A 115,343-nucleotide genomic window follows, 5' to 3' on the forward strand; every position below is an offset into this window, starting at 1 on the left:
CCGCATTCCGGCCAGTGTCGGCAACACCCCCCCAGCCGGTTCGATCCGGGATGGCCAGTGCGACACCCAGTAGCAGGAACGCAGCCAGGGTGGCCCCGGCGACCGCGATGCTCGGCCAGCGAAAATAGCTGCCGACAATTGCAATCGCCACCCCGACCGTGACGGTGACCACGGCGAGAAGGATGAAGCGGGGGCTCTGGTAGATCGGCCACCAGGTGAGGCAGACCACCGCCATTGCGGCGAACAAGAAAAAAGAGTTCCCGGCGTAGGACCGGAATGTGGGCCGTGGTCGGACCCGTGCCGCCCGGGAAAGTCGCCGCGTCCTCGGCACCTTTTCGTCGACCGCCGGGGGCAGCACCTGCTCGGCAATCATGTCGATGCCGATCGGGCAAGACTCTTCTTCAGGTCGTCCAGATAGCCGATGGTCAGAACCGTCAATTCGGTGATCCGCCTGAGACGGGGGGCGGATTCGATGTCACATACCACCGCGACCACGGACACCCCCACCGGAAAGGTCACCGATGCGGCTCGCAGCTGGGTCGGGGTTACCGTGGAGCCGCAGACCAGGAAAACGACCGAGATTCCCGATACGTCGTCGGCCGACACCCGGGCCAGGTCGATCACGCTCAGCGCTGTCGGCGAAAGCTCGAGGCGGCACAGGTCGTCCAGCAGGCGGGGCCGGGAAAGCGTGTCGAGTTTTTTGACGGCAAGCAGTCGACGCTTTGCGAACTCGGGGGTGCTCTCGCTGGCGACCACGGAGACCGTGCGGGCATCGCGGATCGCGCGCACCCCGAGCGACCCGGCGACGCTGACGGCAAGTTCGAACTCGGCATCGCTGGCGTAGTCGGCCGAGGCGAGGCTGAGCGCCACCATGAGGTGGCTGCGCTTGGTCTGCTCGAATTCACGCACCATGTGCACGCCGGTCTTCGCGGTGCTCTTCCAGTGAATGTAGCGTCGTTCATCCCCGGGGACGTATTCGCGCAGTGCATGGAAGGCCACATCGCTGGATGTCAGCTCCCTGGACGGGTTGCCTTCGAGGTCACGAAAGAAGCCCGTACTGGTCGAGGGAATGGAAATGGTCTTGGGATGGACGAACAGTTCAACGGTCTTCTCCCAGATGTACTCGCGCCTGACCAGCCCGATCGGGTCCTGGCGGACCGTGCGAACGGGGCCGACTTCGATCACCCCTCGTCGCGTTGTCGGCACGAAGAACCTGTCGTCGAACCGAGCGCCAGCCGCAAGGGACGGAACGTTGAAGATGATCAGTCCGTCAGCGACCGGTACCTCGACCGACATCGACAGCAACCGCCTGCCCGTCGGGTTGAGCGCGATGATCCACCCGGAAGCCTTCTCCCCCGCTGTGACCCGGTTGACAGGCATCTCCAGATGCACAACTTGCCGTTGCCTCCCGATGATCCAGGCCGCGGCACAGGCGGCGATGAGCAGGCAGGCCCAGGAGATGGCCACCATTTCCACCCAACCGAGACGATAGCCGAAGACCAGCCCGGCGAACACGGTGCCCGCGATGCACCAGCCGAGTACGGTGACGACCGATCCGAGCTGTACGGCCACGGCCACGAGGGAGGTACGGGCCCGACGCACGTTTCTGACTATCCAGACGATCATGTCTGCCAGAAGACCCTCCCGGTCCCCGACGATCTTGCTGCGTGCGTTCGTGAAGCCGGCACCGCTCAGGTAGAGCGAATCTCCGCGGGTCGCCTGCGATGTCGCCTCCCCCCTCGTGAGCGCGCGCCGACCACGGATTCCCGACCGGGGTCGGGAATCCGTTTCCGGCCTGACGGCGCCCCCGCTGGTTCGAGTCACACGTCTCGCCGATCGCTGGGCGGCGGTGTCTCGATCAGGATCTGGGCGATGACGCTGGAGGAACTCACCCCGTCGAACTCTGCTTCTGGGTCGAGCAGGAGCCGATGGGACAGCACCGGTTCCGCCAGCGACTTCACGTCGTCTGGAATGACGTAATGCCTCCCGGTTGCCGCGGCCAGGGTCTTCGCCGCCCGGATCAGGGCGAGCCCTCCGCGCACACTCGCCCCCAGCCGCACCTCCTGGGCCGACCGGGATGCCTCGATCAACCGGGAGACGTAGTCATTGATCGTCGCGTCCACGTGCACCGTCCGCGCCAACGTTCCCATCTCGGTGATGACGTCTGCCGGTACGATCGCGGGGACAATGACGTCGTGGGCCCGCTCCCCCGAGCCCTCCAGGATCCGAATCATCGACGACCGGTCGGGGTATCCGATCGATGCCTTCAACAGGAACCTGTCCAATTGGGCCTCGGGGAGCCGATAGGTTCCGGCCTGCTCGATCGGGTTCTGGGTGGCGATCACCATGAACGGTTCACCGACGTCGTGGGTGACGCCATCGACGGTCACCCGGCCTTCCTCCATGACTTCCAGCAGTGCCGACTGGGTCTTCGGGCTGGCACGGTTGATCTCATCAGCGAGCACGATGTTGGCGAAGATCGGGCCCTGGTGAAAGTCGAAGGAGCCCGAGCGCTGGTCGTAGATGCTGACCCCGGTGATGTCTCCGGGCAGAAGATCCGGGGTGAACTGCACACGATTGCTCGTGCCCTTCACGCTCTGCGCGATGGCGCGCGCCAAGGAGGTCTTCCCCGTGCCCGGGAAGTCTTCGAGCAACAGGTGCCCCGAACTCAGCAGGGTGGTGAAGGCCAACCGGATGACGTGGTTCTTGCCGAGCAGGACCTGTTCGACGTTGGCGACCAAGCGGTCGAAGATATCGGCGAACCAGGATGCTTGCTCCGGCGTCATCGTCATTGCTGTGCTTCTTCCTTGTTCGCTCATTGGGCAAATCTTCTGGTCAACGTCTTGTCGCCTGTGGTCACGGCCATCTCGAGCCAGGCGCGCGACCCCTCGGGAATGGCCCCGATGGTGCAGGTGCCATTTCCGGCACCGCCGGGAACCGGTTCGCCAGCGACCGTCGCCTGGCAGCTGAAACTGGTGGGCAGGCCGTTGTTCGACGCCGCTCCGGTCCAGGAGAACCTGCCGTCGCCGACCACCGGTACCGGTGGGGTCGTCGGCGGCGGATCGATCGGGTCGCCGGGATCGACCGGATCCGGATCCGTCGCGGTGGTCCGTGTCCAGTCATACCTGAGCCCGGTGAGCTTCAGGGAGACGGCCGGCTCCGAGGATGTCACTGTGGCCGAGAACGGGCCGCAACCCCACGCCTTGCAGGACGCAACCTGAACGCTCCAGGCCGTGCCGTACGCGAGAAGTCCGTCAGGAAGGCTGCCCGCCTTCTGGAAGATCTGGCGCACGAAGCCCGAGCCGGAGAAGGTCACCTCGGGAGTGACCACCTTCCCCGCCTGGTCAACGGCCCGAACCTTGTACGTCGGGTTGCTCGGTGAGACGCTCACGACGTAGGGCTCGTGGGCCGAGTGCTCATCATCGACCCATCTCATCTCGATCGCAGCGCTCGCCCGCTCCGGGGCGGGCCTGACTGTGACCTGCGCGACGTTGGTGGCGGTGCATCCCGACCTGTTGTAGCCCCAGACGACGAAACTGTAGTTCTTGTCCACCGTCTTCAGGTCGGTGAACAAAGCGGACCGGCTGTTCGCGGGCACGGCGAGGAGTTGGCCGCCGGTCGGTTCGCTGACCACACCGGGCGCCGGGTTGGAGACCGAGCAGGCCTGCGCGCCCGACGGCACCTGGTCGCCGGGCAGCAACTGGGCGAAGTAGCCGAGCAACTCATCCCCGTTGGGGTTGAATGCGTTCCAGGTCAGGGTGACGGTCGCCGTATCGCTGTCGGTGCTGTTGACCTCCAGCGCGCCGGCCTTGGGCGGCCCGTACGGCGTTCCGGACGTGGTCGCGTACTGCCAGACTGCCAGCGTCGGGAATGCCTGGTTGCGAGCGCTCACCGTCACGTCCAGCGGCACGCCGTTGACGAACGATGCCACATCCACGAAGTCGATCGAGAAGTCGAAACCGCCTGCCGCGGGGACCGTTTTCCGGGAACCGCCGACGGTGACGATATAGCTGTCGATTCTGCTTGCCGCCTCCGGTTCTGGTGGTGCCCCCCACCGCACCCGCAAACCCTGGTCGAGCGGTGTCGTGTGCAGGTTCACGGGCGGTTGCGGCACGATGTCGCTCCAGACGGGCTGGCCGAATGTGACCGGGTCAGACTCACCGATCCCGTTCACGGCCCGCACCTGAACCCGCACCCTGTTCGACGATCCGTTGCCAGGGGTCTCCAGCGTGCAGGTCGTTGACGTGCACACCGTGGTCTGAAACAGCTCACCGTTGTCTCGGGTCAGCGACACGCTGTAACCGGTGATCGTCGAGTTGTTGAACGCACCGGGTGCCCAGCTGAGCACGATGGATCGATTGCCGAAACTCAACACCTCCAGGTTGTTGACCGCGGCCGGTCGGTCTTGAACGGAGACGGTCACGGTACCCCAGACGAAGCGGTCCGGGCTGCCGGTGGCATCCATGACCTGGTATTGCAGGGTGGTGTCGACCGGCGCTGTGCCGTTCGCGGCGGTGATCGACAGCGTGGAGCGATCGCCGGACGGTGTGATCGTCAACCCTTCGGGCAGCGTACCGCCGTCCAGGCCGCGCACGGCGACAACCTGCAATGGAACACCCGGGAACGGATTCGTGGTCTCATCGTTGGTCAGGACGTCGACCGAGATCGAACTGCCACGGGGGACAACGACACGATCGGATGCGGGAACGGCGAGCGGACGGGTGGAGGAGACCACCTTCAGATCGATTCTTCCGCCCTGACCGTCGCTGTCCTTGTCCCTCACCCCGACGGTGATCGCCGTGGTCGCCCCGCGCACAGCGGAATCGGAAGCGCGGATAGTGAGTCTGGGTCCCTCCAGCCGGTAGCTGAAGTCGACCGGCTGCGGTTCGACGATCGAGTAGACGATATCGGGCAGATCGTTCAGGTATGGATAGGTGGTCAGTTTGACCAGGTCGATGGTCTTCTCCTGCCCGGGCTCGAACTCCAGTGCTGCACCGGTGAAGACCGGTGGCTGGTTCGTGCGCGGGGTGACCGTGATCGGCAGGACAAGCGTCGCCCGGCGGCCGGCGGGGTCAGTCGGGGAGGTTCCGTCGGTCACCTCGAAGGCGATGGACGCCGGGCCGAAATAGCCCTCGGCACCGGTGAAGACCAGGGTGCTCTCATTGGCAACCAGTGGGTCGCCGTTTGAGTTGGTGGCCTGCACCGTGTTCTCGTTCACCAATCTGACGGGCCTGCCATAGGCGGCGACCACGTATTGGTTCAGGTCGATGGTCAGTTGGGCGTCGCTGGCAATGGTGAGCGTGCCCACACCCCGGCGTAGTTGCGGCAGCGCATCGGTGGAACCGGGCACCCGGATGAATGCGTATGACACGATCTCTGCATCCTGCGGATGGGTGACCTGGAAGGGGATGATCTGCCCTGCGTCCTCGACCTGCACGGTGACGATGTTGTTCGGCATCACCGTGGCGGTGGTCGGGAAACCGGGCACCAGTTCGAGGAGCAGATCACTCACATTGCCGTCGGCGAAAAAGACGTTGCTCAACACGTTCACGTCTACCCGGGAACGGCCCAACACATCGGACAGGCTCAATTGGGTGTCGCTGGCGATCGGCCACGAGAGTGGTGCATCCTTCTTGACGATCACAGTCAGGAAGTTGGAGCTCGTCCCACCACGGGAATTCTGGATCTCGTAGATGAAGCTGTATCGTCCCTCGACCGCCGGTGACTGCACCCGAACCACGTCTCCGACGATTTCGGCGGGGATGGGCGTCGCCTGTTCTGGTCCGGCCTGGGTGACGTCAATGATCTCGAGCGTTCCACCATCCGGGTTCGAATCGTTGTCGAGCACCTGCACCGAGACCAGCGTGTCGGGGCGCACCGTCACTTCATCCGCGACGGCGATGGGGTTCCTCGCCCCGTCGAGCCGGGGGCTGATCCCGACCCGGATCAACCCGCTGGCCCGGGCGCCGAGTGCGTCCGCGACGGCATACCCGAACGTGTCGGTACCAGACGAATACTCCCCGGCCTGATATTCGATCCAATCTGCTCCCAATTGGAGCACTGTGCCCTTCTCCGGGCTCGTCTCCTGTCCGATCAGTTGAACCGAGTCCCCGTCGGGGTCGATCCCGCTGAGCGCGATGGGAATGCGAACGGTTTCGCCGGCGAGAACGCGTGCCGTCACCATGCGCGGCACGGGCGGATTGTTCGACGCCTCGTCCACTTCTCTCACCGCGATCTTCACTTCGGCAGTCGACCACTGGCCGTCCGGAGCATCCACCCGATACACGGCGGTGTAGTTGCCGGGTGTCGACGGGGCGAGGTAGCGCAGGCGATTGCCGGAGGCGAACAGGAGGCCGGACTCGGTCGGCAGGCCGCGCTCCAACGTCGGGTTCAGGGCGAGCGTGTCGCCGTCGGGCTGGGAGTCGTTCTTGAGCACCGGTATGTTGATGGTGTCGCCCACGCGAACTGAGACCGAGTCGGGTTTCGCGACCGGTGGCTGTTTGCGGATGGGTACCGGAATCTGCACCACTGTCACGTTTCCCTCGGCCTCGGCCAGGCCATTGCTGACCTGGTAGTTGAAGACCGCCGAGCCGCCCTCCAACGGCTTGGTCAGGGTCACCCTGAGAATCCGTTGTTCCAGGATCTCCACCCGAAGGCCTGAGGCAACGGGCACGTTGTGCACCCCGGTGATCAGCAGCACGGCCCCGGCCGGGTCGAAGTCCCCGGCCAGAACGTCGACCTGCGCACTGGTCTGCTCGTGGATGAACGCGGAGTGCGGCACCGTGATCGGCTTGCTGTTGGCGTCGGGAAGTGCCAACACGTCCACCCGCACCTGAGCGGCGTGCACGAGGTCGCCATCGGTCACCTGGTAGTCGACGTAGGTCGTTCCGACGGATTCACCCACGAACCGGAATGTGCCCCCGTCATAGTCGGGAGTCAGCGTTATCCCGATCTTGGCCGGGACCGATGACAATCGGATCGTCCCGGTGCCTCCGCGAACGTGAGAAAGCGGGGAGACGGTGACCTCCTGGCCGGTATAGGCGAGCACCACGAACGTGTCGGCTGTGATCGGCACGTCTCCCGGGGCCTTCACCTTGATCTTGAGCGCACCGACCTGCTCCGAGCGCCCGTCTGAGACCACGAGACGCACTTCGACCTCGGCGCCGGCAGAACTGGCGTTCCGGTAGGTGACGGTTCCGTCCCGGGTGAATGAGACCTCATCCGGCGAGGTGACACTGGCTGAGGTGAGATAGAACGAGTCCCCATCCGGGTCCACCCAGTCCCCCAGTACCTGTAGGGAGAGCCGGCCGCCGGCCGCAACCTCGGCGAAGCTCGTGCGGGCCTGGAGCGGCGGCTCATTCACCGTCTCCGACCGAACGGTCACGGTGACGCGGGCCGTGTTCTGGCCGCCCCGGCCGTCGGTGATCGTGTATTCGAAATTCAGAACTCCGTCGGCGCCGGAAGGTAGGGAGAGAAGCAGCTGCTGGTTGTTGTTGATGATGTCGATACTGCCCCTGTCCCCGATCTCGGAGACGTCGGAGATGACCAGCGCATCGCCGTTCGGGTCGTAATCGTTGAGCAGCACGGGCAGCACGGTCGCGCGGCCCGGGCGTGCGCCGAACTCGTCGTCGACGGCAACCGGGTCCTGTTGTGTTCTCTCCGCAGTGGGTGGGGCGTCGGATTCGTTCTTCTCGATGACTTCGCGGTCGGCCTCTTCCTTGATCAACGAATCCCAGTTGTTGATCAACTGGTTGTCTCGCTGCACCGCCCAGGTCTCACCGCCGCGCGCATCGTTCAGGACCACCCGCGGCCCGTTAACCCGGAAGGTGAGGATGGCCGTGCGACGAATCTGCTCGAGTTCGCTGACCTCACCCGCCGCCTGGTCGCCGGGGCACCGCTGCCACGCCTGGCCGTCCGACCACGCGGCATAGACGCATCCGTTCAGTTGGAGTGCCTGCGCGGGAGCACCATCGATGTCGGTGAGCAACTCTCGCGCCTCGCCCGAATCCAACGGCACTTCGATCAGACCGTTGCGATGCGCAACGTACACGGCTGTTCCCGCGACACTCGGAGTCTGCAGCACGGGAGTTTCGTTGGAGGTGATCAGCGAGCTGAGGTCTACCGTGCGACCAGGTAACTGCAATTGCCTCGTTGCCGTGTCGAGGAGGGCCCACTGGCCCTGTACCGACGTGATCCGGTAGCCCGTTCGCGATGTCCCGAGCGGCAATCGCTGCGTCGACGCAATCCTGTCGGGGTCGGAGATTTCCACCCGGGAGACGTCCCCGGTACCCGGGGCGTATGCGAACAGGGTTCCGCCGGCATCCATGCTGATGACCGAATCGGCCCCCAGGCGCAGTGCCGGCTCGCTCTCCGATTTGAAGTCTGGCAGGTTCGCCAGGGGCATCACCCAGAGGTTTCCCGCTTTGGCCGAGTGGATCGCGATATGGTCCCCACCCAGCAGGACACGCGGCCGATCTGGCGGCAACGCCACATTCTTGCTCACCGTCGAGGTCGCCGGATCGACGATTCCCAACGTGCTCTTGGAGCGGTCCACCACGAGAACATCCACCCCGTTCTGGGTGATCTCCACGTTCCGTCCGACAGACCCCACGGTGGAGTTCAACTCCAGCACTTCGGTGTTGGCGCGCCCGACCACTTCTCGGGATTGGTTGGCCACCCAGACGGAGCCGTCGGTCAACTCCATCCGCTGTGCCGTGTAGCCGCCGGAGGTGACCGCGATCGTGGTGACCAGTGCGGCGACGACGACCGAACTCGCCACCGTGGCGGCGAGTGACTTGTGGGCGGCGACCAGTCGGAGGATCGTCACCCGACGGACCCCGGCACGTCTGAGCATTTCTGCCCGCTGGGGGCTCCCATTTTTCCTTCACGGATGACCGTGACCGTGATGCACACTCGTTCAGCTGCAGCAACATCCACCTGGAAGTCTGTGGCGCGTTGGGTGCTGACCAGACCGTCGTGGGTAGTGATCTGATACGAGTCGGACTCGGTCAGACCGGGATCGGCCCAGCTGAACCTGACGGTGCCCTGCTGCACCCCGGCGGCAATGGAACCGACTTGTGGGATCTCGGAGGAGCCGGCGCGCAGGAGGATGACGCCGGCGCTGATCCCCAGCACCAGGACGAGTGCCCCTAAGGCGATCAGGCCCCAGGTGACGGCGCGCATCCGCCTCGTCGGCAGGTTCGGGCGGGAAGCCGCGGAGCGCGGGCCGTTCTCGAACTCGGCGGGCTGACTGCCCGACGCGCCGTCCTCCACGGCGGCATACCCGTGCACGACGGGCTTGCGGCGTCGCCTGGGCGGCGACGCCGTCGCGGCCACCGGGCGGATGCGAGTTCGATCCTCGGGGACGGAGCCGGTGTGGCTCGCCCAGTCGTCGGAAGCCACTTCGATCGGAGTCTGCGGATAGCCGAGCTCGGTCTCCACGCGTTGCAATTCGCGGATGAACTCCAGCACGGAGCCGTAGCGGGCGGTGGACTTACGGTTCATCGCCCGCGCCAGAACCTGCTCGAGTTCGACCGGAACATCAGGTCGGCCGATGGGCTGGGACCGGGATCGGGCGATGCGCGCCATCAGTGCGGAGGACGAGTTGTCGGCATCGGGTTCTTCGAACGGGGAGCGTCCGGCGAGCAGCGAATAGATGGTCGCGGCAAGGGAGTAGATCTCGCTGGTGACGGTACCGGTGGATTCATCGGCGAGCACTTCCGGAGCCGACCAAGGGATGGACAGGCCCACCGCTTCAGAGACGTCCGATTGGTCGAGTGTCGATGCGATTCCAAAATCGCTCAATACCGGATTCCCGTAGGCGGTCATCAGGATGTTTGACGGCTTGATATCACGATGCAGCACACCATGGTTGTGGGCGGTCTCCACCGCGCTGGCGATCTTGATTCCAATGCGCAGTACGTCACTGATCGACAGGCTCTGCTTGCGGTACCCGTCCCCCACGCTGGATGAGCAGAACTCCATGACCAGATACGGCCTGCCGTCCGAGGCCACGCCGGCCTCGTAGACGGTCAGGATCGAGGGGTGCGTGCTGAGTTGGGCCATCACGTTCGCCTCGGCCTGGAACATCTGCCGCATCTGGCTGTTCACGACTTCGGCGAGCATGACCTTGATCGCGACGAGCCGTCTGGGGAGGTTCTGCTCGTACAGGAAGACGTCGGCGAAGCCTCCGGAGCCGAGCACGCGGATGAAGGAGAATCCCGGGAGGTTCGGGGGTGCAGACGGAAGTCGTCTCTTCATCGTGCCTCCCCGGTGGTGTCTGTCACGCCGTCCTGTCTGCGCGCGCGCCGACTGTTGCGGGCCCAGCTGCCCACGTCCTCCCAATCCTAAGCAATACGGTGCCGAATCAACTGCCCCAGTGGGGGGGTTCCCAGCTTTCCACTACCCCAGTTCGAGTCTTCGACCTGCACCGGCCGGCTGGCGCAGATCGCCGACGTGACGGATCAGGAGGTGACGGATAAGGAGGTGACGGATCAGGAGGTGACGGATGAGGAGGTGACGTCGAGCACGTCGATGACGATCACCGTGACGTTGTCACGTCCGCCATTTTCAAGCGCGGCCTGAACAAGCGCCTCAACGGCCGCATCGGCAGTGTCATTGTTTGAAAGGAAGTGCGCCAGACCGTGAGCGGTCAATTCCTTGCTCAAGCCATCGGAACAGATCAGCAGCCGCGTCCCGGCCAGGACGGGAAGGGCGTAGTAATCCGCTCGGGGCTCCTCGCTGAAACCGACCGCCCGAGTGATGACGTTTCCGTAGGGATGCACTTCGGCTTCTGCCGGGGTGATCTTTCCTGTTGCGACCAGTTCCTGAACCACAGAGTGATCGGTTGTCACCTGGAGGAGCGCGTCATCGCGCCAGAGGTAGACCCGAGAGTCACCGATGTTGAACACAACCCATTCCGGGGCACCGTCGCGCTCACACAGGGCGATGCCGGTCACGGTCGTTCCCGTTCCGGCGTCGATACCGGCGTCAGGACCGACCTCGGCAGCGTGCCGGATGTCTTCGACGGCTTTGAGGAGCGCCTCGCCGATCGCCTCCGGTTCGGCAAAACCATCGGCGGCCAGTTCCTCAAATCGGTTAGTGACCGCGCGCGATGCGACCTCCCCGGCTGAATGACCGCCCATCCCATCGGCGACGACGAAGACCGGAGAGCCCGCCCAATAACTGTCCTGATTGTTGGCGCGCACGAGCCCCGTCTCGGTGGCTGCCGCCCAGGCCACGGTGACCTGGGAACCGTCCGTGCCGACGACGGTTGCCCGGCCGGCTCTGCGGGCACAGGGGTCGGATGCTGGGCTCGGGGAACTCGGTTGGCTCATACTGTCTGGACTTCCCTGCTCTGTCGTCACGTGCCCGTTGCCATCGATCGGTTCACGCGGAAGGTTCGGCCGTGTGCGATGCCGGCGCGGAAACGATGGTAAGAATCTCGACAATATTACCGTCGCCGATGTCCAGCCGTGTGCCGGGGCCCACAACCAGCGATTCCCCCCCGCGCAACCGCACCGGCGCCGCACCCGGTGCCGTCACGATGGTGCCGTTTGCCGAGGCCAAATCGGTGACCACCACGGTGCTGCCCACCTGTTCGATCTTGAGGTGAGTGCTGGACACCTCTCGCGTGGCCGAGGCCACAGTGACCAGGCGCACCGTATCGGAGGTTCGGATTCGAGGCTGCTGCGGGTTTCTGCCCACAAACGCGGTTTCGGTCAGCAGGATTTCTTGGCCGCCGACTCGGAAACGGTACACCTCTCCTGTGGGCGCACGCTCCAGTGGTGCGTTCGGGATCGGCGGCGGTGTCCACGCCCCCGCCGCCTTCAGCCGCGGGATGAGCACGGTGTCGTCGGTGGCCGGGGTTCGTGGCTCCCCCGGCGCAAACCTGCTCTCCGCGTCGGATGCCTGCGGCTCGAAGGCGCTCGAGGCTTCTGGCTCGTCCCCTCGGACACTCCAGAGCAATTTGGATGCGGAGAAGACCCGCGTGGCAGCCGCAAGTTCCGTCCGGTCGAGGCGGTCGACGTCCTGTGTTGGAGCCTCCGTCGAACCGATCACGATCGCGGTGGTGCCCGGGAAGTCTGCCAGCAACCACGGCCTGATGCCCCGGTCGGTGACCCGCCGCCAACCGCCCACAGAGTAGACGTCGACGGCCGTATCACCACGAACGACCACGGTGACAGCGGCGGCTTCACCGTCGCTGGTGCCGGTGATCTCCGCGACGATCGCGAAGGAACCCTCAGAATCCGATTGCGGTACCGCGGCGACGAGTTCTTCCACTCGGGTATCGGCCCGCGAAACCAGTGAGTCGAATGAGCTCAGTGCACTGACGTCTTCGACCGCGAGGATGGCAACGATGAAACTCTTCCCCGCGACGAACGTCCACTGCGAGCGCGCAGAGGAATCTCGCACCTCGAAGAGACGCCCTGAAATCACTGCCTGACCGCCTCGTCGCTCACCCACGCGCCGCGTTGGCGCCTTCCCCCGTCAGGAACCGATGTAGCTCATGACGTGCTTGATGCGAGTGTAATCCTCGAAGCCGAACAAGGAGAGATCCTTGCCGTGGCCACGGCCACGAACTCGTCGTGTACGTCTTCCTGCACCAGAAGCCTGGTGGCTGCGGTGCGGCCCTGCCCGAAGCCGTGGTGAAACTTCATGACTAAACATATGAAATTCGAAGTGAATCAACGCAAACACAACGAATACACTTGTGTTCATGCATATTTACTGCCATAATCGAGGCATGAAGCGGTCTCAGCGCACACCCTCGGTACGCCCGATTCAGCTTGACGAAGTCTCGAAGCAGATCATCGAGCAGCTGCAAGAAGATGGCCGTCGCTCCTACTCGGAGATCGGCAAGCACGTCGGGCTGAGCGAAGCCGCCGTCAGGCAGCGGGTGCAGAAACTGACCGATGCCGGGGTCATGCAGGTGGTCGCCGTGACAGATCCCATGCAATTGGGCTTCTTTCGGCAGGCGATGATCGGTGTGCGTGTCACTGGTGACATGCGTACAGTGGCAACAGCGCTGGAGTCCATCCCGCAGGTCGCCTACGTGGTGTTGACGGCCGGCAGTTTCGACATCCTGGCAGAGGTGGTGTGCGAGTCGGACGAAGATCTCATAACTTTGCTCAACTCACAGATTCGCAGTTTGGAAGGCGTTCTCTCCACAGAGACGTTCGTCTATCTCAAACTGCACAAACAGTTGTACAACTGGGGAACGCGATAGGAATAGCAAAAATGTATAAGAAGATGAACGAATACAACAACAAAGAACTTCAGCAGAAGGCGAAGGATCATCTCTGGATGGCGATGGCACGCCAGTCCGTGATGGAGTCCGGCCAGGGAGTACCGATCATCACCAAGGGTGACGGACACCACATCTGGGACATCGAGGGCAACAAATACATCGATGGTCTCGCCGGCCTGTTCACTGTGAACGTGGGTCACGGCCGGAAGCGCCTCGCTGAGGCCGCAGCGAAGCAGGCCGAGGAGTTGGCCTTCTTCCCACTCTGGTCCTATGCCCACCCGGCAGCGATCGAACTCGCCGACCGGCTTGCCGGCTACGCCCCGGGCGACCTGAACCGAGTGTTCTTCTCCTCCGGTGGAGGCGAGGCGAATGAGACCGCGTTCAAGCTCGCCAAGCACTACTGGAAGCTCATGGGCAAGCCCATGAAGCACAAAGTGATTTCTCGTGCGATCGCCTACCACGGCACCCCGCAGGGTGCACTGGCGATCACCGGCATCCCCGGCATGAAGGAGATGTTCGAACCGATCGTTCCCGGTGGATTCCGGGTGCCCAACACGAACTTCTACCGGGCACCGGAGCACGGCGACGACCTGGAGAAGTTCGGCCTGTGGGCGGCCGACCGTATTGCCGAGATGATCGAATTCGAGGGCCCGGATACGGTTGCCGCGGTCTTCCTCGAACCGGTGCAGAACAGCGGTGGCTGCTTCCCGCCTCCCCCCGGCTACTTCCAGCGCGTGCGCGAGATCTGCGACAAATACGATGTTCTGCTGGTCTCCGACGAGGTGATCACCGGCTTCGGTCGGATCGGGAACATCTTTGCCTGCGAGACGTACGGCTTCGTTCCCGACATGATCACCTGCGCGAAGGGCATCACCAGTGGGTATGCCCCCGCCGGCGCCACGATCGTGAGCGAGAAGATCTACGAGCCGTTCAAGCACGGCGACACGGTCTTCTACCACGGCTACACCTTCGGGGGGCACCCGGTGGCTGCAGCTGTCGCGCTCGAGAACCTGGACATCATCGAGGAGGAGAAGCTCTGCGAGCACGTGCGTGAGAACTCCCCACTGTTCCGGGCCGAGTTGGAGAAGCTGCTCGACCTGCCGATCGTCGGTGACGTTCGGGGCGACGGGTACTTCTTCGGTATCGAACTGGTGAAGAACAAGGAGACCAAGGAGACCTTCAACGAGGAGGAATCCGAGCACCTGCTGCGCGGCTTCCTGTCGAAGGCGCTCTATGACGGTGGCCTGTACTGCCGCGCGGACGACCGGGGAGACCCCGTCATCCAGCTCGCGCCGCCGCTGACCATCGGGCCGGCCGAGTTCGCCGAGATCGGTGCGATCCTGCGCAAGGTGTTGACCGAGGCATCCGCGCGCCTCTAAAAGGCGCGCGCCTCAAGCAGCTGATACCGCACACCAGACCCCCGGGCCCATTGGGTTCCGGGGGTCTGGTGCGTCTGCAACGAATTCGGGTTTCGCTGCAGGGCCCGTCAACCCTCCGGGCCGGTCAAGGCTGAGCCACGATCTCTCGGGGCATCACCAGGATCGTTGAACGCCCACTCCGGCAGGTGCCCGGAGGCGAGCATCGTGTTGAGCAACACCGCCATGCCGTACTGGGGGTCGATCTTCAGCGCCCGGTCAAGATGCAGTCCTGCGACGGAGCCGAGACCGAGCGTCCAGTTCAACCACGCGAGCATGCACAGTGGCGCCGGTCGCAACGGTTTTGGCGCCATCTGCACAAGATGCGTCAGCAGCGCGATCCCTCGCCTCACCCGGTCGACGTCTGGCCGCTCGGCGACGTGGCCGATCACGATGTCATCGATTACCAGGGTGGCGCCGGTTCGCGGATCGTAGGCGGTCTTCTCGGGCATCGGAGAAAGGCCCGCCGCCTGTCGGGCGGCGATCTCCTCGGCGACGATCTCATCCATCGAGCGGCCGTCCTGCGCCTGGATGCGCAGATACTTCTTGTTCGAGGTGTGCACCGCGTGGCCGACCTCCGGCCCGAACGCGAACTGCATCATCATCTGGTCCCGGTTGGGCGGCGCCTGGACGAAGTGCAGAAGGATCGCCGTATCCCGCGTGCTCGTGCCGGCCAGAGCCAATGAGAGGGAGATCTCGGCCAGGTCGACCGGGCTGACGATTCGGTTCATCCTCACCAGCCCCAGGTTGCTGCGTGGGTCTCCCAGTATCGCGGTGAGGTGACCGAGGTCGGCAGCGACCCGGCGCCTGACTGCTGGGTCAGCGGTTGGAATTCTGGCCATTTCCGCCGCCGGGCCCAACCGATGGTCTGCGCGGTCTGACCACGGTGTGCTCCGCTCCGATTCGATGATCTGGGTCAGGGGTCGCCCGGCGGACGGCGCGTGAGGGTCGAGGTAGCCGCCCCAACCGTCGGCAGCGACGCACAGGGCATCGCGAACGGCGAAGCCCGCCATCTCGGCACGCCCGACCAGCATCGTGGCCAGTTCCAGGTGCGGTGCTCCGCCGGCGTGGGCGAACGATTCGTCGGTGTAGATCACCGGAACCACGGCATCGGCGTCGCGAACCTTACAGAGCATTCCGACCAGGGTCGTCACGAACTTCTTCTGGAACTGCTCCTTCAACCCCACGGGCAGGTCTACCCGCAATGCACCGGAGGTCTGGTTGCCGCGGAACACCACCATGACCACCGACTGTTTGGGGGTGAACCCGACCAGGTGGGGAACCAGGGCGAGGAACTCGTGCGCTTCGCGGGTCTTCACGATTGTCTTCATACCGGCCAGCGTGCCTGACCCCGACAGTCCTCCAGGGCTCCGGCCAGCTATCTGGGGAGAACTGCACCGCACACCGGCCTGTGCACAACATGCATGGGCCGGTGCGGGTCAGGGCCAGACGTCAGACCTCGTCAGCGACGGGGGCCGCGAATTGCGCGTTGTAGAGGTCGAAGTAGGCGCCTTCCGCGGCCAGCAGTTCGCGGTGGCTCCCCTGTTCCACGATCTGGCCGTGCTCCATCACCAGGATGAGGTCTGCGTCCCTGATCGTCGACAAGCGGTGCGCGATCACAAAGCTGGTGCGATCGGTGCGCAGGGCGGCCATGGCCTTCTGCACCAGCACCTCGGTGCGGGTGTCGACCGAACTGGTGGCCTCGTCAAGGATGAGCACACTCGGCCGGGCCAGGAACGCACGCGCGATCGTGAGCAACTGTTTCTCTCCCGCGCTGACGTTGCCTGCCTCATCAGTGAGTACCGTGTCATACCCCTCGGGCAGGGAGCGAACAAAGCGGTCGACGAAGGTCGCGGTGGCCGCTTCGACGATCTCCTCTTCGGTGGACTCCGGGCGACCATACGCAATGTTGTCGCGAATCGACCCGCCGAACAGCCAGGTGTCCTGCAGCACCATACCCATCCGGCTGCGCAGGTCGTCCCGGGTCATCTTCGCGATGTCAACGCCGTCCAGGGTGATACGACCGGAATTGAGTTCGTAGAATCGCATCATCAGGTTGACCAGCGTGGTCTTGCCCGCCCCGGTGGGGCCGACGATCGCGATGGTCTGGCCGGGCTCGGCCACCAGGGAAACATGCTCGATCAACGGGGTGTCTTCCGCGTACCGGAACGACACGTCTTCGAAGACGAGCCGCCCACGGGTGCCTGAGGGGCTCTCCGGCGTCGTCGAATCGGGGCTCTCCTCGTCGGCATCCATCAACTCGAAGACCCGTTCGGCCGAAGCGACACCAGACTGCAAGAGGTTGGCCATGCTGCCCAATTGGGTGAGCGGCTGGGTGAACTGCCTGGAGTACTGAATGAACGCCTGCACATCGCCGAGGCTCATTGCCCCCGCAGCGACCCGCATCCCGCCGATCACGGCGATCGCGACGTAGACGAGGTTTCCAACGAACATCATTGACGGCATGATGATCCCCGAAACGAACTGCGCGCCGAAGCTCGCCTTGTAGAGTTCCTCGTTCTTCGCGTTGAACACCTCCGCCACCTCTCGCTGGCGGCCGAACACCTTGACCAGCGCGTGTCCGGTGAAGTTCTCCTCGATGTCGGCATTCAACTCACCGGTGTGCTTCCACTGGGCGGCGAACAGTTTCTGCGACCGCTTCGCGATGACGACGGTGATGAGGATGGTCAGGGGTATCGAGACCACCGCGACCAGGGTCAGTATTGGCGACACGATCAGCATCATCACGATCACGCCGATCACCGTCAGCAGGGATGTGAGCATCTGGCTCAACGTCTGCTGCAGGGTCTGCGAGATGTTGTCGATGTCGTTGGTGACCCGGCTGAGCAATTCGCCGCGCGGCGTGCGGTCGTAGTAGCTGAGCGGCAGCCGGTGGATCTTGTCCTCGACATTCTGTCGCAGTCGATAGATCGTCGACTGCACGACATCGTTGAGCACGTAGGCGGAGAGCCAGGAGAACACGGACGAAAGGATGTAGAGCGAGAGCACGACGATGAGCACCCTGCTCAGCGCATTGAAGTCGATCCCCACACCGGGGGTGAGGTTCATTCCGCTGAGCAGGTCGGCCTGACTGTTCTGCCCCGTGGCGCGCAGGCCGTCGACGATCTGCTCCTGGGTCATGCCTGCAGGAAGGTTCTTCGAGATCGCACCGTCGAAGATGATGTTCGTTCCTGTGCCCAGCAGTTTCGGGCCGAGCACGTTGAAGAAGACACCGATGACCGACAGGAGAACCACTGTGGCAAGGCCGAGTCTGTGCGGTGCCAGGTGGCCGAGCAGACGCTTGGCACTCGGCCAGAAATTGATCGCCTTCTCGACCGGGACTCCGGGACCCGGGCCATGTCCGGGCCCGCCGGCACCACGGGGCCCTCCGCCGCGAGGTGGGGCGACCGGTCGCTCAGACATCGCACCGGCTTTGTTCTTGTCGCCAGTGGCGCTCATGCTGACTCCTCCGCGGTGAGCTGGGATGAGACGATCTCAGCATAGGTTTTCGATGTTGTCAGGAGTTCGTCGTGGGTGCCTCGACCGACGATCTCGCCGCCTTCGAGCACTATGATCTGGTCGGCCTCGACGATCGTCGCCACTCTCTGCGCGACAATGATCAGGGTTGCGTCAGCCATGGTGCGGGATAAAGCCATTCGCAGCCGCGCATCTGTTGCCGAATCGAGCGCCGAGAATGAATCGTCGAAGACGTAGATCTCGGCCTGCTTGACCAGGGCGCGGGCGATGGCCAGGCGTTGTCGCTGGCCGCCTGAGACGTTCGTGCCGCCCTGGGCGATCGGCGCCTGGAGACCATCATCCATCGCGCTCACGAAGTCGGCGGCCTGGGCGATGGTCAAGGCATCCCAGAGCTCGGCGTCGGTGGCGTCGGGGTTGCCGTAGCGCAGGTTGCTGGCGACGGTTCCGGAGAAGAGGTAGGGCTTCTGGGGCACGAGCCCGATGCGGCTCCAGAGCACGTCGGGGTCGAGGTCGCGCACGTTCACACCGTCGACCAGTACCGACCCGCCGGTGGCGTCGAACAGGCGGGGAAGCAGATTGATCAGCGTGGTCTTGCCGCTGCCGGTGCTGCCGATGACGGCAGTGGTCTGGCCCGGGCGCACATCGAACGTCAGGTTGCGCAGTACCGGTTTTTCGGCTCCCGGGTAGGAGAACGAGACATCCAGGAATTCAACGGTGCCCGACTTCGGCAGTTCGGTCACTCCGTGCTCGGGCATCTTCACCGAGGTCTCGGTGTCGACCACCTCGGCGATACGGCCGCCACTGACGGCTGCGCGCGGCAGGATGACACCGATGAAGGTGGCCATCATGACGGCCATCAGGATCTGGAGCAGGTAGCTCAGGTAGGCGACGAGGGCTCCCACTTCCATGCCCTCACTCACCCGGATGCCACCGAACCAGATCACCGCGACAGAGGAGACGTTGAGCACCAGCATCACGATCGGGAACATGAGTGCAAAGTAGCGCCCGACACTCAGCGCGGTGGCGGTGAGGTCTTTGTTCGCGTCTGCGAACCGCTTTGTCTCGACGTCTTCCCTGACGAACGCCCGGATGACGCGGATGCCCGTGAGTTGTTCCCGAAGCACCCGGTTGACCACATCGATGCGCTTCTGCATCAGCTGGAACTGTGGCACCATCTTCATGATGAGCAGGCCGATCGCAATCAGCAGCACAGGGACGGCGACCGCCATCAGCCAGGACAGGCCGACATCCTGCTGCAGGGCCATGATCACGCCGCCGACGGCGAGGATCGGCGCGGAGACGAACATGGTGCAGGCCATGAGCACGAACATCTGCACCTGCTGCACATCGTTGGTGGTGCGCGTGATCAGCGAGGGCGCACCGAATTGGGAGACTTCACGTTCGGAGAAGACACTGACCCGGTCGAAGATGCCGCCGCGCAGGTCGCGGCCCAGAGACATTGCGGTCTTCGCCCCGAAGTACACGGCGATGATCGCGCACACCACCTGCAGCAGTGTGACCGCCAGCATCACGCCGCCGACCATGATGATGTGGCCTACATCGCCTTTGGCGATGCCGTTGTCGATGATGTCGGCGTTCAGACTGGGGAGGTAGAGGGAGGCGATGGATTGTGCGGTCTGGAAGACCGCCACCGCCAGAAGCAGCTTCCAATAGGGGGCGAGGTAGCGGCGCAGGAGGCGTGACATTGGTTTCCTTGTGTGTTCTGTCAGAGCGACGGACGGGCGCCGGCAACGCCGTACAGAACGATGTCGGTGATTTCTTGGGGGGTGTAGGACACCCCGTCGTTGAGGTGCGGTATCGACGTGGAGAATGCGAGCAGCCGGATCATCCGAGCCACAACCTCCGGAGGACAGTTGAGCCGGCCGGCGTCGGGTGCGAGCATCGCCTCAAAAATTTTGGCCAAGGTGTCCCGCGGCGCCTTGGCAGGATGGCGATGTTCGCCGAACAGTGCCATCAAGCCGAAGATCTCGAGGAACTTCGCCTGCACCAGCGTGACTGCTGCAAGGATCTTCTGCTCCAGCGGCTGGCCGGGATCGATCATTGCCAGGGCCTCCTGCAACGGGGCGAAGTCCATCTGCTTATCCAGCACCGCATTGATCAGCGATTCCTTGTCGGTGAACGCACGATACACGGTCCCCTCCGCGATCCCTGCGGCGTCGGCGAGTTGCCGCGAAGTCACTTGCGGGCCGAACTCCATCAGCAACGGGGTGACCGCCTCGATGATCATCGCCTGCCGATCCTCGAGAGCCAACGGGCGCGCCCGTGCCGGCGACAACGGTTCACCGGGTAGCACAGTTGGATCTTGCACGTCAAGAATTCTAACTGAGTGAGTGCTCACTCACAAGCACTTCTTTCCGAGATTTTGCCGAGTGTGCAGTTGTCGGGGTTCTCGCCGTCGGAAAACCCCAACTGCTCACCTCTCGGCGGGCGAAGGGGTTTCGGAGGGCTAAGGGTTATCGGCAGGCCAAGGAGTCTCGGCGGGCTATGGCGTCTCGGCAGGCTATGGGGTCTCGGCAGGCTATGGGGTCTCGGCAGGCTATGGGGTCTCGGCAGGCACGGCGGCGAATATCGCGTCGATCGAGGCGATATCCTCAGGCGTCGGGAGCCAGGTACCCGCGGCTGCGTTCTGCACCACCTGCTCGGGTTTGGTCGCGCCGGCAATCACGCTGGTCACCCCCGGTTGGGCAAGCAGCCAGGCGAACGTCGCATCGAGCATGCTCACACCGCGCTCATCGCAGAAAGCCTGGTATTGCTCGATCACGGACCAGTCGACCCGATCCATCAGATGTGGCTTGTTGACTGTGACCCGGCCATCGGCGGGGCCACCCGACCGGGTGTATTTTCCGGTGAGGATGCCGTCGTGCAGCGGGTAGAAGGGCAGGAATCCGAGCCCGAAGGCGTTGACCGCTGGCAGAACCTCCGCCTCGGCGCCGCGGCTGAGCAGGTTGTATTCGTTCTGGGCCGAGATGAACTTCGGGTGCCCGTTCAATTCGGCGGTGAGTTCGGCCTCCGCGATCTGCCAACCGGCAAAGTTGGAATGGCCGATGTACCGGATCTTGCCCTCTGTGATCAGGTCATCCAGCGTCGACAGTGTCTCCTCGATCGGGGTGACACCGTCGGGCTCGTGCAACTGGTACAGGTCGATCCAATCGGTCTGCAGCCGGACGAGTGATGCCTCCACCGCACGTCGGATGTACCGCCTCGCGGCCCGCGCTCCCCAATCGGGACCGTTCGCGCCGGCCATGTCCATGCCGAACTTGGTCGCGAGCACGATCTGGTCACGGCGACCCTTCAGCGCATTGCCCATCATTCTCTCGCTCAGGCCGGACTCCGCCCCGTAGATGTCAGCACCGTCGAAGAGGGTGATCCCCGAATCGACGGCCTGGTGGATGACTGCGTCCGTGCCCGCTTGGGTTTCGGTCGCACTGCGTGCTCGGCCGAAGTTGTTGCAGCCCAGCCCGATCGCGGAGACCATGAGGCCCGAGCGCCCGAGGGGGCGGTAGTTCATTGAAGTCATGTTCCCAAGGCTAGCCCGTCGCCCCACATCGGGTTGGGCGCCACGGCATCGCCCGGTTCTCGCCACTCCTCCACAGCGCCGCTCTGCGCCGGAGTGTCGCAGAGTGTTCGGTTCGCCGGCGGCGCGGGAAGCGGGTCGCCTACGGTCGGTGCATGTCAACAGAAACCACACCCGATCCCCCGCTCCATCGTGTGCGCATCGATTCGCCCATCGGCCGAATCCAATTGACCGGCTCTGCCGCCACTCTTGATGGGGTCGCCGTCGAGCGTGACGGAGCGCTTCCCCTCGATCATCTGCCGGAGAATTCCAGCCGGGTACTCTGCGACACCGCACGTCAACTCGATCGCTACTTCGACGGGCGACGTGTTCGATTCACCGCCCCACGCAGGGAATCGGGAACCCCATTCCAGAACGACGTCTGGCAGATCCTCGGCGCCCTGAGCTGGGGTGAGGTGATCACCTACGGTGAGATCGGTCGGCGCCTCGGCAGACCAACGGCCGGACGGGCCGTCGGGTCTGCGGTGCGGGCCAATCCATTCCCCATCATTGTGGGGTGCCATCGTGTACTGGCAGCAGACGGCGCGATCACGGGCTACAGCCAGGGCGCGGGAGTTCCTACAAAGATCTGGCTTCTCGACCACGAAGGCATCGTGCACACGCAGGTCTCGAGCCAAGCGAAGTGATCGGGCTCCGAGTCTCAGACCAGAAGTTCCAGCTCGCCCGGTGCGCCACGGGAGAGCCGAAAGCCGGCGCCCGCGGCCCAGTCGATGAGCTCCGACACCGTGGCGTGGTTCGCCCCCGAAGTGATCAGGGCCCTCACGAGGGAACCCTTCGCCGTCTTGTTGAAGTGGTTCAGGGCGCGCTTTCGGCCATCCGTGCCCTCGGTCACGACTCGCAGGTAGTACGACCCCTCCCGCACCGGCGCAGGCCCGAGCGCAACATACGACTGCGAACGAAGGTCGAGGATCAGGTCGTCTCGTGCGCTGAGAGCTGAACGGAGGGCGTCACTCCAGTATTTGCCCAATGTGAACCCCGGCACCCGCGAATTGTGCGAAAGCCGATACACCGGGATCAGGTCGGCAGCCCCGACGAGCCCGAAGAGGGCCGAGTGCACCACGACGTGCCGAGTTGCGAACTCGCGTTCCTGCGTGGTGAGCTCGCTCGCCTTTATCGGATCGAAGAGCACACCGGTGTACCGCTCGAGCACGGGCAGGGTCGGCGACGAGGACACCGTACGATTGCGCTCCACCTCGAACAACTGCTTCGGCCCAAGTTTCAGGGCGGCCATACTCTGTTCCTCATTCGCCGCCAATTCTTCCACCGCCTGAAGCAACGAGGCGCGATGAGCGGCCAGGCCGGGAAACGACAAACCCGTCAGGTCGAGCGCGCCCGAGCTGCCGCCACTGGTCTTGGTCTCAGACGGCGGCAGGATGATCAACATGGTTCACCTTCGACGAGGAGGGGCTCAACGACGACACGCTGAGCGACAACACTTTCAACGACAACGGGGACGAGCAGAATGCCCGTCCCCGTCGTCTCAATTCAGTGTTCGAGCGGCTACTTCACCAGTTCGGCATGGTGTGCCACGATGGTGATGGCATTGTTCTCCACGGAGAGAAAGCCATCATCTGCATTCGCGATGAGCTTGGTGCCGTCGAGCTTCGTGATCCGCACCTCGCCGCTGCCGAGAATGGCGAGCATCGGCTCGTGCCCGGAGAGGATACCGATCTCACCGACAACGGTGCGAGCGACCACGAATGACGCCTCGCCCGACCACACTTCGTGGTCGGCCGCTACGAGCGAGACCTGCAATGGGGCCGAAGCCATGACTACCCGTTCTCCTTTTGGATCTGCGCCCACTTCTCTTCCACGTCGGAGATGGCTCCCACGTTGAAGAAGGCCTGAACGGCCACGTGGTCGAAGTCACCGTTGGCAATCGCGGCAAACGACTCGATGGTGTCCTTCAGCGGAACCGTCGAGCCCTCGACGCCCGTGAACTTCTTCGCCATGTAGGTGTTCTGCGACAGGAACTGCTGGATGCGACGTGCACGCGATACCGTGATCTTGTCTTCTTCCGAGAGCTCGTCGACACCGAGAATGGCGATGATCTCCTGCAGCTCCTTGTTCTTCTGCAGGATCGCCTTGACCCGGGTGGCGGTCTGGTAGTGCGCCTCACCCAGGTAACGGGGGTCGAGGATGCGGCTGGTTGATGTCAGCGGGTCGACCGCGGGGTACAGGCCCTGCGACGCGATCTCACGGCTCAGCTCGGTGGTCGCATCCAAGTGCGCGAACGTCGTTGCCGGAGCCGGGTCGGTGTAGTCGTCAGCGGGCACGTAAATTGCCTGCAGCGACGTGATCGAGTGACCACGGGTCGACGTGATGCGCTCCTGGAGGACACCCATCTCGTCGGCCAGGTTGGGCTGGTATCCAACAGCAGACGGCATGCGGCCGAGCAGCGTGGAGACCTCGGAGCCTGCCTGGGTGAACCGGAAGATGTTGTCGATGAACAACAGGACGTCCTGGTTCTGCACGTCACGGAAGTACTCTGCCATGGTCAGCGCGCTCAGGGCGACCCTAAGACGCGTGCCCGGCGGCTCATCCATCTGGCCGAAGACCAGCGCAGTCTTGTCGAAGACCCCGGCCTCTTCCATCTCAACGATCAGGTCGTTGCCCTCACGGGTACGCTCACCGACACCGGCGAACACGGATACACCGCCGTGGTTCTGGGCGACGCGCTGGATCATCTCCTGGATGAGGACGGTCTTGCCGACGCCGGCACCACCGAACAGGCCGATCTTTCCACCGAGAACATACGGCGTGAGAAGGTCGATGACCTTGATGCCCGTCTCGAAGAGCTCGGTCTTCGACTCCAACTGGTCGAAGGGCGGCGGCTGGCGGTGAATCGGCCAACGCTCGGTGATCTCGATCTTCTCGCCTGGCTCGGCATTCAGAATCTCGCCGATCACGTTGAAGACCCGGCCCTTGGTGACATCGCCCACCGGAACCGAGATCGGTCCGCCCGTGTCGGTCACACTCTGGCCGCGGACGACACCGTCGGTCGGGTTCAGCGCGATCGCGCGAACGAGGTCATCGCCCAGGTGCAGCGCCACCTCGAGGGTGATCTCGTGTGATTCGCCGCCGACCGTGATGGTGGTCTTCAGCGCGTGGTAGATACCAGGAATGCTGTCGTGCGGAAACTCGATGTCGACGACGGGCCCGGTGACGCGGGCGACCCGGCCGGTGGCACCGGCGGTGCCGTTCGTCGCCACCTGGTCGGTCGCGGTTGCAGTCGGTGTCATTGCTCTTCTTCCTCTTGTCCTCTAGAGACGTGAATCTGTCAAAACTTGGATGATGTGCGATCGTGCCAGGTGTTCATTTACCCGACCCGAGGGCGTCGGCGCCGCCGACGATCTCTGAGATCTGTTGGGTGATTTCAGACTGGCGCGCGTTGTTCGCGAGCCGGGTGTAGTTGGTGATGAGCTTGTCTGCGTTGTCGCTGGCGGACTTCATCGCCTTCTGGGTCGCGGCATGCTTTGACGCCGCAGACATCAACATGGCATTGTACAGCCGGCTCTCGATGTACACCGGCAACAGTGAATCCAGAACCTCTTCGACATCCGGTTCGAATTCGTACAGCGGCAGAGTCGCGGTGCTGTCTGGCTCCTCGACGCCTTCGACGACTTCCAACGGAAGCAGTCTGACGACCTCCGGAACCTGGCTCAACATGTTCACGAACCGGTTGTAGATGATGTGGATCTCGTCGACACCGCCTTCGCTCGCGTCGCGCAGGAACGCCTCGAGCACAGCCTGGCCGATCTCCTGTGCCGTCTCGAACTGTGGCGCATCCGTTCCGCCGGTCCACACTCGCTCGGCGTCGCGCTTGCGGAACGCGAAGTAGGCATTCGCCTTACGGCCCACCAGAAAGTAGACGACCTCTTTGCCCTGGCTGCGCAGGAGTTCGGCGAGCTGCTCCGACTCCTTCAACACGTTGGCGTTGAATGCGCCCGCGAGACCCCGATCGGAGGCGAAGATGACGACCGCAGCGCGTTCGATCTTTTCCGGCTCCGTGGTGAGCACGTGGTCGATGTTCGAGTACGTCGCCACAGCGGACACCGCACGGGTGATCGCCCGCGAGTACGGCGTCGACTCACGCACGCGCGCCTGCGCCTTTTGGATCCGCGAGGCGGAGATCAACTCCATTGCTCGCGTGATCTTCTTGGTCGTCTGGGCAGAACGAATCTTCTGCCGGTAGACCCGAAGTTGCGCTCCCATGGTTAGCGGCGGCCCTTCACGATCTTCTCTTGGTTGACATCTTCTTCGTCAATGGCGGTGAACTCCTCGCGTCCGACCGAGGCGAGTGGCTTGCCCTCGCCGGTCTGGAACTCGAGCTTGAACGTATCGATCGAGGCGGCGAGAGCGTCAGCCGTCTCATCAGACAGCACGTTCGTCTCGCGCAGCGTGGAGAGGATCTCGGTGTTGCGGCCCAAGTAGTCGAGCAGTTCACGCTCGAACCTCAGGATGTCCTCAACCGGAACTTCGTCGAGCTTGCCGTTGGTGCCGGCCCAGATCGCGACGACCTGGTCCTCGACCGGGTACGGCGAGTACTGCGGCTGCTTGAGCAACTCGGTCAACCGGGCACCACGGGCGAGCTGGCGGCGGCTGGCGGGGTCGAGGTCAGACGCGAACATCGCGAACGCCTCGAGCGAACGGTACTGCGCCAACTCCAGCTTCAGTGTTCCGGAGACCTTCTTGATGCTCTTCACCTGGGCGTCTCCACCGACACGCGACACCGAGATGCCCACGTCGACTGCGGGGCGCTGGTTGGCGTTGAACAGGTCGGACTGCAGGAAGATCTGGCCGTCGGTGATCGAGATCACGTTGGTCGGAATGTAGGCCGACACGTCGTTGGCCTTGGTCTCGATGATGGGCAGACCCGTCATCGAGCCGGCGCCCAACTCGTCAGACAGCTTGGCGCACCGCTCAAGCAACCGGGAGTGCAGGTAGAACACGTCACCGGGGTAGGCTTCGCGGCCCGGCGGGCGCCGCAGCAGCAGGGAGACGGCGCGGTAGGCCTCGGCCTGCTTCGACAGGTCGTCGAAGACGATCAGCACGTGCTTGCCGTCGTACATCCAGTGCTGCCCGATGGCGCTTCCGGTGTACGGGGCGAGGTACTTGAAGCCGGCGGGGTCGGATGCGGGCGACGCGACGATCGTGGTGTACTCCATCGCACCGGCTTCCTCGAGGGCGCCCTTCACCGAAGCGATGGTGGAGCCCTTCTGGCCGATCGCAACATAGATGCATCGCACCTGCTTGTTCACGTCACCGGAATCCCAGTTGGCCTTCTGGTTGATGATGGTGTCGATGGCGAGAGCGGTCTTGCCGGTCTGGCGGTCACCGATGATCAGCTGACGCTGGCCGCGACCGATCGGGATCATCGCGTCGATCGCCTTGATGCCGGTCTGCATCGGCTCGTGCACGGACTTACGGGCCATCACGCCGGGAGCCTGGAGCTCCAATGCGCGACGAACGTCAGTCTTGACCTCGCCGAGGCCATCGATGGGGGAACCCAGCGGGTCAACCACACGGCCGAGGAACGCATCGCCGACGGGCACCGAGAGTACCTCGCCCGTGCGCTGCACCTCCATGCCCTCGACGATTCCGGAGAACTCGCCCAAGATGATGACACCGATCTCATCCTCGTCCAGGTTCTGGGCAAGTCCCAGGGTGCCATTGGCGAATTTGATGAGCTCGTTGGCCATCACGCCGGGAAGTCCCTCGACGTGGGCGATGCCGTCACCGGCATCGATCACGGTGCCGACCTCGGTCGCTGCCGCGGTTCCGGGCTCATAGGACGTGACGAAGTCCTTCAGAGCATCACGAATCTCATCCGGGCTGATCGTAAGTTCTGCCATCTGAAGTTCCTCTTTGTCTCTTGTCCTGGGGGTTGGCCCCCGCGGTGTAAAAATTGGGGAAGCGCTGGCTTCAGCGCTGCTTTTTCAGTACTACGTGTTTCCGTGCTGCGTGTTTCAGTGCTGCAACTGCAGCTTCAAGTCCTTGATACGGGTGGCAATGCTGCCGTCGATCACGTCGTCGCCGATCTGCACCCGCAGTCCACCGACGACGCTCGGATCGATCACGGTGTTCAGCTGTAGCCGCCGGCCATACATCGCACTCAGCTTCTCGTTCAGCGTGTTGAGTTGCGTTTCGGCGATCGGCGCCGCACTGGTGACGGTCGCCACGTGCAGCCCTGCCGCATCGGCGACGATCGAGGCCGCGAAGCCCGTGAGCTTGCGCACCCGGCGTCCGCGCGGCTGGGCGATCAGATGATCGACGATCGCCCTTGTTGCCGGCGACGCCTTATCGAGCAGTCGATCGACCAGCGCAAGCTTTGCACCGGTGTCGCCGAGTTTGTTGCCCAGGGCGAGTTCCAATTCGGAGTTGCTGGCGACGGCCTCCCCGAAGGTGAACAGTTCGTCTTCAACCGATACCGTGCCGACGCTCGCGATGGCCGCGGCACGGATGCCAAGATCTTCAAGTCCCACGAGCAGGTCGTCCTGATCGGAGAAGCGGCTCGTGGCCAACGTCTTCAGCAGCACGGTGGCATTGCCCCCGAGCTTCGACCCGAACACCTGGTCGACCAGGGCTGCCTTCTTCTCAGGTGTGGCTGCCGAGTCGGCCAGAGCTGCCTTCAACGGCGCGGACGCGCCGACGGCACGTCCCGCGGCAAAGAGGTCTTCGGCTGTCGCCAAATCGATCTTGTCGCCGAGGTCTGTGAGCGCCGCCCTGCCCCTGGCCAATGCTTCTCTGGTCGCGCTTCCCATTACTTGGTCAAGCCTGCCTTATCCGTTTCGCTTTTTTCGAGGTCGGCCAGGAATCGGTCGACGATCGATGAGGCCTTGGCGTCGTCGGTCAACGACTCCCCGATCACGCCGGAGGCGAGATCCAGAGCCAGTGAGCCGACCTCCTGGCGCAGTGAGACCACTGCGGCCTGCCGTTCGGCCTCGATCTGCGTCTTGGCCTGCGCGGTGACCCGAGCTGCCTCGACGCCCGCCTGCTCCTTCAGGTCAGCGAGAATACGCTGTCCGTCGGCTCGGGCGGTCTCGCGGATGCTCCCGGCCTCGGCACGTGCCTCGGCCAGCTGGGCGGTGTACTCCTCAAGGGCGGCCTCAGCCTGACGCTGGGCCTCATCGGCCTTGGCGATGTTGCCCTCGATGGCGGCAGAACGCCTGTCCAGCATCTGCTGGAAATTTGGCAGAATCTTCCAGAAGAAGACCGCGAGCACGACCGCGAAGCACAGCGCCGACCAAACGAGATCGTAGACCGCTGGCAGCAACAGGTTCGGCGCAGCCTCAGCTGAGGCTGCCTGAATCAGCGCTCCTTGCATCAGCGCTCCTTGAATCAGCACAGTGTTCACCTTCCTAGGCGGTGAAGATGAAGTACGTCGCCAGGCCGATCAGAGCGAGCGCCTCGGTGAAGGCGATACCCAGCCACATGGTGACCTGGAGCTTGCCGGAGAGTTCGGGCTGGCGGGCAATCGACTCGATGGTCTTGCCGACGACGATACCGATACCGATACCGGGGCCGATCGCTGCCAGGCCGTAGCCGACCGTCGCGATGTTACCGGACAGTTCGGCGAGGTTCGTTGGTTCCACGAGGGGTGTTTCCTTCCGTTGGTTCGATTCCGGCGGTTGCCGGAGGCGATTTTTAGTGTTCTTCTGAGATGGCCAGCTGAATGTAGACAGCCGTGAGCAGAGTGAAGATGTAGGCCTGCAGTACGGCCACCAGAATCTCGAAGAGCGTGAAGATGAGGCCGAAAGCGAGGGTCGGAACTCCGAAGAGCGCCATCAGGCCGTCGGCGTTGACGAAGAAGAACCAGGTGGCCGAGAAGCAGAGCACCAACAGGATGTGGCCGGCGACCATGTTCATCAACAGACGAAGGGTCAGCGTTACCGGGCGCAGGATGAAAGTACTGAGGAATTCGATCGGCGTGATCAGGATGTAGAACGCCTTCGGCACGCCGGAGGGGAACAGCGCCAGCTTGAAGAAGTTGCCGCCGTTCTTCTTCACGCCGGCGTAGATGAATACCACGTAGGAAACGATCGCGAGCACCACCGGTACACCGATGACGCTGGTGCCGGCAATGTTGAGGAAGGGGATGACACCGGTGATGTTCATCGCGAGGATCATGAAGAAGATCGTCGCCAGGATCGGCACGAACCGCTTGCCGTCCTTCTTGCCCAGAAGCTCCTCGGCGACGTTGATGCGGATGAAGTCCAGCAGCATTTCGACGATCGACTGGCCCCGCCCCGGGATGATCGTCATCTTGCGGGTTCCGAGCCAGAAGAGCACCAGCATGGCGGCGACCGCGATCAGGCGCACCAACATGATGCGGTTGAGCTCGAACGGGGTTCCCTCGAACAGGATCGCTGGAGGGAAGAACTCCATGATCGTCGGCGGGTGGAACTCACCGTCGCCGGATGAAGTAACCCCAACAAGCATGTTCACAGCGTTAGCTAGCAGGGCCGTCTCCTGTTTCGGGCGTAGAGCGTGACGCTCTCGCGAGTTCAGATGGTGGGATGATGACCGAACCTCGTCGGCCATCCACGTCTATTTTTTGCGCATCGTCTCCGACACGAGATTTCGGCCCGACTTTCTCGTCACCGGCCGAATAACCTCCATTACTCTAGCAAAGGAAATCCCTTGGAGACGAATCGAATTCCCGATTGCCTCAGGCCTCATGGTTCTGGTCTTGACTCTCGTCGTATCCGGTCGGCAGCATGACGTCGCTGGCATACGGCATTCGAGTCTTCATAACGACCACGACGTCGATGACCAGGGAGCCGATGACCCCGATCACGAGGCAGAGGAAAAGCACCATGGTGTTGATCCAGGGCTGGTCCTTGAGCACGAGTGCGAGCACGATGAACAGGATGAACTTCAGCAGCCAGGCTCCCAGGACGATCGGGAAGAATGCGGCGACGTGAAAACGATTGGCCAACAGGATGCTGCCCACCGTGATTCCAAGGAACACCGCGGCCATGGCCGCGCCGATCAGAGCGCTCCACACTCCGACCGGCCCGACCACGATGGCGCCGATCACGGCACCGACGACCCCAAGCGTCACCGCGAACAGGGCTCCCCAAGCGAGCGCCTTCACCAGCACGGGGGTGGAACTGTTGCCGGTTCCGGCGACCGAGGTTTCGTGTGCGGGGTTGGTCATGAACTCTCCTTGGGTGTGGATGGGGCGGGTTGCAGGCGGCGTGCCCGATCTCGGCGGCCGAGCGGTGCCAGCGTGATGGCGAGGCAGGCGAGTAGGCCCACAGCCAAGAAGACGACGGCGATCCAATTCGGTTGCACGAGGTAGAACAGCAGGCAGCCGATCGAGAACACCGCCGTCCAGGCGTAAAAGATCAGCACGGCGTGAAAATGCGAGTGCCCCATATCGAGCAGCCTGTGGTGCAGGTGCTTGCGATCGGCGCTGAACGGGCTCTTTCCTGCGCGCAGCCGTCGGATCACCGCCATCGAGAAGTCGACCACGGGCACGATCAGCACCGCGAACGGCAACAGTATCGGGATGAATGCGGGCAGGAACTGGGAGCGGCTGATGTTCGCCGGGTCGATGCTGCCAGTGACGGCAATCGCACCCGTCGCCATCAGGAGGCCGATCAGGAGGGCACCGGCATCGCCGATGAACATTCGTGCTGGGTGCCAGTTCAGCGGCAGGATGCCGACACACACGCCAACGAGAACAACCGCGATCAACGACGCCAGGTTGAAGTAGTTCGACGGCGAGATGTCACGCCACAGCAGGTAGGTGTAGAGAAAGAAGACACCGTTCGCGATCAGGGCGACTCCCACGACCAGCCCATCGAGCCCGTCGATGAAGTTGATCGCGTTCATCACCAGCACGATGGCAAAAATTGTGAGGATGAGGGAGACGTTGGAAGAGAACAGGGCGATCTCACCGATCGGGATCGACAGGATCGTGACCCCCTTCCACGCGACCAGGCCGGCTGCGATGAACTGGCCGGCGAGCTTCGTCATCCAGTCCAGGTCCCAGATGTCGTCAATCACTCCCATCGCGACGATCAGGCCGGATGCCCCGAGAATGGCCAGGATCGGAACCGGGTCGTCGAAGACCAGCCGAAAGTAGCCGATCTGGGAGGCCACCGCGAAGGCCGCGAGAATTCCGATGAACATCGCGATTCCACCGAGCCTGGGTGTGGGCCGGGTGTGCACGTCGCGGTCCCGGATCATGGGATACCACTGATGTTTCAGGGCGACACGCCAGATCACGAAACCGAGCGCGAGGGTCACGATGGCCGCGATCAGTGCCATGAGGAGAAAGAGGAGCATGCCTAGCCGCTCGCCTGCGCCCCGGGTGCGATTGCATCGGGTCGCCCGGCATCGCTCGCCTCGGAATCGCTCGGCTCGGCATCGCTCGGCTCGGTATCGCTGGGCTCGGAATCCGCCACCGACGCGACGTCTGGCTCGGGCTCCTCGGTTGCACGTTCGAGCACGTCACCGATCACGGCGCGCAACTGTTCCTCGCTGATCACTCCAGAACGGAGCACGCGAATCTTTCCGCCCTCGGCCTGGAGCCCGGTGGCATCGATGATTGTGGAGCCCTGGTGCGCCCCGCCGGTGCCCTCGGCGCGACCGCCGTCGAGGTAGAGCGTCACCGAATTTCCGAGCATCCCCTCCGCCTCCTGGGCGGTGTCGGCCGCCGGCTGGCCGGTGAGGTTCGCGGATGAGACGGCCAACGGTCCGGTCTCGGCGAGCAGTTCAAGTGCCACCGGGTTGGCGGGCATGCGCAGCGCGACGGTGCCGTGCGTGTCGCCGAGATCCCAGAGCAGCGAGGGCTGGGAGGGCAGGATGATCGTCAGCGCCCCCGGCCAGAACTCTGCGACCAGGTCGCGCACGGCAACGGGAACGTGGCTGGCGAGGGCGTCCAGGGTGGCCAGATCCGGAATGAGCACCGGCGGCGGCGCATGCCGGGTACGCCCCTTGGCGTCGAGCAATCGTTGCACCGCACGCGGGGTGAAAGCGTCGGCGGCGACCCCGTAAACGGTGTCTGTGGGGATGACGACAAGCTCGCCGCGTCCTATCGCCGCGCGTGCGAGCCTCATCCCGGCCAGGAGTTCGGTATTCTCCGAACAGTCATAGATGCGAGCCATTGCGAATAAATGATACCGCCGCCGGGCCACGCGAACCTGCAACCCACCTGCACTCCCCCTGCAGACGACCCATGTCCTCTCACGCTATTGGTCGGCGTCGACAGTGATGTCATCGGATTCCTCGGGCCGGGCTGCCGCCCGAGACGATGCCGCCGTGACGGGTCCGGAGGTCGCCGGGCTCGGTGTGCTCAGCCGAAAGTATGCCCAGAACAACACCGCGAACACGCCGAACCCGATATACAGGCTCAACCACAGCGTGAACGGGGTATCAACGGTGCCCCAACTGGTCGGCAACGGCATCAACACCAGAATGAACACCAGCAGGCCAACGCCGTAACAGGCAGCCCACACCGGTTTGCGCCAGGCGAACAGCTTGCCGCCACTCAGGATTGCCATCGGCAACAGCGACAACGGCAACGACGAGAACCCGCCAACGGTGAAACCGCTGAGCGTCTCCAGGAAGAACCGACCCACGAACCCGGGCTGGGGGCCCATCACCGGCACCAACCAGCTGTATGCGAGCCAACAGGCGACACTGACACCGGCCGCATATCCCAGACCGACCAGGGTGAGCCTGGCATCGTGCGCCTTGGCCAGGGTGAGCCCAAGCGCCAACCCGAACACGGCACCGAACACGATCCCGGGTTCGAACGCGGTGAACCGGGAGAACATCACCGCGGCGACCACGATCAGCAGTGACGCGTACCGGAACCTGACCGTCGGTTTCGGTGCCAGGCCCAACCGTTTCACCACCCACAGCACCAGCAGCCAGGCGAACAGGCTGCGCACCACGAACGAGATCGCGAGCGAGACGAACAACCGCGCCGACCCGGCGTTGAACCCGAACCCGGGATCGATGAATGCCGCAATCACCGAAGCCGCAATGATTCCCAACGTCACCGCCAACCAATGCGGAACCCCCGGCCTCGCGACTGCCACATCACCATCGACAGCACCTGCATCTGCTGGAGGTGCGGGCGGACGCAGCCTGGCCCACCGCCGGGTGAACGGGGCTGTCCACCCCATGATCCGGTCGTAATTGGTTGAGATTGTCGAGTTCAGCAACTGGGCCGGGTAACCGACGATCAACATCAGAATCAACACCAACCCGATTGATCCGGCCACCGCCCACGGCGCCAGGTTCACCTGCTGCACGGTGCGCAACGAACTCAACACCGACGGGGCATCCGGCGACGACCCCAATACCGGCCGGGGGATCGCCATGGGCGCGGCTACCGGGTCGACGGCATTCTCCGCCGCCGGCTCGGCGGGAGCCGGCAACGCGATTGGTGCGGTCTGCATCGCGGGCAGAGCGGCCGATGTCAGCAGGCTGCCAACAACCTCAGAGACCACTGGCATCGCCGAGCCGACGCCGAGCGCGCAGTTGGCCAGGTAGGCGTCCGGGGCCTCTGTGGAGGTGCCCGTGTGCGTCCCCGCCAATGTCGTCACTGTCGGCAACCCCTGTCGGAGCTCCACGGTTGCGGCCACAAGAACGTAGTCGCTGGTGTTCGTGAAGGCGTTCTCCATCAATACGCGGCCATCGTCGTTCGCGGTGCAATCGCTGTCTTCAACACGAATCAATTCGAAACTGCCCGCACTGTACGTGACCGTCTCTTCATAGGATCGGTCTGCGACCTTACCCTGATCACCGAAATCCCGGGTCAGGGTGAGCTGACACGAGTCTGCGCAGTCCATCGAGCCGAACTCCCACTCCCGATGGGTCTTGGTGCCCGGGGGAAGGCCTGGCTGGTACGAGTCAACCACCGTGGAGTCGATTGTCCAGGAACCCTGAAGCCGAGCCGCGGCCTTGACGGATGGGTTTGTCACGTCGATGGTGAACCCGGCAGATTCCTTGTCGTCGAGGGCCCGGTTGATGCCGGTCCACTCGTCGGCCAACATGGCGTCAACGGGGTAGATGCCGGGATCTCCGACAACACCGCTGTCGTCCACGGTCAGCTGTTGAAACGCAGTCACCGTAACCGGGTCTCCCGCGAGCGGAGTGACCGTCACGCTCCCGGAGTAGACGATGAGTATGCAGCTATTGGGTTCCCTGCAGTCGAGCGAGAAGGTTGACGCGGTGGCACTGAAACCCCCCACGATCGTTTGCACCGTTTGTTCCGGCTCGCTGGTGTTGCCAGCCTGTCTCGGCGCTTCTGCCACGCGGTGCCAACTGCGTCCCCCCGACAGCGCCACGGTCGGCTGAGTCACGATCGGCTCGGTCACGATCGGCTCGGTCATGGTGGGCTGGGTCATGGTGGGCTGGGTCATGGTGGGCTGGGTCCCACCTCGGAACTCCACTGCGGTGGCCGCATCAAGGCGGATGGCGGAGCCGTCGGTGAGTGAAACTGCTGCTAGGCCCGTGGCATCCGTCGACACGATGGAGCCGTTGTAAATCACATCGTCTGTGTGCGCGGGCGCCAGGCTCGCCCGATCGGTGCCGGCGAGTGTGCCTTCGGCGAAGAGGACCAGGCTCCCCACTACTGCACCCGGCTCACCGGAGGTTTCAGGAAACTCCGCTCCCGAGGCCTGCGCCTCAGGAGATGCACTCGGCCCCCTCCCTTCAGACCCGTTTGTGCACCCTGCAAGGGAACTCGCGAGAACAAGTGAACCGAGAACAACAACGAGACCTCGCAGCGACATGGCTGCACCTTTCCTCGGGCGGAAAATTGCTTGCAGGCGTACTTTTGTGTCGTAGTGTTTTCAGGTGTATTTTTTTTGGACACGAACTCGAACAAACAGCCCTCTCCAGCCGGGCTGAGCAAAACTCATGCATTCGCGTGGTGCACTGAGAGTACTCCTGCGGCGCCTCAACGTCTGTACCCCCGTTCGGGGGTCATTCATTCGTCGCTCGAGGTCAGCGAATGGCGCTCGTCGCCCGATCCCGCCCCGACAAGTCGGGGGTCGTTCGGGGTGTGCGCCAACCGTCGGCGGCAAGCAATGCGCGGATGCCCGGCCCCTGCTCCTCGCCGTGTTCAAGGATCAGGGTGCCGCCCGGGTGCAGCAGCATCTGCGCCCGGGTCGACACGGCGCGCACAACGTCGAGCCCGTCCTCGCCGCCGTAGAGCGCCGCGCCCGGGTCGTGCAGGCGCACCTCGACCTCGCGCGGGATCGCAGCATCCGGAATGTAGGGCGGGTTCGAGATGACAACATCGGCGGTGCCGTCGATTTCGGGAAAAGCGTCGGCAAGGTCGCCGAGCACCAACGTCGCGTTGGGGGCGGCCACGGCATCGAAGTTACGCCTGGTCCACAAAAACGCATCCACCGACTTCTCCACAGCGAATACGCGCGCCCGGGGAACCTCGGTGGCCAATGCCAGCGCGATCGCCCCGCTGCCGGTACCGAGGTCGACAGCGATCGGCTCGGGCAATTCAGATTGGTTCAAACGGTCGATCGCGATCTGCGTCACCTGCTCGGTCTCTGGTCGCGGAACGAAGACTCCGGGGCCGACAGCGAGTACCAGCGACCGAAAAGGGGCCTGGCCGGTGATGTGCTGCAGCGGTTCCCGTGCAGCGCGTCGCGTGGTGAGTTCGTTGATCGTCGCGGCGTCGTCCGGGCTCACAGCGGTATCGGTGATCGCCATTGCCTGCACCCGGCCGCGGCTGGCGTCGAGCACGAACCCGATCAGCAGGTCGGCGTCGACCTGCGGATCTGATATTCCGGCGGCGGACAACAGCCCGCGTACGGCTTCTCTCATTGAACTCACAGTCGTCACAGTGCGACTTATTTCCTCTGGCATGTCATTCCAAGAATAGGCTGAATAGTCGGGGCCGAATTTTCCCAGAAGAAAGCGGAGTTTCCATGAGTGCACAAATCTATTCCGACATCACCGAGGCAGTGGGTAATACCCCGCTGGTCCGACTCAACCGCGTCACCGCAGATTCGGCGGCCACGGTGCTCGCGAAGCTGGAGTTCTACAACCCGGCCGGTAGCGTGAAAGACCGCATCGGCGTGGCCATCGTGGATGCCGCAGAGGCGTCTGGTGCCCTGAAGCCGGGCGGCACCATTGTCGAGGGCACCAGCGGCAACACCGGCATCGCGCTCGCACTGGTCGGGGCCGCTCGCGGGTACCGGGTGATCCTGACCATGCCAGACACCATGAGCCGCGAGCGTCGCGTGCTGCTGCGCGCCTACGGCGCCGAGATTGTGTTCACTCCCGGCAGTGAGGGGATGCGCGGAGCCGTGGACAAGGCGCAGGAGATTGTTGAGAACACGCCGAACTCGATCTGGGCCAAGCAGTTCGCAAACCCGGCGAATCCGCAGATCCATCGCACGGGAACCGGTGAAGAGATCTGGTCAGACACCGAAGGCGCGGTCGACATTCTGGTGGCGGGCATCGGCACCGGCGGCACCATCACAGGGGCGGGCGGTCTGCTCAAAGAACGCAAACCAGGGCTGAAAGTGGTGGCGGTCGAGCCGATCGACTCCCCCCTCCTCTCCGGCGGTGCACCCGGTCCGCACAAGATTCAGGGGCTCGGCGCTAACTTCGTGCCGGAGGTGCTGGATACCACCATCTATGACGAGGTCATTGATGTGAGCCTCGACGATTCGCTTCGAACCGCTCGTACCCTGGCGACCGACGAGGGGATCCTCGCGGGAATCTCCGGTGGTGCTGCGGCGTGGGCGGCGCTGCAGGTGGCAGCTCGCCCCGAGAATGCCGGCAAGACCATCGTTGTCGTCATCCCCGACTTCGGCGAACGCTACGTGTCGACCATGCTGTACGAAGATCTGCTCGATTGAGAGCCGGGCTCTGATGTCTGTGATCTCCCGGCTGCGTGAAGACGTGCACGCAGCACGCACCCACGATCCTGCCGCTCGCAGCAATCTCGAAGTGCTTCTCACATACTCCGGCCTGCACGCGATCTGGTCCTACCGGGTGGCTCACCGCTGGTGGCGCGACCCGTTGCTCCGGTTGCCCGCCCGTGCCCTCTCCCAATTCACCAGGTTTCTGACCGGGGTCGAGATCCATCCCGGTGCACGGATCGGTCGACGATTCTTCATCGACCACGGCATGGGGGTCGTGATCGGCCAGACGGCGGTGATCGGCGACGACGTCATGCTGTACCACGGTGTCACCCTGGGCGGGAAGAGCCAAGGCACTGGCAAGCGGCATCCGACACTGCATTCGGAGGTGGTGGTGGGAGCCGGCGCCCAGGTGCTCGGCGACATCGTGATCGGGCGCGGGAGCGTCATCGGGGCGAACGCCGTCGTGGTGCACGATGCCCCGGCCCACTCGGTGCTCGTGGGCATCCCGGCGACCACCCGTTCGGCCACGACCGCCCAACCGCCCGACGAGGACGGCTGGTTGGACCCGGCGATCTATATCTGAGCGGCCCGCGCCCGGCCGGTTGTGCCGTGCGCTGTGAAACGTGTCAGGCTTGACGAGTGACCACCGTATTGCAGGACCCAGAGATCCTGGAGCAGACGACCCACGACACCCCGTGGCTCACCATCGTCTGGAATGACCCGGTCAATCTGATGTCGTACGTGGCGCACGTGTTCCGCACCTATTTCGGATTCAGCCGGGCCGAGGCCGAGCGCCGGATGCTCGAAGTTCACAACAAGGGTCGCGCGATCGTCGCCCGCGGCAACCGCGAGGAGATGGAGCGCCACGTCGAGGCGATGCACGACTACGGCTTGTGGGCCACCCTGTCGAAGGCGGACAGGTGATTCGGGGGATCCAGCGCGACGGCAATCAGCTGATCGCCGACCTTGAGCCCGGCGAGCGAAATCTCATCCGGCTGATCTGCGGTCAACTGGTCGACATGCTCGAGGCGGATGCCACGGGCGACGCCGGCGGAACCGCCGACCCGGCAATGATCCGGTTGCTCCCGGATGCCTACCCGGATGATGCCGAGGCCGGAGCCGAGTTTCGCCGGTTCACCGCCGAGGGCATCACCGAACGACGGCGGCAGAATGCCCGGATCGTGTTGGAAGAGCTCGAGGAGGCTCCGGCCGATGACCCGGTCGTGATTGCCACCGAATCCGCACCGGCCTGGTTGCGCACGATCACCTCGCTCCGTCTGGTGCTGGCGACCCGGCTGGGGATTGAGAACGACGACGACGAGGGCCGCACCGATGATGACGCGCAGCCTCTGCACGATGTGTACCACTGGCTGGGCTGGCTGCAGGAGTCACTCATCGTCGCACTCGACGACTGAGGGCACGAGTTCTCACCCTCGTGGACCGGAACTATTCCTGGTCGCCGAGTTCTGCGATCCTCGACTCCTCATCGAAGGTGATGCATGACTGCAGCACGGGCTCGAGTGCCCCGTTCATGACCGCATCCAGGTTGTACGCCTTGTAGCCGGTGCGATGGTCGGCGATGCGGTTCTCCGGGAAGTTGTAGGTGCGGATGCGCTCCGAGCGGTCCATGGTGCGGATCTGGCTCTTGCGCACGGCCGATGCCTCTGCATCCAGCTCCTCCTGCTGGCGGGCCAGCACGCGGGCGCGAAGCACGCGCATCCCCGCCTCGCGGTTCTGGATCTGGCTCTTCTCGTTCTGCATCGCCACGACGATGCCGGTCGGCAAGTGCGTGATCCGCACCGCCGAGTCGGTCGTGTTCACCGATTGTCCGCCAGGGCCGCTGGAGCGGTACACGTCGATCTTCAGATCGTTCGCGTGGATCTCCACCTCTTCGGGCTCGTCCACCTCGGGAAACACCAGCACCCCGGCCGCCGAGGTGTGGATGCGCCCCTGTGACTCGGTCGCCGGCACCCGCTGCACGCGGTGCACCCCGCCCTCGTACTTCAGGTGCGCCCAGACGCCCTCAGCGGGATCGGAGGACTTGCCCTTGATGGCCAGCTGCACGTCCTTGATGCCACCGAGGTCGCTCACCGTCTGCTCGATGATCTCGGTCTTCCACTTCTTGGATTCGGCGTAGTGCAGGTACATGCGCAGCAGGTCGCCGGCGAACAGCGCCGATTCGGCACCGCCCTCCCCCATCTTGATCTCCATGATCACGTCGCGACCGTCGTTCGGGTCGCGCGGGATCAGCAGACGCCTCAGCTTCTCGGCCGCGGCATCCGTCTGCTCCTGGAGGCCTGGGATCTCCTCGGCGAACGCATGATCCTCTGCAGCAAGCTCGCGTGCCGCGGCGAGATCGGCGTCGACCGCCTCCCACACGCGGTAGGCAGCGATGATCCGGCTGAGTTCGGCGTAGCGCCTGTTGACCTTCTTCGATCTCACCGGGTCGGAATGCAACTCGGGATCGGAGAGCTGCTGCTGCAGGTCTTCGTGCTCGGCCAGCAAACCGCTTACTGACTCAAACACGAGCTTCTCACGCTTCCTTGCTGTTGGGGATCGTGGGCATGGACTTCTGCACCTGCATCAGGAACTCGACATTGCTCGAAGTCTCCTTCAACCGGCCGAGCACCATCTCCAGCGCCTGCTGAGTGTCCTGGCCCGCCAACGCCCGACGCAGTTTCCAGGTGACCTGGGTCTCGTCGGCGCTCATCAGCATCTCTTCCCTGCGGGTACCGGATGCGTTCACATCGACAGCTGGGAAGATGCGCTTGTCCGCCAGCTGGCGCGACAGTCGCAGTTCCATGTTTCCGGTTCCCTTGAACTCTTCGAAGATGACCTCGTCCATCTTGGAGCCCGTCTCGACCAGTGCCGAGGCGATGATGGTGAGGGAGCCGCCGTTCTCGATGTTGCGAGCAGCACCGAAGAACCGCTTGGGCGGGTACAGCGCCGAGGCGTCGACCCCGCCGGAGAGGATACGGCCGGATGCCGGCGCGGTGAGGTTGTAGGCGCGCCCGAGCCGGGTGATCGAGTCGAGCAGCACGACCACGTCGTGGCCCAGTTCGACCAGGCGCTTTGCGCGCTCGATCGCGAGCTCGGCGACGGTGGTGTGGTCTTCGGCCGGACGGTCGAAGGTGGAGGCGATGACCTCACCCTTCACCGTGCGTTGCATGTCGGTGACCTCTTCCGGGCGCTCGTCCACGAGCACGACCATCAGGTGCACCTCGGGGTTGTTCGCAGAGATCGCGTTGGCGATCTGCTGCATCACGATCGTCTTGCCCGCCTTGGGCGGAGCCACGATCAGGCCGCGCTGTCCCTTGCCGATCGGCGACACCAGGTCGATGATGCGCGTGGTGACCTTGGACGCGTCAGTCTCCAACCGCAGGCGCTCCTGCGGGTAGAGGGGGGTGAGGCTCTGGAACTCGACCCGCGTGGCCGCCTCATCGACACTCAACCCGTTGATGGAGTCGACTTTGACGATCGCGTTGTACTTCTGGCGACCCCCGGTGCTCTCGCCATCTCGCGGCTGGCGGATGGCGCCAACGACGGCGTCACCCTTGCGCAGGTGGTACTTCTTGACCTGACCGAGTGAGACGTAGACGTCGTGGGTACCCGGCAGGTAACCGCTGGTGCGCACGAACGCGTAATTGTCGAGGACGTCGAGGATGCCCGCGACGGGGATCAGCACGTCGTCATCGGAGATCTCGGGCTCGAAATCGTCTTGCCCACCACCGCGACGTTTACGGTCCCGGTAGCGGCTGCGGCCCGAACGTGACTGGTCTCCATCGTCGTCGCCTCGGTTGGGCGGCTGGTTCTGGTTCTGGCCCTGCTTCTGGCCCTGCTCCTGCTTGGTCTCTGTTCGGTCGGAGCCGCGGTCAGCATCCTGCCCGGAGCCGCGGCGATCACTGCGCCCACGCCGGTTTCGCTGCTGGCGGTCGCCGGAGGAGGCCTGCTTGTCGTCGTCGCCCTGTCCGTTGCCGGCATCCTGGCCCGTGTCGTGAGCCGTGCCGTTGTGGTCAGTGCGGTCCTGATCGGCAGTCTTCTCCGTGTCGGCGGTTCGACCCTGGCCGTCCTTCCGATCCTGACTCTGCGTGTCCTGCTCTTCGGACTGGGCACGTGCACCCTTGCGCCGATCGTTGCCTTCGTTGCGGCTTCCGCGGCGACCGCCGCGCTGCTGCCCGGCCTCTGTCGCCTCGTGTTCGTCAGCAGCCTGTTCGGCCTCGGTCTTCTGGCTTGTCGAATCAGCCGCACCGCGCCTGTTCGGAGACTGCCTAGCGGTCGTCTGGTCCAAGGCCTGGTCCAGCGCAGCCAGAGCGTCTGCCGAGGTGGCGCGACGGGGGGCCCGGCGGGCCGGGGCCTCGGGGATCTCCAGCGGCTCCACTGCTCCAGCGGGAGCCTTGCGGCCGGCTGGCTCAGCTGCGTCGGCGGACTTCTTGCGGCCAGCCGATGTTCGTGCGGCAACAGGCTCGACAACCGGCTCTGCCGCCGGTGCTGTTTTCTGACTTGCCGGGGCGCGGCCCGCGCTGATCGCCTCGATCAGCGCACTCTTGCGCAGTTTGGACACGCCGGGCACTCCGAGCTTGGCCGCCATGGCCTGAAGCTCGGTCACCTTGAGCGTGTTGAGGTCGCCGCCGGAAGCGGCATCGGTGTTGGGATTGTTGACATTGGTCACTGAGAGAAAGTTCCTTAGCTCCTGATGATCGCGAGAAGCGCGTTGTCAGGGAAGTCATTGCGAACCGAAAGCCTTGAGCGAGGTGACACCGGGTGTTCTGATCCACCGGCGGATTGAAGACAATCCGTAAAGTTCACCCAACCGAAACCCGCACGCCAGCAATGACGGTGATTTTGTGGGACATACCGGAGACCAGATTCGCTGTATTACGCGTTTTCCACCGGATGCGGTACTACTGTAGCACCTTTGACATCCACAGCCAGCATCAATGCCTGCCACTCGGTTTCGGAGCGCTCTGCCACCAGGTCGGCGGCGACCTGCCGCTGGCCCGGGTCACTGCAGAGCACCAGGATGGACGGCCCGGCTCCGGAGACAACGGCGGCAAAGCCATTCTCACGCAGCAATGTGATCAGTCGGTCGGTTTCGGGCATGGCACTGGCCCGATAACGCTGGTGCAACTTGTCCTCGGTGGCCGCGAGCAGCAGCTCGGGGCTCTGGATCAAGGCGGCGATCAGCAGGGCCGAGCGGGACACATTGAAGATTGCATCCGCGTGCGGCACCTGTTCCGGCTGCAGACTGCGCGCAAGCGCGGTCGACATGGTGGTCTCCGGCACGAACACCAGCGGTGAGACCCCGCGGTGCACGATCAGTCGCTTGTGTAACGGCACGCTGTCGGTCACCCACGCGATCGTCAGGCCTCCGAAGAGTGAGGGCGCGACGTTGTCAGGATGCCCCTCCATCTCGGTCGCCAGGGCGAGCAGCTGGTCGGGATCGATCGTTTCGATACCCTCGAGCAAACCCTTGGCCGCCATGATGCCGGCCACAATGGCCGCGCCGGACGAGCCCAGCCCTCGGCCGTGAGGGATGGCGTTGTGAGCCACCAGATCCACCCCGGGCATCGGCCGGGAGAAGTGCGCAAAGGTGTGAGCGATCGCCTTCACGACGAGGTTCGACGCGTCGGTCGCCACTTCGCCCTCCCCGACGCCGTGCACCTCGACATGGGCGCTGGTGTCCGCACGAGCGGTGACGGTCAACTCGTCGTAGAGCCCGAGAGCCAGTCCGAGCGTGTCGAATCCGGGCCCGAGGTTCGCTGTGGTTGCCGGAACCTTGACCTGCACACTGCGGCCGACCGGAACGGTGCTCTGGGGCGCGCCGCCTGCTGCGCTCATGAGCGGTCTCCCGTAGCCTTTGCCAGCCCGAGCACATCGGCGATCTTGGCCGTGTCAATTGGCACGACAGTGGGGGTGACGTCACTTCCATCCGGTGATCTCAACGCCCATTGCGGGTCCTTCAGCCCGTGGCCGGTGACCGTGATGACGATCTTCGCGCCTTCGGGGATCACGCCGGCAGCCGACCGCTCCAGCAGACCCGCGACGCCGATGGCCGACGCGGGTTCCACGAAGACGCCCACCGTGGCGGAGAGCAGGCGGTGCGCCTCAAGGATCTTTTCGTCGGTGATGGCGCCGAAGTAGCCGTCGCTGTCGTCGCGTGCGGTCAGGGCCTGTTCCCAGGATGCCGGGTTGCCGATGCGGATCGCGCTGGCGATCGTGTCTGGTTCGGCGACGGGGCGGCCGAGCACGATCGGAGCACTGCCCGCAGCCTGAAAACCGAACATTCGAGGCAGCTTTGTGATGCCGCCGCGGCCGAGCTCCTCGTTGTATCCGCGAAAGTACGCGGTGTAGTTTCCGGCGTTGCCGACCGGCAGGAAGTGGTAGTCAGGGGCGTCGCCCAGCACGTCGATGACTTCGAACGCGGCTGTCTTCTGCCCCTCGATGCGGTCGTTGTTGACCGAGTTGACCAGATGCACCGGATAGTTGGCTGCCAGATCCCGTGCAATGTCGAGGCAGTCGTCGAAGTTGCCCTGAACCTGCAGCAATTGTGCGTTGTGCGCGATCGCCTGGCTGAGCTTGCCCATCGAGATCTTGCCTTCGGGAACCAGCACTGCGGCGGTGATGCCCCCATGGGCGGCGTAGGCCGCTGCCGATGCCGACGTGTTGCCGGTCGACGCGCAGATCACGGCTTTGGCACCCGCTTCGAGCGCCTTCGAGATCGCCATGGTCATGCCGCGGTCCTTGAACGAGCCGGTGGGGTTCATCCCTTCGAACTTGAGGTGCACCTCAGTCCCGGTCATGTGCGACAGCGACGGCGCCGGGATCAACGGCGTGCCGCCCTCGCCCAGCGTGACGATCGGTGTCGCCTCGGTGATATCCAAGCGGTCTGCGTATTCACGCAGTACTCCGCGCCACTGTTTGGCCATCAGGCTCCCTCGACTCTCAGTATGCTCGACACCCGGTTGACGGCGTCGTTGGTTTCCAATGCGTGAACGGTGGCTGCCAGGTCGGCCTCCAGCGCCGAATGCGTGCCGATCACAAGGCTAACGGAGGTGACCGGCAGCTCGTCCGTCTGCTGCGGCACACTGTGCACGATCGACTGCTGGACGGTTTCCACCGAGACCCCGAATTCGCTGAACACGGTTGCTACCTGTGCGAGCGTGCCCGGCTCGTCAACGACGTCGAGGCTGATCTGGTAGCGCGTGGTGATGCGGCCCACGTCGAGCACGGTCACATTCGCGTGGGTGGATTCGGCCACACCCGGGCCCCCGGCGACGTGCCTGCGGGCAGCAGAGACGACGTCACCGAGCACGGCCGAAGCGGTCTCGACGCCGCCGGCACCGGCGCCGTAGAACATGAGGTCGCCGGCGGCCTCGGCCTCAACGAAGACCGCGTTATTGCCCCCGTGTACCGAAGCCAGCGGATGGTCGCGAGCGATCAGGGCCGGGTACACGCGCGCACTCACCCCCTCGTTTCCCGTATCCGGGTCGGTGAGTCGTTCGCAGATGGCCAACAATTTGATCACATAGCCGGCGTTGCGCGCGGCCTGGATGCTCTCTTTGGTGATCGACCTGATGCCCTCGCGATGCACGCGGTCGACGGGAACCTGCGTGTGGAACGCAAGACTGGCGAGGATTGCCGCCTTTTGCGCGGCGTCGTAGCCGTCAACGTCAGCAGTGGGGTCGGCTTCGGCGAAACCCAGTTCGGTGGCAACAGCCAATGCCTCGTCGAAGCCGGCGCCCTCCCTGTCCATCTTGTCGAGGATGAAGTTTGTGGTGCCGTTCACAATGCCGAGAATCTTCTGCACCCGGTCGCCGGCCAGTGAATCACGCAGCGGCCGGATGATCGGGATCGCCCCACCGACCGCCGCCTCGTAGGACAGCTGGGCGCCCACCTGCTCGGCCGCGTCCGCGAGTTCGGGGCCGTGCGTGGCGATCAGTGCCTTGTTGGCGGTGACGATGTCGGCGCCGGAGGCGATCGCGTCGAGGATGAGGGTACGCGCCGGTTCGATCCCGCCGATCAGCTCGATGACGATGTCGGCCTTGAGGATGAGCGATTGGGCGTCGGTGGTCACCAGTTCGGCCGGAAGGTCGGCAGTGCGTGGTGCGCTGGCGTCCCGAACGGCGATCCCGACGAGCTCCAAGCGGGTTCCGGCGCGCCGGGCAAGTTCGTCGCCGTGCTCAAGCAGAAGCCGCGCCACCTGCGCCCCGACCGATCCGGCTCCGAGCAGCGCTACCTTCAGGCTGCGGTATTCCATCATGTTGTTCCTTCGACGTGTCGTGGTGGGTAGATTTCAGGGGCTGAGGGTTTCAGGGGCTGAGTGTTTCAGAGGCTGAGGGTTTCAGGGGCTGATTCCCGGATCGCGGGCGAGCACGTCGTGCTCGGTCTCGCCGCGAACGATCACGCGCGCCCGGCCGTCGGCTACCGCGATCACGGCCGGCCGGCCAACGTAGTTGTAGTTGCTCGCCAGGGACCAGCAATATGCCCCCGTCGCGGCCACGGCAAGCAGGTCACCCGGCCGCACATCACCGGGTAGGTAGCCGTCGTTGACGATCAGGTCGCCGGTTTCACAGTGTTTGCCCGCCACCCGCGACAGTGCCGGCCCAGCCGTGGACCGCCGGTTCGCGACGGTCGCCGTGTAGTCGGCGCCATAGAGTGCGGGGCGGGCATTGTCGCTCATGCCGCCGTCGACGCTCACATAGGTGCGGACTCCATCATCGACGGGAACCGGTTTGACCGTTCCCACCTCATAACAGGTGATGCCTGGCGGGCCGATGATCCACCGGCCCGGTTCGAAGCTGATCGCCGGAACCTCGATGTCGAGACGGGCACAGCCCGCGGCGACCGCGTCAGCGACCTGCCCGGCAATCTGTTCGATGCTGTCAGGTCGGTCGGCCGTCGTGTAGGCGATTCCGAAGCCGCCACCGAGGTTCAGCTCGGGCACAGGGCCCGATCGGAGGAGGTCGGCGTGCACCTCGAGCAGCTTCTCGGCGGAGACGGCAAACCCGTCTGCGCCGAAGATCTGGGAACCGATGTGACAGTGCAGGCCGAGGAACTCCAACTCCGCGCGGGCACGGATCGTGGCGACCGCCGCCGGGGCCCCGGCCAAAGAGATGCCGAACTTCTGGTCGTCGTGCGCCGTGGCGAGATGTTCGTGCGTGTGCGCGTGCACTCCGCTGTTCACCCGCAGCCGCACGCGCTGCGTGACGCCGTGGGCAGCAGCGGCGTCGGCCACTCGGTCGATCTCCGCGAGACTGTCGAGCACGATGGTGCCGACGCCGGCGGCGACGGCGCGGTCGATCTCGGCAACGGACTTGTTGTTCCCGTGAAACCCGATCCGAGCCGGCGGCGCCCCTCCGGCAAGTGCAACGGCAAGCTCTCCCCCGGTGCAGACATCGATATTCAGGCCCGCGCCGATCATCCAACGCACCACTTCGGTGCACAGGAACGCCTTGCCCGCGTAGTACACGTTGACTTTTGTGCCGATGCGCGCGAACTCGGTCTCGAATGCCTCGCGAAGCCGGATGGCCCGGCCGCGGGCGGCTGCCTCGTCGATGACGTATAGCGGGCTGCCGTATTCGGCCACCAGGTCGGTGACGCGCAGCTCGGCCACTGTGAGGATCCCACAGGCGGAGCCGCGGCGTGCGGTGCACGGCCAGATCCCGTCGGCGAGTTCGTTGACATCGGCAGGGACGGTGAGCCAATCGGGGGCGAGGATCGTGGGGGCGGCGCCTGTGGAAGCATTGCCCGCCGGCGCACCACCGTCTGCCGCGTTGTCTGCGACGGATTCGAAAAATGCCACGGTGAAAGCCTCACACGGGAAGAAAGTGGAAGTGTTCCCCTGTGGCGAGCGGACCCGGCTTGGCCCCTGAAGCCTTGGATAACATCGGCCGGGTGCGGGTGCACTGCCAACCGGTAACCACTCTAGCGAATCTGTTCCCCGCCCGTTGCCCAGTCACAGGCCTGCGTGGTCACGGGCAGCTGCCGCTGGTGCCCTCGTCCAGTTGGGCGAGCATCAGGTCGGTTCCCGTGAGCTTCACGGTTGCCTCGCCCGGTTGCACCTGAATACTGGACAGCGAGAGTCCGGCCGGTAGATATTGAGCGGCGCAGATGCGCACGTTCTTGTCTGAGAGCGCGCCGAGCAGTTCTTTCACATCGAGCTGGAGAGACCCGTTCGTCACCGAGGCGGTCTTCGGTTGCAGATCGATCCAGGGGCCGTCGATCACCGGTACCGCGGCCACGTTGTAGCCGATCTCGAAGCCGAACAGCGAGACCACGCCGTCGTAGCCGACAGTCTCGTCGCCCAATACCACGGTGCCGGGTTCCCCGGAAGCAGCGGTCCAGCTGTTGAGCGCTGCCTGGTCGATGACCGCCGTAGCCTGGATGTCGCGCACCGGCTTCTCTGCATCGATGGGAACGCCCTGCGCCTCGAGGTGCGCGCTCAGACGCACACCGTCGACAGTGATGGGATCGGCCTCGACGATGACGGAGTCCAGAGACCCCGACAGGTATTGTGCGATCGCGGATGCGCCGCCGACGGTGACCACCGGATCGACGCTGACGTTCTCCGGCAACCCGGCGGTGACCTCATCGCCGATCTGCTGCTCCATCACACCGCGCAGGGCCTGGTCGGCCACGATGTAGCCGACGATCAGAAGCCCGACGGCCACCGCACCGCCGAGCGACCAGGCGAGTATCCTGCGCGAGCGCCGGGTCACATCCGCTCCGGGGCTGATACGCCGAGAAGTTCGAGGCTGTTGCGGATGACTTGCCCGGTGGCCTCGTTCAGCCACAACCGAGTGCGGTGCAGGTCGGTCACCGGATCATCACCGAGTGGAATCACTCGGCAGTTGTCATACCAGCGGTGGTAGAAACCGGCCAACTCCTCGGCGTAACGGGCGACCCGGTGCGGCTCTCGCAGTTCCGCCGCCTGTGCGACGACGCGCGGGAATTCCGCGAGGATCCCCACGAGACGCATCTCGGACTCATGGTCCAACAGTTCCGGCTCGAATGCGCTGCGGTCGATCCCTGCTGCAGCCGCGTTTCGGGAAACCGAGCAGGTGCGGGCATGGGCGTACTGCACGTAGAAGACCGGGTTGTCGTTGGTGCGCTTCTTGAGCAGTTCGGGGTCGAGGGTGAGCGGCGAATCGGCCGGATAGCGGCCGAGGGAGTATCGCAGGGCGTCCGTACCCAGCCACGCCTGCAGGTCGTTCAACTCGATCACGTTACCGGCCCGCTTCGACAGCCTGGCCCCGTTGATGCTGACCAACTGGCCGATGAGCACCTCGATGTCGCGGCTCGGGTCGTCGCCGGCGGCACCGGCGAGCGCCTTCAGCCGGTGCACGTAGCCGTGGTGGTCGGCGCCGAGCAGGTAGATCTTGTGGGCGAAGCCGCGGTCACCCTTGTCGAGGTAGTAGGCGGCATCGGAGGCGAAGTAGGTGTACACGCCATTTGCGCGGCGGATCACGCGATTCTTGTCGTCACCGAATTCTTTGGTGCGCACCCACACCGCCCCGTCTTCATCGAACACGTGGCCCTGCGCGCGCAACCGTTCCACCGCGGTGTCCACAGCACTCTGGCCCGTCGCCGGATCGGTGGTGTGCAGACTGCGTTCCGAGAACCAGACGTCGAAATGCACGTTGAAGCGTTCGAGCGATTCACGGATCTCGCCGAGCTGCAGCTGGTATCCGGTCTCGCCGGCGAGTATCAGCCCGTCGGTCCGATCGAGGTCGAGGATCTCTGGATGCGCCGCCCGCACCCGGTCGGCGAGGTCGGAGATGTATGAGCCGGGGTAGCCGTTTTCTGGAGTGGGCTCGCCGAGCAGCGCGGCGTAGACGGATGCCGCGAAGTTGTCCATCTGGTTGCCGGCGTCGTTGATGTAGAACTCGCTGGCGACCCGTGCGCCGGCAGCGCGCAGCACCCGGGCGAGGGAGTCGCCCAGGGCAGCCCACCTGGTGTGTCCGATGTGCAGAGGGCCGGTGGGGTTCGCTGACACGAACTCGAGGTTGATGCCCTGCCCAGCCAAGGAGTCGTTGTACCCGAACCGCGAACCGGTGTCGACGATGGTCTCCACGATGGCGGCCGCCGCGGCGGCATCCAGGCGGATGTTGATGAATCCGGGGCCGGCGACTTCGGCGCCGGCGATACCGGGCACTCGCACCAGTTCGGCGACGAGTTCCGCGGCGAGTTCGCGTGGTGGCACACCAAACTCTTTGGCCAGCTTCATAGCGACGTTGGACGCCCAGTCGCCATGTTCGCGGTTGCGGGGGCGCTCGAGCGCCAGATCGGCTGCCGAATCTGGCAGGCGAATGTCGCGGCCGCTGAGGGATTGGTGGCGGGATGCCACGATCGTCAAACGGGCGAGAAGTTCGGCGGAGAGTTCGGCGGGAGTCACAGAAGCCAATCTTATCGGTTGCCCCGTGACGCTGACCTCGATCTCGGTCGCGCATCAATTGTGATCCGGCGGAGTGGTGCCGGGGGGATCCCGCCTGCTGGTTGGTATCGTCGGACGAGTTCGACGCAGGGGCCCGAATTGCACCGAGCCGACCGGTCGAGCCCACGGTCGCAGCACAACCGGCAACGCGGCGGCTGGCAACAGAGCGACCAGCAACAGGCGACCAGCAACAGAGCAACCGGCAATAGAAGGATAGAGACCATGACCCAGACGCGCTCCCACTCCAGCACAGCTCCCCGCGCGGATACAGGCCACGGGGCCGGCCCAGGTCGTCGTTGGCTCAGAGGAACGCTGTCTGTCGTCTGCGGCACGGCGCTGTTCGCTGCCCTCACCGCTTGTGCGGCTGGGGTCCCGCTGGTCACCGGCCCGCCCAGCGCACCCACGTCGCCGCCGGTGGTGGCGCCGAGTGCCGAACCCACCACTTCGCCAACAGTGGAGCCCGAGCCCTCGCCGACGCCCACGGAGTCGCCAGAGCCGGATCCCACCCCGATGACCCTCAGTTGCACCGATCTGGTTCCGCTCGAAGTGCTGTACAACTTCAACCCCAACTACGGCACAGACCCGAACTACTCACCGGCCGCCGGTTCTGAGGCCGCCCAGATGGCGGCAGCAGGAGGCCTGGCCTGCGGGTGGATCAACCAGTCGAGTTCCGAGGAGATCGAGATCGCAGTGGCCAAATTGGATGACGCTGCCCTGGGTGCCGCCTACGACAAGGCCATAGCCGACAGCACCCCCGTTCCGCTGTTCGGAATGGAGGGTTTTTTCACCACCGATGGCGACGTCGGAGTGGCGCAGGCGTTCACCCCGGAATACTGGTTGGTTGCTCGCTCGACCGCATTCGTCGAGGCGACAGACGCTCAGGATTTGGTCAACACGGCACTTAAAAACCTGCCAGCATCCTGACCCGGGACGCCCTCCATCAACTGATCCGGCTAGTAATAGAGCCCGGTAGAAACTAGAGCACGATAGACGCTAGAGCACGTTAGAAGCTAGAGCACGTTAGAAGCTGGAGCACGGTCGTAAGAGACGGCGCCTGCGGCGGTGCCGGATCATCAGCGCCCGAGCTATCAGCACCGAGCATCAGCACCGAGCATCACTACTGGAGCATCACCACGGGTACATCACCCCGGGTACATCAATGCCAGAGTGAGGCGTGCTCCCAGCTGGAGGCAGTGCGTGAGTACCTGACCCGCACCTGTTCCCGCGCGGCAGTCGTCTGCCAGAACTCAATCTCCTCCGGCTGCAGTCGATACGCCGTCCAGGCTCGCGGTACGAACAATGGGTTGCCGGCCACGAACTCCTGCGCAGCCGCAAGCTGGCGCCGAACCGCGTCTGCGCCCGGCAGCGGCTTGCTCTGCTCGCCAGTGAGGGCCGCGGCACGCGCCTGGGGGCTGCGGGCGCGGAAGTCTGCCTCACTCACCTCGCGGGGTCCCTCGAACACCTGGCCGCGCACCCTGACCTGCCTGGCCTGCTCACGCCAGTAAAGCGTGAGAGCGGCGGCCGGGTTCTCTACCAGTTGCTCACCCTTGGGGCCGTCACTCATCGAAGCGAACCAGAACCCATCAGTCCTCCCAGCGCCCGAATCCGAACCCGGGGCACGATCTCGCTGGTCGGAAGTGACGTCTTTCAGCAACAGGGTGCGGGCATCCGGACGACCATCCCCGTCAACGGTGGACAGGACCATCGCATGTGGTTGGGAAACCCCAGAGCTGATCGCTCCGTCCAACCAGGTCGCCATCAGATCGTAGGGGTTCTTCGGCACGGTGGCCGCGTCGAAATCGCCCGGCACGATCGGAAACGCGTCCAGTGAGCGCAACCGGAGCCGCAGTGACTGCTGCCCCGACACAGGTTCACCCGACACAGGTTCATCCGACACAGGTTCATCCGACACAGATTCGTCCGAGGCGAACTCGTGTGATCCGGGAGCGCGCGACGCAGAGTCGGGGGGTTGCGAATGCGGATACTGGCGCGGACGCGAATGCTCGGTCATGCGTTCAGCCTAGAGGGCAACATTCGACGACTCGGCTCAGATCCCCAGCACTGCGCGCGCGATCAGGAAGTAGATCACCAAACCACTGGCGTCGACAAACGTGCTGATGAACGGCGCCGAGACGATCGCCGGGTCAACCTTGGCGGCTCGGGCCCCCAACGGGATAGAGCCACCGACGGTCGCCGCCAGGGTGCCGATAGCGGTCACGGTCAAAAGGAGCACCAGGGCGATGTCGGGCCCGACCAGAAGTGCAGCCGGGATGAACCCGACCAGGCCCATTGCGGCGCCCAGCATCAGGCCGACCCGCAACTCCCGGAACATGACCTTGATGATGTCTTTGGGCCGCACCTCTTCCAACGCCAGCGCACGGGTCAAAGTGGTAGCGGCCTGGGCCCCGATGTTTCCTCCGGCGCCGATCAGCATGGGGATGAAGAGGGCCAGCGAGATCGACTGCTCCAGGGTCGCCTCGAAGGCACCCTGCACGGCGACGGTTAAGGATGAGGCCCCGACGAGTACGAACAACCAGACCACGCGGCTGCGCACCACTGCCCACAGGCGGGCCGTCAGATACGGCTGTCGCAGCGGTTCGGCACCACCGGTACGGGCGGCATCCTCGTCTTCGGCGTCGGAGAGGATCTGGGCCGCATCGTCGAAGGTGAAGAGCCCGACGAGACGGTCTTCGAGGTCGACCACCGCGGTCGCGATCACATCAGCTTCCACAACACGACGGGCGGCCGGTTCCTCCGGGTCGGTCACCCGGATCAGGATCGGGTCGTGCATGAGCTCTTCGACGAGCGTGTCCGGCTCGGCCATTAAGAGGTCACGCAGTTCGACAGCCCCCACCACGATGCGGTTCTCGGCGGCTACTGGCAGGAAGTAGATGGTGGTTGCATGTTGCCCGGCCTCGCGCACATGCTCCAGTGCCTCGGCGGCGGTCATGGTGGCGAGCACCTTGATGAACTCCGGGCTCATACGCCGGCCGATGCTGCCCACCGGGTAGCCCATCAGGGTCGCGGTGAGCTTCCGCTCCTTGTCGGACAGGCCGAGCAGAAGCTTCTTGGCCACGTTGGCGGGTAGTTCGTCAAGAAAGCCGACCCGGTCGTCGGGGTCGAGATCTTCGATGATCTGGCCGACCTTTTCGTCGCGCAGGCCACCGAGGAGCTCCGTCGCGAGTCCAGCATCCAGGGCTTCGAAGACCACGACCGCTTCTTCCTTCGGCAGCAGCCTGAAGAGAAGGGCGCGCCGCCGGAACGAGATGCGGCCCATGAGAGCGACGATTTCACTCGTATGCACTTCACGCAGGGCGGCCCGCAACACGCGGAGGTCCGTCTCGTCGCTGTCTTCGAGCACTTCCAATGCATCGAGTTCAATCATTGCCGCCACCTCACTCTCCCGGCGCTACACTACTGCACCACGAAAGGGTTTCCAGATGCAGAGGACCTCGGTATGCACAGGTTTGACGGCCGGCGCGCGAGGCGCCGCGTGTGCGAGTGACCAGAGAATTGGGCTAATCTTGTTGAGCACTCCTGGCCCCCATAGCTCAGGGGATAGAGCACTGCCCTCCGGAGGCAGAGGCGGAGGTTCGAATCCTCCTGGGGGCACTCATTTCTTGCGTGACGCTCCAGTTCGGACATCTGCCGTGCAGTTGGGAGAAGCGCCGTCGCCAAGCGCACTCACGCTTCAGTTCATGAGCTGATTCGCCGTCGGCCTGACCGACCAGCTCTGATCACCGCCATTCACCCGGTTTGGTGATCCCAACTATGCAACAACCCGGTTTCCTACCAGGAGGTTGCAGCTTCTCGAACGGGTATGTGTTCGGCGCTGAAGCTATGCCATATTGCAATCGGCCGTCTGCCGATTTGCGCAATTCTAAACTTCTGTCACACTGACCGGCATGGAGAACATTGACGTTTTGCCCGGCCAGCATCCAAATATTTCGGAACCGCCACCGGAACCGCAACCCCGCAACAAATTTGGTTTTGCCGCGATGATCATCGGAATCGTGGCGATCGTGATCTCATTCGTGCCATTCGTGAACCTGAGTGTCGGGCTGATCGGCCTGGTCGGGCTCGTGCTCGGAATCATCGGCCTCACCAGGAATGGCCTGCCAAAACGTCAGGCGCTGACTGGTGTGATCCTCTCAGCGGTCGCGATGGTTGTCGCGATCGTGATGACCATCGTCTACAGCCTTATGTTCGCCAGTTCCCTTGGCGAAAGCCTGGAGGAGTCGTTCGGCGCGGAGTGGGAGATCGTGGAGGACGACCCATTCGGCGGCGAATCCCTGTTCGGCGACGACTTCTCCTTCGACGAGGAAACGGGAATCGACGAGGAAACAGGGTTCGACGAGGTCGAGTGGGAGCCGATTACAGAAGGTGAGCTGGGACCGGAGCTCGGAATTGCGGATGGCGTGGGCGCCGCAGACTCTCCACTTCCGCTTGGGACTCCGATGAGGATCATGGGAATGGGGGACTGGGAATATGAGCTTGTGCTCGGCCCGACCATGCTCAACGCCAATGCCTACGTCGCCGAAGCGGACTCCGGCAACAAACCGCCGCCGGAAGGACAACAGTACGTCGCGGTCGATGCCACGATCACCTACATAGGTCCAGAAGCGGAGAGCGACGGAACCTCTCCCTCGTTCAGTCTTGGCTTCGCATTCAGCGACGGTACGGACAATCCGAGGACGAGCCTTCGAGACCTGAAGAATGTGCATGAGAGCTTGACCGGGTACAGCCTGGCGCAGAACGAATCGGCAACCGTCACCTACGTCAGGCTCGTCCCGAGCGCTGAGGTCGAAAACGGTATGTGGAAAGTGACGCAGTCATTCTGGATGCGGGACGTCTACTTCACTGCGAAGTAGGTTTCCTAGACAGTCATGCGTGCACCTCGGCCTGCAGAGGAGGTACGGGCCGAACCGTAGTCGATACTGCTTCGGTAGGCGATGCTGCAGCGAGAGCACCCCCGCAGAGGTGTACTTAAAATGTGGCGTGTCCCAGAGGTGCAGGTCGGCGTGTGGCCGGCTACCTGGTGCGGTGGGTACGGCCTGGTTTGGCTCTAACCGGGTTCGTCACGGTTTGGGTCACGGTTTGGGTCACGCTTTCGGTGAAGGTGGGCCAGGTGTCTGGCTGGTCGGTGATGATCCGGCCGGTGGGGGTGGTCCATTCCAGTACTCCCGGGGACATTTGTTTCACTTCCCACCCGCCGTGGTGTTTCAGGGTGTGGTGGCCGCGGCAGAGGTGGGCGAGGTTGTTGGGCACGGTGGGGCCACCTACTTCGGCGGGGATGGTGTGGTCGATGTCGCACCGGCCGGCAGACCGGGTGCAGCCCGGCTGTCGGCACCGGCCATCTCGCAATCGAAGGAACCGGCGAAGTTTCGCCGACGGCCTATACGTGTCGGCGGTCAAGGCCATGCCGGTGACCGGGTGGGTGAGCAGCCGTGTCAGCCTGGGTGCGTCGGCGGCCAACCGGCGGGCGGTGGCCGGGTCGATCGGGCCCTTCCCCGCGAGCGTCGGTGGTTCCAGCCGGACTTTCCCGGGTTTCGTCCCCGTACCAGTGCCTGTATCGCGGGCAGTGTTCGTGCCTGTGCTGGTATCGGCGCCGGTGTCGGGGTTAGTCCTGGCGCTTCCTGTTGCTCCGGTGCTGTTGCCATCGTTCCTGCCGGCGTGGCTGCGTGCGTTGGTGTCTGTGGTGCCACCGCCGCCGCCACCGCCACCGCCGCCGGTGTCGGTGCCCGGGTCTGTGTGGAGGAGGGTGAGTGCGGGGATCACGACCGCGATCTCGGCGCGGATGCCGATGCCGGCGTGGTGGGGTGCGTCTTCGCAGCCGGTGGGTTGCCCGGTCAGTAACAGCTCACAGGCCAGATCGGCGCGCAACTGGTCATAGCTGCGTGGCTCACCGGTGACCAGGTCACCGGTGTCAGGGTCGAGGGTGCGGGCGCCGGCGGCGCCGGTGATGGCTTTGGCCTGTTGGGTGAGCCGGTCCAGGATGCCCTCCGCCAACACGGTCGGCACGGTCATACCCAGCTCGGACAGGCCGTCACCGATGTCGTGCACCCACACCCGGCGTTGTTTGTACGCCTGGTCGTACCGTTGCTGAAAAGTGACCTCGCCGCACGTCGCGGCCGCCCGTTGCGCGTACCGGCCGAGCCTGCCCGGGGTGGTGTCGGCCGCTTTGTCCAACACCACCTGTTCGTAGACGGCCCGGGCGGTGTCGTCCTGGATGGGCAGGCCGTGGTCGGCGATCACCCGGATATGGCCCAGGTCGATGCGGCCGTCGTTGAGAGCGGCGACCGCGGCCGGGTAGTCGGTGACGAACCGTTCCGCGTCAGCGAGGCGGCGACCCATGGTGCGCTCAGAGACCCGGTGCGCGGCGGCGAGGTCGGCGACCAGGGACCGGTGCGCGATCGACGGGTCACAACCGTACAGTTCGGTGTTGCCGGCCCGCGCCCACACCGCCAGGGTCGCCAACTCGTGCAACTCCTGGGCCTGCAGGGCACCCATCTGCTGCCGGATCACCACGGTGCGGGCGATCGCAGCCGCCGCCTTCTCATCACCGGGACCAAACAGGACAGCGTTCCCAGCTACAGCGGAGTCGTCGGACCGGGTCGGGTTGGCCGGGATATTCGACGGACCCGGCACCCCGTAGTCGGCTGGAACCCCCAGGAGGTGAGGACCTTCCCCCGCGCCAGGTTCGAACATATGTTCCATACAAGCAGTCAACCATGACCCACCGACATTTCGACCGGCGAGTGACGGACCTGTGGATAACTCCAGTCGTCCTGAACTTGAGGCGTCAGGAGGCCGTGACGATTTCCGCACCATACCCCAGCGTGCGCAACCGACTCACCGCCCACACAAGAGACGCCACCGCCATCGTTGCAACGGCAATCGCGACCGCATAGAGGGCGACGACACCGTATCCCTGCGCCGGATCCAAGAACGGATATGGCACCCAGCCGTCGGTCGCCCCACGGATCAGAACTACCACCACCCAGACGATCGGGTAGACCAGCGGAACCCAGACGAGCCGCCAAGCCAGGCGCGCACGGTCGCCGAAGGCCAGCCAGTCGATGGCCGCATAAATGGGCAGCACCACGTGCAGGATCGTGTTCGCCCAGCCCAGCGACACCCCGCCCTCTAGGCCTACCAAGAGGGTGTTGTACACGATTCCGACGATCACGATGTACGTGGTCGCGCAGCCACGAAGAAGACTCACTCCAGCGCCACGCTCGCGTCCGAATGTCGCGGCAACAGCGGTGACCAGAAGAGCCGCGATCATGATCAGGTTGCTCTGCATCGTGAAGAAACCGAAGAAATTGAACGGATTGATGGTGGCACGAGTGGCGGTGTCGAAGAACGTGGCGACAACGGCTGTGATTCCAATCGCAGCGAAGATCAGTCGAATGAGTGCTCTGAGTGTGGTCATCCGGATTCCTTACGTCATCGGAAATCGGGGGCGGCCTGCGGATTCGTCCATGGAGCGCTGCTTACCTGAATTCTACGCGCTGCATTTCTGCACGAGGCAGCGCGCCTCTAGAGCCATAACCTGACATTTCGCTCATTTTTCGCTAAGGTCTCTGGAGACATCCTCAATTTGCTGTGCGCGACACATTCTGCGCCACGCCAACACATGAACGGACTGATCACGTGAAATTCTCGCGCATCATCGCATCGACCGGGGCAGTCGCCCTTGTCGCAGCGTCAGTACTCCTCGGGGCCGGAGTTGCCCAGGCCGCCGACTACTTCGTCACCGCTGACGACTTCGGCGTCGAAGGCGACTCGTACCCCCAGGGTTGGTTTGTCGGGGACATGGGCCCCCAGACTGGAAGTATCCAGTCCACGCCTGACGGCCTCGAAATCACCGGGCCGCTGCAGATCCTGAACGGTACGACCCCGTCCACCGACATCCTCGGTCTCGTGGGCAACGATCTCGATCTCCGGCACACGGGGACCGCGACGTTCCAGATCCCTGTTTACACGGGTACTGGAGCGAACGGATTCACCACGTTCCGCCCCGCGCCCTCGACCTTGCCCTGGAATCCGAACGGCGACTGGATAACAAGTCAGGCGTGGGGCGGCTACGCCAAGGGCGCCACAGCCAGCCTGACAGAGTTCGCAGCAGCCATGGACCCCGGATACACCATCCTTGCATTCGGGCTTTTCGTCAATGCCGGAGACGTCGTCACGGTCCAGCAGATCGAGTGGGCCGGAGACACGCACTACTTTGTGCCCGGGCCGACCGGCGTCTTCGACATCTCGGTGCTGAGCCTCGACGACTTGCGGAAGAACGGCGTCAGTGTGACCTTCACCAATCTGCCAAAGTCGCTTTGGGCCTGGTGCAACATCGTCGCGGGCGAATATGAAGCGATTGATTGGCCGAACCTGGACGACGAGGATTTTATCTCTAAACAGCAGATCGACCTGAACGAGGACGGGTCCCTCACAGTGACCTACCAGCCGGGCGCAGATGTGGAGCTCGCGGACGGCCCGTACACCGTGGCGTGCTTCACGTCAGAAGTGGACTCCGCCCTCAACACTGCGCACGCCACTTTCACGATCGCTGAGGCAAACGAGGAGACTCCCGTGCCGCCCGCCGACGAAGGCGACGAGGAAGCTCCCCTGCCGCCCGCCGACGAAGGCGACGAGGAAGCTCCCGCGCTACCCGTCGACGAAGGCGACGAGGACGAGTCGGCGGTCCCAGTCGTCGCTGCGCCTAAGAACGCCACCCCCGCGCTAGCAGCGACCGGCGTCGACGGCGGTCCGCTCGCCCTCGCTGCCTTCCTGCTGGTCCTGGGCGGCCTGGGAGTCACCGCCGTGGCGACACGTCGCACCGTGAGCGCGCGATAGTCACCGCTGTAACCACCTGAAAGTTGGGGGCCGAGACGATATCGTCTCGGCCCTCAGTTCGCACCCACACCGCGCATACCTGCAGCGATCGCGGAGTCAGAGTGCGCGAGTGGTCTCCATGGTCAGCACGGGGGTGCCGTCCACATCGGCCAGCGAAAGCGTTGCCGAAAGCCCGACGAGTTCAGCGGTAGAGCCCAGATGCGTTCCTCCGCAGGGGATGCGCACCTCGCCGTCAACGGCATCGGCGAGTTCGCACACCCAATACCGGCGGTCGGTGAGGCCCTCGCCGTCACGATCGATGCGAACAGTCGACGCGGATGCGGTCCATTCCCCCAGGGTCTGGTTCACCGCGGCTCCGACATCTGCGAGCGCCTCGGCCAAACCGTCAGTGGTGAAACCCTTCTTGCGCAGCGACTTGCCCAGTCGATAGGTGTCGATCGACCCGTTCTCGCGGATGACCGAGGATGCGTTCGCCGCCTGGTCGAAGTCGGGGCTGCCCACGCCGTCTGGGCGCACCTCCTTGCGCCAGCGATCAGCCATCGCCCGGTTGAGTGCGAGCGCCGCCAGGTGGCAGCCGGTGTGGCCCGCAGACAGCGCGAGGCGGTGATCGGCATCCACCCGCTGCTCGACCCGGTCGCCTTCGGCCAGGCTCGTGCCGCCCTCGACCAGGTGCGCGACCACGAACGCCCAGCCCTCGCTTCCCTTGGAAACCGGGATGTCCGCGCCGAGATGCAATGCCTGCCCGTCGGTGGCTCCGACGACGCAGTCCACCACCGAGTACTCCCGCTCGCCGGCCACCAGCACCGCGCGATCCGGGCCCTGGTCGGGCCAGCCGGCATCCACCGGGTGACAGCAGGTGGCGTCGAGCAACACCGCGGTACGACCGTCGGCAACCGGTTCAACGTGCAGCACCGTGCCGAAGCCGGATATCTGGCCGGTCGGATAGGTGACGAGGGTGTCAACGCCGGGCAAAGTCATGGAGGATTCCTTGGTTGTTCGGGTGGTGCCCTCGGGAGGGACACCGGGGCGGCACCATCGAGGCGGCACCGTCGAGGCGGCACCATCGAGGCGGCAGCGTCGAGCCGGCATGGCACGACGCATCCATTGTGTCAAACCTCTCGCCCGGAACTCGATCGACCGCAGCACTTTGTCAGACATGGCAGAGTTGTCTTAGCAACGCCGCCGCCCAAACCCAACCTGTGGAGCACAATCCAGATGAAAGCCCTCTTCAAGGAAACAGCCGGACCCGGACTCACGCTTGTCGAGCGCCCCGAGCCGTCACCGGGACCGGGCGACGTGAAGATCAAGGTGCTGCGCACGGGCATCTGTGGCACCGACCTGCACATCGAGTCCTGGGATGCCTGGGCCGAAGGTGCTGTCAACGCGCCGCTGATTCCCGGGCACGAGTTCTCGGGCCGAGTGGTCGAGATCGGGGAAGACGTGACCACCGTTTCGGTGGGTGAACTGGTCTCGGGCGAGGGCCACGTGGTCTGCGGGCACTGCCGCAACTGCCGCGCCGGTCGCCGTCACATGTGCAAGAACACGTCGAGCCTCGGAGTGAACCGCGACGGTGCATTCGCCGAGTTCGTGGTCATCCCCGAAGATAACGTCTGGCAGCACCAGGAAGGCATCGATCCCGATCTGGCGGCCATCTTCGACCCGCTCGGTAACGCCGTGCACACCGCGTTGTCGTTCCCCCTGGTGGGCGAAGACGTGTTGATCACCGGCGCCGGCCCGATCGGCCTGATGGCCGCGAAAGTTGCCAGACACATCGGTGCCCGCTTCGTCGTGATCACAGACGTCAACCCCGACAGGCTGGAGTTGGCGCGCAGCATGGGCGTGGACGTGGCCGTGGATGTCAGTCGCACCCGCGTGGCCGAGGCGCAGAAGCAGCTGGGCATGCAGGAGGGCTTCGACGTGGCGTTCGAGATGAGCGGGCATCCGACCGCCCTGCCTGAAGTCCTGGATAATCTTGCGCACGGCGCCCGGGTGGCCATGCTCGGACTACCCACCACATCGATCGACATCAACTGGGCGAAGGTGGTCAGCCACATGATCACCATCAAGGGCATCTACGGCCGGGAGATGTTCGAGACCTGGTACGCGATGACCGCGATGGTGTCCACTGGCCTGGACGTGTCTGCCGTGATCACCGACCGTTTCCCCGTGTCCGAATGGCAACAGGCCTTCGCAACGGCCCGGGCAGGCAACTCGGGCAAAGTCGTCATCGACTGGAGCTGACGCTCCCCCGCCGAAGGCGCACACCCAACAGGCTGCAACAGCACACTTTCAAGGAGACCCCACTCATGTACGGAAACATCAAAGAGCAGTTGGCCGAGACTCTGACCGAGATCCGGGAGGCCGGGCTCTACAAGACAGAGCGCCAACTCGAGTCGGCCCAGTCGTCACACGTGGGCGTGGCCGGCAGCGGAGTGCTGAACTTCTGCGCCAACAACTACCTCGGGCTGGCCAACCATCCCGATCTGGTCAAGGCTGCCAAGGTGGCCCTCGACGAGTGGGGCTTCGGCATGGCCAGCGTGCGCTTCATCTGCGGCACGCAGACCCAGCACGTCGAGCTCGAGGACAAGCTCTCCGCGATGCTGGGCACCGAGGCGACCATCCTGTTCCCGTCCTGCTTCGACGCCAACGGGGCAATCTTCGAGGTGCTGCTCGACGCGCAGGATGCAGTCATCTCCGACGAATTGAACCACGCCTCCATCATCGACGGGGTGCGGCTGTCCAAGGCCCAGCGCTACCGCTACAAGAACCGCGACCTGGCCGACCTCGAGGAGCAGTTGAAGGCATCCGCAGATGCCCGCCGCCGCCTGATCGTCACTGACGGCGTGTTCTCGATGGACGGCTACCTGGCTCCACTGCCAGAGATCTGCGACCTGGCCGAGCGGTATGACGCCATGGTCATGGTCGACGACTCCCACGCCACCGGCTTCGTCGGCGCCACCGGGGCCGGCACCCCAGAACACTTCGGGGTGACCGACCGCATCGACATCCTCTCCGGCACCCTCGGCAAGGCGCTGGGCGGAGCATCCGGCGGCTACATCAGCGCCCACCAGGAGATCGTCGACCTGCTGCGCCAGCGCGCCCGGCCGTACCTGTTCTCCAACGCGGTGGCTCCTGCTGTGGTCGCGGGTTCGATCGCGGCACTCGACGTCGTCGCCCAGGCGGATGACCTCAGAGACACTCTGCACTCGAACGCGCAACTGTTCCGTTCGCTGATGTCGGATGCCGGCTTCACCCTTCTGCCCGGAGACCACCCGATCATCCCGGTGATGTTCGCCGACGAGCATGAGGCCCAGGCGATGGCCGAACTGCTGCTCGAGCGCGGAATCTACGTGATCGCGTTCTCGTACCCGGTGGTTCCGCTCGGCAAGGCGCGCATCCGCGTGCAGATCTCGGCGGCGCACAGCGAAGACGATATCCGCACCGCAGCGCAGGCTTTCATCGACGCGCGCGCGGCGCTGTAGCAAACTACCCCATCAGGGGCGGCGCGCCCGGGGTGAGGGCGCTATGCGCGTGCAGAATCAGCTGGGTGTCCTGCTCGGGAAAAACCCGGCGTTCGGCGCGCAACAACTCCAGCGGGGGGTTGACGCTGTCGACGAGTTCTGTGAGCGACGGCCTGGGCCTGGCATCGAACGGGCCGACCTTGCTCTCCGGGCCGTGCAGCACAATCAACAATTCACCGCCCGGCTTCAACCATTCAGCGATCCGGCGGAAATCGTCGGTGAGATTGACGAACGCGCACAGGATGAGGTCGAAGCCGCCGCCGTGCAATACGAGTGACGGGGTCCAACTGCGCACATCGGCAACCTGGGTCTCTATCTCGAGCTTGGCCAGCTCCGCGCGCTCCAGGCATCGGTTGATCTGGTTGGGCGACGAGTCCACGGCCGTGACCTTCCAGCCATGCTGTGCGAGCCAGATGCTGTGGCGACCACTTCCGGCCCCGACATCGAGCGCACGCGCACCCTCGGGCACAGTGTGGCCGCCCAAAAGTTCGACAATCGCCTTGTTCGGATCCAGGCGCGCGTGGTACGGGTGCCCGTAGTCACCTGTCAGTGCCGGGTCATCACGCCACGTCGGTCGGATCGCATTGTTCGAGTCGGCTGCCATAACCCCAAACTAGTCTTCTCCCGCGCCGCTGGCCAGCATCCACCACCTCGAACCCGGCTGCCGGGGGCGAAAACCGGTCGTGCACACCCACACCGTTCCGGAGAGTTCATGCGAGACTGGGGTCGTGTCCAAGTCGCAATTCATCATCGTTCCCGAATGGCAGGGGTCGAGTTCGTCACGCGCCATGCGCCTGGTCGATGGGGCCAACGCCATCTTGGGCGACCTGCCCCAGTCCGCCACCCGCGTGGTCGAAATTCCCACAGGTGCGGGCGATATGGTCGAGACCGGAATCGCCCGGTTCACGTCGTTGCAGTCGGTGCGGCGGGCGCAGGCGCGGGTGCTGGCCGAGACGCCAGAACCGGCGATCACCATCGGGGGCGACTGCGGGGTTGAATTGGCGGCCGTGGAAGCGGCCCATGCCCGGCACCTGGGGTCGATGGCGCTCGTCTGGCTGGACGCCCATGCCGATCTGAACACGCCACAGACGTCGCCGTCAGGAACGTTCCACGGGATGGTTCTGCGTGCGTTGATGGGTGAAGCGGCACCCGGGTTGATCCCGGAGTCGGGCCACGAACTTCTCGCCGAAATGGTGGTGCTTGCCGGGGTACGGGCGCTGGATGACGCCGAGGACGAGTTCATCGCTTCGGCCGGTATCACGGTCTTGACTCCGGCACAGTTGACTGACCCACAATCTCTGGTGCGCGCGATCGAGAACACGGGCGCGACATCCGTCTACCTTCACGTCGACCTTGATGTGCTGGATCCGAGCGATATCGCCGGGGTGACCTACCCGGAACCGTTCGGGGTGAGCGCAAGCGACCTGACCGCACTGATCCGCGCGGTGCGTGGGCGCTTTCCCCTGGTCGGCGCAGGAATCACCGAATTCGCCCCGGCCAGCCCCAACCAGGCCGCAGACGACCTGCCGACCATCCTGCGCGTGATCGGAGCCCTCACCTCGTAACCGAAGTACGCACAACCATGGTTTCCGCAACCACAGCTCTCGAAACCACAGCTTTCTAAACCACAGTGTTCGGTAGAACGGTGCTCGGCAGAACAGTGTTTCGCAGAACAGTGTTTCGCAGAAAAGGGCTTGGCAGTACAGTGCTCAGCAGAACCGGAAGGAACCTGAAATGGTGACCGAAGACTACGACCTGATTGTGATCGGCGCGGGTGCAGTGGGTGAGAATGTGGCAGACCGGGCAACGCGGGGTGGGCTTCGAACCGTCGTCATCGAGCGCGACCTGGTCGGCGGAGAATGCAGCTATTGGGCCTGCATGCCGTCCAAGGCACTGCTGAGAAGCCCTGCGGCTCTGCGCGCAGCCACGGCGGTCGGCGGGGCCAGGGAAGCCATCACGGGCGATCTGGACGTCAACGCGTTGCTGGACCGGCGGGACACATTCACAAGCCACTGGAAGGACCATGGGCAGGTCGACTGGCTGGAATCCGCCGGAATCGACCTGATCCGCGGCCGCGGGAGCATCCACGGTGCGCGAAAAGTGATCGTCACCACTGAAGACGAAGGCCAATTCACGCTCACCGCGAAGCACGCCGTGGCGCTCTGCACCGGTAGCACCCCGCTCATCGCGCCCATCCCGGGGATCGCGTCGATGGCGCCCTGGACCAGCCGCGACCTGACCGCTGTCACGAACATCCCGGAGAGCATCATCATCGTCGGCGGCGGCGTCGTCGCCTGTGAGATGGCCACTGTGTTCGCCCAGTTGGGCAGTGTCGTCACCGTGCTCTCACGCAGCCAGTTGCTCGATTCCGAGGAACCGTTCGCCGGCGAGCTCGTGGCCGAATCCCTGATCGGAATGGGCGTGGACCTTCGCCTGAAGACGCACATTTCGAAATTGAGCCGCGCGGCGGATGGAACCGTGCACGCCGTGCTTGAAAACGGCGCACAGATCTTCGCGGAACAGATCGCCGTCGCGACCGGCCGCAAGCCACGAACAGACGACGTAGGGCTCGACTCAGTGGGGCTCGTCCCCGGCGACTGGCTGCACGTTGACGACACCATGCTCGTCCGCGACCCTCACACCGGCGGCTCAGAGTTCGACGGCGAGAGCGATTGGCTCTACGCGATCGGCGACGTGAACAATCGTGCCCCGCTCACCCACCAGGGCAAATATCAGGCGAGGGCCGCCGGCGACGTGATCGTGGCCCGTGCCGCCGGGTTGTCTGTGACCGCCGAGCCGTGGTCTCAGTACGCCGCAACCGCCGATCATCAGGCGGTACCGCAGGCGATCTTCACCGAACCAGAAGTCGCATCAGTGGGCCTGACCGCGGCCGCGGCGAAGAAGGCGGGCTACGAGATCCGCGTCGTCGACTACGAGATCGGTCACGTGGCAGGGGCCGCACTGCATGCAGACAACTATCGGGGAACCGCCCGCATCGTGGTCGATGAGAGTCGTCGCGTGCTGCTCGGCGCCACGTTTGTGGGGCCCGAAGTCGCAGAGTTGTTGCACGCCGCCACGATCGCCGTGGTCGCCGAGGTACCCATCGAGCGCCTCTGGCACGCGGTTCCGTCCTATCCGACCATCAGTGAGGTCTGGCTCCGATTGCTCGAAGCGTATGGCCGGCCGTCAGACTGGTGACATGCGCATTCTGAAACGGATCCTGCTTGACGAGGCCCTCACCCGGCCCGGTTACCTGTATGCGTCTGCAGTCGGCCTGGTCTGGGGTTTCATCTGGAGCACTGGCCGAGTCGAGCGGGTCAACGGCCTGTTCATCTTCACCGGGATGCCGAAATGGTCGTTCGGGCGCGGTGGCTCCTGTGTGGGCTCCAGTTACCTCACCGACCACAACGTCTCCCCCGACGTGCTCGAACACGAGGCAGTGCACCGGCTGCAATGGCAGAAATACGGCACCTGGTTTCCGTTCCTGTACCTGCTCGCCGGACGCAACCCGCTGAAGAACCGGTTCGAGATCGAGGCCGGGCTGGAAAAGGGCGGCTACCTGCGCACCCCACAACGCTGACCGCTCCCTGCGCTGGACCCACAGCACCGAGGGGTCAGGATCGGCGTCTGGCGCGGCCGCTGAGGTGCTGCTGAGGTGCCGATCCTGACCCCTCAGCGGTGGAGGGCCCTGTTGGATTGGGCAAGGGCTGGGCTGAGCTGAGCTGAGCTGAGCTGAGCTGGGCTGAGCTGGGCTGAGCTGGGCAAGTCAGGCGGCGCGGCGTCCAAGCCTGTAGGCCTCACGGGTGGTGATCATGTCATCTGACAGACCCAGGGTCTCGGTCAGGTACTCGTGGATGGCCGCCACACCGCGGTAGTCGCCGCCCAACCACACCTGGGTGCGAGCCAGCTCGGTGGAATCACTGTCGGTCTCGGCGGCTTCGCAGATCATCTCGGCGGCCCAGGCGCGGGCGGCACGGGACACTGCCGTCCCCGGGCGACAGGCCTCGGCCGTTCCGGGTGCGCCAGAGCGCGTGGACCGGGCCAACCAGGTCACGGTCATCCGCGGCGGCACCGCAAGGAGCCCGATGTGGTCCGGGGTGGGGACCTCCACGAAGACCCGGCCGCGCGCACAGAGAGGCAACGCCGCCAGTGCCAACTCGAGTTCGGCGAACGTCGTCTCATCGCTGGTGAGGAGGAAGTGGGGCGCTCCGGTGGTGTGTTTGGTCCTGGCCGAGTGGCCGGTATGCTGCGTGATCATCGCCTCAAGTATAGGACAGCCTTACCTAACTCGGCGAGGGTCGAAGGAGATTCTCCGGGTCACCACTGCACGGGATGTCTGGCCTGCCAGTCGATCACGCGCTCCAATTGTGCCCCGAGCGCGAGCAGGGTCTCCTCCCCACCCGGCCGACCGATCAATTGAACCCCCATCGGCAGCCCGGTGGCGGTCTGTGCGATCGGCAACGTGATCGCGGGCAGACCGGCCACGTTCACGAATGAGGTGAACGGCGTGTACTGCACCTGTTGGGCGAAGTTACGCTCGGCGTCCTCGGCGTCATACCAGCCGACCGGACGCGGAGTCATTGCCAGGGCGGGGGTGAGCACCGCGTCAAAGCCGGCGAAGAGACGGATGATCTGGGCTTCGAACGCACTGAGCGCGGCGAGCGCCTCTGCGAGCTGCCGGGCGCTGAGGGCCCGGCCCACGGCGACCAACCATTGTGTCAATGGTTCCAGGAGGTGCAACGCCTCGCGCTCGGCCGGGATGCTCGCGGCACCCGCCTGCCAGATGGTGCGGAACGCCGGAGCGTAGCCAGGGGTGGGTGGCAACGCCAGTTGGTCGATCTCGTGGCCAAGGGCGGCGAACTCACGCACCGCTTGGGCCAGGGCATCCTGGGCCTCTGGTGCGATGGTGATCTCGTAGGCGTCGTCCCAGGGCGTTGTGGTCATGACACCGAGCCGAAAGGTGCCTTCGGCGGCGAGCGCCGCCTGCAGAAGGCTGCCGCTCAACTCGGGCGCGCGCAGGGTGAAGTGGTGGTCGACACGGCCATCCGAGCGGCCGATCATGCCATCGGCCAGCAGCGCGGTGTCGGCGACCGTGCGCGCCAGTGGCCCGGCCACGGCAAGGCCGCCGAGACTGCCGATGCCACTGCCGGCCGGGATGAGCCCGCGGGACGGTTTGAGGCCGACCAAGCCGCAGGCTGCGGCCGGGATGCGCACCGACCCGCCACCGTCGGAGCCTGGCGCGAACGGTAATAACCCGGCGGCGACAGCCACCGCTGCTCCTCCGCTGGATCCGCCGGCACCGAGGCTCATGTCATAGGGCGTGACCGCGGGCGGAGCCACCAACGACTCGGTGTAGGAGGGTAGGCCGAACTCCGGGGTATTCGTCTTGCCCAGGCTGATCGCGCCGGCATCGTCGAGCACCGTGGCGATCTCGTCCGAGGTCTCAGGGATGAACCCGGCGGTCAGTCGGGAGCCGAACCCGCAGGGCACTCCTTTGCGCTGGGTGAGATCCTTGTCAGCGAACGGCAACCCCCACAGCGTGACCGGCTTCGGCCCGGACTGCTCAAGGGCGCGGGCGGCATCGAGGGCGGCATCCGCTGTCACGGTCACAAAGGCGCCCAACGGCTCATTCAGCCGGTCGATGCGTTCAAGATAGTGACGGGTCAACTCGACCGGCCCGATGTCACCGGTTTGCAGGGCGTTCCGTTGTTCGAACGCGGTCAGATCGTGTAGCTCAGCCATCTGCCCAGCCTACGGGGCGCCCCCATGGCGGGCTCAGCCGTGCGTCTTTCAGGGCGGCAGCACTCAAACAGGCAGGAGTCAAACAGGCAGTCAACCAGGCAGTCAACCAGGCAGTCAACCAGGCAGTCAACCAGGCAGTCAATCAGGCAGGAGTCAACCAGGGAGCGACCAGTCGATCGGTTCGGCACCGAGCTCGCGCAGGGCGTCGTTGGCCCGGCTGAACGGCTGGGATCCGAAGAATCCGCGCCTGGCCGACAACGGGCTCGGATGCGCGCTCTGGATGGTCGGGATCTCGCCCATCAGCGGCGCCAATTGCTGGGCGTCCCTGCCCCACAGGATTGCCACAAGCGGACTGCCACGGTTCACCAGCGCCCGGATCGCCTGCTCCGTCACCGCCTCCCAGCCTCGCCTCCGATGCGACGCGCTGAGCTGGGGCCGCACAGTCAGCACCCGGTTCAGCAACATGACCCCGCGTTCGGCCCACACGCTCAAATCGCCGTGGGCGGGCGGAGTGACACCGACGTCGTCGAACAGTTCACGGTAGATGTTGATCAGGCTGCGCGGCAGCGGCCGAACCTCCGGGTCAACAGCGAATGCCAACCCGATCGAGTGGCCCGGCGTCGGATACGGGTCCTGGGCGACAATCAGCACCCGTACCGCCTCGAACGGATAGCGAAACGCCCGCAGCACGTTTTCTGGACTCGGCAAGAATTCTCGGCCGGCCTGCTGCTCCTGGTCAAGAAACGTGGTGACAAGCGCCAGTTCATCTGCCACCGGCGCCAGCGCTCTCGCCCAACCTGGATCAATGGGTGGCCACATGATCTGCCCCGCCGCGCTGCTGCCGGAATCCGGACGGTCGCCGGTCACTGGGCGAGCTGCATCGCTCATGCGGGTGTTCGTTTGGTCACCGGGGGCAACGTCGACCACGGGAACATGATCCACCGGTCGGTGGCCCGCCAGACGTAGTGCGGTTCGCAGATCGTGCGCGGCTTGACGTAGAGGCAGGCCGTGCGCACCTCGGCTCCGACGGTCTCCAGGAGTTCCACCACGTGGGCGAGCGTGCGCCCCGAATCCGACACGTCATCGACCAGCAGTACACGTGCCCCAGCCACCGCGTCGTTGTCGAGGATTGGGGGCAACACCACGGGGTCTGGCAGCGTTGCGGGCCCGTCGGTGTAGAACTCGACGTTGAGCGCTCCGCAGCCCTTCACGCCCAGGGCGTAGGCGAGCGCGCCTGCCAGCAACATTCCTCCGCGTGCGATGGCGATCACGAAGTCAGGTTCGAACCCGCTGTCAGCTACGCTCGAAGCCAGTTCGCGGGTGGCCTGGCCGAACCGGCGCCAGCCGAGAACCTCCTTGCCGCTCCCCGCCGCCGTCTGCGCCACTTCAAGCTCGTCGGGTTCGGGTATCTCTGGCAGTGACTGCGTGTCGCGCTTCATATGCTCACGCTAGTCGCCGAGAGACACCCCTGTTGCACCATCCGTTGCTCAGGATGCGCCAGCCTTCCGCGGTACGTCTGCCTGCTGCTCACGTTCGGCCGAGCTCGGCGATCTCTGCCGGCCCGGCCTCAGCCGTATGTCGGCTGTTGGGGCCAGCCGGCCGGGGAGTCCTCCCAGTCCTCCTGGCGGCCATAGGGCGCCAGGTCGAGCATGTTGTTGACGAACAGCAACCGATCAACCCCTCGGGACACGGTCGAATAGGTGCGGTAGATGTCGTCGCCGTCACGCAGGAACACCGAGAGCATGAACCCGCCGTCGCCGCCACAGTCCCGGTAGAACGTAGTGCCTCGTGAGGACACGAACGGGAGCGTCCATCCCTCCCTCTCCATCAGCCGTTCGATCTGACCGATCGGCATCTCCGAGACCGTGGCCCAACTGAGCCCCGCCTCGGCAAGGGTTGCAAGATCGGTGACATTGCGCGTGAAATGGGTGCAGCCCGGACAGAACCCGTCAGCTCCCACGTCCATGAATTGGTAGACGGCCAGCTGGCGGTTATCGCCGAACAGGGCTCGCAATGTGGTGGTGCCGGTGGCGGTCGTGAAGGTGTAGTCACTGAAGCGGGCCATCGGCAGTCTTCGGCGGCGCGCCGCAAGCGCGTCCAGCGACCGCGTTGCGGCCTTCTCCAGCACCATCAGTTCATCACGCGAACGCTGCCACGCGGCCGCGCTCACCACCGGCGGCAACGCCGGAGTGGCTTCCCGTGCCTGATTCATGCCAACACTGTACGCCGCGTTGCGGGCGACGAATAGACCCTGTGCAGCCTCGTGGGAAATTCCGCCAGAAGTTCTTCGGGTCATCGGCCGAGCCCTGCCGAACGAGCCCAGTCGATCAACTCCTCGCGCGAAGACGCACCGAGTTTTCGCGGGATCGACGCAAGGTAGTTCCGAACCGATTTGACGCTGAGATGCAGGGTGCGGGCGATCTGCTCCGCCGTATGACCCGCAGCGACCAGATCGACCACCTCCCGCTCTCGGTCGCTCAGCAGCGGCAACGGGGGCTGCCACCGGCCGGTCGCCGTGGCCTCCGTCAGCCGGCCGGCCACCGCGGAACTCAACAGAAGATGACCCTTCGCCGCCGCCCGAATCGCGTCGATCAGCTCGGACTGCTCGGCCCCCTTGAGCACATAGCCGAGCGCACCGAGTCGCAACGCCTGGTTCAGTTGCTCTCCCGGCTCCACCATGGTCAGCATGACGATCGCCAGCTCGGGTGCGGATCGGCGAATCGAGCCAATCGCATCGATGCCGCTTGTCCCGGGCAGTTGGATGTCGAGAAGCATCACGTCTGGCCGGGCCTCCACAGCCACCCGAACCGCGGCCTCGGCGTCGGCGGCCTCGCCGACCACCTCCATGCCGGCCACCGAGGAGATCAAAGCTTTGAGCCCGCCTCGAAACAGGGTGTGATCGTCGACGATGACGATCCGGATCGGGGGCGCCTCGGGGGCCGAAACCGCAATCGATTCGTCAGCCACGGTCAACCGCCAGGGCGGCTTCATCGGCGCCACCGGGGGAAATATCAATATCACTGCCGACGGCGAGCGCGCGGCCTGCCGGGCGCAGGGGCCCCTCCACCGGCAGCTGTACCCGGATGATCGCCCCATCCTCGGAACCGGAGACACTGAACGTTCCGCCCAGGGCTTCGGCCCGCTGCCGCATCGAGGACAGCCCCACACCTTCGCACGGCTGCGCGACGCCCGGGCCGAAGCCGCTGCCGTCGTCACGGATGGTGAGTACCACCTCTCGCTGGCCGAGCCCCGCGCCGCCTACCGGCCCCAGCTGCACCACCGCCAACTGCACCACCGCTGTCGACGCCTCCGCGTGCCGGCGAACGTTCTCGAGTGCCTCCGCCACGATGCGGAACACCGCGGTCTCCACTGCGGCCGGCAGCGTTTCGTCCACGCCCTCTGTCTGCAGGTCGACCGTCGGCCCCGAAGACTCCTGCCTCCTCACCAGGTGTTGCAGGGCTCCGCAAATCCCGAGCTCGTCGAGCAGCGGAGGCCGGAGCCCGCGCACGATCGTTCGGATCTGGTCGACCAACCCGCGCAGGTCGGCCTGCGCTTCATCCACCAGGCTGCGCGCCTCGCCCGGTCGCCTCGCCGCCAGGTTCGCGGAAGCCTGCAATTTGAGGATCGCGGCGCCCACGGTCGGGCCCAGACCATCGTGCAATTCATTGCGCAGGCGTACCCGCTCGTCTTCAACCGCCTGGGCCGTGGCCGCGCGCCCGCGCACCTCTCGCTGTTCGGCGAGCCGGAGAGTCTGCAAAACCTGCAGCGCATCGACCACCGGCGCCAGCGGGGAGGTGTCGCGGTCGACGGCCGACGTCACCCACGCCCCGTCATCGGTGACCCCCAACAGATCGGCGCTCAGTGTATCGGCGCTCAATGTATCGGCGCTCAGTGTATCGGTGCCGAGCCCACCTGCGCCCAGCGCATCGACACGGAGCACATCGTTTCCCAGCGCGGAGCGAACCTCGCGCAGGGCGTGTTCGAGCTGGGCGTGCGGCGTACCGCTGGAACGCATCCGTTGCAGCAAACGGGCAACGAACTCGGCCGGCGCCGCGTCTCGGCCATAAACCAGGCGCACGACCGGCGGCCGCAGCACGAGAAAGACGGGATGCACGACGGTGGCGATCACCGCAACGGTGACCACCGGAACCAACACGCCGACCCCCGTGCCGAGCGCGCCGCCGAACCCGTCCGCCAGTTGCGAGACGGCGACGAGAACGGCTACGGCGACCAACGCCAGGTATCCGGATGTGAAGACGGTGCCGAACACGCCGCGGGCGTCCAACCAGGTGGAGCTCACCACGGCCGACGTAATACTGACGGCGAGGAACTGAAACGCCGCGACAACGAGAAACTGTGTGACGAGGTCGGCGGCGGAGCCCGGTCGCCCCCATGCAGCGGCCTGCACCCAGCCAGCCGCAAGCAGCGCGGCGATCGACACCACCACGGCGAGCACCAGCACCAGGCCGAGCCGGCGTGCGCGTGTTCGATCGTCCGCAGAGCGGATGTTGACGAAGACGGCCGCCGGGAGCCCGGCCAGGAGTGAGAGCCAGCTGGCGGCGACCAGCCAACCGGGCACCACCTCGGACTGCCCCAGTTGCTGAATGAAGGGGGAAATCGTGACCACCGCCGCCGGCAAAAGGAGCCCCGGAGTCCACCCCGCGGTGAACCGGCCGCGGGGGAAGACCAAAAGAAAAAGGATGAGGGCGAGAACTCCGGCTGATTCCAGCACGACCGCCGCCGGCGCCGCGGGCGACCAATGCGCAGCCAGGTGCGGTACCGTCTGCGGAAAGCCGACGGCCAGACCGGCGAGCACGAAGGCGGCCGCGCGCCCGAGCCCCGGCAAACGGCACAGCATGGTCGCCGCGACCAGGCAGGTGCCGGCGAAGATCGTGGCGAGCACGAGCCCGACCGCGACATAGAGGTCGCCGGGCATCGACGCGGAAAGCGCCTGGGCCGCCTGCCGGCGCGCATCCCACGCCGCCGGCAACGAGGCCAGGAACGTCACCGCGGCCACGCCGATGAACAGCCAGACGGCGACCGCCCACACGCGCGCCGACGGCGACTCGCTGCGGTCGGCCACCTGCCCCGTCGCAGGTGTGGGGGCGCTCATGGCTGGAGCTTAGCAAAACCTCTGCCGCCGAAATCTCCGGTCGTTGCGGTGATCGCCACCGCCACCCACACCGCCGCCATCCAGAGGGAGTTCAACGGCAACAGAAACATCATCGGCAGCAGCAACGCGACGCCGATCCCGACCCAGAGGGGGAACGCCTGGGCGCGCCAGCCGCTGATGCCGACCGCGATCAGGCTGGCAGCCGCGAGGCCCGCCTCGGCGAGGAACAGCTCAAACGGCGGTTCGGTGGCGCTGACGAAGACGGCGATCATCGTCACCCCGGCCGCGATCATGGCGACGACGGCCAGCCACCACGCGACCCGCCAGAGCCCCAGGGCACTGCCTGCACGGCGGGCGATGAACAGCAGTGCCACGGCTCCGAAGACGAAGGACGCACCGACCAGCGCCTCCGAGGCACGTCCGGCAACTGTCGCATGATCGCCCATGTTTTCCGTGGCGACCATCCACAAGGCTGCATTCCCCAAAAGGAATACAGCCGCCACGACCGCGGCGCTGCGGGGCAGCAACCTGCCGCCGGTCGTCTCCGGAGCGGCTGAAATGTCTGCGCCGCCGCGTGAACGTATGGGTGTGTGGGTGTTCGGCATGATTCTCCCTGGGTTCATCTCGGCAGCTGATCGGCCGGATGCGCCCAGTCTGCGTCGACCGGGTTCCCAAAATTGTGGGATCACGTCCCGAATTCCCGACCGCAGCCCCGCAGACTCAGCGGTCACCCTCGGGGGGTCAGCGCGCCTCGAATCACCTTGTGCGGCGCGGCCTGAGCAACCGGCTTGATCGTGATCAGGTCAAGGTTCACGTGCGCGGGCAACTCAATGGCGTGAACGATGACTTCGGCCACGTCAGCTGCCGACAAAGGCTCGGGCACGTTGTCGTAGACAGATTCCGCTTTCGCCTGGTCACCGCCGAACCGCACCAGCGAGAACTCCTCGGTCTTCACCATTCCCGGCGCCACCTCCAACACCCGGATCGGCTCCCCGGCCAGCTCAAGCCGCAGAACCTGGGTCATCGCGGCGGCCGCGAATTTGGCCGCGTTGTAGCCGGCACCACCCTCATAGACGACATGCCCGGCGATCGAGGTGATGTTGAGTATCGACGCGCTCGCTCCTGGCACGACCCCGCTGCGCAAAAGCGGCAGCAATGCCCGAATCACCTGCTGAACGGCGATGACGTTGATCTCGAACATCCACCGCCAGTCCTCCGGCGTCGAGTTCTCCACCGAGTCAGCGCCCTTCGCCCCGCCGGCATTATTGACCAGCGCGTGGATCGGCCCGTTCGCGGCGAGAAAGTCGCGCAGTGCCGTCACATCGGCTGGCCGGGTCAGGTCGGCGACGAAGGTCTCGGCGCCGGTTTCGGAGGCGAGTTCGGTGAGCCGGCCGGCACGCCGGGCGACCCCGATCACCCGCCAGCCGTGCTCCCGGAACAGTTTCGCCGTCGCGTAGCCGATACCACTGGAGGCACCTGTGACCACCACCGTCTGCTGCACCATGATTGTCTCCGTTCCGGCCGCTGAAAAGCGTGCCTGATCCATCAACGTTACTTGTCCGGCGGAGCATACACTTCCGGCCGACCTGACGCCTGCCCGTTGATCAGGTTCTGGGGGGCCGCGCCACCCGTGCGCCGACGCCGCCGAAGACCACACAGGCCACGAGGATCACTGCCATCGGCAGGGCGGTTGCCTCCCCCCCACAGCCCTACCAATGGCGCGACGGCGGCGCCGACGGCGAACTGCGCCGCACCGATCAGCGCCGCGCCGGTCCCCAGCGCCCGGGGCGCCTGGGCCAACGCCAGGGCGCTGGCGTTCGACATGGTGAAGCCCGTTCCCGCGACGAGCACGAATGACGCGAGAAAGAACAACGCGATGGTGAGAGTGCCCGTGACGGCCATCGTGAGCAGTGCCAGCCCGGCCATCAGGGCGGCAAACTGTCCGACCGCCAGCAGCCGTTCCGGCCCCACCTTCGGCGCGAATCGCGCATTGACAATGTTCGCAAGGATGAGTGCTGCCGCGGCAGACGCGAAGGCGAGAGAGTATCCGACGGTGTCCATTCCCAGCATCGCCTGTGCGACGAACGGCGATGCCGAGATATAGGCCATCACCGCACCGAACGCCAGGGAGAAGGTGACCAGGTAACCCAGGAACCCTCGATCGGTGAGCAGTCCGGTGAAACCTCCCAGGGCAACGCGCACCCCGGCGCCGTGCCGCTGATCAGGTGGCAGAGACTCGGGCACGATCAGGACAGCGAGCACGAACATGACCACAGCCAGTACCGCGGCCACGGCGAGGGCTCCGCGCCAGCCCTAGGTCGCGCTGGCGACGCCGCCGACGATGGGAGCGACGATGGGCCCCAACCCCACGACCATCGCAATGAGGCTCAAAGCGCGCACCGCGGTGCGGCCCTCGCTGAGATCGACGGCGATCGCGCGGGCGAGAACGATCCCGGCAGCGCCGGACAGCCCCTGCACGAACCGCAGCCCGACAAGCAGTTCCACCGTCGGAACAAACACCATCCCGGCGCTACTCAGCGCGAAGACCACCAGGGAGGGCACGAGCACACGCCTGCGCCCGAGACGATCCGAGAGGGGCCCGAGAATGAGCTGCCCCACGGCGATCCCGATCAGGAACGTGGTCAGAGTCAATTGGATGCTCGTCGCCGGGGCATCCAGATCAGCCGCAATATCTGTGAATGCGGGCAGGTACAGGTCAACTGACAGCGGGCCGACCGACGCGATGAAACCGAGAGCTGCCAGTAGGCCCGGCGTCAGCCTGCGTGCACTCACTCGCCTCGAGAGCTTTCGAACATCCGGTAGAGCCGCATGAGGAAGTCGCGGGGGCTGCAACGCGTGGCGCCCCGATCGACCGAATCAGCGTAAACCGTAGGAGCCGCGGCACGAGCATTCTCGAGTTGCATCTGCGGAGTGCCTTTCGTCTTCGGTTGACCCGTGCTCGGGGCACTCGACCAGTATTCCAGACAGAGAGCGGTCTCTCACGCGACTCCCGGGGCCCTGGCTACCGGCCCGATCAGCGAATCAGAGCGAAGTGTTACGCCATGTTTCAGCTGGGTTTGGTCGACGCGGGCAGCGAACCTAGGCTCAGTGTGGCGAGGGAGATTCCCCGCGAGTGCAGAACGAGTCCCACCTCGGGTCTCGGCACACAGCCCGAGGAGAAACACATGAGCGAGAACACGGTCGATTGGAAGTTCGAGACCCAGCAGATCCACGCGGGTGCGGCGCCAGACCCGGTGACCAACGCCCGGATCACTCCGATCTACCAGACCACGGCATACACGTTCAACAACACGGAACATGCCAAGAACCTGTTCGCCCTCGCGGAGTTCGGCAACATCTATACCCGCATCCAGAACCCCACCCAGGATGTCGTCGAGCAGCGCATCGCAGCACTGGAAGGCGGCACCGCCGCGCTCCTGCTGGCCAGCGGCCAGTCGGCGACCACGCTCGCCGTGCTGAACATCGCCGAATCCGGCGACCACGTCGTGGCCTCCTCGTCGTTGTACGGGGGCACCTACAACCTGTTCGAGTACACCCTGCGCAAGCTCGGCATCGAGACCACCTTCGTCGAAGACCAGGATGACGCCGAGGCGTGGGCCGCCGCCATCCGCCCGAACACCAAACTGCTGTTTGCCGAGACGATCGGCAACCCGCGCATCAACATTCTCGATATCGAACTCGTCGCCGGTGTCGCCCACGAGAACGGCATTCCGCTGATCGTCGACAACACCATCGCCACCCCGTACCTGATCCGCCCGTTCGAACACGGCGCCGACATCATCGTGCACTCCGCCACCAAGTTTCTCGGCGGCCACGGTTCGGTCATGGGCGGCGTGATCGTTGACGGCGGAAAGTTCGAGTGGTCGAAGAATGTCGAGAAGTTTCCGGGCCTGACCGAGCCCGACCCCTCCTACCACGGCGCCAGCTACACGACGGTGCTCGGCGACGGCATTGCCTACGTGATCAAGGCGCGCGTGCAACTGCTGCGTGATATCGGCCCCGCGATCGCCCCGGCCAGCGCCTGGCAACTGCTGCAGGGAATCGAGACGCTCAGCCTTCGGGTGGAGCGCCACACCGAGAACGCGTTGAAGGTGGCGAAGTGGCTGGAGACCCAGTCCGGAGTCGCGAGTGTCGCGTATGCGGGCTTGGAATCCAGCCCGTGGCACGAGACGGGCAAGAAGTACGCCCCGAAGGGAACCAGCGCCGTCCTCACCTTCGAACTCGACGGTGGCGTCGAAGCCGGCGTCGCCTTTGTCGAAGCCCTCGAGCTGTTCAGCCACGTGGCCAACATCGGCGACGTGCGCAGTCTGGTCATCCACCCGGCATCGACGACGCACTCGCAGCTGACCGCCGAGCAGCAGTTGAGCTCCGGCGTCACCCCGGGACTCGTGCGCCTCAGCATCGGGCTGGAGAACATCGACGACATCCTCGCCGACATCACCACCGGCCTGGAGGCGGCCCGCGCCATCGCCTGAGCGGTCCACGCCAAACGCCCGGTCGGTCAGCCCCTCGGGGCCGGCCGGCCGGGCGTCCGCGTCGCTGGATGGCCGAGGTACAGGCCACCCGACGCACAGTGTCCCAGAACGGCAGTGCGGCAGACGTGCCGGGTATCTGAAGTACAGGGCAGCGGAAGTACAGGGCAGAATAGGCAGACATGGACTGGCAGACTTCGGCGGACACGGTTCCGTCAAACTTCATCACCGATGCCCAGATCCGGTCTGTCGTGGGCAAACCTCCGGCCACCGGCGCCTGGCGCGACGGTGATGAACTCGGCGAGCGTACGATCGTGCCTGTCGGCACGCTGGAATTCGAAAACGGCACCCAACTGGCCGGGGTACGTATCGCCTACGAGAGCTGGGGGCGACTCAACGACGCCGGAGACAACGCCATCCTCATTCTGCACGCGCTCACCGGCGACGCCCACGTGCAGGGTGAGTCAGGGCCCGGACAACCAACCCCCGGCTGGTGGAACGGCGTGGTCGGGCCAGGCCTCGCCATCGACACCGACCTCTGGTATGTGGTTGCGCCGAACATCCTGGGCGGCTGTCAGGGCAGCACCGGCCCGTCATCGTTGGCACCGGACGGAGTCGAGTGGGCGACACGGTTTCCCTTCCTCACCATCCGCGACCAGGTCACTGCGCAGGCGGCTTTCTCCGACACGATCGGAATTCGACGCTGGGCAGCGGTGATCGGCGGCTCAATGGGCGGTATGCACGCCCTGGAGTGGGGAGCAGGGCACCCCGACCGGGTCGAGCGTCTGGCCGTGATCGCAGCACCGCCCGTCTCGACCGCAGACCAGATCGCCGGCAATTCGGTGCAGATCGAGGCCATCCGCACCGACCCACTGTTCCGGTCGGGTGAATACTACGATGCCCGTCCCGGTGACGGCCCGCACCGCGGGCTCGCCCTCGCCCGGCGGATGGCGCTGCTGAACTACCGCTCGGCCGCGGAGTTGAACGACCGGTTCAGCACCAGTTGGCAGAGCCCGATCAGCCCGCTCGGAGCCGGCGGCCGATTTGCGGTGGAGAGCTACCTGGATTTTCACGGCAACAAGTTCACGAGGCGCTTCGATGCCAACAGCTATATCACCCTGGTCGAGGCCATGAATACGCACGACATCGGGCGAGATCGCGGCGGCGTCGAGGCCGGGCTCTCCCTGGTGACCAGCCCGACCCTGGTGGTCGGAATCCGCAGTGACCGACTCTTCCCCATAGACGGCCAGCACCGGATCGCCGCCGGTGTGCCCGGTAATATCGACGGTGACGACCTTGTGGAACTCGATTCGGTCTACGGCCATGACGGATTCCTGATCGAGATTGAGGCAGTGAGTGAGCAGATCCGGCGATTACTGACCGCCTGATCGCCAGAATTGTCGCATGATGGAAATATGCTTGGCCTTGCGTCTGCGCGTTGAGACGTGTGTCAGCGATTTTGTGTGTGGGCGTTCGGGTCCACCGCGCAGTTCATGGAGCAATGGAGCAGGATGAAGCGAATTCGCAAAGAACGGGACCGGCTGCTGCGGCGTAGCGCGCGCAGTTTCGGTCTCGCTGCGACAATCGTCGCCTCCGGCTGCCTTCTGGTTCCCGGTGTGCTCGAGGCGCAGCTCTACGTGGTTGTCTTCGCCCTCATCATTGCCCTCGCCTTCAGCCAGTACCGGATGGGTGAGACCGGCCAACCGATCTGGGGGGTGGCGATCTCGCTCACCGGGCTCGCCGTGATCCTCGTCCTGAACGTTTCGGCAGGGCCGCAGATGAATACTTCCGTCGCCGCCGCCGTCTCGGCGCTTGCCGGTGGCTCACTGGGCAGCCTGGGGATTGTGCTCGTCATCGACGGGCGCAGGTTTCTCCTCAACGTGCTTCTGCTGGCGGCTACCCTCGCAGTCCTGATCGCATCGATGCCGCCGCAATATCTCGTCGGCACGGTTCTGTTTGCCGCGGTCGGGTGGCTGACGGCCGGGGTCATCGGCTGGTGGTTGGGTGCCAGCGTTCCGCGGGTGATGCGGCGCATCTCAAGCATCGGCCGGGCACACCGGGCGGAGCGTCAGGCCAGCGAGACCGAGGCGCAGCGACGCCAGGGCGCCCGACTGCTGCACGACACCGTGCTCGGCACCTTGACGCTGCTCGCGCACGCGGGTGTGGGCGTCGCGCCGGAGGCACTGCGCCTGCAGGCCGCCGACGATGCCCGCCTGCTGCGTCAGTTGCGCACCGGTGAGAGTTCGCCGACACCGCAGATGCTCGGAGCAACCGTGGCAACGCTCGATGAAGACGTTCTCGGCACCACCCTCGAATCGGTGAAGCAACGTTTTCACCGAATGGGGCTCGAAGTGAGTTGGCACGGTACCGGCCAGATGCTGCTGCGCAGTGACATCCTCGATTCATTCCTGCTGGCCCTTGCCGAATGTTTGGAGAATGTGCGCAGGCATTCCGGGGTGACCGACGCGCATGTGACCATCATCGACGACGAGACCACCGTGAGGGCGATGGTCACCGACGCCGGTGTCGGCTTCGACCTCGACGACATCGGTGAGGCGAAACTCGGCTTCAAGGAGTCGGTGGTGGCCCGATTGAAGGACGTCGGGGGCAACGCCCGGCTGTTCTCCACTCCGGGTTCTGGCACCACCGTTGTGTTGGAAGTGCCGAAGTGAGCGCACCGAAGAGTTTCGAGGAGAACACCCTCGGTGTCGTACTCGGGGCCAACAAGAAGGGTCGACGCTCACGCACGTTCGGCCGCGAGCGCACCTCTCGTGTGCTGCGATCCACGAATGTCGACACCGAGAGCCTGGGCACCGGCCATCTCGGCACCGGCCTGATGGCCGCCTCGATGATTCTCGTCACGTACGGATTGCTGCAGAGCCTGCTCGACTGGAGTGCGCAAGGGCAACAGAATCGCGAGCTGTACCTCTGGGGTATCGCCGCCTGGAGCGTGGTCACGTTCCTGATGGTTGTGATCTACCTGACCCATCGCCGGTACGGACGCGGCCTGCCGAACAGCATGTTCGCATTCATCCTCTGCCTGATCGGCGTCGCCGCCGCAATCGACATCGTCGGAGTGCTCACTCGGGCGGATCGCGGCATCGTGCCGTCTGCGGCGATCGCCTGCGGCGCCGTACTGGTCGCGATTGTCACCCTGCGTCCCAGCATCGACATTTTGATCTCCACGGGGGTGCTCGGCGCGGCAGTACTGACCACACTGATCCTGTCTCGCGATGACGACCCCTTCATGATCGGCTTCCACATTGCGATCCTCAGCCTGACGATCCTGCCACCATTACTCGGTGTGCTCCTGGTGAGCGCCTACCGGCGCATGGTGCAGATGGAGCTCGACCGTGCCCTGGTGCAGAGTTCGGTGTCGGCGCCGAAGTTTGCGATCGGGATGCTCGCCTCCCATGAGCTCGCCCGACTGGACCTGAACGCAGAACGTCTTCTCGACGAGATCGCCTCCGGGGAGATCGACCTTCCACTGACCCCCAACTTCGCGTCGACCGCAGCCTCGTTGGCGACTGAACTTCGACTTCACCTGATCGAGGGGCGACGCGAGACCTGGCTCTACCACGTGATCACCGAGAGTGAGTACCTGGGGCCGCTGGTCACGTTGTCTGACCCGCACTATCTCTCCGCACAGTTGAACCCCGACCAACGTGACGGCCTGCTCTCAGCCATCTGGTTGCTGATGAGCGACACCAAGCGATCGGGGGAAAGCCTGAAACTGGCGCTCACACCGCTTAAACGGGACACCGTTGATCTGCCACGGAACCAGTCGAAGATTTTGATCGAGATTCTCGTAATGGGTGTGCCCCGGCGGCGGATTGACCCCGCAACGTGGGAAGGTATCCGTAGGGTTGGCGGGTACCGGGAGACCACGACCAGTGAGAGTATTCGAATTGAGATCGAATGCGTGATCGACAGACCCAACGACTGACCCAGTCGTCCCAGATCAACGAAGAGAAAGGCGCGACCCGTGCCCACCGCACAAAAGAAGATCCGTTTGGCCCTTGTCGACGATCACAAGATGATCCTCGGCGCCCTCACCGAATGGATCCGCAACGTCGCGGATGACATTCAGGTGGTCGCCGCCGTGTCCACCTGGCCCGCTCTCCTGATCCACCCCGAGTTCCCGGTCGATGTGGTGCTTCTCGACCTCGACCTCAAGGACGGGATCCCCGTATCCCTCAAGCTGTCCGCGTTGAAGGCCACGGGAGTGCGAACCGTGCTGATGAGCACGTACTCGGATCCCGGGGTGGTGCGCGAGGCCCTCGCCGCCGGAGCCCTCGGCTATCTGGTGAAGAGCGAGGAGGCCGGGATGATCGCCGAGGCGATCCGGGCAGCCAGCAAGGGTGAATCCTTCATCTCCAGCGAGCTCGACCTGGCCCTCAGCGAGGGCGACGTGGGAGGTGCACCGCGCCTGAGCGCACAGGAACGCCGCGTGATGGCGCTCTACGGCGGCGGCGAGCCGGTCAAATCGGTGGCGTACCAGCTGTCGATCTCGGAAGAAACGGCCAAGAGTTACCTGAAGCGGATCCGGGAGAAGTACCGCATCGCCGGCATCGACGTGGGAACCAAGGTTGCGCTGCGCAAGCGGGCGTTGCAAGACGGCATCCTGCACCACGGCGAATAGACGCAGCGCGTCACACGAGCACGAAGGCGTGCCAACCGAGAGAGACGGCATCCCGCGAACCGTGGGCCACTGGCGGAGGGCCCTCGCACTATCGCGTCGGCACCGCCTGAAGCGGTTGTGGCGCCGCACGGATGAGCGCGATGATCTGGGCCACAGCCCAGCCTGCGACGACGAAGTAGAGCAGGTTGCGCACCGAAAGAGCAGCCACCATCGGAGGGAACAGAGACAAAAGGTACCCGTAAAGATACGGGTAGACCAGTTGGGTCAGGGCTGCGATCACGGCGACCAGAATTGCTGGGGTTCGAAAACGCCGGCCGGAGGTGACCAGGCCGAAGATCACCGGGGCCGCCAACCAGGCGACGAACTGGGGGGAGCCCACCTTGTTGAAGGCAATGAGGCAGGCCACCAATGCCAGCACCAGAGGCGGCAGAAGCGCGACGGATCCCACACCCCGCCGCATCGCGAAAGCCCCGGCCCAGAGCACGGCGACGACCGCGACCGCCATCGACCAGGTCATGATCATTTCCGCGACCACCGCGCCCCGGCCCACGACCTGCCAGGTGAGCAGCACCTCGTCGTAGTAGACCCGGCTGCCGGGCTGCCCGAACACGGCACTCCACAACCACCAGGCGCTGATCGGGGCCTCGACCTGTAACCCCCTGGCCCCCTGTTTGCCCACAAAGCTGAACAGGTTCCAGCCGGCACCGAGGATGAGCGGCACGGTGACGATCACCGCGCTGGTCACCAGTGCGGTGAGCAGCACCTGCCAGCGCTTGGTCAGCGCCACCATCAACGCCGCGATCACCGCGGCCGGCCACACCTTCACCCAGGTGGCGCATGTGAGCAGCACCCAGGCCACGCGCGGCCGGGTGCCCAGCCAGAGCAGTGCAACGATGACGACGGGTACGGTGACCGAGTCGATGCGCGACACCGCGATCGGCCCGAGAAGGGCGAGGAACAGAAGCCACCACCACGCGGCCCGTCGGCCGTGTCGTTCCGGGTCGTGGCCGACCAGGGTGGCGAAGGCACACGCGTTCAGAAGCACGATCATGCCGAGCCAGCTCGGGTCGTAGAACACGAAGCCGAAGAAGGCGGGTATGAGGATCGGTACGAGCGCGAGAATCGGGTACACCCACGGTTCGTCGATTCCGATGATCGGGCCACCGCCCAGGGCCTGCTCGGCCCACGGCGAATAGACCAGGGTCACATCCCCCATCGGAAGCCCATATCCGAACAGCGCGAAGCCGAGCAGAAACAGATGAACGGCAGCGAAGGCGAGCCAGAGCAGGAGCGTCGGTGAATGCGAATCAATGCCGCTTCGGCGCGCGGCGTCCGACGCTGAAGGGGGCCGCCGATCCGCGCGGGCCGAATCTGGGGCCATGCCTCAATGATACGGATGCCCGGTCCGGGGACACCCGCCGCCACTCAAACGGCCCTGACGACTCAAACGACTCAGGTGGTTCAGGCCAGCAGCGCTGCAATCCGCCCTGGAACCGCCTCAGCGATATCCAGGGCCGCAATCGGGCCGCCGCCGGAGGCAAACGCTGCTGCAAGGCCGTGGATCAATGCTCCCGTCGCCGCGATCTCGGCCAGTGCAGCCGGTTCTGACCCGATGATGTCGGAGTGCGTGGCAACCAGCGCCCCGATGATCCCACCGAGAACGTCGCCGGTGCCCGCTGTTGCCAGCCAGGAGGTTCCTGGCGGCAGGATGATCGTGCGGGCCACACCATCGGCCATCGACGCCACCACGGTGCGGCTGCCCTTCAACAGCACGACGGCCCCGGTCGCCCGCACAGCACGGTGCGCCCAGCCCACGGGATCGGCGCTGACCTGCGCGGCGCTGACGACTTCCCCGTCACCCGCTGCGCCCGGCGCGGCGGAGCCCAGCCGATTCAGCAGGCGGGCGAGTTCCCGAGCGTGCGGGAGGATGAGCGTCGGACCGGTCGCCTGCCGCACCATATCCAGCGCACCGGCGTCGAGCACGACCGGTGCCCCGGTGGCAAGGGCCCGGCGCACTCGATCCGTCGCCTCGGCACCACGGGTGTCGGCGTCCATACCGGAACCCACGAGCCACGCCTCCACCCGGCCGTCACCCGGCACCGCCTCGGGGCGCCTGGCCAACACCTGGCGGGTGGCCGGGGGGTCGCCGAGGTAGCGAACCATGCCCACACCGGTTCGTATCGCCGCCTCCACGCCCAACACCGCGGCCCCCGGATACTCGGCAGAGCCGGTGACCACCCCGAGAACACCACGAGAGTACTTGTCGTCGTCGGCGTCAGGCACAGCGATCCACGCACGCGCCCGCTCACTGTTCCACGCCACCGGCGGTGTGGCGATTGAGGCGCCCGCGCTCGTGTCATGCATACGTCTCACGATAGGCGCTCAAGAGGCGAATGCGGCTACTTTCGCCGGGTGGCGTCCTGCACCTCGCCGACGAGTTCTTCAATGATGTCCTCAAGAAACACGATGCCGCTGATCCGGCCGGTGTCATCGGCGACCGTCGCCAGGTGGGAGCCCATCCGCCTCATGGTGGCCAGCACATCTTCCAGATCCAGGTCTGCGGTCAGGGTGAAAACTGGCCGCCGCCTGGCTTCCGGCACAGGTTCGTCCACCTCGTCGAGGTCGATGATGTCTTTCACGTGCAGGTAGCCGACCGGCCGGCCCTCGTCGTCGACCAGGATGTACCGGGAGAAGCCATGCCTGGCCACGGCGCGTTCAACATCGGAGGGGCTCGCCTGAAGCGGAAGCGTGATCAGTTCGTCGAATCCGATGGCGATGTCGCGCACTGTCTTCCCGGTGAACTCGAACGCGGCAGTCAACGCACCGAAGTTGTCGGTGAGCAGTCCGGAGCGGGTGGACTGGTCGACGATGGTGGCCACTTCCTCAAGCGTGAACGCACTGTTCGCCTCGCTGCGGGGCTCCACCCCGAACAACCGCAGGACGCCGTTCGCAATCCCGTTCAGGGCGACGATGATCGGTTTGAAGATCTTCGCGATGAACACCAGCGGCGGTGCGAGCACCAGGGCAGCGCGATCCGGTATCGAGAATGAGATGTTCTTCGGCACCATCTCCCCGAAGACCACGTGCAGGAACGACACGATGACCAGCGTCAGGATGAATGCCGCCGTGCCGATCACGTCAGGGCTCCACCCCGTCAGTGCAAGTGGTGCCTCCAGCAGATGATGAATCGCGGGCTCCGACACGTTGAGGATGATCAGCGAACACACGGTGATCCCCAGTTGCGTGGTCGCCAACATCAGGGTGGCATGCTCCATCGCGTAGATGGCGGTCTTCGCGCTGCGCTTGCCCGCGGCAGCGGCCGGTTCGATCTGGGAACGACGCGCCGAGATGACGGCGAACTCGGCAGCCACAAAGAACGCGTTCACGACCAGCAGGATGCCGAGCCAGAACAACCCCCACCAATCGCTCACCTCGCCTCACCGCCATCCGGCTCGGTCGACGTGCCCGGGCGGTCCCCGGCGATGAACTCGATCCGGTCGATCCGCCGGCCGTCGAGCCGGTCGACCCGGAGGCATCCGGCGTTTATCCAGACCTCATCGCCGGGAACAGGCAACCTGCCCAATTCCTGCATCACGAATCCGGCCACCGTCTCATAGTCCTCGCCGGCGGGAACCCCGATCCCGGTTCGTTCCACCAGCTCATCCGGACGCAGCATCCCCGAGAAGAAGAGTGTGTCGTCACCGCGTTCGACATCCGAACGGATCACGTCGTGCTCGTCGGCCACCTCGCCGATCAGCTCTTCGACCAGATCCTCCAGCGTCGCAATGCCGGCGGTGCCGCCGTACTCGTCGACCACGATCGCCATCTGAAAACCGCGGCCTCGCAATTCCGCCAGCAGCACGTCGAGCCTCATGGTCTCGGGCACGCGCAAAGGGTCGGACTGCAGGGCGGAAACCGGCACATGGGCCCGTTTCTCACGCGGGACGGCGATCGCCTTCTTCACGTGCACGATTCCCATCACGTCATCGAGGCCGTCGTCGATCACCGGGAAGCGGGAGAAGCCGGTGGAGCGCGTCAGCTCGATCACGTCTTGCGCGGTGTCGGTGCGTGAGACGCTCGCGATGCCGGTGCGCGGAGACATGACGTCGGCAGCGGTGTGCTCGCTGAAGACGAGGGTGCGGTACAACAGTGTGGCCGTGTCGGCCTCCAGCGCACCCTGGCTCGCGGAGCGACGCACAAGCGACGAGAGCTCTTCAGCCGACCGGGCACCGGAGAGCTCTTCCTTCGGCTCGATCCCGACCATCCGGAGCACGCCGTTCGCGCTTTCGTTCAACACGAACACGGTCGGGCGGAACACCGCGGTGAAGGCGACCTGGAATGGCAGCACCAGTTTCGCCGTCTGCCGGGGCAGGGCGAGGGCGAAGTTCTTCGGAACCAGTTCGCCGATGATCATCGATAACAGCGTGGCGGTCCCGATTCCGACCGTGGTGCCGACCGCAACCACAAGGGCCTCAGGCAGCCCGAGAGCCGTCAGCGGACCGCGCAGCAGACTGCTGATCGCCGGCTCCATCGTGAACCCCGTCAACAGCGTGGTCAGGGTGATTCCCAATTGTGCGCTGGAGAGGTGCAGCGAGGTCGTCTTCAGCGCGGCGATCGTGATCCTGAGGCGGGTCTCACCCCGGTCTCGACGCGCCTCCAGGTCGGCACGGTCAAGGTTGACGAGTGCGAACTCGGATGCGACGAACAGACCGGTTCCGACGGTCAGCAACAGGCCAACCGCCAGCATGAGCCACTCAGCGCCCACGATCACCGCCGATGGCGAGCGCGCAAGCCGCCGAGGTGCACAGTCCGGGCATTCCCCAGCGTGATCGTGATGGGCAGACCGCCACGAGGCGGGGCCTTGCGGAGCGGAGCGCTGACGGGCAGGGCGAAGAAGGGGGGTCGTCCATTACGTCGCCAGTATATCCTGCAGCCGAACCTGGGACGGTCAGGTCACCAGCTGACCGGCAGCGCCTTGCCCTCCTCGTACCCGGCGGCGGATTGAATACCGACGAGAGCGCGTTCCTGGAATTCGGCAAGGTCGGCCGCGCCGGCGTACGTGAACGAGCTCCGAACGCCGGAGGTGATCATGTCCAGCAGGTCCTCCACCGACGGACGTTGGGGGTCCAGGTAGATCCGGCTGCTGGAGATTCCCTCTGCAAACAGCGTCTTACGGGCCAGCTCATAGGCGTCTACTCGGTCGAACCGTTCACGGACCGCCTTGGTCGACGCCATCCCCCAGCTCTCTTTGTAGAGTTTCCCGTCTTCGTCGGCGTTCAGGTCGCCCGGGGCTTCGATGGTGCCGGCGAACCACGAGCCGACCATCACAGAAGCGGCCCCGGCGGCAAGGGCAAGCGCCACGTCACGCGGATAACGCACTCCACCGTCTGCCCAGACGTGGGCGCCGAGTTCCCTGGCCACCTCGGCGGTCTCCAGAACGGCTGAGAACTGCGGCCGGCCAACAGCGGTCATCATCCGAGTTGTACACATCGCCCCCGGGCCGACACCGACCTTGATGATGGTTGCGCCGGCGTCGACGAGATCGCGGACGGCGGCCGCGGTGACAACATTGCCGGCGGCGATCGGCAAACCCAGCCCCAGCTGGGTAACCGTCCGAATCGCGCGCAGCATCGTCTCCTGGTGGCCGTGCGCGGTGTCGATCACGAGAACATCGACGCCGGCCGCAGCCAACGCCTTCGCCTTCCCGGCAACGTCTCCGTTGATCCCCAGAGCCGAGGCCACGATCAAGCGCCCCTGCTTGTCGAGCGCGGGGTCATAGATGGTCGACCGCAATGCGCTCTTCTGCGACAGCGTTCCGATCACCCGGCCGTGTTTCATCACCGGCGCGAAGGCCAGATCGGCGGCCACCATGGCGTCGAAGGCCTCGCGGGGCCCGGAGATCTCGTCTGCGGTGATCGAGGCCAGGGCCGTTTGCACGAGGTCGCCGAGCTTCGCTTCTGCGGGTGCGGCCGCCAGCCGTCGGGCCTCGATCCCGCCCACATACTCTCCCGCGCTGTCCCTGACGATGATTCCGTGGCCCGCCAGCAGCGGCAGCTTGCCGCGCACATCGGCCACGGTGTCCTGCGGAGCGAAGAAGTACGGCGTGTCATAGAGCGCTGACTGGCTCTTCACCCACTCGATCGCCGCCGCCAACTTCTGCAACGGCATGTCCTGCGGCAACACTGCCATGCCACCCCGTCTCGCCAGCGTCGCCGCCAGACGGGGTCCGGTCACCGAGTTCATGTTGGCGGCGATGATCGGAATCGTGGCGCCCGTCCCGTCACCCGGAGCGAGTGAGACCTGGAGTCGGCTCGGCACTGCCGAGTGGCTGGGAACCAGGAAGACGTCGGAGTAGGTCAGGTCGTGCCGCGGCACCGTCTCATAGAAGCGCATGTCCCAACGGTACCGCGGTGGGCCGCCGGGCGCAGTAAGACCGAAATAGGCGTTAAGCTTGGAGGCGCACGAAAGCGGGCGTGCCGTTTCTTCGGGTGCCCGCACCAACAACGACTTTTTGACGTGAAAGTGGGCGATCGGCTGTGTCGAACCAGAGCACCGGATTGGGGACCGAGGGGGCCTCGAGCGAGTTCGGGGCCAATGAATGGCTCGTAGACGAGATGTACGAGCAATACCTCGTCGATAAGAACTCGGTCGACAGTTCCTGGTGGCCGATTCTCGAGAAGTACCAACCCTCCGTCGAGACACCTCACGTAGACACATCCCCCACCGAGACCGGGTCCGCAGAGACTGGCGGTGCGCAGACCGCCGTTCACGAGCCCGCCGTTCCGCAATCCTCCGCGCAGCAAGCGGTGGCTGCAGTCCAGCCGACATCGACGTCGACAGAGACCGTCGAAACACCGGCGCCCCCGGCTCCAGCGGCCGAGGCCCCCGCGGTCGAGGCTCCGGCGGCTGAGGCCCCGACTGCTGAGGCCCCCCTTGCTGAGGCCCCGGCGGCCGCACCCCAGGGCTCCCCCGTGACAGCGCCGATCCCGGTGATCGGTTCCAAGCCGCAGGCCCGTACGACGTCAATCGAGGCCAAGTCACAGCCGATCCCGGCCGAGGCGCCCAAGCTCGCACAGGCGGCGACTCAGGCATCCCCCGAGGGCCCGGTCGACGTCACCACCCCATTGCGAGGAATGGCCAAGACCCTCGCCACGAACATGTCCGCGAGCCTGACGGTGCCGACCGCCACCAGCGTGCGAACCATCCCTGCCAAGTTGATGATCGACAACCGGATCGTGATCAACAATCACCTGAAGCGAACCCGCGGCGGCAAGGTGTCGTTCACCCACTTGATCGGCTGGGCACTGGTGAAGGCGCTGAAGGACTTCCCCAGCCAGAACGTTTATTTCGCCGAGATCGACGGCCGTGCATCCGTCGTCTCCCCGGCCCATGTGACGCTGGGTCTCGCCATCGACATTCCTAAACCTGACGGCACCCGCGCACTCCTCGTGCCCGGCATCAAACGCGCCGACACCATGGGCTTCGGCGAGTTCTTGGCCGCCTATGAAGAGATCGTCGTCAAAGCGCGCACCAACAAGCTGACCGCCGACGACTTCACCGGCACCACCGTTTCCCTCACCAACCCCGGCGGCATCGGTACCGAGCATTCGGTTCCCCGCCTGATGAAGGGTCAGGGCTGCATCATCGGGGCCGGTGCCCTCGACTACCCGGCCGAGTTCCAGGGCATGAGCGAGCACATGCTGCACGAGATGGCCATCGGCAAGACGGTGACCCTCACCAGCACCTACGACCATCGCGTCATCCAAGGGGCAGGCAGCGGTGAGTTCCTCAAGATCGTGCACGAGCTGCTGATCGGCAAACGCGGCTTCTACGAAGAGATCTTCGCCGCCCTGCGCATTCCGTACGAGCCCATCCGCTGGGCGCCCGACATCAGCGTCGACCTGTCCGACGCGGTCAACAAGACCGCTCGGGTACAGGAATTGATCAACTCGTTCCGAGTACGCGGTCACCTGATGGCAGACATCGACCCACTGGAATACCGTCAGCGCGGCCACGCCGACCTCGATATCGCAAGTCACGGCCTCACGTTCTGGGACCTCGACCGCGAGTTCGTCACGGGAGGACTGGCCGGCAAGCGGCAGGCGCTGCTGCGCGACATCCTCGGCGTGCTGCGCGACTCGTACTGCCGCACGACCGGCATCGAATACATGCACATCCAGGACCCGGCGCAACGCCTGTGGATCCAGCAGAAAGTCGAACGCCCCTACGCCAAACCTGACCGCCACGAACAGATGCGCATCCTGTCAAAGCTCAACGAGGCCGAGGCATTCGAGACCTTCCTGCAGACGAAGTATGTCGGCCAGAAAAGGTTCAGCCTCGAGGGTGGCGAGTCGACTATCGCGTTGCTGGACGAGATCCTGCAGGGCGCGGTCGAACACAAGTTGGAAGGCGCGGCAATCGGCATGGCCCACCGCGGGCGGCTGAACGTGCTCACCAACATCGCCGGCAAGACCTACGGCCAGATCTTCCGTGAATTCGAGGGCACCCAGGATCCGCGCACCGTTCAGGGCTCGGGCGATGTGAAATACCACCTCGGCACCCAGGGAACCTTCAAGGGCACCGGCGGCGAGCAACTACCGGTGTACCTGGCCGCGAACCCGTCACATCTGGAAGCCGTGGACGGGGTGCTGCACGGCATCGTGCGTGCCCGGCAGGACCGCCAGCCGATCGGCAGTTTCTCCACCCTGCCCATCCTCATCCACGGCGACGCCGCGATGGCCGGCCAGGGCGTTGTCGTCGAGGTGCTGCAGATGTCGCAATTGCGCGGATTCCGTGTGGGCGGCACCATCCACGTCGTGGTCAACAACCAGGTCGGTTTCACCACTCCACCACAGGAGGGCCGCTCATCGGTGTACTCCACCGACGTGGCCAAGGTCATCCAGGCACCAATCTTCCACGTCAACGGAGACGACCCCGAAGCGGTCGTGCGCGTCGGCCGACTGGCTTTGGAATTCCGCCAGGAGTTCAAGAAGGATGTCGTCATCGACGTCATCTCCTACCGCCGCCGCGGCCACAACGAGGGCGACGATCCGTCGATGACCCAACCGCTCATGTACAACCTGATCGAGGCCAAGCGCAGCGTACGAACGCTGTACTCCGAAGCGCTGGTCGGCCGCGGTGACATCACGCAAGAAGAGTTCGAAGAGGCCCAGCGCGACTTCAAGGACCGCCTGGAGCGTGCCTTCGCCGAGACGCACGAAGCGCAGTCGCAGTCGATTCCGATCGTCACCGGCCACGGCACGGGGCACCACTCCGACCTGGACAATCAGGGCGGTTACCTCGAAGACCCGGTCGAGGGCGAGCCCGCCACCACCGGGGTCTCGGAATCCGTGGTACAGCTGATCGGCGAGGCATTCAACAACCCGCCAGACGGTTTCACCGTGCATCCGAAGGTGCAACAACTGCTCACCAAACGCCTGGAGATGAGCCGCTCGGGCAACATCGACTGGGCGTTCGGCGAACTGCTCGCGCTTGGCTCCCTGCTGGTGGAGGGAACGCCCGTGCGCATGTCGGGCCAGGACTCCCGACGGGGCACCTTCGTTCAACGCCACGCGGTACTGCACGACCGGCAGAACGGGCAGGAGTGGCTGCCGCTGGGCAACCTCTCTGACAGCCAGGCGCGATTCTGGATCTACGACGCACTGCTCAGCGAATACGCGACGATGGCCTTCGAATACGGCTATTCGGTCGAGCGTGCAGATGCGCTGGTGCTGTGGGAGGCCCAGTTCGGTGACTTCGCCAACGGCGCACAGACCATCATCGACGAGTTCGTGGCCTCTGCTGAGCAGAAGTGGGGCCAACGGTCTTCGTTGGTGCTGTTGCTGCCGCACGGCTACGAGGGACAGGGACCGGACCACTCCTCGGGGCGGATCGAACGCTTCTTGCAGATCTGTGCCGAGAACAACATGACGGTGGCCCGGCCGTCCACCCCGGCATCCTATTTCCACCTGCTGCGTCGCCAGGCCTACTCGCGTCCACGCAAACCGCTGGTCGTGTTCACCCCTAAGGCGATGCTTCGCCTCCGCGGGGCGACCAGCTCGGTCGAGGCATTCACCACAGGCAAATTCGAACCGGTGATCGATGATCCGCGCCGGATAGACCGTGCCGGCGTCGAACGAGTCCTGCTGGTGGCGGGCAAGGTCTATTACGACCTGGCAAACGAATTGGCAAAGAACGAGAACGAGAAGATCGCCGTGGTGCGACTGGAGCAGTTCTACCCAACACCGGAAGAGGCGATCCGACGGGTGACCGCCAGCTATCCGAACGCGCAGATCGTCTGGTTGCAGGAGGAGCCCGAGAACCAGGGTGCGTGGCCGTTCCTCAGCCTCGAGCTGCCCCAGCACCTCGGTGGGCGTCCTCTCAGCGTGATCAGCAGGGCTGCGGCGGCCTCCCCGGCTGCCGGTTCGGCGAAGCGTCACGCGAAGGAACAGGCCGTCCTCCTGGAGCAGGCCCTGACCCTCTAGCGACAGACGACCGCCGCCGGCGGTCCTGAACCCCAGTGGTGCGCACACACGAGTGCCCGTTCCCTGCCGGTCAGCCCCTCAGAGAGGCTGCACAGGACGAAACGGGCACTCGTTCGCGCGTCGATGCAGGTCAGTTGGCCGGAGGCATCAACACACTGTCGATCAGGTAGACGGTCGCGTTCGCCGTGTGCACGCCACCACAGATGACATTGGCGCCGTCGACCTTCATGTCGTTGCCACTGCCGGTGACGGTTACTTTCGCACCCTCCACGGTCGCATGGGTTCCGTCGATGGCATCAGGAGCGAGCTGGCCGGGCACCACGTGATAGGTCAGGATCTTCGTCAACGTGGCCGCCCCTTCCTTGGTCTTCAGGCTGTCGAGGGTCGCCGCGTCGAGCTTGCCGAACGCTTCGTCGACTGGCGCGAACACAGTGAACTCACTGCCGTTCAGCGTGTCGACCAGGTTGACGTCGGGGTTCAGCTTGCCGGAGACCGCGGCGGTCAGGGTGGTGAGCAAGGGGTTGTTCGATGCCGCGACGGCGACCGGATCGGTCGACATTCCAACGACGGATCCCGGGCCGTTCGGGACCTGGGCCGCGTACGCGGCGCAACCGGGGCCAACCAGGTCGGCCGCGGGGTCTGACATGCCCATGCCCGCAGAAGGGGCCGGGGCGGGTGCCGAGGTCTCGGGGGCTGCGGGGGCGGGGGCGGGGGTGGCTGCCTGGGCACAGCCGGACAGGCCGAATGCCGCCGCGGCGGCGATGCTGAGGACGACGAACGGTGTGCGCTTCAGAACTCGCATGAATCTACTCCTTCGATTGTCTGGCCCGAAGACCAGCCGGCCCACCGATGTGCGGCCGTCACAAGGGCATTCGTAAGTCGTCGCCCCGACGGATTGGAATTTTCCCCAAATACTTTGTTGTGCTCGCAAACCGGATTAGGAGACGCCGCGACCAATCCGGAACGGCTGATGTTCCGAATGCCTCAGTACACCCACGATCTGCACGTTCATTCCCCGCACGTTCACGCGCTGCCCGTTCATGCCCTGCACATTCGTGCCCTGCACACCCACGCCCAGGAGGCCCCCGTGTACCTGACCCTCGCCCTGATCGGATTCCTCGGTGGACTGATCACCGGAATCTCTCCCTGCATCCTGCCCGTGCTCCCCGTCATCTTCTTCTCCGGTGGGGTGCAGGGAGCGAACGGTTCTGACGCCCCGACTTCACGGTGGCGACCGTACCTGGTCATCGGAGGCCTGGTCGCCAGCTTCAGCGTCTTCACCCTGGCGGGCTCCTTCCTCCTGACTCTGTTGAATCTCCCGCAGGATGTACTCCGGTACGCCGGAATAGCGGTGCTGCTGCTGATCGGTGTCGGTCTGATCGTGCCGAAGTTCGAGGAGATCCTGGCGAAGCCGTTCTCCTGGATCCCGCAGAAGAGCGTCGGCACCGACCGCGGCGGGTTCGTGCTCGGCCTCGCGCTCGGGCTTGTCTACGTGCCCTGCGCCGGGCCCGTCCTCGCCGCCATCACCGTTGCCGGCTCGACCGGGCGGATCGGCGTCGGAACCATTGTTCTGACGGCCACGTTCGCCATCGGCGCCGCGATCCCGCTGCTGATCTTCGCCCTCGCCGGTCGCGGCGTGGCGGGCCGGGTGAAGGCCTTTCGAAAGCATCAGGTGGGCATCCGCACGACCGGCGGCATCCTGATGATCGCCCTCGCCCTCGGGCTGGTCTTCAACCTGCCCCAGCTGCTGCAACGCCTGGTGCCCGACTACACCAGCAATCTGCAGAACCAGTTCACGACGTCGGAAGCCGCATCCCAGGCGCTCGATCTGGGCGGCCTCGTGAACGACCAGAACAAAGACCTGTCGAAGTGCTCGAACGACGCGACCGCCCTCGCCGAATGCGGCACCGCCCCTGCCCTCACGGGCATCCAGTCGTGGTTCAACACACCCAAAGACGCAGCACTCAGCCTCGAAAAGTTGAAGGGCAAGGTCGTTCTGGTCGACTTCTGGGCATACAGTTGCATCAACTGCCAGCGTTCGGTACCCCACATCGTCGCGTGGGACACGGCATACAAAGCCGCGGGGCTCGAGGTCATCGGCGTGCACTCCCCCGAGTACTCCTTCGAAAAAGTAGTTCCGAACGTCGTCTCTGGCGCCCAGGCACTTGGGATCACCTACCCGGTCGCCATCGACAACAATCTCTCGACCTGGACCAATTACCGCAACCGGTATTGGCCGGCGCACTACCTGATCGATGCCAGCGGCACGGTGCGCAACATCCAGTTCGGCGAAGGCAACTACGCCGCGACCGAGTCGATGATCCGCGAGTTGCTGCTGGATGCGAATCCGAATGTCTCCCTGCCAGCCGCCACCGAGGTGGCCGACACGACGCCCACCGCCGGCACCACCACACCGGAGACCTACCTCGGCACCACCAAGTCCGTCAACTTCGGCGGCACCGAAAAGTATTCGACGAAGACGACCGAGTTCGCCTATCCGGCTACGCTTGCCGCGAATTCCTACGCCCTCTCCGGCCGATACGCGCTGCAGTCCCAGTACATCGAACCGGAGGGCAAATCGGCCGGGATCAGGCTGAACTACACCGGGAATGAGGTGCGGGTGGTTCTCGGCGGCACCGGCACTCTGCACTACACGGTCAACGGGGGCACGCGAATGACGGTAAATGTCGAGGGCACCCCGCGCTCCTACCGCCTGCTGCAGACGGACGACGCACAGTCGGGAACCGTCGAGCTGGCTGTCGGCCCCGGCATCCAGGCCTATTCATTCACCTTCGGATGAATGGGGGAAAGCACGTCTGGTATCTGTCATGCTTGGCAGATGCCAGATGTGCGACCGGAGCGGCCAGACGAGTCCGCCGCGGGCGCCGAAGCCCAATTGCTCGGGCAGGTCAGCGGTGGGGACCAGGACGCGTTCGGCGAACTGTACGATCGTTTCGCGCCCCGGGTGCTCGGTCTCGTACGCCGACTGCTGCTCGACCACGCACAGGCCGAAGAGGTCACCCAAGAGGTATTCCTCGAAGTGTGGCAATCCGCTGGCCGCTTTGATCCGAATAAGGGAAGAGGGGCCACGTGGATCATGACCATGGCCCACAGGCGTGCGATCGACCGGATACGGTCGGCGCAGGCCAGCCGCAACCGGGACACGCGGGTAGGCATCCGCGACCTGGAGCCCGGTTATGACGAGGTGGCAGAGAATGTTGAAGTAGTCATCGAACACGAAAGGGTGAAAGCCGCAATGGCCAGACTCAGCGAGGCGCAGCGCCAGGCCGTGAGCCTTGCCTACTACGGCGGGCTGACCCACAGCGAGATCGCGGCAGAGATCGAAGCCCCGATCGGCACCGTGAAGACACGACTTCGTGACGGAATGATCCGGCTCAGAGACGACCTGGGGGTGACGTCGTGAACGACCGGAATGACCCCATCGACGCCCCGCACCCTTCGCTGCTGGCGGCCGGCTACGCGCTCGGAACGCTCACCCTGGAAGAGATCGCCGCCTACGAGGCGTTCCTGGCCGGTTCGCCCGACGCCCGCATCGACGCCGCTGCCCATGAACAGACTGCCGTGGCACTCGGGCTGGACGCGGCACCGGTGGAACCTCGTCCGGAGCTGAAGGCCAACCTGATGGCCTTGATCCAGACGACCCCCCAGGAGGCTCCGGCCGACAACTCCTCGCACGCCGCCCCCGCAGCATCCGTGACGACGATCCCGGTTCTCGCCGACCGGCCCGCGGCGCCGCACGCAGCTGTCGACGAGAACGTCGTGGACCCTGGCGGGACCACCGGTCACCGAAGCGCCGCACAAACGAAGGCGCGCACCCGCTGGTTCACCCGTCCGGTCGCCGTACTGACTGCGGCCGCCGCCGCCGCCGCTCTTTTCTTCGGCGGCGCGCTCGTCGGGCAGTCACTCGGCAGCACGCCGGCACCCGAAGTGCAGCAGGCCAGCGCCCTCGCCCAGATCACCTCGGCGTCGGATGCGCAGCGAGCGAGCGCCGCCGTCACCGACGGCGGAACCGCGACGCTCGTCTGGTCGCTGGAGCTCGGCAAGTCGGCCATCCTCGTCGACGGTTTGGGCGCCCTGCCCCCCGACAAGACCTACGAACTGTGGTACATGCGGGGCGATGCCGCCCATCCGGCAGGAACGATGGATTCCTCCGGCACGGTCACCTGGCGGGTGCTCGACGGCACCATGCAGGCCGGCGACACGGTCGGAATCACCGTCGAACCCGCGGGTGGATCCTCGCAACCGACCACGACTCCGCTGGTGGCCATCGCCAGCTGACCCGGTCGTCGGCGCGGTGGAGCGTCAGTGCCTGAGCTGGTCAGTGCCTGAGCTGGTCAGTATTTGAGCTGGTCAGTGGGTGGACTGGATGGCTCGCAGCTTGGCGAGCACCTGCGCACGCAGGTCTTCCGGCGCGGTCTCCTTGCAGGCCCGCTGCACGGCCTCCATCATCACGACGCCCACGTGGTGCTCACTCTCACAGTCATCACAATGAGCCATGTGGTCCCTGATGTCGGCAACGTCTTCAGCACACAACTCGTTGTGCAGATACTCCTCGAGCTCGGAACGAGCCTTTTCACAGTCCGTCACGATGCGCTCCCGTTCGCGGGTACAGAGCCGATTCCGCGCTCCTGGGCATACTCCCCCAGCAATTCACGCAACATCCGCCTGCCGCGGTGCAGGCGGCTCATCACGGTGCCCACCGGGGTCTTCATGATCTCGGCAATCTCCTGGTAGGAGAAACCCTCCACATCGGCGAAGTACACGGCAAGCCTGAAGTCTTCGGGGATCGACTGCAGTGCGTCCTTGACTGTCGAATCGGGAAGGTGGTCGATGGCCTCGGCCTCGGCCGAACGGCTTGCCGTGGCGGTGCGGCTGGTGGCGCCGCCCATCTGCCAGTCCTCGAGTTCGTCGATGGTGCCCTGGAACGGTTCGCGCTGCTTCTTGCGGTAACTGTTGATGAACGTGTTGGTGAGGATCCGATACAGCCAGGCCTTGAGGTTCGTGCCCTGCTGGAACGAGTCGAAGGCGGAGAACGCCTTCACGAAGGTCTCCTGCACCAAGTCCTGTGCGTCGGCGGGGTTACGCGTCATCCGCAGGGCTGCGCCGTACAACTGGTCGATGAACGGCATCGCCTGCTCTTCGAACAGCGCCCTGTTGTCCGGCTTCTCGGTAGTCATCACAGGAGATTCTACGCTGTACACCGGGCGCGGGTTCCACGACAGCGCACCCTCTGGCGCCGGTGCCTCGAGAAGCGCACTGCCTACTGTCACTGATGAATCCCTCCGCGTATCTTCGCGTCATTCAGCAAACGCCGATACTCTGGATCAACAATGCTGATCTCCAAATATTCCCAGCCGGAATTCAATCCATACCAAGACGACTCCCCCGAGACGGACGATGCGGCGTGGCCCGCACCCCAGCCGCACGGCGACCTTTCGGCACACCTCACCCTGCCCGGGTCGAAGTCGTTGACCAACCGCGAGCTGGTGCTCGCGGCTCTCGCTGACGGCCCTTCGCTGATCCGAAGCCCGTTGCATTCGAACGACACCACCAACATGGTGCACGCACTGCGCTCCCTCGGAACCACCATCACCGATCAGCCAGGCAACTCCGCGTTCGGGGCAGACTGGCTGGTCACCCCGGCCGAGGAACTGCTCGGCTCGACCACGGTGGACTGCGGCCTGGCCGGAACCGTGATGCGGTTCGTTCCGCCGTTGGCCGGTCTCGCCCTCGGGCCGACCATGTTCGACGCCGATCCTTCCGCCCGCACCCGCCCGATGTCGACCATGATCGACTCGCTGCGCGCGCTGGGCGTCGACATCAACGACGACGCCCAGGGCACGTTGCCCTTCACCGTGCACGGCTACGGCCGAGTCTCAGGCGGAACCGTGACGATCGACGCCTCTGCATCGAGCCAGTTCGTTTCAGGGCTCCTCCTGGTCGCCCCCAGGTTCGAGAAAGGCCTGCACCTCATCCACTCCGGCGGCAGGCTGCCCAGCATGCCGCACATCGAGATGACCATCGCCACCTTGGCCGCCCGCGGGGTGAACGTTGCCTCGCCTTCGATCGGTGAATGGGTGGTGGAGCCCGGCCCGATTGCCGCACGTGACCTGGACATGGAACCCGACCTTTCGAACGCAGCACCGTTCCTTGCGGCGGCCGTCGTGGCCGGCGGCAGTGTGACCATCGCCGGCTGGCCGGCTGAGACGACGCAGGTGGGCGACCACCTGGCCGAACTGCTGCCGTTGTTCGGGGCCACCGCCAGCCGTGAAGGCGACAGGTTGACGGTCACCGGCGGCCAGGGCATCCACGGGGTTGACCTCGACCTGACCCTCGGAGGCGAACTGGCGCCCGCGTTGGTCGCCATCGCCTGTTTCGCCGACTCCCCGAGCACCTTCACCGGGATCGGGCACATCCGCAATCACGAAACCGACCGGCTCGCCTCACTGGCAGCCGAGATCAACGCTTTGGGCGGCAACGTCACGGAACTCGAGGACGGCCTGCGCATCGACCCGCAACCGCTGTCCGCCGGGCTGTGGCACACCTATGACGACCACCGCATGGCCACCGCCGGTGCGGTGATCGGGTTGCGCGTGCCGGGGCTGGAGATCGAGAACGTCGAAACCACCGCGAAGACGCTCCCCCAGTTCACCGAGCTGTGGCAGGACATGCTGGGTCGCTAGTCTTCATGAGCTGGTGGGCGCCGGAGGCGGACGATGACGACGAATGGGATGAGTCCGATGTTCGGGTGCGACCGAGCAAACGCGGCACCCGCCCTCGAACCAAGACGCGGCCCGGGCACGACGACGCCCGCGTCGGGCGGGTGTTCGGGGTGGACCGAGGACGCTATGCCGTGCTACTCGACGAAGATGGGCCCGACGAGCGCGAGGTGACCTGCACCCGTGCACGGGAACTCCGGCGCCAGGCGATCGTCAACGGTGACCGGGTGCGCGTCGTCGGAGACACCACCGGAGACGAGGGCAGCCTGGCCCGGATCGTGAGTATCGAGCCGCGCAGCACCCTGCTGCGCCGAAGTGCCGACGACACCGACCAGGTGGAGCGCGTGATCGTCGCCAACGCCGACCAGATGCTGATCGTGGTGGCCGCAGCTGACCCGGAGCCGCGCATCCGCCTCGTCGACCGGTATCTGGTCGCCGCCTACGATGCCCGCATCACACCGATCCTGGTGGTCACCAAGACCGACTTGGCCGATCCGACCGAGTTTCTCCACAATTTCGCCGGCCTCGACCTGACGATCTTCACAAGCGGCGAGCAGGAGATGCCGCTCGCTCGCATCACCGCTGCGTTGATCGGCCACAACACGGTTGCGGTCGGCCACTCGGGCGTGGGCAAGTCGACCCTGGTGAACGCTCTTGTGCCCGATGCGCATCGGGCGATCGGCGCCGTGAACCAGGTGACGGGGCGCGGACGACACACCTCCAGTTCCACTGTGTCGCTGCGGGTGCGCGGGGCCGGCGGCAGTGGCTGGATCATCGACACCCCCGGGGTGCGTTCCTTCGGCCTCGGCCACATCAATACCGACAGCATTCTTGCCTCGTTCACTGACCTCGCCCGCGTGGCCGAGCGGTGCCCGCGCGGCTGCACGCACCTGCCCGACTCGCCGGATTGCGCCATCATCGAGGCTGTTGCCGCCGGCGACCTCGGCGATACCGGCGCGAGCCGCCTGGACTCGCTTCAGCGCCTGCTGGCCACCTTCTCCACCTGAGACGCACAGGTGGCAGGGGCGCACGGGGGTGAACAGCGGAGTGCTGGCTACGATAGGGGCATGTCCCAGAACCCCTCCCGGCTGGAAGCCGGCACCGTTGCCCCCAATTTCACCCTGCCCGACCAGGACGGCACGAATGTGTCGCTGTCTGACTTCGCCGGCCAGAGGGTTGTCGTCTACTTCTACCCGGCTGCGATGACACCCGGATGCACCACCCAGGCGTGCGACTTCCGCGACAGCCTTGGCTCGCTCGCCGCCGCCGGCTACCAGGTGCTCGGCATCTCCAAGGACGACCCCGCGACGCTCAAGAAGTTCCAGGAGAAGGAGTCACTCACCTTTCCCCTGTTGAGCGATCAGGACCTGAGCGTGCACAAGGCCTACGGAGCCTGGGGCGAGAAGTCGCTCTATGGCAAGACCGTTGTGGGAGTCATCCGCTCGACCGTCGTCGTGGCCGAGGACGGCACGATCACGCTGGGGTGGTACAACGTGAAAGCCACCGGACACGTCGCCTCCCTGCGAAAGAAACTCGGGTTGGACAGCTGATTCGGCCCACCACGACCGCTCAGGTTCGGCGCGGATAGACCGAGGGGATCAGAAGCAGCACGATCACTGCGACCGCCGGCACCAGCAGTGCCCAGCCGATGTCCGGCCGTGCGCCGGCACCCTGGAAGCTTCCGACCGCCACCGCGAATTGCAGGATCTGCCAGGTGAACGCGGCAGCGCGCACCCATCCCTTCCGCTTGATCGCGTTCACCGCGATCGCGGTCACCCAGACGGCAGCGATCCCGACCACGACGATCAATCCGAGCGCTGCCGGGTAGGAGACGGGCCGCTCGGTGACCAGCTCAACCAGCAGCCAACCCAACACGGTCAGCATCAGCAGCGCTTCGGCGAAAAGCAGCGCCACCAAGAGAATGAACCCCCTGGATGCCGGCTCGGAACTCGTCGACGAGGGGCCGCCGGGCGCCTCGCCGGCCGCACGATCTGAGTTACTCACAGGTCTATCCCATACAAAGCTATTGATTTGCCGCCAGCACTGTGAAACCATACTTGAGGTGGTGTCTGCCCCTCACGCGGCGGTGAGAAGATGCCAGCCACCTGAATTCTAGTTCACACCGGGCACACGCTCGGTCCGTGGACTGCGGCGCGACAGGTTCACTGACTTGTTTGCCGCACCGTCATGCAACAAATCACAAAGGAGCACAACTATGGACTGGCGCAGCAAAGCCGCCTGCCTCACGGCTGACCCCGAACTGTTTTTCCCCATCGGGAACACGGGACCGGCCGTCGACCAGATCGAGAAGGCCAAGTCTGTGTGCGCCCGTTGCCCCGTGACCGAGACGTGCCTGCAGTATGCGCTGGAGACCAACCAGGATTCCGGAGTCTGGGGTGGCCTCAGCGAAGACGAGCGCCGCGCCCTGAAGCGTCGCGCCGCCCGCGCCCGCCGCGCCAGCTGACGCACGCACACACGCTCATCCACTGCACGATCTGACCCGACGGCTGGCCCTCGTCACGACTTGAGCCAGCGCAGCGGGATCTCGATGGTGACCTCGGTTCCACTGCCGACCAGGGTGTGCCAGTCGATCGTGCCTCCCAGTTCGCCCTGGATCAGTGTGCGCACAATCTGAGTGCCGAGCCCCGAACCGACCTTGCCCTCGGGCAGGCCGGTGCCGTTGTCTCGCACCTGGACGGTCAGCATCTCGGGGGTGCGCTCAGCGGTGATCTCCACTTCGCCCTCACGCGCCGCGAGGCCGTGCTCGACCGCATTGGTGACCAACTCGGTCAGGGCGAGCGCAAGCGGGGTGGCGTAGGCGCTCGGCAACATCCCGAACCTTCCCGACATCTTCGGGTGCACCGTGGTGTTGTGCGCCGACGCGACCTCTGCGATCAGAAGCAACACCCGGTCGAAGACCAGGTCGAACTCGACGTTCTGGGAGAGCCCGGCCGACAGCGTGTCGTGCACGACCGCGATCGCGGCCACCCGGCGCATCGCCTGGGTGAGAGCCTCGCGCGCTTCGTCGGAGTGGGTGCGGCGGGCCTGGATCCGCAACAATGATGCGACAGTCTGCAGGTTGTTCTTCACCCGGTGGTGAATCTCCCGGATGGTGGCATCCTTTGTCAGCAGTTCGCGTTCCTGGTGCCGCAGTTCGGTGACGTCGCGGCAGAGCACGATCGCGCTCGTGCGCGTACCGTGACGGCGGATCGGAATTGCGCGCAGCGTGATCGTCACCCCGTTCGCCTCGATGTCGGTGCGCCAGGGGGCCCGCCCGCTGACCACGAGCGGCAACGACTCGTCGACCACGGTGTGGCTGGCGGTGAGCAGGGACGACGTCACGAAAGCCAACGACTCGCCCTCGAGCTCGCCCGCGAACCCCATCCGGTTGAACGCCGACAGGGCGTTCGGGCTGGCGAACGTGGTGATCCCGTCCAGATCCAGGCGGATCAGACCGTCGGATGCCCGCGGCGCACCCCGGCGCGGCCCGGTCGGCGACCCGCTGTCAGGGAAGTCCCCGGCGGCGATCATTCGGAACAATTCGCTCGCGCACTCGTGAAAGGTGAGCTCCTGGCGACTCGGGCTGCGGGTCACGCTCAGGTTGGTGTGCCGGGTGAGCACGGCCACCGGGCCGGCCGGAACCTCATCCTGGCCATCGGGCGTTCGAATGACCGGAACCGCCAACACATGTGTGGGCACCTCCTCGTACCAGGCCGGATGGGTGGAGTCGACGATCTGCCCGGTCGTGTATGCCTCCAGGACCTGCTCCTCCCACTCCGACTTGATCAGCTGGCCGACGAAGTCGCGGTAGAACAACGTGGCCGAACTCGACGGCCTCGCATGCGCGACCGCGACGAAACTTCCCTCGGTGGTGGGCACCCACAGCACGATGTCGGCGGCGGCGAGGTCAGCCAACAGTTGCCAGTCGCCGACCAGCAGGTGCAACCATTCGATGTTGCGCTCATCGACATAGCCGTGCGCCTGGACGAGGTTACTGAGTGCGGACACGCTCCCTAGACTACGGCCATTCGACGGCGACGGAATCTGCGCGCCGGAGCCCCAGCAGACTGTGGCAGAACCGCCTGGGTGACGAACCGTGCGATCGCCGCGTGCGCCGATGACCGGGGCGCACTGTCACCGAGGGTTCGCCCGGTCAGCCGGGCCGCATCCATTCCCGACCGGTCATAGGGCACCAGAGCCTTGGCCTCGATCGATCCGAAACGACGCAGCGCGGATTGGACCTGGGTCACCGGACTCGGCCCCACGGCCTGCGCGCGCACCTGGTTCATCACCACAGTGACTTCGGTCGCCTCGGCCCTGGCCACCAGGTCGGGATGGGCCCTGAGAAAGCGGGCCATGCCCACCGGGTCGGCGAGCCCGACCGCGATCACATGATCGGCGGCATCGATCGCTGCCAGGGTCGCGGCATTCCGCCTGGGGGCGAACAGGTCGCTGGAGATCTCTTCATCCAGCTCCAGGTTGAACCCGGTATCGATCACCGTGTAGTCCGCCCATTCCCTCACCGACTTCACCACGGCGGCCACCCGCTGGGCGGAAATCTCTGGCCAACGGGTGGCAGATGCGAGCCCCGTCAGCACGGAGAAGTCTCCTCGTGGGGACAGATACCGCTGCGCGACCCGCTCGAGCTCTGAGAACGTCAGACCATCATTGGCGGCCAGCCTGCAGGCAGCCGCGAACCCCGGCGATTCATCGAGCATGCCGAGCACCGGCGCCACCTGGCCGCCGTAGGTATCGGCGTCGACGAGGGCCACACGATGGCCGGCGGCCGCGATCTCGGCGGCCACCTCGATCGCCAGCGTCGTTCGCCCCGGTGCCCCGGCCGGCCCCCAGACCGCGAGCACTCGGGACGGTTGCCGCACCGGCTCCCTCGCCGCCAGCCCGGCACGGAGGTCGATCCCGTCGAGAATTGCGTCCACTTCTGCCCAGTCGACAGAAGCATCCAGCACCTCGTGCAGCCCCAGCATCGCCGCGTGTCGACGTTCCATCTCGGATGCCGCGAAGGCCACGATCCTCGTGCCCAGGCGGTCGCACTGGGCGATCAGGCTCGCGGTCAACTGGCGCCGGGTGGATTGGACCAGCACCGCATCCGGGCGGTGTTCGGCCAGGCACTGCACCACGTCGTTGGCGCTGCCCACCCGCGCCACTGCGCGGTGACCCGCCTGGGTCAGCGCCGGCAGTATCCGAGCCTCGAGCCGGCGGTCGACCGCGAGCACCAACGTCGACGCAGTCATCTCTGCCATTTCTGGTGCACCGGAATCAGGGCGAGGGCATCCGAGTTCGCGATCGCCTCCAGGACATCCGGCACGCGCGCTTTTGGTATCAGCAGTTCCACCTGTTTCTCCCCAGAACGCATGAAGCCATCACTCTCGAACAGGCGCACGACGCTGGCCTCGGACACAAGGACGGTCGGCGTATCGAACCGGGCTCGGTCGCGGGACGAGGCCGCCCAGACATCGACGACGGCCCCCGTGTCAACCGCGGCAGACGCCTGCCCGGCCAGCGTGACCACCACCGACGTCATCTGGACCCCCATCTGGGCACCCAGGGCTGAAGTCGGCACCAGGTCTCCGGCCGCGATGGGCCTCACCGCCACGGCCTGCCCCCGATCGAGGTCCCCCGGCTGGACATAGCTTGCGCTGCGCGACCCCAGTTGCACGTCGGCGACCACCAGCTTGTCGGCGGTGACCACTTCACCCGCCGCAAGGTCGATGCGGGCGGCATAGATCGGGATGGTTCGGTCGGCCAGGGTGACGATCAGGCTGACTCCGGCGATGGACACCGCCACGAGCACCACACCGACAATCAGGCGAACATCGATCCACCGCCCGTGTCGTTGCAGCGCAGCACCCGCACCAGAACGGCCCGATGACTTCCCGGATGTCGCCTCTGCCATCACTGTGACCTCGCTGTCCGGAACGGCATGCACGGCCGCCCACAGGCTCTATCCTTGTCCCTTCGAACACACCGCGAGAAAGTTATCCACAGGCCGATTCCGCGGCCGGGCGATTGCATGCATACTTTCTGCATGGTCCCTCCCGCCGACGACCTCGGCAGATTTCTCACTCTGGCCGATGTCGCCGTGATGCTGAACATCGAGGTGTCGGATGCCCAAGCACTGGTGCAGTCGGGCGAACTCCCGGCAATCCGTGTCGGAGCCCACGGATTGTGGCGCATCGAGCGAGATGTGCTCGCATCGTTCATCGAGGCGAAATATGAGGAGACCCGCCGCCTCAACCTGTGGAATCAGTCAGATTTTGCGAATATCCCGGAGTTGTCCGGCAGCCGAATCATTCGTCCACACCCGGATGACGCCTGACCCCATGCCTCACCCGCGAGGCGACCGCCCGGTGTGCAATATCCCGTGTTGAAGCGAACTCAGATCCTCAGGTAGAGAAGGTGCTCCAACGGGATGATCAGGTAGTGCGAGACCCGGATCTCGCGGCGCGGGCTCCCCGGCTGGTGCACCGCCAGGTCGAGATGGTCGCGACCGACGCGGTCGATGGTTCCGAACATCCGCCCCGTCGACGAGATCACCTCGATTCCCGCCCGGCGCCGACAGAGATCGCGCAGAACGAACGGAAGTCCGATGCGGTCGATCAGCTGCGTGCCCTCGGCAGCCGCGGGCGCACTGGTCATGCTCGCCATCAGTTGCTCCCGCTCGGGGCGAACCGCGGCCACGGCTGCAAGGGAGAGCACGCATTGCGAGCGACGGTGGGAGGGCTCCACCAGCTCACCTGCAACCCAATCCTTGCCGTAGGTGCTCGGTCGCACCAGCAGATCCTCACCCGTTCTCAGCAGCACCCGGATGTCGACCGTGCCCCCTTCATCTGCAGACTCGCTGATCGCCACCAGTCGGTCACGCAGGCTCAGCCGACCGAGCCGCAGTCGCTCCTCCTCGGCCTGAAGATCGACCCGGTCGGCACCCAATTCGTGCTCCAGCTGGCTCTCGAGCTCATCGAAAAGGTTCTCCCAGCGCATGACGTGACGCTATCGCCCATCGTCGTGCCGCGTGAAAGTTATCCACAGGAAGATCACGACCCGTTGCTTATTGTCCGAAGTCCTGCTTGAGTGGCTTGATCAACACCCCCCGATCAGGGGTCACCGCGTCGGTCAACACTCACGGCGCGAACAGCACACGCACACCCGAGTACAACCCGAGTACAACCCGAGTACAACCCCAGCATTCTGCCACGGGCCACAGCTGCATTCGGTGTCGCCAGCGACATCCGCCAGCACCCGCTCGTCAATGTCGACGCGCCCCGCCTCGGTCTCCCGCCCGAGCAAGCGCCGATATGGCCGTTCGGCCGCCCCGCGGGCCCTGGCCGAACCGTGGAGCTGACCCGATGAGCCTCCCAGAACACCGTCATCGCACACCCGGATCCCCACGCCCTGGGCAACAGCGACTCTGGCCGCAACCGCCCGCCGGCCAGACGGCATTGCACAGCACCCGGCAGGGTCTGCGTTCCTCCGGCTCACAGAGCACCGGCACCCGGGGCGCCGAGACTGACGAGTTCTTCTGCGAGCAGCCCACTTCCACTGCAGCGCTGCCCCCTCCTGGCCCGCTCCTGGAGAACCTGACCCGCTGCGTGATGGAGGTTCTGGCCGGCGCCCGCGACATCAACCAACTGGCCCGCTGGGTCGACGATGAGGTCTACAGGCACCTCCTGACCCGGGTGGTGCTGGCGGCCAGGGCCCGGGCGATGAAGGGTCAACAGGCGATGCGCCCAAGCTTCACGCTCGGGCGCACGACGACCTTCAGCCCGTGTGACGGGGTGGTCGAGGCCGTGGTGACCGTGCACTCCCGCGTGCGCAGTAGGGCCGTGGCGTTACGGCTGGAGGGCCTCGACGGCCGCTGGCGGGCCACTGCGATCAACGTGCTGTAACGGTCGTCATTCAGTGATGGGCGCCGTTCAGCCAGAAACGTGGTTTCCATTGAAACGTTCAGGCCCTGTGCGCCCCGATGGGTGACAGACTGGAACTCGCACTCCACTGCCTGGCTTGGATCCGGGCGTGGATTCGACCAGGTCGAGGAGCCCCGTGACAGTACAGAGCACAAACACACCATCACCGCTGGTTTGGAGCTATCGCAGGTCGAGTCTCACCGTCGATGAAGCGGGGGACGTGCCACCACACGGGAAGCTGCTGGATGCCCGACCTGGCGAACACGTTCGAGGCGAAGTCAAAACGCTCGGCCCGACTGCCGGCCATTTGCCGGGCGCGGTGACCCAATCAGAAGCCATCACCCCGTCCCCCCTGATCAGCGCAACCGAACTCGCTGACCTGCTCGACGGCCGCAGCCGAGGCCGGCCGATCGTTCTTGACGTGCGTTGGCAATTGGGTCTGGACGACGGATACGAACAGTACCTGTCCGGGCATATTCCCGGTGCGCTCTACGTCGACCTGCCCACCCAACTGGCGGGACGGGCGACGCCCGCCGCCGGGCGGCATCCGCTGCCGGCCCCCGCTGCATTCGAGAAGGTGTTGCAGTCGTTGGGGGTCAGGCAAGAGTCGACCGTGGTTGTCTACGACGACTGGAGCGCCCAGTCCGCTGCCAGGGCGTGGTGGCTGCTGACCGCCGCCGGAATCGGCAGCGTACGTGTTCTGGACGGCGGGCTCGCCTCGTGGCGCGCCGCAGGCCAACCGTTGGAATCCGGCGAGGTGACCGCGATCGGCAGCACCGTGCGGGTTGACGCCTACCGAAGCCCGACACTGACCATCGACGAAGCGGCAGCGCTGCCGCAGCACGGGGTATTGCTTGACGCCCGGGCCGCCGAACGCTTTCGCGGCGACGTGGAGCCGGTCGATCCGGTTGCGGGCCATATCCCGGGGGCAATCAACGCCCCGGCCACCGGCAATCTGGACGCCTCGGGCCGCTTCCTGCCACCCCAAGAGCTGCGCGAACGCTTCGAAGATGCCGGGGTTCGAGCGGATGCACCGCTCGGCGTCTACTGCGGATCCGGGGTCACCGCCAGCCACAACATCCTGGCGCTGACCATCGTCGGTTTCAACGCGGCCCTGTATCCGGGCTCCTGGTCGCAATGGTCGCACACCGACCGGCCGGTGGCGACCGGCGACCAGCCTGGCTGATGCCCACAATCGTCGCCCGACTGCGCGCGGCCGGTTGCGTGTTCGCCGAGGACGAGGCCGCCATCCTGCGCTCAGCAGCATCGGCCACTGAGCTTGATCGCTTGGTCCAGCGGCGTGTCAACGGGGAGCCACTGGAGTACGTGGTCGGCTGGGCCCAGTTCCATGGGCAACGAATCCAGGTGGAGCCGGGCGTTTTCATTCCCCGTCGGCGCACCGAGTTCCTGGTAGATGTTGCCCTGGGCATTTTGGGGGGCAGCGGGCAGGAAACGGCCATCGTCGTTGATCTCTGCTGCGGCTCCGGGGCAATCGGAGCTGCCCTGCTGGCCACGTGGCCACAGATCGCCCTGTTCGCGGTCGACATCGACCCTCGCGCGGTGGGGTGTGCGCGCCTCAACGTCGGTGGCGAGCGGGTCCACGAGGGTGACCTCTTCGACCCGCTGCCTCATCGGCTTCGGAAGAAGGTGCGTCTGGTTGTGGCGAACACACCCTACGTTCCCACCGGTGACATCGAGCTGCTCCCACGCGAGGCCCGCCTGCACGAGCCGCGGAAGACCCTTGACGGCGGCTCGGACGGTTTGGACATCCAGCGTCGCATCGCCGCTCGTGCCCCCGAATGGCTCACCCCGGGCGGTCAACTCCTGGTCGAGACCAGTGCGCGCCAGGCTCCGGAGACGGCCCGGATCTTCGCCGGGCATGGGCTGAGTGCGCGTGTCGAACACGGGGCCGAGGTGGATGCCACGACTGTCATCGGCACCCTTCCCGCCTGATGGACTCCGCGTGGCCCGGCAAAAGGGCGGGCCGAGCGGAGTGCACCCCCGGGTCAGGTTCGGGCGGGCACCCCGTGGGCCGGTGCATCGGCAAGGGTATTCGCGCCCTGGGGCTTCGGCAGAGCTCGTGAGGCAAGCGCGATGAAGAAGAACACGAACGCGATCGTCAGCAGCATGTGTCCCATTCCCGCGATCCCCGCGATCCCCGCTCGGCCGGGCTCACCCAGCACACTCTGCGTGCCGCCCACCACCATGGTGCCGGCAGTGATGACCAGGCCGGCGTTGTAGACCCAGAAGAACGGCGTGAACATTTTGCTGCCCGAAAGGGTGAACACCTTCTCGAGCACGAGGAAGATCAACATCAGGACAGTGCCGAGGGTGAGCAGGTGCGTGTGCACCACCGAGAGCTGGGTGAAGCCGTCGGCCGCGGTGAACGAGTTGGCCTTGGTGAACTCGCGATAGTACAGGCCGGAGGCGAGCCCAAGCAGCGTGTAGGTGGCTGATGCGTAGAAGAGTCTCTTCACTGTGGATGCGTGTCCTTCTGGTCGGCGGCACGCCTCGGGTGGCGGCCAGTTGTCTCCAGCCTGTCAAACGCCACTGCAGGGTTCATCCAACGAAAGGATGAACCCGCCAACTGTTCGTCGCGCGCCGAAAACTCGGCACGCCGAATATGGCGCACCCGATGCAGGGGTCAGCGATACACCGGTTATGCGAAGTTGCGTCAGCGCTTCTTCGACTGGGCGCGGCGCTGCTGGCGGTTTCCCGCCACCGGCTCGTCCTCGGGTTCGGCGGTCCTCTGGCCGAAGGCTCCGCGCGCACCGCCGGCAGGTTCGCCGGAGGCTACAGCAGCAGGAGCGTTCTGCACCTGCTGCTTGCGCTGTGCCTTCGCCGTGGCCGCCTTCTCGATGCGTCCGCTCTGGTTGCGCACCTCCACGCCGCCCGAGTCGCTCGGTGCGGAGTAGCTGAGTCTCTGTTTCGAGTCGTCACCCCGGCTGAGGCCCTTCGCCTCGACGTCTGCCACCTCACCGGCCTTCTGGGTGACCTCGACCTCGAGGTTGAACAGGAACCCGACCGTCTCCTCGCGGATCTGCCCCATCATCTGCTGGAACATTGAGAAACCCTCGCGCTGGTACTCGACCAGTGGGTCGCGTTGCGCCATGGCACGCAGCCCGATCCCGTCCTTGAGGTAATCCATCTCGTAGAGGTGGTCGCGCCACTTGCGGTCGATCACCGAGAGAACGACACGACGCTCCAGCTCGCGCATCGCCGGCGCGCCGAGGCTCTCCTCACGACGGGTGTAGGCGAGCTTCGCGTCGGACAGGATCTCCCGGCGCATGAAGTCGCGGTTGATCCGACCACGACTTCCGGCCTCTGTGACGACCTCGTCGATCGTGATCGAGATCGGGTACAGCAGCTTGAGTTCGGCCCAGAGCGCGTCGAAGTCCCAGTCGTCACCGTTTCCAACGCCGGTGTGCTCCTCCAGTACCTCGTCGATCACACCGACGAGGAAGGTCTGCACCCGGTCGGCGATGTCATCGCCCTCGAGGATGTGCCGGCGGTCGCCGTAGATCGCCTCGCGCTGGCGGTTCAGCACGTCGTCGTATTTCAGAACGTTCTTGCGAATCTCCGCGTTGCGTGATTCGACCTGGGACTGGGCGCTGCGGATCGCCCGGCTGACGACCTTCGACTCGATTGCCAAGTCGTCCGGAACGTTCTTTCCGCCCATCAATGACTCGGCGGCACTCGCGTTGAACAGGCGCATCAGGTCGTCGGTCAGTGACAGGTAGAACCGGCTCTCGCCCGGGTCACCCTGACGTCCACTACGACCGCGCAACTGGTTGTCGATGCGGCGCGACTCGTGTCGCTCGGTGCCGAGCACATACAGTCCGCCGGCTGCGACGACCTTTTCGGCCTCCTCGTGCACGGTGGCCTTGACCCTGGCGAACACCTCGTCCCAAGCAGCCTCGTACTCTTCCGGTGTTTCGGCGGGGTTCAGCCCCTGGGCGTTCAACTCGGCGACCGCAATGAACTCAGCATTGCCTCCGAGCATGATGTCGGTGCCTCGACCGGCCATGTTGGTGGCCACCGTGACCGAGCCGAGTCTGCCCGCCTGGGAGACGATCGATGCCTCTCGCGCGTGGTTCTTCGCATTCAACACCTCGTGCCGCACGCCGCGCTTGGCAAGCATCCGAGAAAGGTATTCGCTCTTCTCCACACTGGTGGTGCCGACCAGGACGGGCTGGCCAGTCTCGTGGCGCCTGACGATGTCTTCGACGACCTGCTCGAACTTGGCCTTCTCGTTCTTGTACACGAGGTCGGACTGGTCCTTGCGCACCATCGGCCGGTTCGTCGGGATCGCGACGACACCGATCTTGTAGGTGCTCATGAACTCGGCGGCCTCGGTCTCGGCCGTACCGGTCATGCCTGCCAGCTTCTTGTACAGCCGGAAATAGTTCTGCAGGGTGACGGTTGCAAGCGTCTGGTTCTCGGCCTTGACAGCCACACCCTCCTTGGCCTCGATCGCCTGGTGGATGCCCTCGTTGTAGCGACGCCCCGACAGGATTCGACCGGTGTGCTCATCGACGATGAGTACTTCGCCGTTCATCACGACGTAGTCCTTGTCCTTCTTGAACAGGGCCCTAGCCTTGAGCGAGTTGTTCAGGAACGAGATCAACGGCGTGTTCGCCGACTCGTAGAGGTTGTCGATGCCCAGATAGTCCTCGACCTTTTCGATACCCGGCTCGAGAACCCCGACGGTGCGTTTCTTCTCGTCGACCTCGAAGTCTTCATCGACCACGAGTCGCTTGGCCAGGCTGGCGAATTCGCCGAACCAGCGGTTGGCCTCCCCCGACGACGGACCGGAGATGATCAGCGGTGTGCGCGCCTCGTCGATCAGGATCGAGTCGACCTCATCGACGATGGCGAAGTAGTGCCCGCGCTGCACCATGTCGGCGCCCTGCCAGGCCATGTTGTCGCGCAGGTAGTCGAAGCCGAACTCATTGTTGGTGCCGTAGGTGATGTCGGCGGCGTACATCTCCTTGCGTTCGGCCGGGGTCTGCCCGGCCAGGATGACGCCGGTCGACATGCCGAGCGCGCGGAAGACGCGGCCCATCAGCTCGCTCTGATAACTCGCGAGGTAGTCGTTCACCGTGATGATGTGCACGCCGCGGGATGCGATCGCGTTCAGGTACGCCGGCAGGGTGGCGACCAATGTCTTGCCCTCACCGGTCTTCATCTCGGCGATGTTGCCCAGGTGCAGCGCCGCTCCACCCATCAGCTGCACATCGAAGTGGCGCAGCCCGATGGTGCGCACGGATGCCTCGCGCACGGCGGCGAACGCCTCCGGCAACAGGTCGTCCAACGACTCGCCGCTGGCGTAGCGTTCACGCAGCTGGACGGTTTCGTCCTTGAGCTCTTCATCACTCAGCTGAGTGAAGTCCTCCTCGAGGGCGTTGATGGCTTTCGCATAATTCTGCAACTTCTTGAGGGTGCGACCCTCGCCGACGCGAAGAACTTTTTCTAGAACTGAGGCCACCGAAAACTCCATTAGTCATTGATGCACGTGGACGGTGTGTCCGGGCTTGTGGCACGCTTCAGCGCACCGAACTTCGTGCAAGAGCACAATAATACCCACTGTAACTGACCACCGGTCGGGTATTGCGCTCGGATCCCGGTATCCGGGCCGCCGGTGAACCTCGAACTGGGGGCCCTCGTGAAACGTCGCATCCGCAGCCCGGGCGAACCCGGGCCGCGGATGCTCAGCTGTGGGAACGGGTCAGGCGGATGCGGTCACCTTCCGGTTCGCGGTCGCCTCCTCCTGCAGGAGGTCGGCGTCGTCGTCCAGCCCGATCAGACCGTAATCCCAGCCCTTGCGCCGGTAGACCACGCTCGGCCTGCCCGACTCGGAGTCGATGAACAGGTAGAAGTCGTGGCCGACCAGCTCCATGTAGTACAGGGCATCGTCCACCGTCATCGGGGTCGATGCGAAGACCTTCTTGCGGATGACAACGGGACTGTAAACCTCGTCGTCAGAGGGCTCCGGCTCCTCCGACACCGTGGGGATGGCGCCGGTTCGCGCCTGTTCCAGGAGCGCCGGAGTGGCCGGAGTGATGTCGACCCCGCTGAACCCGCCCTGCGAGGCCTCCCGAAGAGACGTCGGCCGGTGGTTGCCCCGGTGCACCTTTTTGCGATCCTTCGCCCGACGCAATCGCTCCATCAGCTTGGCCATGGCGAGGTCGAACGCGGCGTACTTGTCACTCCCGTTGGACTCGGCCCGCACCAGCGGCCCCGGTCCGATCAAGGTCAGTTCCACGCGATCGCCGTCATTGGCGCCGCGGTTCTCGTGTTGACGAGAGACCTTGATCTCGATCGCTTGAGCCTTTTCGGAGAAAGTGGCGACCCGTTCTGCTTTCTCTGTGGCGTAGGTCCGGAACCTGTCCGTGACCCCCAGGTTGCGCCCGACGATGTTGATTTCCATGACGTCCTCCCTGTGTTCTCATATTTGGGGCATCAGTGCCCGTGGGACACGAGACCCGTTACCCCAACCGTACTAGTGCGGCGGCGTTCCTGTGAAAATATCGGCCAACATGTTTACCCGGGGTTCCATCCACCGCTCGCTCTCCGACCGGTATGCGCTACGGTGGCGGCCCCGAGAACCCGCGCGCCGGCGGCAGTGAGGGCTCGCCTGGCCTCGAGAAGGGTCGCACCTGTGGTCAGGATGTCGTCGACCAGAATGATGTCGAGCCCGGCGGCCGCGCGGTCTGCGACGAGCGAACCATGAAGATTCTGCCACCGCGCCTTTGCTCCGAGCCCGGCCTGGTCCGTGTGGCCGCCTCGGTGCCGAAGCAGCTTCATCGAACGCAACCCCGCCTTTTTCAGCAGGAGTCCCACCGGATCGTAGCCGCGGCGCCTGAGCGCCGCACGGGTGCTGGGGACCTGCTGGAGGGCGACCTCCCTCGCGTCAGGTTCGCCCGTCCGAGTCAACGCCAGCCGGTGGTCGATAGCCGCCTGGAGTGGGCGGGCCAGCTGCCGGGCTGCGCCAGTGCGCCCGCCGTCCTTGAACGCGATCAGCGCGGCGCGCACCACACCCGCGTAGTCCAGGGCCGCGGAGACCTCGAGGCGGGCCTCCACATCATCACCGGGGCCGCGCACGGTCCAGACCAACAGGTGCGGGTCAAGCGCGGCGACACAGCCGGCACAGAAGGAATCGTCTGGCCGGCCACACCCTGCGCACTGGGTGGGCAGGATCACCCCGAAAGTCTCCCGCATGGCGCCGGAGAGCCACTGGCCGATTCCCCCGTCAGTCATTGCGCGGTGCCGAGCTGCGTGCCGATCAGGTCGACCTTGCCAATCGATTCCTGCCAGCCGGTGCCGCGCGGAGTCAACACCACCCCGCGGTCGGTGAGGATATGCACCGTCGAGATGGAATTGCCACCCACCACGGTGAGCCCACCCGTGACCTTTCCGCGCGAGACGCTGGGGCCGCCGACCTGTTGGGAGACGAGCAGATCCTCGCCCGCCGGCGTTCGTGTCATCGAGATCACGGTGAGCTGGTCGACCCACGCGGCGTCAACCGGCTCGCCACCGGCGGTCGCCAGTGTGACCGGCTCGCCCAGAGACACCGGCACCTGGCCGTCACCTCGGATGATCGCCGCAACCACGAGACGGGGAACACCGTTGTCGCTGAGCAGGGCCAGTATGCGAGTGCCCTCCCGAGAGACGTCCAGCGAGACGATGCTGGATTCTTCCGGCCAAGTCGTCTTCACGGGGTGGGCACCCCCATCGGCACCGAAGGCGATCAGTTCGCCCGGCGACGATGCGGGTACGGACCAGATGAAATCGAATG

99 protein-coding genes, 1 tRNA gene and 1 pseudogene (2 of these 101 cut by a window edge) are annotated in these 115,343 nt (G+C 65.0%); 33 read left to right on the forward strand and 68 right to left on the reverse strand.

The features are described from left to right. The 7 genes from DL891_RS00255 to DL891_RS00285 all read right to left on the reverse strand — a co-directional run. On the reverse strand, positions 1 to 27 hold the 5' portion of the coding sequence (locus DL891_RS00255; protein WP_111718345.1) for a transglutaminase-like domain-containing protein. 2,019 nt of this gene lie to the left of the window's left edge; 27 of the gene's 2,046 nt are visible here — the first part of the coding sequence; the start codon lies at positions 25 to 27; its stop codon lies beyond the left edge, outside the window. 342 nt (positions 28 to 369) lie between these two features. After that, on the reverse strand, positions 370 to 1,824 hold the full coding sequence (locus DL891_RS00260; protein WP_232818925.1) for a DUF58 domain-containing protein: 1,455 nt from the start codon (positions 1,822 to 1,824) through the stop codon (positions 370 to 372). Continuing rightward, positions 1,821 to 2,792: a MoxR family ATPase gene (locus DL891_RS00265; protein WP_111718347.1), complete on the reverse strand. Its 972-nt coding sequence runs from the start codon at positions 2,790 to 2,792 to the stop codon at positions 1,821 to 1,823. The genes DL891_RS00260 and DL891_RS00265 overlap by 4 nt, the downstream gene beginning before the upstream one ends. 23 nt (positions 2,793 to 2,815) lie before the next feature. Then, complete coding sequence (locus DL891_RS00270; protein WP_198668709.1) at positions 2,816 to 8,827, reverse strand: Ig-like domain-containing protein; 6,012 nt, start codon at positions 8,825 to 8,827, stop codon at positions 2,816 to 2,818. After that, entirely contained in the window at positions 8,824 to 10,260 is a 1,437-nt protein-coding gene (locus DL891_RS00275; RefSeq protein WP_111718351.1) for a serine/threonine-protein kinase, read from the reverse strand. Before DL891_RS00275 ends, DL891_RS00270 begins: the two co-directional genes overlap by 4 nt. A gap of 233 nt (positions 10,261 to 10,493) precedes the next feature. Then, entirely contained in the window at positions 10,494 to 11,336 is an 843-nt protein-coding gene (locus DL891_RS00280) for a PP2C family serine/threonine-protein phosphatase (RefSeq protein ID WP_111718353.1), read from the reverse strand. A gap of 52 nt (positions 11,337 to 11,388) precedes the next feature. After that, complete coding sequence (locus DL891_RS00285) at positions 11,389 to 12,438, reverse strand: FHA domain-containing protein (RefSeq protein WP_232818926.1); 1,050 nt, start codon at positions 12,436 to 12,438, stop codon at positions 11,389 to 11,391. A 307-nt stretch (positions 12,439 to 12,745) separates the two neighbouring features. On the opposite strand from DL891_RS00285, the gene DL891_RS00295 reads away from it, so the two are divergent. After that, the gene (locus tag DL891_RS00295) at positions 12,746 to 13,228 is read left to right on the forward strand and encodes an Lrp/AsnC family transcriptional regulator (protein WP_111718359.1); all 483 of its coding nucleotides are present in this window, start codon (positions 12,746 to 12,748) and stop codon (positions 13,226 to 13,228) included. A gap of 11 nt (positions 13,229 to 13,239) precedes the next feature. Then, positions 13,240 to 14,628, forward strand: a complete 1,389-nt coding sequence (locus DL891_RS00300; protein ID WP_232818927.1) for an aspartate aminotransferase family protein — start codon at positions 13,240 to 13,242, stop codon at positions 14,626 to 14,628. A 107-nt stretch (positions 14,629 to 14,735) separates the two neighbouring features. Here the strand turns inward: DL891_RS00300 and DL891_RS00305 are convergent, their stop codons facing one another. The 5 genes from DL891_RS00305 to DL891_RS00325 all read right to left on the reverse strand — a co-directional run bounded on the left by DL891_RS00305 (position 14,736) and on the right by DL891_RS00325 (position 21,679). Further along, complete coding sequence (locus DL891_RS00305) at positions 14,736 to 15,995, reverse strand: DUF4192 family protein (protein ID WP_111718361.1); 1,260 nt, start codon at positions 15,993 to 15,995, stop codon at positions 14,736 to 14,738. A gap of 121 nt (positions 15,996 to 16,116) precedes the next feature. Further along, positions 16,117 to 18,087, reverse strand: a complete 1,971-nt coding sequence (locus DL891_RS00310) for an ABC transporter ATP-binding protein (RefSeq protein WP_111718780.1) — start codon at positions 18,085 to 18,087, stop codon at positions 16,117 to 16,119. 32 nt (positions 18,088 to 18,119) lie between these two features. After that, on the reverse strand, positions 18,120 to 19,847 hold the full coding sequence (locus tag DL891_RS00315) for an ABC transporter ATP-binding protein (protein WP_111718363.1): 1,728 nt from the start codon (positions 19,845 to 19,847) through the stop codon (positions 18,120 to 18,122). Positions 19,848 to 19,867: 20 nt separating this feature from the next. Continuing rightward, positions 19,868 to 20,470, reverse strand: coding sequence for a TetR/AcrR family transcriptional regulator (locus DL891_RS00320; RefSeq protein WP_157962333.1), 603 nt, complete (start codon positions 20,468 to 20,470; stop codon positions 19,868 to 19,870). Between the two features lie 228 nt (positions 20,471 to 20,698). Continuing rightward, a complete protein-coding gene (locus tag DL891_RS00325) occupies positions 20,699 to 21,679 on the reverse strand; it encodes an aldo/keto reductase (protein WP_111718367.1) in 981 nt (326 codons plus the stop codon). A 152-nt stretch (positions 21,680 to 21,831) separates the two neighbouring features. Between DL891_RS00325 and DL891_RS00330 the strand changes: the two genes are divergently transcribed. Further along, positions 21,832 to 22,362 carry a methylated-DNA--[protein]-cysteine S-methyltransferase gene (locus DL891_RS00330; RefSeq protein WP_111718369.1) on the forward strand — a complete coding sequence of 177 codons (531 nt, stop codon included), beginning with the start codon at positions 21,832 to 21,834 and terminating at the stop codon, positions 22,360 to 22,362. Between the two features lie 14 nt (positions 22,363 to 22,376). Here DL891_RS00330 and DL891_RS00335 read toward each other — a convergent pair whose 3' ends face one another. From DL891_RS00335 to prmC, 14 genes are all read right to left on the reverse strand, one after another. Continuing rightward, a complete protein-coding gene (locus DL891_RS00335; RefSeq protein WP_111718371.1) occupies positions 22,377 to 23,120 on the reverse strand; it encodes a YaaA family protein in 744 nt (247 codons plus the stop codon). Between the two features lie 116 nt (positions 23,121 to 23,236). Next, positions 23,237 to 23,506 carry a F0F1 ATP synthase subunit epsilon gene (locus DL891_RS00340; protein ID WP_111718373.1) on the reverse strand — a complete coding sequence of 90 codons (270 nt, stop codon included), beginning with the start codon at positions 23,504 to 23,506 and terminating at the stop codon, positions 23,237 to 23,239. A 2-nt stretch (positions 23,507 to 23,508) separates the two neighbouring features. Next, a complete protein-coding gene (atpD, locus tag DL891_RS00345) occupies positions 23,509 to 24,978 on the reverse strand; it encodes a F0F1 ATP synthase subunit beta (RefSeq protein WP_111718375.1) in 1,470 nt (489 codons plus the stop codon). A gap of 73 nt (positions 24,979 to 25,051) precedes the next feature. Next, positions 25,052 to 25,951: a F0F1 ATP synthase subunit gamma gene (locus DL891_RS00350; protein ID WP_111718377.1), complete on the reverse strand. Its 900-nt coding sequence runs from the start codon at positions 25,949 to 25,951 to the stop codon at positions 25,052 to 25,054. A 2-nt stretch (positions 25,952 to 25,953) separates the two neighbouring features. After that, complete coding sequence (gene atpA, locus DL891_RS00355; protein ID WP_111718379.1) at positions 25,954 to 27,591, reverse strand: F0F1 ATP synthase subunit alpha; 1,638 nt, start codon at positions 27,589 to 27,591, stop codon at positions 25,954 to 25,956. A 114-nt stretch (positions 27,592 to 27,705) separates the two neighbouring features. Continuing rightward, positions 27,706 to 28,500, reverse strand: coding sequence for a F0F1 ATP synthase subunit delta (locus DL891_RS00360; RefSeq protein WP_111718381.1), 795 nt, complete (start codon positions 28,498 to 28,500; stop codon positions 27,706 to 27,708). Further along, complete coding sequence (locus tag DL891_RS00365; protein WP_111718781.1) at positions 28,500 to 29,063, reverse strand: F0F1 ATP synthase subunit B; 564 nt, start codon at positions 29,061 to 29,063, stop codon at positions 28,500 to 28,502. The genes DL891_RS00360 and DL891_RS00365 overlap by 1 nt, the downstream gene beginning before the upstream one ends. A gap of 34 nt (positions 29,064 to 29,097) precedes the next feature. Then, entirely contained in the window at positions 29,098 to 29,331 is a 234-nt protein-coding gene (gene atpE / locus DL891_RS00370; RefSeq protein ID WP_111718383.1) for an ATP synthase F0 subunit C, read from the reverse strand. A gap of 52 nt (positions 29,332 to 29,383) precedes the next feature. Continuing rightward, positions 29,384 to 30,178 (reverse strand): F0F1 ATP synthase subunit A, encoded by a 795-nt coding sequence (atpB, locus tag DL891_RS00375; RefSeq protein ID WP_198668710.1) that lies wholly within the window; start codon positions 30,176 to 30,178, stop codon positions 29,384 to 29,386. 229 nt (positions 30,179 to 30,407) lie between these two features. After that, complete coding sequence (locus DL891_RS00380) at positions 30,408 to 30,899, reverse strand: hypothetical protein (RefSeq protein WP_111718387.1); 492 nt, start codon at positions 30,897 to 30,899, stop codon at positions 30,408 to 30,410. Beyond that, positions 30,896 to 32,035: an MraY family glycosyltransferase gene (locus DL891_RS00385; RefSeq protein ID WP_111718389.1), complete on the reverse strand. Its 1,140-nt coding sequence runs from the start codon at positions 32,033 to 32,035 to the stop codon at positions 30,896 to 30,898. Before DL891_RS00385 ends, DL891_RS00380 begins: the two co-directional genes overlap by 4 nt. A 2-nt stretch (positions 32,036 to 32,037) precedes the next feature. Next, positions 32,038 to 32,856: an L-threonylcarbamoyladenylate synthase gene (locus tag DL891_RS00390; RefSeq protein WP_111718391.1), complete on the reverse strand. Its 819-nt coding sequence runs from the start codon at positions 32,854 to 32,856 to the stop codon at positions 32,038 to 32,040. 84 nt (positions 32,857 to 32,940) lie between these two features. Beyond that, positions 32,941 to 35,334 (reverse strand): hypothetical protein, encoded by a 2,394-nt coding sequence (locus tag DL891_RS00395; RefSeq protein WP_111718393.1) that lies wholly within the window; start codon positions 35,332 to 35,334, stop codon positions 32,941 to 32,943. Positions 35,335 to 35,710: 376 nt separating this feature from the next. Then, complete coding sequence (gene prmC / locus DL891_RS00400; RefSeq protein ID WP_232818928.1) at positions 35,711 to 36,550, reverse strand: peptide chain release factor N(5)-glutamine methyltransferase; 840 nt, start codon at positions 36,548 to 36,550, stop codon at positions 35,711 to 35,713. A gap of 104 nt (positions 36,551 to 36,654) precedes the next feature. On the opposite strand from prmC, the gene cysK reads away from it, so the two are divergent. The 4 genes from cysK (at position 36,655) to DL891_RS00420 (ending at position 39,014) form a co-directional block, all read left to right on the forward strand. Continuing rightward, positions 36,655 to 37,593, forward strand: a complete 939-nt coding sequence (gene cysK, locus DL891_RS00405) for a cysteine synthase A (protein ID WP_111718395.1) — start codon at positions 36,655 to 36,657, stop codon at positions 37,591 to 37,593. A 13-nt stretch (positions 37,594 to 37,606) separates the two neighbouring features. After that, positions 37,607 to 38,182 carry a serine O-acetyltransferase EpsC gene (gene epsC / locus DL891_RS00410; protein WP_111718397.1) on the forward strand — a complete coding sequence of 192 codons (576 nt, stop codon included), beginning with the start codon at positions 37,607 to 37,609 and terminating at the stop codon, positions 38,180 to 38,182. 68 nt (positions 38,183 to 38,250) lie between these two features. Next, on the forward strand, positions 38,251 to 38,523 hold the full coding sequence (gene clpS / locus DL891_RS00415) for an ATP-dependent Clp protease adapter ClpS (protein ID WP_232818966.1): 273 nt from the start codon (positions 38,251 to 38,253) through the stop codon (positions 38,521 to 38,523). Then, entirely contained in the window at positions 38,520 to 39,014 is a 495-nt protein-coding gene (locus DL891_RS00420; RefSeq protein WP_157962334.1) for a DUF2017 family protein, read from the forward strand. The genes clpS and DL891_RS00420 overlap by 4 nt, the downstream gene beginning before the upstream one ends. Before the next feature lie 31 nt (positions 39,015 to 39,045). On the opposite strand, the gene prfA is transcribed toward DL891_RS00420, so the two are convergent. The 8 genes from prfA to argS form a co-directional block, all read right to left on the reverse strand. After that, positions 39,046 to 40,125 carry a peptide chain release factor 1 gene (gene prfA, locus DL891_RS00425; protein WP_111718401.1) on the reverse strand — a complete coding sequence of 360 codons (1,080 nt, stop codon included), beginning with the start codon at positions 40,123 to 40,125 and terminating at the stop codon, positions 39,046 to 39,048. A gap of 7 nt (positions 40,126 to 40,132) precedes the next feature. Next, positions 40,133 to 42,268 (reverse strand): transcription termination factor Rho, encoded by a 2,136-nt coding sequence (rho, locus tag DL891_RS00430; protein WP_111718402.1) that lies wholly within the window; start codon positions 42,266 to 42,268, stop codon positions 40,133 to 40,135. A gap of 206 nt (positions 42,269 to 42,474) precedes the next feature. Beyond that, positions 42,475 to 43,437 carry a homoserine kinase gene (thrB, locus tag DL891_RS00435; protein ID WP_111718404.1) on the reverse strand — a complete coding sequence of 321 codons (963 nt, stop codon included), beginning with the start codon at positions 43,435 to 43,437 and terminating at the stop codon, positions 42,475 to 42,477. Continuing rightward, positions 43,434 to 44,525: a threonine synthase gene (thrC, locus tag DL891_RS00440; RefSeq protein ID WP_111718406.1), complete on the reverse strand. Its 1,092-nt coding sequence runs from the start codon at positions 44,523 to 44,525 to the stop codon at positions 43,434 to 43,436. Before thrC ends, thrB begins: the two co-directional genes overlap by 4 nt. Continuing rightward, a complete protein-coding gene (locus DL891_RS00445; RefSeq protein WP_111718408.1) occupies positions 44,525 to 45,859 on the reverse strand; it encodes a homoserine dehydrogenase in 1,335 nt (444 codons plus the stop codon). Before DL891_RS00445 ends, thrC begins: the two co-directional genes overlap by 1 nt. 81 nt (positions 45,860 to 45,940) lie before the next feature. Continuing rightward, the gene (lysA, locus tag DL891_RS00450; protein WP_111718784.1) at positions 45,941 to 47,317 is read right to left on the reverse strand and encodes a diaminopimelate decarboxylase; all 1,377 of its coding nucleotides are present in this window, start codon (positions 47,315 to 47,317) and stop codon (positions 45,941 to 45,943) included. Between the two features lie 253 nt (positions 47,318 to 47,570). Next, entirely contained in the window at positions 47,571 to 48,317 is a 747-nt protein-coding gene (locus DL891_RS00455; RefSeq protein ID WP_111718410.1) for a DUF2993 domain-containing protein, read from the reverse strand. Beyond that, entirely contained in the window at positions 48,314 to 49,993 is a 1,680-nt protein-coding gene (gene argS, locus DL891_RS00460; RefSeq protein ID WP_111718412.1) for an arginine--tRNA ligase, read from the reverse strand. Before argS ends, DL891_RS00455 begins: the two co-directional genes overlap by 4 nt. A gap of 261 nt (positions 49,994 to 50,254) precedes the next feature. Here argS and DL891_RS00465 point away from each other — a divergent pair, with 261 nt between their 5' ends. After that, positions 50,255 to 50,956: a hypothetical protein gene (locus DL891_RS00465; protein ID WP_111718414.1), complete on the forward strand. Its 702-nt coding sequence runs from the start codon at positions 50,255 to 50,257 to the stop codon at positions 50,954 to 50,956. 232 nt (positions 50,957 to 51,188) lie between these two features. On the opposite strand, the gene DL891_RS00470 is transcribed toward DL891_RS00465, so the two are convergent. Then, positions 51,189 to 51,914: a pyridoxal 5'-phosphate synthase gene (locus DL891_RS00470; RefSeq protein ID WP_157962335.1), complete on the reverse strand. Its 726-nt coding sequence runs from the start codon at positions 51,912 to 51,914 to the stop codon at positions 51,189 to 51,191. A 165-nt stretch (positions 51,915 to 52,079) separates the two neighbouring features. After that, on the reverse strand, positions 52,080 to 53,417 hold the full coding sequence (mgtE, locus tag DL891_RS00475; RefSeq protein WP_111718418.1) for a magnesium transporter: 1,338 nt from the start codon (positions 53,415 to 53,417) through the stop codon (positions 52,080 to 52,082). Positions 53,418 to 53,572: 155 nt separating this feature from the next. Here mgtE and DL891_RS00480 point away from each other — a divergent pair. Then, positions 53,573 to 53,644: transfer RNA gene (locus tag DL891_RS00480), tRNA-Arg, on the forward strand. A gap of 293 nt (positions 53,645 to 53,937) precedes the next feature. Continuing rightward, a complete protein-coding gene (locus DL891_RS00490) occupies positions 53,938 to 54,903 on the forward strand; it encodes a hypothetical protein (protein ID WP_157962336.1) in 966 nt (321 codons plus the stop codon). 160 nt (positions 54,904 to 55,063) lie between these two features. On the opposite strand, the gene DL891_RS00495 is transcribed toward DL891_RS00490, so the two are convergent. Both DL891_RS00495 and DL891_RS00500 read right to left on the reverse strand, forming a co-directional pair. Beyond that, positions 55,064 to 56,749: an HNH endonuclease signature motif containing protein gene (locus DL891_RS00495; RefSeq protein WP_198668711.1), complete on the reverse strand. Its 1,686-nt coding sequence runs from the start codon at positions 56,747 to 56,749 to the stop codon at positions 55,064 to 55,066. An 85-nt stretch (positions 56,750 to 56,834) separates the two neighbouring features. Further along, positions 56,835 to 57,467: a Pr6Pr family membrane protein gene (locus DL891_RS00500; RefSeq protein WP_111718424.1), complete on the reverse strand. Its 633-nt coding sequence runs from the start codon at positions 57,465 to 57,467 to the stop codon at positions 56,835 to 56,837. A gap of 221 nt (positions 57,468 to 57,688) precedes the next feature. On the opposite strand from DL891_RS00500, the gene DL891_RS00505 reads away from it, so the two are divergent. After that, positions 57,689 to 58,888 carry a hypothetical protein gene (locus tag DL891_RS00505; RefSeq protein ID WP_111718426.1) on the forward strand — a complete coding sequence of 400 codons (1,200 nt, stop codon included), beginning with the start codon at positions 57,689 to 57,691 and terminating at the stop codon, positions 58,886 to 58,888. A gap of 96 nt (positions 58,889 to 58,984) precedes the next feature. On the opposite strand, the gene DL891_RS00510 is transcribed toward DL891_RS00505, so the two are convergent. Next, a complete protein-coding gene (locus DL891_RS00510) occupies positions 58,985 to 59,866 on the reverse strand; it encodes a metal-dependent hydrolase (protein ID WP_111718428.1) in 882 nt (293 codons plus the stop codon). A gap of 237 nt (positions 59,867 to 60,103) precedes the next feature. On the opposite strand from DL891_RS00510, the gene tdh reads away from it, so the two are divergent. Both tdh and DL891_RS00520 read left to right on the forward strand, forming a co-directional pair. Beyond that, entirely contained in the window at positions 60,104 to 61,129 is a 1,026-nt protein-coding gene (gene tdh / locus DL891_RS00515; RefSeq protein ID WP_111718429.1) for an L-threonine 3-dehydrogenase, read from the forward strand. Between the two features lie 65 nt (positions 61,130 to 61,194). Then, on the forward strand, positions 61,195 to 62,370 hold the full coding sequence (locus DL891_RS00520) for a glycine C-acetyltransferase (RefSeq protein WP_111718431.1): 1,176 nt from the start codon (positions 61,195 to 61,197) through the stop codon (positions 62,368 to 62,370). 4 nt (positions 62,371 to 62,374) lie between these two features. Here the strand turns inward: DL891_RS00520 and DL891_RS00525 are convergent, their stop codons facing one another. Continuing rightward, positions 62,375 to 63,013: a bifunctional 2-polyprenyl-6-hydroxyphenol methylase/3-demethylubiquinol 3-O-methyltransferase UbiG gene (locus DL891_RS00525; RefSeq protein ID WP_111718433.1), complete on the reverse strand. Its 639-nt coding sequence runs from the start codon at positions 63,011 to 63,013 to the stop codon at positions 62,375 to 62,377. A 124-nt stretch (positions 63,014 to 63,137) separates the two neighbouring features. Between DL891_RS00525 and DL891_RS00530 the strand changes: the two genes are divergently transcribed. From DL891_RS00530 to DL891_RS00540, 3 genes are all read left to right on the forward strand, one after another. After that, complete coding sequence (locus DL891_RS00530; RefSeq protein WP_232818929.1) at positions 63,138 to 63,974, forward strand: arginase family protein; 837 nt, start codon at positions 63,138 to 63,140, stop codon at positions 63,972 to 63,974. A gap of 169 nt (positions 63,975 to 64,143) precedes the next feature. Continuing rightward, entirely contained in the window at positions 64,144 to 65,607 is a 1,464-nt protein-coding gene (locus DL891_RS00535) for an NAD(P)/FAD-dependent oxidoreductase (protein WP_111718435.1), read from the forward strand. A gap of 1 nt (position 65,608) precedes the next feature. Further along, the gene (locus DL891_RS00540; protein WP_111718786.1) at positions 65,609 to 65,989 is read left to right on the forward strand and encodes a Fe-S oxidoreductase; all 381 of its coding nucleotides are present in this window, start codon (positions 65,609 to 65,611) and stop codon (positions 65,987 to 65,989) included. Between the two features lie 186 nt (positions 65,990 to 66,175). Here DL891_RS00540 and DL891_RS00545 read toward each other — a convergent pair whose 3' ends face one another. The 10 genes and pseudogenes from DL891_RS00545 to DL891_RS00595 form a co-directional block, all read right to left on the reverse strand. Beyond that, the gene (locus DL891_RS00545; RefSeq protein WP_111718437.1) at positions 66,176 to 66,667 is read right to left on the reverse strand and encodes an SIP domain-containing protein; all 492 of its coding nucleotides are present in this window, start codon (positions 66,665 to 66,667) and stop codon (positions 66,176 to 66,178) included. Positions 66,668 to 66,726: 59 nt separating this feature from the next. After that, on the reverse strand, positions 66,727 to 68,151 hold the full coding sequence (locus tag DL891_RS00550; RefSeq protein ID WP_111718439.1) for an amidase: 1,425 nt from the start codon (positions 68,149 to 68,151) through the stop codon (positions 66,727 to 66,729). Positions 68,152 to 68,304: 153 nt separating this feature from the next. Further along, positions 68,305 to 68,970 carry a uracil-DNA glycosylase gene (locus DL891_RS00560; RefSeq protein ID WP_198668730.1) on the reverse strand — a complete coding sequence of 222 codons (666 nt, stop codon included), beginning with the start codon at positions 68,968 to 68,970 and terminating at the stop codon, positions 68,305 to 68,307. A 65-nt stretch (positions 68,971 to 69,035) separates the two neighbouring features. Beyond that, complete coding sequence (locus tag DL891_RS00565; RefSeq protein ID WP_111718442.1) at positions 69,036 to 69,590, reverse strand: phosphoribosyltransferase; 555 nt, start codon at positions 69,588 to 69,590, stop codon at positions 69,036 to 69,038. A 128-nt stretch (positions 69,591 to 69,718) separates the two neighbouring features. Further along, positions 69,719 to 70,363: a DUF899 family protein gene (locus DL891_RS00570; protein WP_111718787.1), complete on the reverse strand. Its 645-nt coding sequence runs from the start codon at positions 70,361 to 70,363 to the stop codon at positions 69,719 to 69,721. Positions 70,364 to 70,443: 80 nt separating this feature from the next. Then, positions 70,444 to 71,118 carry a response regulator transcription factor gene (locus DL891_RS00575; protein WP_198668712.1) on the reverse strand — a complete coding sequence of 225 codons (675 nt, stop codon included), beginning with the start codon at positions 71,116 to 71,118 and terminating at the stop codon, positions 70,444 to 70,446. Then, the gene (locus DL891_RS00580) at positions 71,111 to 73,264 is read right to left on the reverse strand and encodes a sensor histidine kinase (RefSeq protein WP_157962337.1); all 2,154 of its coding nucleotides are present in this window, start codon (positions 73,262 to 73,264) and stop codon (positions 71,111 to 71,113) included. Before DL891_RS00580 ends, DL891_RS00575 begins: the two co-directional genes overlap by 8 nt. Beyond that, positions 73,261 to 73,869, reverse strand: a complete 609-nt coding sequence (locus DL891_RS00585; protein ID WP_111718448.1) for a hypothetical protein — start codon at positions 73,867 to 73,869, stop codon at positions 73,261 to 73,263. Before DL891_RS00585 ends, DL891_RS00580 begins: the two co-directional genes overlap by 4 nt. A 122-nt stretch (positions 73,870 to 73,991) precedes the next feature. Then, entirely contained in the window at positions 73,992 to 74,768 is a 777-nt protein-coding gene (locus DL891_RS00590; protein ID WP_232818930.1) for an SDR family NAD(P)-dependent oxidoreductase, read from the reverse strand. Positions 74,769 to 74,815: 47 nt separating this feature from the next. Continuing rightward, positions 74,816 to 76,057 (reverse strand): annotated as a pseudogene (locus tag DL891_RS00595) (multidrug effflux MFS transporter). 392 nt (positions 76,058 to 76,449) lie between these two features. Between DL891_RS00595 and DL891_RS00600 the strand changes: the two are divergent. From DL891_RS00600 to DL891_RS00620, 5 genes are all read left to right on the forward strand, one after another. After that, complete coding sequence (locus tag DL891_RS00600; protein WP_111718450.1) at positions 76,450 to 77,760, forward strand: bifunctional o-acetylhomoserine/o-acetylserine sulfhydrylase; 1,311 nt, start codon at positions 76,450 to 76,452, stop codon at positions 77,758 to 77,760. Between the two features lie 179 nt (positions 77,761 to 77,939). Then, positions 77,940 to 79,145 carry a homoserine O-acetyltransferase gene (locus DL891_RS00605; protein ID WP_111718452.1) on the forward strand — a complete coding sequence of 402 codons (1,206 nt, stop codon included), beginning with the start codon at positions 77,940 to 77,942 and terminating at the stop codon, positions 79,143 to 79,145. 123 nt (positions 79,146 to 79,268) lie between these two features. Next, on the forward strand, positions 79,269 to 80,429 hold the full coding sequence (locus tag DL891_RS00610) for a sensor histidine kinase (protein ID WP_111718454.1): 1,161 nt from the start codon (positions 79,269 to 79,271) through the stop codon (positions 80,427 to 80,429). After that, positions 80,426 to 81,703: a hypothetical protein gene (locus DL891_RS00615; protein ID WP_111718456.1), complete on the forward strand. Its 1,278-nt coding sequence runs from the start codon at positions 80,426 to 80,428 to the stop codon at positions 81,701 to 81,703. The genes DL891_RS00610 and DL891_RS00615 overlap by 4 nt, the downstream gene beginning before the upstream one ends. A gap of 39 nt (positions 81,704 to 81,742) precedes the next feature. Next, complete coding sequence (locus tag DL891_RS00620; RefSeq protein WP_111718457.1) at positions 81,743 to 82,399, forward strand: response regulator transcription factor; 657 nt, start codon at positions 81,743 to 81,745, stop codon at positions 82,397 to 82,399. Between the two features lie 88 nt (positions 82,400 to 82,487). On the opposite strand, the gene DL891_RS00625 is transcribed toward DL891_RS00620, so the two are convergent. The 5 genes from DL891_RS00625 to DL891_RS00645 form a co-directional block, all read right to left on the reverse strand. Further along, the gene (locus tag DL891_RS00625; protein ID WP_111718459.1) at positions 82,488 to 83,780 is read right to left on the reverse strand and encodes a glycosyltransferase 87 family protein; all 1,293 of its coding nucleotides are present in this window, start codon (positions 83,778 to 83,780) and stop codon (positions 82,488 to 82,490) included. A gap of 80 nt (positions 83,781 to 83,860) precedes the next feature. Further along, complete coding sequence (locus DL891_RS00630) at positions 83,861 to 84,763, reverse strand: ADP/ATP-dependent (S)-NAD(P)H-hydrate dehydratase (RefSeq protein WP_111718461.1); 903 nt, start codon at positions 84,761 to 84,763, stop codon at positions 83,861 to 83,863. A gap of 35 nt (positions 84,764 to 84,798) precedes the next feature. Further along, positions 84,799 to 85,830, reverse strand: a complete 1,032-nt coding sequence (locus DL891_RS00635) for a hemolysin family protein (protein WP_111718463.1) — start codon at positions 85,828 to 85,830, stop codon at positions 84,799 to 84,801. Next, a complete protein-coding gene (locus tag DL891_RS00640) occupies positions 85,827 to 87,146 on the reverse strand; it encodes a hemolysin family protein (RefSeq protein ID WP_111718465.1) in 1,320 nt (439 codons plus the stop codon). Before DL891_RS00640 ends, DL891_RS00635 begins: the two co-directional genes overlap by 4 nt. A 206-nt stretch (positions 87,147 to 87,352) precedes the next feature. Continuing rightward, positions 87,353 to 88,792 carry a GuaB1 family IMP dehydrogenase-related protein gene (locus DL891_RS00645; protein WP_111718467.1) on the reverse strand — a complete coding sequence of 480 codons (1,440 nt, stop codon included), beginning with the start codon at positions 88,790 to 88,792 and terminating at the stop codon, positions 87,353 to 87,355. A 143-nt stretch (positions 88,793 to 88,935) separates the two neighbouring features. On the opposite strand from DL891_RS00645, the gene DL891_RS00650 reads away from it, so the two are divergent. Further along, complete coding sequence (locus DL891_RS00650; RefSeq protein ID WP_111718469.1) at positions 88,936 to 92,883, forward strand: multifunctional oxoglutarate decarboxylase/oxoglutarate dehydrogenase thiamine pyrophosphate-binding subunit/dihydrolipoyllysine-residue succinyltransferase subunit; 3,948 nt, start codon at positions 88,936 to 88,938, stop codon at positions 92,881 to 92,883. Positions 92,884 to 93,013: 130 nt separating this feature from the next. Here the strand turns inward: DL891_RS00650 and DL891_RS00655 are convergent, their stop codons facing one another. Further along, positions 93,014 to 93,685, reverse strand: coding sequence for a fasciclin domain-containing protein (locus DL891_RS00655; RefSeq protein WP_111718471.1), 672 nt, complete (start codon positions 93,683 to 93,685; stop codon positions 93,014 to 93,016). A gap of 168 nt (positions 93,686 to 93,853) precedes the next feature. Between DL891_RS00655 and DL891_RS00660 the strand changes: the two genes are divergently transcribed. The 3 genes from DL891_RS00660 to DL891_RS00670 are packed head-to-tail and all read left to right on the forward strand — an operon-like array spanning position 93,854 to position 97,182. Beyond that, positions 93,854 to 95,683: a cytochrome c biogenesis protein CcdA gene (locus DL891_RS00660; RefSeq protein ID WP_232818931.1), complete on the forward strand. Its 1,830-nt coding sequence runs from the start codon at positions 93,854 to 93,856 to the stop codon at positions 95,681 to 95,683. Positions 95,684 to 95,722: 39 nt separating this feature from the next. Further along, on the forward strand, positions 95,723 to 96,307 hold the full coding sequence (gene sigK, locus DL891_RS00665; RefSeq protein ID WP_111718473.1) for an ECF RNA polymerase sigma factor SigK: 585 nt from the start codon (positions 95,723 to 95,725) through the stop codon (positions 96,305 to 96,307). Next, complete coding sequence (locus DL891_RS00670; protein ID WP_232818932.1) at positions 96,304 to 97,182, forward strand: anti-sigma factor; 879 nt, start codon at positions 96,304 to 96,306, stop codon at positions 97,180 to 97,182. The genes sigK and DL891_RS00670 overlap by 4 nt, the downstream gene beginning before the upstream one ends. Positions 97,183 to 97,254: 72 nt before the next feature. On the opposite strand, the gene DL891_RS00675 is transcribed toward DL891_RS00670, so the two are convergent. Together DL891_RS00675 and DL891_RS00680 are read right to left on the reverse strand one after the other, a co-directional pair. Then, a complete protein-coding gene (locus DL891_RS00675) occupies positions 97,255 to 97,491 on the reverse strand; it encodes a zf-HC2 domain-containing protein (protein ID WP_111718474.1) in 237 nt (78 codons plus the stop codon). After that, positions 97,488 to 98,081, reverse strand: a complete 594-nt coding sequence (locus DL891_RS00680) for a sigma-70 family RNA polymerase sigma factor (RefSeq protein WP_111718476.1) — start codon at positions 98,079 to 98,081, stop codon at positions 97,488 to 97,490. The genes DL891_RS00675 and DL891_RS00680 overlap by 4 nt, the downstream gene beginning before the upstream one ends. A gap of 153 nt (positions 98,082 to 98,234) precedes the next feature. Between DL891_RS00680 and aroA the strand changes: the two genes are divergently transcribed. From aroA to bcp, 3 genes are read left to right on the forward strand one after another with little or no spacing between them, the layout of a single operon-like run. Then, positions 98,235 to 99,587 (forward strand): 3-phosphoshikimate 1-carboxyvinyltransferase, encoded by a 1,353-nt coding sequence (aroA, locus tag DL891_RS00685; RefSeq protein WP_111718478.1) that lies wholly within the window; start codon positions 98,235 to 98,237, stop codon positions 99,585 to 99,587. Positions 99,588 to 99,592: 5 nt separating this feature from the next. Continuing rightward, on the forward strand, positions 99,593 to 100,630 hold the full coding sequence (gene rsgA, locus DL891_RS00690; protein ID WP_111718480.1) for a ribosome small subunit-dependent GTPase A: 1,038 nt from the start codon (positions 99,593 to 99,595) through the stop codon (positions 100,628 to 100,630). Between the two features lie 60 nt (positions 100,631 to 100,690). Then, on the forward strand, positions 100,691 to 101,173 hold the full coding sequence (gene bcp, locus DL891_RS00695; protein ID WP_111718482.1) for a thioredoxin-dependent thiol peroxidase: 483 nt from the start codon (positions 100,691 to 100,693) through the stop codon (positions 101,171 to 101,173). Between the two features lie 19 nt (positions 101,174 to 101,192). On the opposite strand, the gene DL891_RS00700 is transcribed toward bcp, so the two are convergent. Continuing rightward, positions 101,193 to 101,627: a hypothetical protein gene (locus DL891_RS00700; protein WP_198668714.1), complete on the reverse strand. Its 435-nt coding sequence runs from the start codon at positions 101,625 to 101,627 to the stop codon at positions 101,193 to 101,195. Positions 101,628 to 101,838: 211 nt separating this feature from the next. Here DL891_RS00700 and DL891_RS00705 point away from each other — a divergent pair, with 211 nt between their 5' ends. After that, positions 101,839 to 102,087: a WhiB family transcriptional regulator gene (locus DL891_RS00705; RefSeq protein WP_111718484.1), complete on the forward strand. Its 249-nt coding sequence runs from the start codon at positions 101,839 to 101,841 to the stop codon at positions 102,085 to 102,087. Between the two features lie 53 nt (positions 102,088 to 102,140). Here DL891_RS00705 and DL891_RS00710 read toward each other — a convergent pair whose 3' ends face one another. Genes DL891_RS00710 through DL891_RS00720 form a run of 3 tightly spaced genes read right to left on the reverse strand, consistent with a single transcriptional unit; the run spans position 102,141 to position 105,537 of the window. Beyond that, positions 102,141 to 103,631: a sensor histidine kinase gene (locus tag DL891_RS00710; RefSeq protein ID WP_111718486.1), complete on the reverse strand. Its 1,491-nt coding sequence runs from the start codon at positions 103,629 to 103,631 to the stop codon at positions 102,141 to 102,143. Between the two features lie 5 nt (positions 103,632 to 103,636). Further along, a complete protein-coding gene (locus DL891_RS00715; RefSeq protein WP_111718488.1) occupies positions 103,637 to 104,884 on the reverse strand; it encodes a regulator in 1,248 nt (415 codons plus the stop codon). Further along, on the reverse strand, positions 104,872 to 105,537 hold the full coding sequence (locus DL891_RS00720) for an SAF domain-containing protein (protein WP_232818933.1): 666 nt from the start codon (positions 105,535 to 105,537) through the stop codon (positions 104,872 to 104,874). Before DL891_RS00720 ends, DL891_RS00715 begins: the two co-directional genes overlap by 13 nt. Positions 105,538 to 105,669: 132 nt before the next feature. On the opposite strand from DL891_RS00720, the gene DL891_RS00725 reads away from it, so the two are divergent. After that, positions 105,670 to 105,960: a helix-turn-helix domain-containing protein gene (locus DL891_RS00725; protein ID WP_111718492.1), complete on the forward strand. Its 291-nt coding sequence runs from the start codon at positions 105,670 to 105,672 to the stop codon at positions 105,958 to 105,960. A gap of 59 nt (positions 105,961 to 106,019) precedes the next feature. Here the strand turns inward: DL891_RS00725 and DL891_RS00730 are convergent, their stop codons facing one another. Further along, a complete protein-coding gene (locus DL891_RS00730; protein ID WP_111718494.1) occupies positions 106,020 to 106,622 on the reverse strand; it encodes a hypothetical protein in 603 nt (200 codons plus the stop codon). 365 nt (positions 106,623 to 106,987) lie between these two features. On the opposite strand from DL891_RS00730, the gene DL891_RS00735 reads away from it, so the two are divergent. The 3 genes from DL891_RS00735 (at position 106,988) to DL891_RS00745 (ending at position 109,498) form a co-directional block, all read left to right on the forward strand. Further along, the gene (locus DL891_RS00735) at positions 106,988 to 107,527 is read left to right on the forward strand and encodes an Rv3235 family protein (protein ID WP_368665607.1); all 540 of its coding nucleotides are present in this window, start codon (positions 106,988 to 106,990) and stop codon (positions 107,525 to 107,527) included. 154 nt (positions 107,528 to 107,681) lie between these two features. Further along, complete coding sequence (locus DL891_RS00740; RefSeq protein ID WP_368665608.1) at positions 107,682 to 108,731, forward strand: rhodanese-like domain-containing protein; 1,050 nt, start codon at positions 107,682 to 107,684, stop codon at positions 108,729 to 108,731. Continuing rightward, complete coding sequence (locus DL891_RS00745; RefSeq protein ID WP_111718793.1) at positions 108,731 to 109,498, forward strand: putative protein N(5)-glutamine methyltransferase; 768 nt, start codon at positions 108,731 to 108,733, stop codon at positions 109,496 to 109,498. The genes DL891_RS00740 and DL891_RS00745 overlap by 1 nt, the downstream gene beginning before the upstream one ends. A 53-nt stretch (positions 109,499 to 109,551) precedes the next feature. On the opposite strand, the gene DL891_RS00750 is transcribed toward DL891_RS00745, so the two are convergent. The 5 genes from DL891_RS00750 to DL891_RS00770 all read right to left on the reverse strand — a co-directional run. Next, positions 109,552 to 110,022 carry a DUF2871 domain-containing protein gene (locus DL891_RS00750; protein ID WP_111718496.1) on the reverse strand — a complete coding sequence of 157 codons (471 nt, stop codon included), beginning with the start codon at positions 110,020 to 110,022 and terminating at the stop codon, positions 109,552 to 109,554. A 197-nt stretch (positions 110,023 to 110,219) separates the two neighbouring features. Beyond that, on the reverse strand, positions 110,220 to 113,033 hold the full coding sequence (secA, locus tag DL891_RS00755) for a preprotein translocase subunit SecA (protein WP_111718795.1): 2,814 nt from the start codon (positions 113,031 to 113,033) through the stop codon (positions 110,220 to 110,222). A 240-nt stretch (positions 113,034 to 113,273) separates the two neighbouring features. Beyond that, the gene (raiA, locus tag DL891_RS00760) at positions 113,274 to 113,975 is read right to left on the reverse strand and encodes a ribosome-associated translation inhibitor RaiA (protein ID WP_111718498.1); all 702 of its coding nucleotides are present in this window, start codon (positions 113,973 to 113,975) and stop codon (positions 113,274 to 113,276) included. A gap of 113 nt (positions 113,976 to 114,088) precedes the next feature. Next, complete coding sequence (locus DL891_RS00765) at positions 114,089 to 114,805, reverse strand: ComF family protein (RefSeq protein WP_111718500.1); 717 nt, start codon at positions 114,803 to 114,805, stop codon at positions 114,089 to 114,091. Next, positions 114,802 to 115,343 carry the final stretch of a GerMN domain-containing protein gene (locus tag DL891_RS00770; RefSeq protein ID WP_111718502.1) on the reverse strand. 1,147 nt of this gene lie beyond the right edge of the window, so the window shows 542 of its 1,689 coding nt (coding positions 1,148-1,689); the start codon falls outside the window, past its right edge — the gene reads right to left on this strand; its stop codon occupies positions 114,802 to 114,804. The genes DL891_RS00765 and DL891_RS00770 overlap by 4 nt, the downstream gene beginning before the upstream one ends.

The sequence above is a fragment of the Homoserinimonas sp. OAct 916 genome (assembly GCF_003260275.1).
In the GTDB taxonomy this organism is placed as follows: domain Bacteria; phylum Actinomycetota; class Actinomycetes; order Actinomycetales; family Microbacteriaceae; genus OACT-916.

Bases quoted from the DNA above. Each gene is read 5' to 3' on its own strand.
- DL891_RS00625 (WP_111718459.1), bottom strand. From the start codon at position 83,780: ATGGCCCCAGATTCGGCCCGCGCGGATCGGCGGCCCCCTTCAGCGTCG.
- atpA (WP_111718379.1), bottom strand. From the start codon at position 27,591: ATGGCAGAACTTACGATCAGCCCGGATGAGATTCGTGATGCTCTGAAG.
- atpD (WP_111718375.1), bottom strand. From the start codon at position 24,978: ATGACACCGACTGCAACCGCGACCGACCAGGTGGCGACGAACGGCACC.
- DL891_RS00340 (WP_111718373.1), bottom strand. From the start codon at position 23,506: ATGGCTTCGGCCCCATTGCAGGTCTCGCTCGTAGCGGCCGACCACGAA.
- DL891_RS00565 (WP_111718442.1), bottom strand. From the start codon at position 69,590: ATGAAGCGCGACACGCAGTCACTGCCAGAGATACCCGAACCCGACGAG.
- DL891_RS00305 (WP_111718361.1), bottom strand. From the start codon at position 15,995: ATGAAGACAATCGTGAAGACCCGCGAAGCGCACGAGTTCCTCGCCCTG.
- DL891_RS00765 (WP_111718500.1), bottom strand. From the start codon at position 114,805: ATGACTGACGGGGGAATCGGCCAGTGGCTCTCCGGCGCCATGCGGGAG.
- DL891_RS00300 (WP_232818927.1), top strand. From the start codon at position 13,240: ATGTATAAGAAGATGAACGAATACAACAACAAAGAACTTCAGCAGAAG.
- DL891_RS00325 (WP_111718367.1), bottom strand. From the start codon at position 21,679: ATGACTTCAATGAACTACCGCCCCCTCGGGCGCTCGGGCCTCATGGTC.
- DL891_RS00335 (WP_111718371.1), bottom strand. From the start codon at position 23,120: ATGTTGATCATCCTGCCGCCGTCTGAGACCAAGACCAGTGGCGGCAGC.
- DL891_RS00540 (WP_111718786.1), top strand. From the start codon at position 65,609: ATGCGCATTCTGAAACGGATCCTGCTTGACGAGGCCCTCACCCGGCCC.
- DL891_RS00275 (WP_111718351.1), bottom strand. From the start codon at position 10,260: ATGAAGAGACGACTTCCGTCTGCACCCCCGAACCTCCCGGGATTCTCC.
- DL891_RS00295 (WP_111718359.1), top strand. From the start codon at position 12,746: ATGAAGCGGTCTCAGCGCACACCCTCGGTACGCCCGATTCAGCTTGAC.
- DL891_RS00510 (WP_111718428.1), bottom strand. From the start codon at position 59,866: ATGACTTTGCCCGGCGTTGACACCCTCGTCACCTATCCGACCGGCCAG.
- DL891_RS00645 (WP_111718467.1), bottom strand. From the start codon at position 88,792: ATGCGCTTCTATGAGACGGTGCCGCGGCACGACCTGACCTACTCCGAC.
- DL891_RS00380 (WP_111718387.1), bottom strand. From the start codon at position 30,899: ATGACCAACCCCGCACACGAAACCTCGGTCGCCGGAACCGGCAACAGT.
- DL891_RS00640 (WP_111718465.1), bottom strand. From the start codon at position 87,146: ATGCTGGCGGTTGGCCTGTTGCTGACCGTCGGAACCGGTCTGTTCGTC.
- DL891_RS00560 (WP_198668730.1), bottom strand. From the start codon at position 68,970: ATGTGGCCACCCATTGATCCAGGTTGGGCGAGAGCGCTGGCGCCGGTG.
- DL891_RS00525 (WP_111718433.1), bottom strand. From the start codon at position 63,013: ATGGCAGCCGACTCGAACAATGCGATCCGACCGACGTGGCGTGATGAC.
- DL891_RS00545 (WP_111718437.1), bottom strand. From the start codon at position 66,667: ATGATCACGCAGCATACCGGCCACTCGGCCAGGACCAAACACACCACC.
- DL891_RS00315 (WP_111718363.1), bottom strand. From the start codon at position 19,847: ATGTCACGCCTCCTGCGCCGCTACCTCGCCCCCTATTGGAAGCTGCTT.
- DL891_RS00280 (WP_111718353.1), bottom strand. From the start codon at position 11,336: ATGAGCCAACCGAGTTCCCCGAGCCCAGCATCCGACCCCTGTGCCCGC.
- DL891_RS00360 (WP_111718381.1), bottom strand. From the start codon at position 28,500: ATGGGAAGCGCGACCAGAGAAGCATTGGCCAGGGGCAGGGCGGCGCTC.
- DL891_RS00550 (WP_111718439.1), bottom strand. From the start codon at position 68,151: ATGGCTGAGCTACACGATCTGACCGCGTTCGAACAACGGAACGCCCTG.
- DL891_RS00570 (WP_111718787.1), bottom strand. From the start codon at position 70,363: ATGAATCAGGCACGGGAAGCCACTCCGGCGTTGCCGCCGGTGGTGAGC.
- DL891_RS00465 (WP_111718414.1), top strand. From the start codon at position 50,255: ATGACCCAGACGCGCTCCCACTCCAGCACAGCTCCCCGCGCGGATACA.
- DL891_RS00385 (WP_111718389.1), bottom strand. From the start codon at position 32,035: ATGCTCCTCTTTCTCCTCATGGCACTGATCGCGGCCATCGTGACCCTC.
- DL891_RS00680 (WP_111718476.1), bottom strand. From the start codon at position 98,081: ATGACTACCGAGAAGCCGGACAACAGGGCGCTGTTCGAAGAGCAGGCG.
- tdh (WP_111718429.1), top strand. From the start codon at position 60,104: ATGAAAGCCCTCTTCAAGGAAACAGCCGGACCCGGACTCACGCTTGTC.
- rsgA (WP_111718480.1), top strand. From the start codon at position 99,593: ATGAGCTGGTGGGCGCCGGAGGCGGACGATGACGACGAATGGGATGAG.
- DL891_RS00655 (WP_111718471.1), bottom strand. From the start codon at position 93,685: ATGCGAGTTCTGAAGCGCACACCGTTCGTCGTCCTCAGCATCGCCGCC.
- DL891_RS00660 (WP_232818931.1), top strand. From the start codon at position 93,854: ATGTTCCGAATGCCTCAGTACACCCACGATCTGCACGTTCATTCCCCG.
- DL891_RS00365 (WP_111718781.1), bottom strand. From the start codon at position 29,063: ATGCAAGGAGCGCTGATTCAGGCAGCCTCAGCTGAGGCTGCGCCGAAC.
- DL891_RS00580 (WP_157962337.1), bottom strand. From the start codon at position 73,264: ATGAGCGCCCCCACACCTGCGACGGGGCAGGTGGCCGACCGCAGCGAG.
- DL891_RS00725 (WP_111718492.1), top strand. From the start codon at position 105,670: ATGGTCCCTCCCGCCGACGACCTCGGCAGATTTCTCACTCTGGCCGAT.
- DL891_RS00730 (WP_111718494.1), bottom strand. From the start codon at position 106,622: ATGCGCTGGGAGAACCTTTTCGATGAGCTCGAGAGCCAGCTGGAGCAC.
- DL891_RS00735 (WP_368665607.1), top strand. From the start codon at position 106,988: ATGAGCCTCCCAGAACACCGTCATCGCACACCCGGATCCCCACGCCCT.
- sigK (WP_111718473.1), top strand. From the start codon at position 95,723: ATGCCAGATGTGCGACCGGAGCGGCCAGACGAGTCCGCCGCGGGCGCC.
- DL891_RS00590 (WP_232818930.1), bottom strand. From the start codon at position 74,768: ATGGTGCAGCAGACGGTGGTGGTCACAGGTGCCTCCAGTGGTATCGGC.
- DL891_RS00585 (WP_111718448.1), bottom strand. From the start codon at position 73,869: ATGCCGAACACCCACACACCCATACGTTCACGCGGCGGCGCAGACATT.
- DL891_RS00745 (WP_111718793.1), top strand. From the start codon at position 108,731: ATGCCCACAATCGTCGCCCGACTGCGCGCGGCCGGTTGCGTGTTCGCC.
- DL891_RS00600 (WP_111718450.1), top strand. From the start codon at position 76,450: ATGAGCGAGAACACGGTCGATTGGAAGTTCGAGACCCAGCAGATCCAC.
- DL891_RS00500 (WP_111718424.1), bottom strand. From the start codon at position 57,467: ATGACCACACTCAGAGCACTCATTCGACTGATCTTCGCTGCGATTGGA.
- DL891_RS00605 (WP_111718452.1), top strand. From the start codon at position 77,940: ATGGACTGGCAGACTTCGGCGGACACGGTTCCGTCAAACTTCATCACC.
- DL891_RS00350 (WP_111718377.1), bottom strand. From the start codon at position 25,951: ATGGGAGCGCAACTTCGGGTCTACCGGCAGAAGATTCGTTCTGCCCAG.
- mgtE (WP_111718418.1), bottom strand. From the start codon at position 53,417: ATGATTGAACTCGATGCATTGGAAGTGCTCGAAGACAGCGACGAGACG.
- DL891_RS00630 (WP_111718461.1), bottom strand. From the start codon at position 84,763: ATGCATGACACGAGCGCGGGCGCCTCAATCGCCACACCGCCGGTGGCG.
- DL891_RS00720 (WP_232818933.1), bottom strand. From the start codon at position 105,537: ATGGCAGAGGCGACATCCGGGAAGTCATCGGGCCGTTCTGGTGCGGGT.
- DL891_RS00495 (WP_198668711.1), bottom strand. From the start codon at position 56,749: ATGGAACATATGTTCGAACCTGGCGCGGGGGAAGGTCCTCACCTCCTG.
- DL891_RS00330 (WP_111718369.1), top strand. From the start codon at position 21,832: ATGTCAACAGAAACCACACCCGATCCCCCGCTCCATCGTGTGCGCATC.
- bcp (WP_111718482.1), top strand. From the start codon at position 100,691: ATGTCCCAGAACCCCTCCCGGCTGGAAGCCGGCACCGTTGCCCCCAAT.
- DL891_RS00445 (WP_111718408.1), bottom strand. From the start codon at position 45,859: ATGATGGAATACCGCAGCCTGAAGGTAGCGCTGCTCGGAGCCGGATCG.
- prmC (WP_232818928.1), bottom strand. From the start codon at position 36,550: ATGAGAGAAGCCGTACGCGGGCTGTTGTCCGCCGCCGGAATATCAGAT.
- thrB (WP_111718404.1), bottom strand. From the start codon at position 43,437: ATGAGCGCAGCAGGCGGCGCGCCCCAGAGCACCGTTCCGGTCGGCCGC.
- epsC (WP_111718397.1), top strand. From the start codon at position 37,607: ATGTCTGTGATCTCCCGGCTGCGTGAAGACGTGCACGCAGCACGCACC.
- aroA (WP_111718478.1), top strand. From the start codon at position 98,235: ATGCTGATCTCCAAATATTCCCAGCCGGAATTCAATCCATACCAAGAC.
- atpB (WP_198668710.1), bottom strand. From the start codon at position 30,178: ATGCTTGTTGGGGTTACTTCATCCGGCGACGGTGAGTTCCACCCGCCG.
- DL891_RS00490 (WP_157962336.1), top strand. From the start codon at position 53,938: ATGGAGAACATTGACGTTTTGCCCGGCCAGCATCCAAATATTTCGGAA.
- raiA (WP_111718498.1), bottom strand. From the start codon at position 113,975: ATGGAAATCAACATCGTCGGGCGCAACCTGGGGGTCACGGACAGGTTC.
- DL891_RS00705 (WP_111718484.1), top strand. From the start codon at position 101,839: ATGGACTGGCGCAGCAAAGCCGCCTGCCTCACGGCTGACCCCGAACTG.
- DL891_RS00520 (WP_111718431.1), top strand. From the start codon at position 61,195: ATGTACGGAAACATCAAAGAGCAGTTGGCCGAGACTCTGACCGAGATC.
- DL891_RS00610 (WP_111718454.1), top strand. From the start codon at position 79,269: ATGAAGCGAATTCGCAAAGAACGGGACCGGCTGCTGCGGCGTAGCGCG.
- DL891_RS00310 (WP_111718780.1), bottom strand. From the start codon at position 18,087: ATGTCTGAGCGACCGGTCGCCCCACCTCGCGGCGGAGGGCCCCGTGGT.
- DL891_RS00390 (WP_111718391.1), bottom strand. From the start codon at position 32,856: ATGGCTCGCATCTATGACTGTTCGGAGAATACCGAACTCCTGGCCGGG.
- DL891_RS00715 (WP_111718488.1), bottom strand. From the start codon at position 104,884: ATGGCAGAGATGACTGCGTCGACGTTGGTGCTCGCGGTCGACCGCCGG.
- thrC (WP_111718406.1), bottom strand. From the start codon at position 44,525: ATGGCCAAACAGTGGCGCGGAGTACTGCGTGAATACGCAGACCGCTTG.
- DL891_RS00535 (WP_111718435.1), top strand. From the start codon at position 64,144: ATGGTGACCGAAGACTACGACCTGATTGTGATCGGCGCGGGTGCAGTG.
- cysK (WP_111718395.1), top strand. From the start codon at position 36,655: ATGAGTGCACAAATCTATTCCGACATCACCGAGGCAGTGGGTAATACC.
- DL891_RS00265 (WP_111718347.1), bottom strand. From the start codon at position 2,792: ATGACGATGACGCCGGAGCAAGCATCCTGGTTCGCCGATATCTTCGAC.